This is a genomic window from Brevibacillus ruminantium (assembly GCF_023746555.1).
In the GTDB taxonomy this organism is placed as follows: Bacteria; Bacillota; Bacilli; order Brevibacillales; family Brevibacillaceae; genus Brevibacillus; species Brevibacillus ruminantium.
The window spans coordinates 1394110-1509452 of sequence record NZ_CP098755.1 but is presented as its reverse complement, the minus strand read 5'-3'; the positions used below and the strand labels follow the sequence as shown (position 1 = coordinate 1509452).

At 50.7% G+C, this 115343-nt stretch carries 110 protein-coding genes, 3 tRNA genes, 1 pseudogene and 1 riboswitch (2 of these 115 only partly in view); of the genes and pseudogenes, 35 read left to right on the top strand and 79 right to left on the bottom strand.

From position 1 onward, the window contains the following. Window positions 1-283, top strand: the 3' portion of a protein-coding gene (locus tag NDK47_RS07310) for an NUDIX hydrolase (RefSeq protein WP_251874194.1). 161 nt of this gene lie to the left of the window's left edge; 283 of the gene's 444 nt are visible here — the last part of the coding sequence; its start codon lies off the left edge, out of view; its stop codon occupies window positions 281-283. 61 nt (window positions 284-344) lie between these two features. On the opposite strand, the gene ltrA is transcribed toward NDK47_RS07310, so the two are convergent. From ltrA to NDK47_RS07285, 5 genes are all read right to left on the bottom strand, one after another. After that, entirely contained in the window at window positions 345-1610 is a 1266-nt protein-coding gene (gene ltrA, locus NDK47_RS07305) for a group II intron reverse transcriptase/maturase (protein WP_251871428.1), read from the bottom strand. Between the two features lie 593 nt (window positions 1611-2203). Next, window positions 2204-2797: a DedA family protein gene (locus NDK47_RS07300; RefSeq protein WP_251874193.1), complete on the bottom strand. Its 594-nt coding sequence runs from the start codon at window positions 2795-2797 to the stop codon at window positions 2204-2206. 5 nt (window positions 2798-2802) lie between these two features. Further along, entirely contained in the window at window positions 2803-3408 is a 606-nt protein-coding gene (locus tag NDK47_RS07295; RefSeq protein WP_251874192.1) for a class I SAM-dependent methyltransferase, read from the bottom strand. Window positions 3409-3525: 117 nt separating this feature from the next. Continuing rightward, window positions 3526-3726: a YqgQ family protein gene (locus NDK47_RS07290; protein WP_251874191.1), complete on the bottom strand. Its 201-nt coding sequence runs from the start codon at window positions 3724-3726 to the stop codon at window positions 3526-3528. A gap of 2 nt (window positions 3727-3728) precedes the next feature. Continuing rightward, entirely contained in the window at window positions 3729-4121 is a 393-nt protein-coding gene (locus NDK47_RS07285) for a hypothetical protein (RefSeq protein WP_251874190.1), read from the bottom strand. Window positions 4122-4289: 168 nt separating this feature from the next. Between NDK47_RS07285 and NDK47_RS07280 the strand changes: the two genes are divergently transcribed. Then, complete coding sequence (locus NDK47_RS07280) at window positions 4290-5456, top strand: MFS transporter (RefSeq protein ID WP_251874189.1); 1167 nt, start codon at window positions 4290-4292, stop codon at window positions 5454-5456. A 67-nt stretch (window positions 5457-5523) separates the two neighbouring features. On the opposite strand, the gene NDK47_RS07275 is transcribed toward NDK47_RS07280, so the two are convergent. Both NDK47_RS07275 and abc-f read right to left on the bottom strand, forming a co-directional pair. Continuing rightward, window positions 5524-6252 carry a tubby C-terminal domain-like protein gene (locus NDK47_RS07275; protein ID WP_251874188.1) on the bottom strand — a complete coding sequence of 243 codons (729 nt, stop codon included), beginning with the start codon at window positions 6250-6252 and terminating at the stop codon, window positions 5524-5526. Window positions 6253-6367: 115 nt separating this feature from the next. Next, complete coding sequence (gene abc-f, locus NDK47_RS07270; protein ID WP_251874187.1) at window positions 6368-8533, bottom strand: ribosomal protection-like ABC-F family protein; 2166 nt, start codon at window positions 8531-8533, stop codon at window positions 6368-6370. A gap of 544 nt (window positions 8534-9077) precedes the next feature. Between abc-f and NDK47_RS07265 the strand changes: the two genes are divergently transcribed. Together NDK47_RS07265 and NDK47_RS07260 are read left to right on the top strand one after the other, a co-directional pair. Beyond that, window positions 9078-9551, top strand: a complete 474-nt coding sequence (locus NDK47_RS07265; RefSeq protein WP_251874186.1) for a hypothetical protein — start codon at window positions 9078-9080, stop codon at window positions 9549-9551. A gap of 211 nt (window positions 9552-9762) precedes the next feature. After that, on the top strand, window positions 9763-10239 hold the full coding sequence (locus tag NDK47_RS07260; protein ID WP_251874185.1) for a hypothetical protein: 477 nt from the start codon (window positions 9763-9765) through the stop codon (window positions 10237-10239). An 84-nt stretch (window positions 10240-10323) separates the two neighbouring features. Here the strand turns inward: NDK47_RS07260 and NDK47_RS07255 are convergent, their stop codons facing one another. The 3 genes from NDK47_RS07255 to NDK47_RS07245 all read right to left on the bottom strand — a co-directional run bounded on the left by NDK47_RS07255 (window position 10324) and on the right by NDK47_RS07245 (window position 12593). After that, window positions 10324-11136 (bottom strand): stalk domain-containing protein, encoded by an 813-nt coding sequence (locus NDK47_RS07255; RefSeq protein ID WP_251874184.1) that lies wholly within the window; start codon window positions 11134-11136, stop codon window positions 10324-10326. Window positions 11137-11234: 98 nt separating this feature from the next. Next, a complete protein-coding gene (locus tag NDK47_RS07250; RefSeq protein ID WP_251874183.1) occupies window positions 11235-12173 on the bottom strand; it encodes an AEC family transporter in 939 nt (312 codons plus the stop codon). Window positions 12174-12191: 18 nt separating this feature from the next. Then, window positions 12192-12593: a hypothetical protein gene (locus tag NDK47_RS07245; protein ID WP_251874182.1), complete on the bottom strand. Its 402-nt coding sequence runs from the start codon at window positions 12591-12593 to the stop codon at window positions 12192-12194. Window positions 12594-12913: 320 nt separating this feature from the next. Between NDK47_RS07245 and NDK47_RS07240 the strand changes: the two genes are divergently transcribed. The 5 genes from NDK47_RS07240 (at window position 12914) to NDK47_RS07220 (ending at window position 17535) form a co-directional block, all read left to right on the top strand. After that, on the top strand, window positions 12914-13744 hold the full coding sequence (locus tag NDK47_RS07240; protein ID WP_251874181.1) for an amino acid ABC transporter substrate-binding protein: 831 nt from the start codon (window positions 12914-12916) through the stop codon (window positions 13742-13744). A gap of 179 nt (window positions 13745-13923) precedes the next feature. Beyond that, window positions 13924-14772, top strand: a complete 849-nt coding sequence (locus NDK47_RS07235; protein WP_251874180.1) for an amino acid ABC transporter substrate-binding protein — start codon at window positions 13924-13926, stop codon at window positions 14770-14772. Then, window positions 14759-15457 carry an amino acid ABC transporter permease gene (locus NDK47_RS07230; protein WP_251874179.1) on the top strand — a complete coding sequence of 233 codons (699 nt, stop codon included), beginning with the start codon at window positions 14759-14761 and terminating at the stop codon, window positions 15455-15457. Before NDK47_RS07235 ends, NDK47_RS07230 begins: the two co-directional genes overlap by 14 nt. A 14-nt stretch (window positions 15458-15471) precedes the next feature. Continuing rightward, entirely contained in the window at window positions 15472-16206 is a 735-nt protein-coding gene (locus NDK47_RS07225) for an amino acid ABC transporter ATP-binding protein (RefSeq protein WP_251874178.1), read from the top strand. Window positions 16207-16821: 615 nt separating this feature from the next. Beyond that, the gene (locus NDK47_RS07220; RefSeq protein WP_251874177.1) at window positions 16822-17535 is read left to right on the top strand and encodes a GDSL-type esterase/lipase family protein; all 714 of its coding nucleotides are present in this window, start codon (window positions 16822-16824) and stop codon (window positions 17533-17535) included. Window positions 17536-17537: 2 nt separating this feature from the next. On the opposite strand, the gene NDK47_RS07215 is transcribed toward NDK47_RS07220, so the two are convergent. After that, on the bottom strand, window positions 17538-18911 hold the full coding sequence (locus tag NDK47_RS07215; RefSeq protein ID WP_251874176.1) for a peptide MFS transporter: 1374 nt from the start codon (window positions 18909-18911) through the stop codon (window positions 17538-17540). Window positions 18912-19029: 118 nt separating this feature from the next. Between NDK47_RS07215 and NDK47_RS07210 the strand changes: the two genes are divergently transcribed. Further along, window positions 19030-19404 (top strand): hypothetical protein, encoded by a 375-nt coding sequence (locus NDK47_RS07210; RefSeq protein WP_251874175.1) that lies wholly within the window; start codon window positions 19030-19032, stop codon window positions 19402-19404. 168 nt (window positions 19405-19572) lie between these two features. Here NDK47_RS07210 and NDK47_RS07205 read toward each other — a convergent pair whose 3' ends face one another. Further along, window positions 19573-20394, bottom strand: coding sequence for an inositol monophosphatase family protein (locus NDK47_RS07205; RefSeq protein WP_251874174.1), 822 nt, complete (start codon window positions 20392-20394; stop codon window positions 19573-19575). A 624-nt stretch (window positions 20395-21018) separates the two neighbouring features. On the opposite strand from NDK47_RS07205, the gene NDK47_RS07200 reads away from it, so the two are divergent. Further along, window positions 21019-21324, top strand: a complete 306-nt coding sequence (locus tag NDK47_RS07200; RefSeq protein ID WP_251874173.1) for a hypothetical protein — start codon at window positions 21019-21021, stop codon at window positions 21322-21324. Here NDK47_RS07200 and tnpB read toward each other — a convergent pair. The 7 genes from tnpB to hppD form a co-directional block, all read right to left on the bottom strand. After that, window positions 21287-22378, bottom strand: coding sequence for an IS200/IS605 family element RNA-guided endonuclease TnpB (gene tnpB, locus NDK47_RS07195; protein WP_251874172.1), 1092 nt, complete (start codon window positions 22376-22378; stop codon window positions 21287-21289). The genes NDK47_RS07200 and tnpB overlap by 38 nt on opposite strands. Before the next feature lie 2 nt (window positions 22379-22380). After that, a complete protein-coding gene (tnpA, locus tag NDK47_RS07190; RefSeq protein ID WP_407653390.1) occupies window positions 22381-22785 on the bottom strand; it encodes an IS200/IS605 family transposase in 405 nt (134 codons plus the stop codon). A 712-nt stretch (window positions 22786-23497) separates the two neighbouring features. Further along, entirely contained in the window at window positions 23498-23710 is a 213-nt protein-coding gene (locus tag NDK47_RS07185) for a CstA-like transporter-associated (seleno)protein (protein ID WP_251874171.1), read from the bottom strand. Further along, window positions 23707-25800, bottom strand: coding sequence for a carbon starvation CstA family protein (locus NDK47_RS07180; protein WP_251874170.1), 2094 nt, complete (start codon window positions 25798-25800; stop codon window positions 23707-23709). The genes NDK47_RS07185 and NDK47_RS07180 overlap by 4 nt, the downstream gene beginning before the upstream one ends. 162 nt (window positions 25801-25962) lie before the next feature. Continuing rightward, window positions 25963-26745, bottom strand: a complete 783-nt coding sequence (locus tag NDK47_RS07175) for a LytR/AlgR family response regulator transcription factor (protein ID WP_251874169.1) — start codon at window positions 26743-26745, stop codon at window positions 25963-25965. Beyond that, entirely contained in the window at window positions 26720-28444 is a 1725-nt protein-coding gene (locus NDK47_RS07170) for a sensor histidine kinase (RefSeq protein WP_251874168.1), read from the bottom strand. Before NDK47_RS07170 ends, NDK47_RS07175 begins: the two co-directional genes overlap by 26 nt. 246 nt (window positions 28445-28690) lie before the next feature. Beyond that, window positions 28691-29785: a 4-hydroxyphenylpyruvate dioxygenase gene (gene hppD, locus NDK47_RS07165; RefSeq protein WP_251874167.1), complete on the bottom strand. Its 1095-nt coding sequence runs from the start codon at window positions 29783-29785 to the stop codon at window positions 28691-28693. 210 nt (window positions 29786-29995) lie between these two features. Between hppD and NDK47_RS07160 the strand changes: the two genes are divergently transcribed. Both NDK47_RS07160 and NDK47_RS27795 read left to right on the top strand, forming a co-directional pair. Further along, the gene (locus NDK47_RS07160) at window positions 29996-30691 is read left to right on the top strand and encodes a class I SAM-dependent methyltransferase (protein ID WP_251874166.1); all 696 of its coding nucleotides are present in this window, start codon (window positions 29996-29998) and stop codon (window positions 30689-30691) included. A gap of 107 nt (window positions 30692-30798) precedes the next feature. Then, window positions 30799-30923 (top strand): annotated as a pseudogene (locus NDK47_RS27795) (IS3 family transposase); the annotation flags it as partial. A 115-nt stretch (window positions 30924-31038) separates the two neighbouring features. On the opposite strand, the gene NDK47_RS07155 reads toward NDK47_RS27795, so the two are convergent. The 5 genes from NDK47_RS07155 to NDK47_RS07135 all read right to left on the bottom strand — a co-directional run bounded on the left by NDK47_RS07155 (window position 31039) and on the right by NDK47_RS07135 (window position 37598). After that, entirely contained in the window at window positions 31039-31674 is a 636-nt protein-coding gene (locus tag NDK47_RS07155; RefSeq protein ID WP_251874165.1) for a hypothetical protein, read from the bottom strand. A gap of 105 nt (window positions 31675-31779) precedes the next feature. Next, on the bottom strand, window positions 31780-32781 hold the full coding sequence (locus tag NDK47_RS07150) for a hypothetical protein (RefSeq protein WP_251874164.1): 1002 nt from the start codon (window positions 32779-32781) through the stop codon (window positions 31780-31782). 1336 nt (window positions 32782-34117) lie between these two features. Further along, a complete protein-coding gene (locus NDK47_RS07145; RefSeq protein WP_251874163.1) occupies window positions 34118-35464 on the bottom strand; it encodes a hypothetical protein in 1347 nt (448 codons plus the stop codon). Between the two features lie 316 nt (window positions 35465-35780). After that, window positions 35781-36731: a methyl-accepting chemotaxis protein gene (locus tag NDK47_RS07140; RefSeq protein WP_305883377.1), complete on the bottom strand. Its 951-nt coding sequence runs from the start codon at window positions 36729-36731 to the stop codon at window positions 35781-35783. 105 nt (window positions 36732-36836) lie between these two features. After that, the gene (locus tag NDK47_RS07135; RefSeq protein WP_251874162.1) at window positions 36837-37598 is read right to left on the bottom strand and encodes a hypothetical protein; all 762 of its coding nucleotides are present in this window, start codon (window positions 37596-37598) and stop codon (window positions 36837-36839) included. Window positions 37599-37685: 87 nt separating this feature from the next. Here NDK47_RS07135 and NDK47_RS07130 point away from each other — a divergent pair, with 87 nt between their 5' ends. After that, window positions 37686-39101, top strand: a complete 1416-nt coding sequence (locus NDK47_RS07130) for an RsmF rRNA methyltransferase first C-terminal domain-containing protein (RefSeq protein ID WP_251874161.1) — start codon at window positions 37686-37688, stop codon at window positions 39099-39101. A gap of 98 nt (window positions 39102-39199) precedes the next feature. Here NDK47_RS07130 and NDK47_RS07125 read toward each other — a convergent pair whose 3' ends face one another. From NDK47_RS07125 to NDK47_RS07075, 12 genes are all read right to left on the bottom strand, one after another. Next, on the bottom strand, window positions 39200-39445 hold the full coding sequence (locus tag NDK47_RS07125; protein ID WP_251874160.1) for a hypothetical protein: 246 nt from the start codon (window positions 39443-39445) through the stop codon (window positions 39200-39202). 123 nt (window positions 39446-39568) lie between these two features. Beyond that, window positions 39569-39826, bottom strand: coding sequence for a LysE family transporter (locus NDK47_RS07120; RefSeq protein WP_251874159.1), 258 nt, complete (start codon window positions 39824-39826; stop codon window positions 39569-39571). 8 nt (window positions 39827-39834) lie between these two features. Further along, entirely contained in the window at window positions 39835-40071 is a 237-nt protein-coding gene (locus NDK47_RS07115) for an Lrp/AsnC ligand binding domain-containing protein (protein ID WP_251874158.1), read from the bottom strand. Between the two features lie 69 nt (window positions 40072-40140). After that, window positions 40141-40269 (bottom strand): Lrp/AsnC family transcriptional regulator, encoded by a 129-nt coding sequence (locus NDK47_RS07110; protein WP_251874157.1) that lies wholly within the window; start codon window positions 40267-40269, stop codon window positions 40141-40143. Window positions 40270-40465: 196 nt separating this feature from the next. Further along, window positions 40466-41020, bottom strand: coding sequence for a serine hydrolase (locus NDK47_RS07105; protein WP_251874156.1), 555 nt, complete (start codon window positions 41018-41020; stop codon window positions 40466-40468). Between the two features lie 310 nt (window positions 41021-41330). Continuing rightward, window positions 41331-41465 carry a hypothetical protein gene (locus NDK47_RS27640; protein WP_256481363.1) on the bottom strand — a complete coding sequence of 45 codons (135 nt, stop codon included), beginning with the start codon at window positions 41463-41465 and terminating at the stop codon, window positions 41331-41333. Window positions 41466-41618: 153 nt separating this feature from the next. After that, on the bottom strand, window positions 41619-41783 hold the full coding sequence (locus NDK47_RS07100) for a hypothetical protein (protein ID WP_251874155.1): 165 nt from the start codon (window positions 41781-41783) through the stop codon (window positions 41619-41621). Window positions 41784-42127: 344 nt separating this feature from the next. Continuing rightward, window positions 42128-43633, bottom strand: a complete 1506-nt coding sequence (locus NDK47_RS07095; RefSeq protein ID WP_251874154.1) for a DEAD/DEAH box helicase — start codon at window positions 43631-43633, stop codon at window positions 42128-42130. Window positions 43634-43828: 195 nt separating this feature from the next. After that, entirely contained in the window at window positions 43829-45265 is a 1437-nt protein-coding gene (gene pepV / locus NDK47_RS07090; protein ID WP_251874153.1) for a dipeptidase PepV, read from the bottom strand. After that, complete coding sequence (locus tag NDK47_RS07085; RefSeq protein WP_251874152.1) at window positions 45234-45989, bottom strand: GTP pyrophosphokinase; 756 nt, start codon at window positions 45987-45989, stop codon at window positions 45234-45236. Before NDK47_RS07085 ends, pepV begins: the two co-directional genes overlap by 32 nt. 102 nt (window positions 45990-46091) lie before the next feature. Next, on the bottom strand, window positions 46092-48179 hold the full coding sequence (locus NDK47_RS07080) for a methyl-accepting chemotaxis protein (protein WP_251874151.1): 2088 nt from the start codon (window positions 48177-48179) through the stop codon (window positions 46092-46094). Window positions 48180-48369: 190 nt separating this feature from the next. Beyond that, window positions 48370-48840, bottom strand: coding sequence for an N-acetyltransferase (locus NDK47_RS07075; RefSeq protein ID WP_251874150.1), 471 nt, complete (start codon window positions 48838-48840; stop codon window positions 48370-48372). 199 nt (window positions 48841-49039) lie between these two features. Here NDK47_RS07075 and NDK47_RS07070 point away from each other — a divergent pair, with 199 nt between their 5' ends. Further along, window positions 49040-49633 carry a TetR/AcrR family transcriptional regulator gene (locus NDK47_RS07070; protein ID WP_251874149.1) on the top strand — a complete coding sequence of 198 codons (594 nt, stop codon included), beginning with the start codon at window positions 49040-49042 and terminating at the stop codon, window positions 49631-49633. A 54-nt stretch (window positions 49634-49687) separates the two neighbouring features. Here NDK47_RS07070 and NDK47_RS07065 read toward each other — a convergent pair whose 3' ends face one another. Beyond that, window positions 49688-50950, bottom strand: coding sequence for an ATP-binding protein (locus tag NDK47_RS07065; RefSeq protein WP_251874148.1), 1263 nt, complete (start codon window positions 50948-50950; stop codon window positions 49688-49690). Window positions 50951-51133: 183 nt separating this feature from the next. Here NDK47_RS07065 and NDK47_RS07060 point away from each other — a divergent pair, with 183 nt between their 5' ends. Continuing rightward, window positions 51134-53626, top strand: coding sequence for a U32 family peptidase (locus NDK47_RS07060; RefSeq protein ID WP_251874147.1), 2493 nt, complete (start codon window positions 51134-51136; stop codon window positions 53624-53626). Window positions 53627-53641: 15 nt separating this feature from the next. Further along, complete coding sequence (locus NDK47_RS07055) at window positions 53642-53872, top strand: DUF1128 domain-containing protein (protein ID WP_251874146.1); 231 nt, start codon at window positions 53642-53644, stop codon at window positions 53870-53872. 104 nt (window positions 53873-53976) lie between these two features. Here NDK47_RS07055 and cimA read toward each other — a convergent pair whose 3' ends face one another. The 8 genes from cimA to NDK47_RS07015 all read right to left on the bottom strand — a co-directional run bounded on the left by cimA (window position 53977) and on the right by NDK47_RS07015 (window position 60619). After that, window positions 53977-55599 carry a citramalate synthase gene (cimA, locus tag NDK47_RS07050; RefSeq protein WP_251874145.1) on the bottom strand — a complete coding sequence of 541 codons (1623 nt, stop codon included), beginning with the start codon at window positions 55597-55599 and terminating at the stop codon, window positions 53977-53979. A gap of 128 nt (window positions 55600-55727) precedes the next feature. Then, complete coding sequence (locus NDK47_RS07045; RefSeq protein ID WP_251874144.1) at window positions 55728-56561, bottom strand: alpha/beta hydrolase; 834 nt, start codon at window positions 56559-56561, stop codon at window positions 55728-55730. Between the two features lie 171 nt (window positions 56562-56732). Further along, window positions 56733-57827, bottom strand: coding sequence for a YheC/YheD family endospore coat-associated protein (locus NDK47_RS07040; protein ID WP_251874143.1), 1095 nt, complete (start codon window positions 57825-57827; stop codon window positions 56733-56735). Between the two features lie 110 nt (window positions 57828-57937). After that, complete coding sequence (locus tag NDK47_RS07035) at window positions 57938-58414, bottom strand: dihydrofolate reductase (RefSeq protein ID WP_251874142.1); 477 nt, start codon at window positions 58412-58414, stop codon at window positions 57938-57940. After that, window positions 58411-59205, bottom strand: coding sequence for a thymidylate synthase (locus tag NDK47_RS07030; RefSeq protein ID WP_251874141.1), 795 nt, complete (start codon window positions 59203-59205; stop codon window positions 58411-58413). Before NDK47_RS07030 ends, NDK47_RS07035 begins: the two co-directional genes overlap by 4 nt. A 194-nt stretch (window positions 59206-59399) precedes the next feature. Next, window positions 59400-59606: a cold shock domain-containing protein gene (locus NDK47_RS07025; RefSeq protein WP_251874140.1), complete on the bottom strand. Its 207-nt coding sequence runs from the start codon at window positions 59604-59606 to the stop codon at window positions 59400-59402. A 73-nt stretch (window positions 59607-59679) separates the two neighbouring features. Continuing rightward, window positions 59680-60105: a hypothetical protein gene (locus NDK47_RS07020; RefSeq protein ID WP_251874139.1), complete on the bottom strand. Its 426-nt coding sequence runs from the start codon at window positions 60103-60105 to the stop codon at window positions 59680-59682. 22 nt (window positions 60106-60127) lie between these two features. After that, window positions 60128-60619: a GNAT family N-acetyltransferase gene (locus NDK47_RS07015; protein ID WP_251874138.1), complete on the bottom strand. Its 492-nt coding sequence runs from the start codon at window positions 60617-60619 to the stop codon at window positions 60128-60130. Between the two features lie 194 nt (window positions 60620-60813). Here NDK47_RS07015 and putP point away from each other — a divergent pair, with 194 nt between their 5' ends. Continuing rightward, window positions 60814-62280 carry a sodium/proline symporter PutP gene (gene putP, locus NDK47_RS07010; protein ID WP_251874137.1) on the top strand — a complete coding sequence of 489 codons (1467 nt, stop codon included), beginning with the start codon at window positions 60814-60816 and terminating at the stop codon, window positions 62278-62280. 74 nt (window positions 62281-62354) lie between these two features. On the opposite strand, the gene pdxR is transcribed toward putP, so the two are convergent. Continuing rightward, a complete protein-coding gene (pdxR, locus tag NDK47_RS07005; RefSeq protein ID WP_251874136.1) occupies window positions 62355-63806 on the bottom strand; it encodes a MocR-like pyridoxine biosynthesis transcription factor PdxR in 1452 nt (483 codons plus the stop codon). A gap of 128 nt (window positions 63807-63934) precedes the next feature. On the opposite strand from pdxR, the gene NDK47_RS07000 reads away from it, so the two are divergent. Continuing rightward, window positions 63935-64516 (top strand): GNAT family N-acetyltransferase, encoded by a 582-nt coding sequence (locus NDK47_RS07000; protein WP_251874135.1) that lies wholly within the window; start codon window positions 63935-63937, stop codon window positions 64514-64516. A 19-nt stretch (window positions 64517-64535) separates the two neighbouring features. Here the strand turns inward: NDK47_RS07000 and NDK47_RS06995 are convergent, their stop codons facing one another. The 4 genes from NDK47_RS06995 to NDK47_RS06980 form a co-directional block, all read right to left on the bottom strand. Next, the gene (locus NDK47_RS06995; protein ID WP_251874134.1) at window positions 64536-66518 is read right to left on the bottom strand and encodes a dynamin family protein; all 1983 of its coding nucleotides are present in this window, start codon (window positions 66516-66518) and stop codon (window positions 64536-64538) included. 9 nt (window positions 66519-66527) lie between these two features. Beyond that, the gene (locus tag NDK47_RS06990; protein WP_251874133.1) at window positions 66528-68174 is read right to left on the bottom strand and encodes a dynamin family protein; all 1647 of its coding nucleotides are present in this window, start codon (window positions 68172-68174) and stop codon (window positions 66528-66530) included. 106 nt (window positions 68175-68280) lie between these two features. Then, window positions 68281-69435, bottom strand: coding sequence for a rod shape-determining protein RodA (gene rodA, locus NDK47_RS06985; protein WP_251874132.1), 1155 nt, complete (start codon window positions 69433-69435; stop codon window positions 68281-68283). 190 nt (window positions 69436-69625) lie between these two features. Further along, entirely contained in the window at window positions 69626-70519 is an 894-nt protein-coding gene (locus NDK47_RS06980) for a LysR family transcriptional regulator (RefSeq protein ID WP_251874131.1), read from the bottom strand. 190 nt (window positions 70520-70709) lie between these two features. On the opposite strand from NDK47_RS06980, the gene NDK47_RS06975 reads away from it, so the two are divergent. Genes NDK47_RS06975 through NDK47_RS06960 form a run of 4 tightly spaced genes read left to right on the top strand, consistent with a single transcriptional unit; the run spans window position 70710 to window position 75821 of the window. Then, window positions 70710-71678 (top strand): ABC transporter ATP-binding protein, encoded by a 969-nt coding sequence (locus NDK47_RS06975; RefSeq protein WP_251874130.1) that lies wholly within the window; start codon window positions 70710-70712, stop codon window positions 71676-71678. 24 nt (window positions 71679-71702) lie between these two features. Then, complete coding sequence (locus NDK47_RS06970) at window positions 71703-72797, top strand: ABC transporter substrate-binding protein (RefSeq protein ID WP_251874129.1); 1095 nt, start codon at window positions 71703-71705, stop codon at window positions 72795-72797. Between the two features lie 47 nt (window positions 72798-72844). Next, window positions 72845-74518 carry an ABC transporter permease gene (locus NDK47_RS06965; RefSeq protein WP_251874128.1) on the top strand — a complete coding sequence of 558 codons (1674 nt, stop codon included), beginning with the start codon at window positions 72845-72847 and terminating at the stop codon, window positions 74516-74518. Window position 74519: 1 nt separating this feature from the next. Further along, window positions 74520-75821, top strand: a complete 1302-nt coding sequence (locus NDK47_RS06960) for an MBL fold metallo-hydrolase (RefSeq protein ID WP_251874127.1) — start codon at window positions 74520-74522, stop codon at window positions 75819-75821. 77 nt (window positions 75822-75898) lie between these two features. Here NDK47_RS06960 and NDK47_RS06955 read toward each other — a convergent pair whose 3' ends face one another. From NDK47_RS06955 to NDK47_RS06910, 10 genes are all read right to left on the bottom strand, one after another. Then, entirely contained in the window at window positions 75899-76417 is a 519-nt protein-coding gene (locus NDK47_RS06955) for a type 1 glutamine amidotransferase domain-containing protein (protein WP_251874126.1), read from the bottom strand. 77 nt (window positions 76418-76494) lie between these two features. Then, window positions 76495-78630, bottom strand: a complete 2136-nt coding sequence (locus NDK47_RS06950) for a heavy metal translocating P-type ATPase (RefSeq protein WP_251876039.1) — start codon at window positions 78628-78630, stop codon at window positions 76495-76497. Between the two features lie 430 nt (window positions 78631-79060). Next, window positions 79061-79435 (bottom strand): ArsR/SmtB family transcription factor, encoded by a 375-nt coding sequence (locus tag NDK47_RS06945; protein WP_251874125.1) that lies wholly within the window; start codon window positions 79433-79435, stop codon window positions 79061-79063. A gap of 268 nt (window positions 79436-79703) precedes the next feature. After that, window positions 79704-81098 carry an MATE family efflux transporter gene (locus NDK47_RS06940; RefSeq protein ID WP_251874124.1) on the bottom strand — a complete coding sequence of 465 codons (1395 nt, stop codon included), beginning with the start codon at window positions 81096-81098 and terminating at the stop codon, window positions 79704-79706. 137 nt (window positions 81099-81235) lie between these two features. Beyond that, the gene (locus NDK47_RS06935; protein ID WP_251874123.1) at window positions 81236-82249 is read right to left on the bottom strand and encodes a helix-turn-helix transcriptional regulator; all 1014 of its coding nucleotides are present in this window, start codon (window positions 82247-82249) and stop codon (window positions 81236-81238) included. A gap of 381 nt (window positions 82250-82630) precedes the next feature. Further along, complete coding sequence (locus tag NDK47_RS06930; protein WP_251874122.1) at window positions 82631-83149, bottom strand: ferritin; 519 nt, start codon at window positions 83147-83149, stop codon at window positions 82631-82633. A 240-nt stretch (window positions 83150-83389) separates the two neighbouring features. After that, window positions 83390-83472, bottom strand: a tRNA-Leu gene (locus NDK47_RS06925). Window positions 83473-83487: 15 nt separating this feature from the next. Beyond that, window positions 83488-83564 (bottom strand) — tRNA-Pro (locus NDK47_RS06920). A gap of 77 nt (window positions 83565-83641) precedes the next feature. Continuing rightward, a tRNA-Arg gene (locus NDK47_RS06915) sits at window positions 83642-83718 on the bottom strand. Between the two features lie 122 nt (window positions 83719-83840). Further along, entirely contained in the window at window positions 83841-84332 is a 492-nt protein-coding gene (locus tag NDK47_RS06910) for an IseA DL-endopeptidase inhibitor family protein (protein ID WP_251874121.1), read from the bottom strand. A 131-nt stretch (window positions 84333-84463) separates the two neighbouring features. On the opposite strand from NDK47_RS06910, the gene NDK47_RS06905 reads away from it, so the two are divergent. Both NDK47_RS06905 and fosB read left to right on the top strand, forming a co-directional pair. Beyond that, window positions 84464-84688, top strand: a complete 225-nt coding sequence (locus NDK47_RS06905) for a hypothetical protein (RefSeq protein ID WP_251874120.1) — start codon at window positions 84464-84466, stop codon at window positions 84686-84688. Between the two features lie 155 nt (window positions 84689-84843). Next, window positions 84844-85269 carry a metallothiol transferase FosB gene (gene fosB / locus NDK47_RS06900; protein ID WP_407653389.1) on the top strand — a complete coding sequence of 142 codons (426 nt, stop codon included), beginning with the start codon at window positions 84844-84846 and terminating at the stop codon, window positions 85267-85269. Between the two features lie 134 nt (window positions 85270-85403). Here fosB and NDK47_RS06895 read toward each other — a convergent pair whose 3' ends face one another. The 8 genes from NDK47_RS06895 to dat all read right to left on the bottom strand — a co-directional run bounded on the left by NDK47_RS06895 (window position 85404) and on the right by dat (window position 93973). Beyond that, the gene (locus NDK47_RS06895) at window positions 85404-86711 is read right to left on the bottom strand and encodes a nucleobase:cation symporter-2 family protein (RefSeq protein ID WP_251874119.1); all 1308 of its coding nucleotides are present in this window, start codon (window positions 86709-86711) and stop codon (window positions 85404-85406) included. Between the two features lie 43 nt (window positions 86712-86754). Continuing rightward, a complete protein-coding gene (locus NDK47_RS06890; RefSeq protein ID WP_251874118.1) occupies window positions 86755-87345 on the bottom strand; it encodes a xanthine phosphoribosyltransferase in 591 nt (196 codons plus the stop codon). Window positions 87346-87543: 198 nt separating this feature from the next. Then, window positions 87544-87644: riboswitch (purine riboswitch) on the bottom strand. Between the two features lie 224 nt (window positions 87645-87868). Beyond that, the gene (rsgA, locus tag NDK47_RS06885) at window positions 87869-88927 is read right to left on the bottom strand and encodes a ribosome small subunit-dependent GTPase A (protein ID WP_251876035.1); all 1059 of its coding nucleotides are present in this window, start codon (window positions 88925-88927) and stop codon (window positions 87869-87871) included. Window positions 88928-89205: 278 nt separating this feature from the next. After that, window positions 89206-89439 carry a hypothetical protein gene (locus tag NDK47_RS06880; RefSeq protein WP_251874117.1) on the bottom strand — a complete coding sequence of 78 codons (234 nt, stop codon included), beginning with the start codon at window positions 89437-89439 and terminating at the stop codon, window positions 89206-89208. A 240-nt stretch (window positions 89440-89679) separates the two neighbouring features. Further along, window positions 89680-90993 (bottom strand): serine hydrolase domain-containing protein, encoded by a 1314-nt coding sequence (locus tag NDK47_RS06875; RefSeq protein WP_251876033.1) that lies wholly within the window; start codon window positions 90991-90993, stop codon window positions 89680-89682. A gap of 6 nt (window positions 90994-90999) precedes the next feature. Further along, entirely contained in the window at window positions 91000-92070 is a 1071-nt protein-coding gene (locus tag NDK47_RS06870) for a DmpA family aminopeptidase (protein WP_407653388.1), read from the bottom strand. A 51-nt stretch (window positions 92071-92121) separates the two neighbouring features. Beyond that, window positions 92122-93060: a dipeptidase gene (locus tag NDK47_RS06865; protein WP_251874115.1), complete on the bottom strand. Its 939-nt coding sequence runs from the start codon at window positions 93058-93060 to the stop codon at window positions 92122-92124. 34 nt (window positions 93061-93094) lie between these two features. Next, window positions 93095-93973, bottom strand: a complete 879-nt coding sequence (gene dat, locus NDK47_RS06860; RefSeq protein WP_251874114.1) for a D-amino-acid transaminase — start codon at window positions 93971-93973, stop codon at window positions 93095-93097. Window positions 93974-94159: 186 nt separating this feature from the next. Between dat and NDK47_RS06855 the strand changes: the two genes are divergently transcribed. Continuing rightward, window positions 94160-95053, top strand: a complete 894-nt coding sequence (locus NDK47_RS06855; protein WP_251874113.1) for a LysR family transcriptional regulator — start codon at window positions 94160-94162, stop codon at window positions 95051-95053. A 105-nt stretch (window positions 95054-95158) separates the two neighbouring features. On the opposite strand, the gene NDK47_RS06850 is transcribed toward NDK47_RS06855, so the two are convergent. The 5 genes from NDK47_RS06850 to NDK47_RS06830 all read right to left on the bottom strand — a co-directional run bounded on the left by NDK47_RS06850 (window position 95159) and on the right by NDK47_RS06830 (window position 99885). Beyond that, complete coding sequence (locus NDK47_RS06850) at window positions 95159-95989, bottom strand: alpha/beta fold hydrolase (RefSeq protein ID WP_251874112.1); 831 nt, start codon at window positions 95987-95989, stop codon at window positions 95159-95161. Window positions 95990-96165: 176 nt separating this feature from the next. Further along, window positions 96166-97218 (bottom strand): ABC transporter substrate-binding protein, encoded by a 1053-nt coding sequence (locus tag NDK47_RS06845; RefSeq protein ID WP_251874111.1) that lies wholly within the window; start codon window positions 97216-97218, stop codon window positions 96166-96168. A 44-nt stretch (window positions 97219-97262) separates the two neighbouring features. Next, window positions 97263-98054 carry an ABC transporter permease gene (locus NDK47_RS06840; RefSeq protein ID WP_251874110.1) on the bottom strand — a complete coding sequence of 264 codons (792 nt, stop codon included), beginning with the start codon at window positions 98052-98054 and terminating at the stop codon, window positions 97263-97265. Beyond that, a complete protein-coding gene (locus NDK47_RS06835) occupies window positions 98051-98905 on the bottom strand; it encodes an ABC transporter permease (protein ID WP_251874109.1) in 855 nt (284 codons plus the stop codon). Before NDK47_RS06835 ends, NDK47_RS06840 begins: the two co-directional genes overlap by 4 nt. Then, entirely contained in the window at window positions 98902-99885 is a 984-nt protein-coding gene (locus NDK47_RS06830) for an ABC transporter ATP-binding protein (RefSeq protein ID WP_251874108.1), read from the bottom strand. The genes NDK47_RS06835 and NDK47_RS06830 overlap by 4 nt, the downstream gene beginning before the upstream one ends. Window positions 99886-100290: 405 nt before the next feature. Here NDK47_RS06830 and NDK47_RS06825 point away from each other — a divergent pair, with 405 nt between their 5' ends. Then, the gene (locus NDK47_RS06825) at window positions 100291-100833 is read left to right on the top strand and encodes a PadR family transcriptional regulator (protein WP_251874107.1); all 543 of its coding nucleotides are present in this window, start codon (window positions 100291-100293) and stop codon (window positions 100831-100833) included. Window positions 100834-100844: 11 nt separating this feature from the next. Here NDK47_RS06825 and rbsK (NDK47_RS06820) read toward each other — a convergent pair whose 3' ends face one another. Next, the gene (gene rbsK / locus NDK47_RS06820) at window positions 100845-101744 is read right to left on the bottom strand and encodes a ribokinase (protein ID WP_251874106.1); all 900 of its coding nucleotides are present in this window, start codon (window positions 101742-101744) and stop codon (window positions 100845-100847) included. Between the two features lie 354 nt (window positions 101745-102098). Here rbsK (NDK47_RS06820) and NDK47_RS06815 point away from each other — a divergent pair, with 354 nt between their 5' ends. The 8 genes from NDK47_RS06815 (at window position 102099) to NDK47_RS06780 (ending at window position 111116) form a co-directional block, all read left to right on the top strand. Then, window positions 102099-103106 carry a LacI family DNA-binding transcriptional regulator gene (locus NDK47_RS06815; RefSeq protein WP_251874105.1) on the top strand — a complete coding sequence of 336 codons (1008 nt, stop codon included), beginning with the start codon at window positions 102099-102101 and terminating at the stop codon, window positions 103104-103106. Beyond that, window positions 103103-104035 carry a ribokinase gene (gene rbsK / locus NDK47_RS06810; RefSeq protein WP_251874104.1) on the top strand — a complete coding sequence of 311 codons (933 nt, stop codon included), beginning with the start codon at window positions 103103-103105 and terminating at the stop codon, window positions 104033-104035. The genes NDK47_RS06815 and rbsK (NDK47_RS06810) overlap by 4 nt, the downstream gene beginning before the upstream one ends. A gap of 47 nt (window positions 104036-104082) precedes the next feature. Then, window positions 104083-105159 (top strand): BMP family lipoprotein, encoded by a 1077-nt coding sequence (locus NDK47_RS06805; RefSeq protein WP_251874103.1) that lies wholly within the window; start codon window positions 104083-104085, stop codon window positions 105157-105159. Between the two features lie 10 nt (window positions 105160-105169). After that, a complete protein-coding gene (locus NDK47_RS06800) occupies window positions 105170-106708 on the top strand; it encodes an ABC transporter ATP-binding protein (protein WP_251874102.1) in 1539 nt (512 codons plus the stop codon). Next, the gene (locus NDK47_RS06795; RefSeq protein WP_251874101.1) at window positions 106705-107775 is read left to right on the top strand and encodes an ABC transporter permease; all 1071 of its coding nucleotides are present in this window, start codon (window positions 106705-106707) and stop codon (window positions 107773-107775) included. Before NDK47_RS06800 ends, NDK47_RS06795 begins: the two co-directional genes overlap by 4 nt. Beyond that, complete coding sequence (locus tag NDK47_RS06790) at window positions 107765-108694, top strand: ABC transporter permease (protein WP_251874100.1); 930 nt, start codon at window positions 107765-107767, stop codon at window positions 108692-108694. The genes NDK47_RS06795 and NDK47_RS06790 overlap by 11 nt, the downstream gene beginning before the upstream one ends. Window positions 108695-108750: 56 nt before the next feature. Continuing rightward, on the top strand, window positions 108751-109701 hold the full coding sequence (locus NDK47_RS06785; protein WP_251874099.1) for a nucleoside hydrolase: 951 nt from the start codon (window positions 108751-108753) through the stop codon (window positions 109699-109701). 92 nt (window positions 109702-109793) lie between these two features. Then, entirely contained in the window at window positions 109794-111116 is a 1323-nt protein-coding gene (locus NDK47_RS06780) for a purine/pyrimidine permease (protein WP_251874098.1), read from the top strand. 171 nt (window positions 111117-111287) lie between these two features. On the opposite strand, the gene NDK47_RS06775 is transcribed toward NDK47_RS06780, so the two are convergent. The 5 genes from NDK47_RS06775 to NDK47_RS06755 all read right to left on the bottom strand — a co-directional run. After that, a complete protein-coding gene (locus NDK47_RS06775; RefSeq protein WP_251874097.1) occupies window positions 111288-112190 on the bottom strand; it encodes a LolA-like protein in 903 nt (300 codons plus the stop codon). A gap of 32 nt (window positions 112191-112222) precedes the next feature. Further along, window positions 112223-112729, bottom strand: a complete 507-nt coding sequence (locus tag NDK47_RS06770) for a carbohydrate-binding protein (RefSeq protein ID WP_251874096.1) — start codon at window positions 112727-112729, stop codon at window positions 112223-112225. Window positions 112730-113101: 372 nt separating this feature from the next. Continuing rightward, the gene (gene nagA / locus NDK47_RS06765; RefSeq protein WP_251874095.1) at window positions 113102-114265 is read right to left on the bottom strand and encodes an N-acetylglucosamine-6-phosphate deacetylase; all 1164 of its coding nucleotides are present in this window, start codon (window positions 114263-114265) and stop codon (window positions 113102-113104) included. Window positions 114266-114293: 28 nt separating this feature from the next. Then, the gene (locus tag NDK47_RS06760; RefSeq protein WP_251876031.1) at window positions 114294-114467 is read right to left on the bottom strand and encodes a GNAT family N-acetyltransferase; all 174 of its coding nucleotides are present in this window, start codon (window positions 114465-114467) and stop codon (window positions 114294-114296) included. A gap of 35 nt (window positions 114468-114502) precedes the next feature. Beyond that, window positions 114503-115343, bottom strand: the 3' portion of a protein-coding gene (locus tag NDK47_RS06755; RefSeq protein WP_251874094.1) for a glycoside hydrolase family 3 protein. 776 nt of this gene lie beyond the right edge of the window; 841 of the gene's 1617 nt are visible here — the last part of the coding sequence; its start codon lies beyond the right edge, outside the window; the stop codon is at window positions 114503-114505.

Below are 115343 nucleotides of genomic sequence, written 5' to 3'. Positions count from 1 at the left end.
GATCCGCGAAGCGCTTGAAGAGGTTGGCATTGAGATCGACCCTGCCGACCTGCATGTCGTCGGCGTCATGCATCGCCGATCAACCGATGAGCGGATCGATTTTTTTCTCACGGCTCAAAACTGGACAGGTACGATCATCAACGCAGAACCGGATAAATGCGATGAGCTGCGCTGGGTTCATCTCGACGAGCTGCCGGACAACGTGATCCCCTACATCCGTCAGGCGATCTCCAATTTTCGCAATGATCAGTGGTTTGGCAGCTTTGGCTGGACGATCGAGTAGGAGGGGGTGGCTAACCCCCGTCCTCTCACACCACCGTACGTACCGTTCGGTATACGGCGGTTCACCAAGCTTGACGAATGTCAAAATATCGCTGTGTTAAGCTTTTGAGCCCTTGTTGTTGCCAGTAGGCAATGCCGAGGGCTTTGTGTATATGCGGAGTCTTTGTAGTACGCCATGCCCCCTTGCGGGTGTTTGCAATTTCAATTGCTTTTGTGTGAGATATACCAAGAGAACGGAGTTCTCGATATCTGGTTCTCACTCGTTTCCACTGCGTCCACAAGCAAAGACGGAGCCTACGCCTTGTCCATTCCTCAATGGATTGTAAGATTCCCTTTGCGTCTGCAAGGGCAAAATATCCAATCCAACCCATGAGATACTGGTTTAACCTTTCAACCCGTTCCTCAAGCGAGATACTCCACACTGGATTCGTGATCGTGCGGATTTTCTCTTTTAACTTGAGAAGGGATTTTGGGTGGATACGAACCGTTGTCTGTTTTACGAAAGTAAAACTAAAGCCAAGGAATTTACGTTTCCACGGCCGGTCCACCGCACTTTTCTCCTCATTTACTTTTAGCCTAAGCACCTTTTCCAAGTAATCTTTCATGCTCTTCTTAACCCGTTCTCCTGCTCGTCTTGTTTTCACGTAGACGTTGCAATCGTCCGCATAGCGGCAAAAGCGATGTCCCCTCTTTTCTAATTCCTTATCCAGATCATCAAGCAAGATATTTGCTAATAGTGGGCTTAGCGGTCCACCTTGCGGTGTCCCCTCACTTGAGGTAGTACAGATTCCTTTTATCATGACACCTGCGTTTAGATAGGATCGAATCAGCTTTAGAAGGCGCTTGTCTTGGATTTTACGAGCCACGCGGCTCATCAGGATATCATGGTTGACACGATCAAAGAATTTCTCTAGATCGATGTCCACCACGAATCTGTATCCTTCCCTGATATACGCTTGCGCTTTCCTTACTGCCATGTGGGCGCTACGTTTCGGGCGAAATCCGTAACTGGACTCCGAGAAGGTGGGATCGAAGATCGGTGTTAATACTTGGAGGATGGCTTGCTGGATGAAGCGGTCCACCACGGTGGGAATGCCTAATAACCTTACGCCTCCGTCAGGTTTCGGGATTTCGACTCTGCGGACAGGTGAAGGTCGATAGGTTCCTCTTTCCAATTCCTCACGGATAGTTTGCCAGTGTTCGTGTAGATAGTCGCGTAGTTGTTCGGTTGAAACACCATCGACTCCACCAACACCTTTGTTTGCTTCTACTCGTTGAAGTGCCATCCGTAAGTTTTCCCGTGATAAAACTTTCTCCAGCAAGTCCATAACGATATTCCTTCCTTCGCACATGCGGGTTCCGTGTTTGCTGAACGATACTCAGCCCTCTTTTTGTACCCTCGGGGCTTCACCCCTGCTCTTCAAAAGTAGTTCCTTTCTGGAATTCTGCTTCGACGTATCGTAACAAAAGACATGGATCGCGTGCTGACTTGATGTTCAGCCCTTCCCCATTCAAGCGTCCTCTACTCGGGTACTATGGCCTCTGCTGACTTCTGCATGTTCAGCGCCTCCTTACGGAGGCGGTTACCAACAGTTGAAGGCGTTCCATGCAGACCTCCCCAGGTAAGAACGATAACTTTCATCCCATGTACCTGCCCAAGTTTACTGCTGTATCCCTTGGCTGTATGGGGCTTTGTCTTGTTTAGCAGACTCGCCCGAATACAACAGCCTCAAATTGGGTTCGTGTACCTCAGGTCGGGATTTTGCCGCTGGCTTCCTTCAGATTCGACCTCACGGTCGACACCCTTGCCTTGAGCTAACGGTTGGGACAGCCACCCCCCGTTCGGGACTTCCACCCTATAGCTATCGCCCATGCTGGGCGCACTAAAAAAAGAGCGCGGTCTCTCCGCGCTCTTTGACGTTCAAGCAGCTTGACGACGCTGCCGAATCAAGTAGTAGATGACAGCAAACAGCCCCAGTGCAAGCAAGCTGATCCAGCCATAGGTTTGCACATTTTTGGCGATCGTATCCAGGTGATGACCGAATAACCGGCCCGCCATAAAATAGTTCAGCGTCCAGACAAAGCCGGTGGGCAGCGAGTACAGGGCATAACGGCGCAGAGGCATCCGCTGAATGCCGACCAGATAAGGAACGACGTGGCGAACAACCGGAAAAAAATAGCTCAGACATATCGCGCCACTCCCGTATCGGTTCAGCAGATTCTCCGCTTTCTTCAGATACGTTTCTCCTTTCAGCTTTCTGGCAAGCCACTGAAGAATCGGCGCTCCGACCCGATAACCAAGAACGTAACCGAGTGACAGACCGGATACCACTCCCAGATAAACCGCGATAAAAGCTGGAACAGGCAGCAGCCACCCTTTGGCGGTAATCGCTCCGGCTGTCATGACGATCATTTCATCAGGAATAGGCATGCCGACTATCCCCAGCCACAAGGCAAAAAACAAAGCCGGATAACCGTATTGGGCAACCATATTGGTAATCAAATCTGTTTCCACGAATCTCACCTTCTCTTTCGGCAAACATAGACGAACGCGCTCGGAACGTTGAATGGAACAAAATGCACCGCTACTTCGCCAAAGCGTTTCCTCAATTGCTTATTCATCTGCAAGGAATATTGAAACTGTACAAAGACACCATTCGGCTTCAATGCAGCCTCTACCTGGTCCAAAATATCATCGCGCATCTCCTGCGGAAAATTGGCGAAAGGAAGGCCGCTGATGATCGCATCTACCTGGCCCGCGCCGTTTTCCTTCAGTGTGTCGATCAGCCTGCGGGCATCGTGTCCGTAAGACAGATCGGGAAAGCGGCGAATCAGCCGTTGACGCATTTTCTCATCCTGTTCCAGTATCAACGCCGTACAGTCCCTTCGCATGGCAGAGCGGATTGCTTCTGTAAAGACACCTGTTCCTGCACCCAGCTCTACGATCGAAGTAGCTCGTTCCCAGTTTACGGGCTCGATCATCTTTTTTACGAGTTGGCGAGAGCTGGGTATGATGCTGCCAACTGATCTCGGGGAAATGAGAAACCGGGAGGCAAACAACAGCTTGTCTGTGATGGGGATGAGCTTGGGCTCCAGGCACCCTGTTCTTTCAGACGTACTTTTCATCGATCCGGTCACTCCTCTCACACTACCTATCCTACTCCTCATTCCTTAGAAAAAAGAAAATAAAAAACTGAAGATTTTCTTAAGATTTCAGATGAAGAAAAAAAGAGGAGGCGGCTTCTACCGCTCCTCTCTTGAATACTGTTTCTTTACAGCCCCCAAAGCCTCGAACATTTCTTCCTTTTCGATCATGCCCAACTGGTAGAGCTCGCGAATCTCATCTTCGAGCAAGATTAGGTCACCCTCCGGATCTCCCGTATAAATGAAGAGACTATAGCGCTTCAGAAAAGATTGCAGGTCAAACCCTTCACGTCTGTTCAAGGCTACCCCTCCAGATCGGATTCCATTTGTGACAATACGGCATCATAGTCGAATTCGACGGCAAAACCCGTAATCACAATAATCTTTGCTTGCGGATAGTCCCGCTGCCAGCTCTCCTCTTCCTCCGGTTTCAATCCCACAATATAAAGCGAATCACGCGAAAACGATTCACTCTCCTGCAGCAGCCGCAAAAATTGGCGGCACTCCTCTTGCTCATGGGCGGCATTCAGAACAATGACGTATCGGTCCAGTCCATGTATATGCCGTTCCTCCTGAAGCAGTTGCCAGGTTTTTACATTCGGCACCATTGCGCGTACTTCAGGAAAACGATCGAGAACCTCATCCAGCCAGTCATCCTCTTCCCAAGCCAGATAGACCATCATGGCGGTAGACATCCTATCACACACCTCTTAACTCCGCTGTTTCGTTTGACGAATGTATGTCATTCTCCCAGTATACCACGTCTCGCTCCATCCGTAACGCTGGCTTGCTTGACTTCATCCAGACCTTCACGTAAGGTGGAAACATCATCTAATTTTTTTGGCGGAAAGAGGTAAGTGTGTGTGAAAAAGAAGTACCTTCCCCTCTTGTTTTTGATCGCATTTTTAACCATGCTGGGGTTCGGGATCATCATACCGATTCTACCGTTTTTTGCCGAAAAACTCGGCGCAACCTCCTTTCAAATAGGCATTCTGTTCGCAAGCTACAACATCATGCAATTTCTGTTTGCTCCTATCTGGGGATCTGTTTCTGACCGGATTGGGCGAAAACCATTGATCGCCTTTGGCCTGTTTGGTTTTTCCATCACGTTTATCCTGTTCGGTATGGCTGGCAGCTATACCGAAATGCTCGTATACCGGATATTGGGCGGAATTGTTTCCGCGGCTGCACTGCCAACCGTCACAGCCATGGTTGCGGATGTTTTTCCCGCAGACGAACGGGCCAAGGGCATGGGGATTATCGGTGCGGGAATCGGGCTCAGCTTTGTATTTGGTCCCGCGATCGGCGGATACCTGAGTCCGTTTGGATTCGCTGTCCCGTTTTTTGCATCGGGCGGTGTTGCTTTTGTAACCTTTTTGATTATTTTGTTTGCCCTGCCGGAAAGCTTGCCGAAAGAAAAACGGACGGGCGTGGCACGGGAGAAGCAGGGAAATCTCTTGTCCGTCGTCTTCGGTCCACTCTCGCTGATGTACGGAATCATGTTTATCGTCTCCTTTGCCTTTTCCGGGTTGGAAACCACCTTCGCTTTGTACATCAATGACTTGTATGGCTTTACCTCGAAGGATTTGGGCAACATGTTCCTGGTCATGGGCATTATCTCCGCCTTTGTGCAGGGCGGACTGATTGGCAAAATGGTGAAGCGGCTGGGCGAGCCACTGGTCCTCACCCTCGGTCTGGCCCTCTATGCCATCGGGTTCTTCGCGATCCCGCTTTCCGCCCATTTCTGGACACTCGCCTTGACACTTTCACTCTTCGGGGCAGGCCAAGGGATGATCCGAGCGACGGGAACAGCCATGATCACGCAGCGCACCCGTCAAGGGCAAGGGATCACCAGCGGCGCAATCAGCTCTATGGACAGCCTTGGGCGTATCCTCGGTCCGCTTGCAGGCGGCGCTGTCTACCAGTGGTATCTCAGCGGTCCTTTTATCCTCGGCGGCGTTTTGATGGTGATCATGCTGGTGCTGTTCCGCACCCGTTCCCATCAGCTGCCGGAGAGAGCCGAAGGGTAAGCCTGACAACATCATTCTCTCCAAAAAAACAGAGCTATACATCCACTTCGGGAGATAGCTCTGTTTTTTATTTATGGATATAGACAAAGAGTACATACACCATCGCCAGGATGGACTCTTCCTCCTCATCCACCTGATCAGTGATGACTTCAAACTGATAGTGGGAGCGGAACAGATCCGAACGCTTGCCTTTGGCAATCACTTGCTGATCCCGCATCACTTCTGTCCGTGAATCCAGTCGAAAGGATTTAAAATAGTAGGACTGGTCCTTCCAAATCAGCGTAATCCCTTCCTGCAGAGCAACGCTGTTCTTGACCGTAAAATCCGTTTTAATCTCACCGATTACTTGCCCGTCCTGGACAATCTGCCAGGCTTCATTCCAACGCAGCATGCTTTCCTTCTGATCCACAAACCTGATCGCAGTCCCGTCCGCTTTCGTAAACGAGAGATTCAGATAGCCATTTCCCTTGCCGTCTATGACTTGGTTGAATATCTCCTGCCAACGCTTTCTGTAATAGCGAGAATACGTCGCGTAAATCTCGCCGCCGCGATAAAGCAGCTTCCGTCCGGAAGAATGTCGCTCCGCTACAGAAGATTGCCACCGGGGCTCGGGCTGTTTGGGCTGGTAGGTAGAATCTCTTCTGATCTGCCGCTTTTGGAGCAACCAAACCAGAATCGCTCCGATAGGCAGCATGGACAGGATCAGCAGTTGTTCCAGGTCGAATTCACCCTTGATGACAAAACGCAGGGTGATCCCTATGAGTCCAACGACGAATAACGTCAATAAATAGAGCAAACCTGATTCACCTCACCACTACTATTACGGAAGTGCCTATGGCATGGTTACACAAATTTGCTCACCCTTTGGAATCAAATTCCAGATTGGCCGATATCCTGCTGATATGATTTCGTTATCCTTCCTGCATGGCGACCCACTCCAAATAGCAGTCATCACGCTCCTGCTCCACGTTTTCCAATTCCTTCTGCCACTTCATCAGCTCCGTATAATCCTCGCTCCCCTCGAATAAAAGCTGCAGCAGCTGTTCCCGTTTTTCTTCCAATTCGGCGATCTTGCCTTCCAGCGCTGCCAGCTTGAAGGCATTGACCCTTTTCGCAGGTTCCTTGACTTTTGCCTCGGCGGGAGGCTGGACGGAAACTCGGTCCTGAGTCTGGGCCGAAGCCTGAGCTGATGCTTGGGCCGTAGTCTGGGCTGAGGCCTGAGCTTGATCCTTATCTGATGGTTGTGAAGAAGTCGAAACAATAGCCTTGGCAGGTACCTGAGCTGGAGCCTTGGCCGATGACTGTGATGAAGTCTGCGCAAAAGGCTCAGCAGGTTCCCCAGTTGGAGTCTTTTCCGATGACTTTGGTGACGTCTCAGCAGGAGTCTCTGCAGGAACAGATACCCCCTTTGACGCCGTCTTTGATGAGACAACCGATTCGCTACGCCCCTGTTTTCTCTTCTCCACAGCTTCCTGAAACGATCCTTCGTAGTGCACCAGACGCCCTTGCTCCATCCAGTACACGCCGTTCACCATCTTCTGCAAAAAGTAGCGGTCATGAGACACGATGAACAAAGAACCGCGAAAATCCGTTAACGCTTCCTCCAGCGTCTCGCGCGACTCGATATCCAAATGATTGGTCGGCTCGTCGAGAATCAGCAAATTGATCTCCTGATGCATCAGCTGTGCCAGCCGCAGCCTCATCCGCTCCCCGCCGCTCAGTTGTCCGAGGCGCTTGAATACATGCTCACCGTAAAAGAGAAAGCGGGCGAGACGATGACGCGCTTCTGCTTCGGAAATCCCGGCTGTCTCCCGGAAAACATCGATCAGCCTTCGCTGCTGATCCCCCTCCAGGGCTTGCTGCGAGAGATAACCTACCGTGACGCTGGCTCCGATCCGAACCGTACCGCTGTCCGGCGCCACTTCTCCCAGCATCATTTTAATAAAGGTAGACTTCCCGCATCCATTCGGGCCGAGAAGGGCCTTCCTTTCTCCGTAGCGCAGAAGCAAATCCGCTCCGTTTACTAGCTGTTTCTCCCCAAAAGCTTTGTGCAGCTTGGAGGCGATTAGGACATCCTCGCCGCTTCTGTCCGCTTTTTGAAAAGAAAGTCCCATTCGTTCCGCTTCCAGCCGCGGTCGCTCAATCCGCTCAATTCGGGCCAATGCCTTTTCCATGCTTTTGGCCCGGCGATGGAAAGCTTCGTTCGGCGGATTGGAGCGGTTGCCCCACTCTTTGAGCCGCTTGATCGTCTCCTGCATTTTCTTGATCTTCTTCTGCTGCTCTTCGTAAGCCTCAAACTGGCGCAGCAGCCTCTCTTCCCTTTCCGTAGCAAAATAACTGTAATTGCCGTGATAATGCTCGACCTCGCCGCCGTCCACATGGTAGATCGAAGTAACGACGGCATCGAGAAAATGGCGGTCATGCGAAATCAGGAGAATGGTTCCCTCATACTCTCGCAGAAAACCCTCCAGCCACTCCATGGCCTCCACATCCAGATGGTTCGTCGGCTCATCGAGAAGCAGCACGTCGCTTTTCTCGCAGAGAAGCTTTGCCAGGCCGATCTTGGTCTTCTCACCGCCGCTGAGCTGAACAAAGGGGGTGGACAGGAGATGGCCTTCGATACCCAATCCCTCTACCACCTGGGCCATCCGCACTTCCCAGGTGTAGCCGCCCAACTGCTCGAAGGCATCCTGCTTTTGCTGATAGCGATGGATCAGCCGCTCCAGATCGGGGTCTTCTGCCGTGCAGAGGCTCAGTTGTCTCTCCAGCTCCCTGAGCTCCTCCTGCAAACGCAATCCATCCGCGAAGGCACTGGCGATCACGTCTTGTCCCGTCCACGCCTCCGGGTAGATCGGCGTCTGCGGCAAATAGGCCCACACACTCCCTCGCGCCCGGAAAAGCTCTCCCTGGTCCTGCTGCTCCATGCCGGCCAGCAGCTTGAACAATGTGGTTTTACCAGCGCCATTGGGGCCGACAAAGCCAGCCCGCTCTCCTGCTTTTATCTCCAGCGTAACCCCTTCCAGTACAGGGTTCGCGCCATAGCCTTTGTAAATGTTTTGTGCAGATACGATAATCATTTTCTTTTCCTCCTCAGGTTGGATGGTGCGTATTATGCGTACAACGGCAACACGATGTGCCTTTTAGAACTAAAATTTTGAACACAAAAAAACCGCAGGCAACCACCTGCGGCATCGTTTACGCGTATAGGAGAATGAACGAACGCGATTACGCGAGTCGTCCGCTACTGTTTCCTAATTCCGATGCATGGTACGCCTGGTTTGTTCCGCTCGATTGTATGACCAAAAAAGGGCAGACTTCTCCCTTGGAGCAAAAAATCATGGGTCATACTGTTGGTTTCCACAATAAACCAAGCCTGAACAGCTCCAAACACGTACCTTGCACCTCCTTCCTGAGAATGAAAAAATTCCAATTAAAACTATACACGATATAAGCGGGCGAGGCAATAGAGGCTGCGTTCAAAAGTGATCGGCTTATAAAGAAAAGGATATGGAAAAAACATCCAAGTTCCCATTTATTCTAATCGTGATATGGATTAGTATGGAATAGAGTCACAATTTTCCCTGCAGCCCTATCACAAAAGGAAAGGAGCTTTCTATGGTAATGAGGAAAAAAGTAACGTTGCTGGGACTAGCCCTTTTGCTTGCAGGTACTACCTTATTCATTGGCAATCAGATCCGTGCAACAGAAGATCCCGATATGATGGAGAAAGTAATGCACCAGTCTACCCTTCAAACCTTGGGAATTAATGCAGAAGCAAAGTCACTAGAAACCCTTGAAATCTTGACAGATGAGAGGGATAAAAAATGGGTTTATGCTAATTTTACTGAAATTACTCCATTCATGGAGAAATTCGAAAAACAATACTCAGAGGAAATCCAATCCTCTTTTATCGAAGTCCAGGACAAAATCATGCAAAAATACGCCCAGATCGGCGATCAGATCCCGATCATCCTCTTGGACGAAGAGCTAAAGGAAGGCACCTTCTCTTTCACACGAAAAAGCGGCGAAACCTTAACCTTCGAGATTCGACTCGACCCGGCAAAAGGGAAGTGGACGTACCAAGAGAGGGAATAACGCAAAGCAAAAAGCGTCAGAATCGCGAGTCTGGTATCCGACCGCATGTTCCGACGCTTTTTGCCGGAGAGGGGTCTGATTTATCTTACGCCCGTGTTTATTCATATTTCTACGTGAACGGTGATTTGATAAAAACTGACTATGATACGGAGAGAGTAAAATGAAAACTTCTTTGGATCAGTGGCTGAAATAAACTAAGGAGGATTAAGTAATGGCAAAGAAGAGAATAATTTTTTATGGACTCGCCCTACTTGTTGCAGGTACAACCTTATTCATTGGCAATCAAATCAACGCAACGGAAGATCCGGATATGAAGGAAAAAGTAAGACATCAGTCAACTCTTCATACTTTGGGAATTGACGTAGAAACGAAGTCGCTTAAGAATTTGAACACTTTGACAGACATGAATGGAAATCATTGGATATACACAGATTTTACCGAAAGAACTCCTCTTGATGAGAAAATAGGAGAAATCTACTCAGAGGAAATCCAATCCTCTTTTATCGAAGTCCAGGACAAAATCATGCAAAAATACGCCCAGATCGGCGATCAGATCCCGATCATCCTCCTGGACGAAGAGCTAAAGGAAGGCACCTTCTCTTTCACACGAAAAAGCGGCGAAACCTTATCCTTCGAGATTCGACTCGACCCGGCAAAAGGAAAGTGGACGTACCAAGAGAGGGAATAACGCAAAGCAAAAAGCGTCAGAATCGCGAGTCTGGTATCCGACCGCGCGTTCTGACGCTTTTTTGCTGACTACATTCACCCTACCTTACTTCCCCTCTGCTTCTTCAAACAAAGGCTTCTTCGTATCGGCATCGAGCAAAACCACCGTCGTGTACGGAGGCAGCGTGACCCTGGCGGTAACGAACGGATACGAAATCACCTGCGCATACATCCGCCCCTGCTCCGGTTTCGTCAGCTTGACGTACACTTTGAGCTGCTCCCAGCTCCACTCGGTGCCGACAATCTCAATGCCATAGCCGGGATTGGGCGACTGACCGCGGGAGATTACGTACAAATCCCCTTGCTTGTGCAGACCTGCTGTCTTTTTTACCTGTTGGACAAAATCCTTTTCTTCCTGGCTCAGCGACGCAAAATCGACTTGCTTGAATTGGTCATATCCCTCTGGCGCCACGATATCCACCGTCCTTGTTTGGGAATTCCAGATCAATTCGTGCCCGGCCCTCTCCACCACCCATCTCAGCGGGAGATAGATCTCTTTGTTGTGCAGGATGGCTCCTTGGCCTATCTCACTCCACTCGTTGTTCACCGCAACACGGTTGGTGTTCACCTGAAAAGTGAGCGTCTCCCCCGTACGCAGGGTCACTACGACTTCCTTTTTCTCGTTTGTTTGCCATTTGGCGTGAAGCAGGTCAGTCAAGTCTTCTATCGCCAAATAGGTTCGTCCGTTTAAATTGACAGACGGCTGCTTTAGCTGAGTAACATGACCATTTACGGTGATCAACGCACTTCCCGGATTATGTGCCGGCTGGCTCGCTGGCTGACCGCCTGCTGCACTGGCTGGTACCGCCATCATCAGTTGCAGCCCGATCAGTATCGCCATCGCTTTTTTCCCTCTCATGTTGCATTCCTCCATTGCCTACAGCCAGATTTACCTTGTATGACTGCTTTTGACCGCAAAATGTTTCACACAAGCACCTGATGATGGAAGATAATCAGTCAGTGAAAAAACAAATTCCCTACCATAATCACAGCCGGGATCGTCAGCAGAGCGAGCAGCGTGGAGAAAACGGTCGTCATGGCCCCCATCTCTTCATCTCCGGCATAACGGGCAAAGAGAATCGAAGCCATCGTCAGCGTCGGCATCGCCACCTGAATGATGGTGACGCGCGTGATCTCCGCATCCAGATGCAGAACGGAAAGCAGCAGGGCGGCCGTCAGGGGGAAGATAAAGAGCTTGAACGTTACCGGCATCCCGATGACAGGCAAAGAGATGTGCGGCTTTTTTCTCAATAATAATGGCAGCAGCATACCGATGTACATCATCGCCAGCGGAGAGGCCAGCTTGGCCAACGTTCCGACCAGATGCTTCACCGGCTCAGGCGGCATCCAGCCCAGCATGGCGGAGCCAAGTCCAAACACGATCGCTACCATCGGGATATTTACTACTGCCTTCAATCCTTTCAGACTGAAAGACCCTCTCTCCTGCAGCATCATCACGGCCACAGTCCACATCACCACATCGACACCGGCATCAAAAACTGCTGCCAAAAGAGCGCCTTTGGGACCAAACAGGGCCGCACAGAGCGGCAATCCAATAAATCCAGTATTGCCAAGTCCGGACAAAATCGCCATTTCCCGCCGCTTTTTTTCCGGCAAAGGCAGAGTCCTCGCACCCAGCCAGCCCAGCAAAATGCCTAAACAATTCAATAGTACGGAAATAGAAAAAATTGCAATAATTTGCGTCAGCGTCTGGCTGTCTATCGGGGTTTGAAAGACCCCGTCCAGAATAATGCACGGCATCGCTACGTTGACGATAATCGTGATGATGAGCTGACGGGATTCCCCCGTCAGCGGATGCCGATAACCAATAGCGCTCCCGATCGCGATAATTGCACCCATCAGCAAAATCGATTGGAGCAGCAGCGACATTTCCATCTTCCTCGTTCCTCCCCGCTATGCCTCCACGGAAATCCAGCGGAGATCGGCGGGCTCTCCCTTTTCACAGGTACGCAGCAAATCTCCCAATACCGGAATCGCTTTTTCCACCTGCACACACCAAGCTGCCGGAAACGGCACATCAGCGCCCTCGATCGTAAGTGTGCTCATCACCCCATCAGGCTTCTCCTCAGTCAAAACGTAATGACGCTCCTGCGGATCATGCTCTTTCCACTGGACCAGCACTTGTCCCTGATTGCCCCCGGCTACGACCAGATCCACATGATCGCCATAGGCGGCATGGACCAGCGTTCTCGTTGTTCCGTTCAGTTGGGCAACCTCTTTCAATACTTCGTGCCAGGCCATGTGATTTTGGTCGACACCACTCGCATCTGTATACATGCGCCAATCGTTTAACATGAGGCTCTTCTCCTTTGCTTCCTCGGTTATATACCGCAGCCCCCGTACCCGAAGGGCGGGGGCCTGTATGCTACGTCCCTATTTTACGCTTCTTTTTTCATAGACTCAACCAGGACTTCCCTGTCCAAAAACAGCTCCTTCTTTTGCCGATTGCTTTCCAGCATGTTTGCAGCGAAGGAATTCTGACTTCTCGCTTTACACAGTCATGAGCAAACATAAAAAAAGGCATCCTATGAAAAGGGGAGGTTTTCGTTGACAAAAGAGAAAAAGGCTTTTAGTATGAACCCATAAAAACATATCAACTTACTGGGGGATTCATCATGAAGAAATTGATTTTCTCAGCACTTATTTCGACACTACTGCTTGGAGTAGCGGGTTGCGGGAACTCCCCTGCACCGGCCAAACCAGATCAATCTTCGGCACCCAACCAATCGGCAGCCGCTCCGCAAAACCTGCTGGAAAAAGTAAAAGCAGAGGGCAAACTCGTCATCGGAACAGAGGGCACCTACTCCCCTTTTACTTTTCACGATCAATCCGGCAAGCTGACCGGCTATGATGTAGATGTGGTGACAGAAGTAGCCAAACGCCTCGGCGTCGAGCCCGTCTTCCAGGAGACGCAATGGGATGCCATGTTTGCCGGACTGGACGCGAAGCGCTTTGATCTGATTGCCAACGAAGTGGGTGTGCGTCCGGACCGTCAGGAGAAATATGATTTCTCCACGCCGTATTCCATCTCCCGCGCAGTGCTGGTAGCGCATAAAGACAACGAGACGGTAAAGGACTTCCCGGATATCAAAGGGCGGAAAGCAGGCCAATCGATGACCAGCAACTACGCTGACATGGCCCGCGATCTGGGGGCGGATATCGTCGCGGTCGACAACTTTAATAACGCCATGGAGCTGATCGCAACCAAGCGCGTTGAAGTCGTCCTGAACGACAACCTGACTGTCCTTGATTTTCTGAAGCAAAGACCCGATACGCCGATCAAAATCGTCAAAGTGAGAGAGGAAGGTCTCCCTTGCGCGTTCATGTTCCGCAAAGGAAGCGAGGAGCTGATCCAGGAAATCAATAAGGTGCTGGACGGCATGCATCAGGATGGCACCTTGAAACAGATTTCTGAAAAATGGTTTGGCGAGGATATTTCCAAGTAAGAGAGCAAGTGGCAGGATCGCTTTTTCCACCGGGAAACGCGGTCTGCCACTTTTCTTCTTCCTTTACCGGAGTCACGCCTTTCCTTGCCGTCGGGCTCCCGATTTCTTTATTGACAAAACAGGCAAAGACTTTTAGTATGTTCTAAACAAATCACATCGGTTTAGTGGGGGTTTATTTTATGAAAAAACTATTGTTTTCCGCTCTCATCTCGTCTCTGTTGATAGGCGTTGTAGGATGCGGCTCGTCAGGCTCTGGCTCTTCATCCAACACCGCTGCTCCGGCCCCTGCTCCAGCACCGGCCCCGACCGAGCAAAAGACTGAACAAAACTTGCTAGATAAAGTAAAAGCGGAAGGGAAGCTGGTGATTGGCACCGAAGGCACCTATTCACCGTTTACGTATCACGATCAATCAGGCAAACTGACCGGCTATGATGTTGAGGTGATTAGTGAAGTCGCGAAGCGCCTCGGAGTTGAGCCTGTCTTCCAGGAAACACAATGGGATGCCATGTTTGCCGGACTTGATTCCAAACGCTTTGACGTTGTCGCCAACCAGGTCGGCATCAGACCGGACCGTCAGGAAAAATACGATTTTTCCGCTCCGTACACCGTCTCTACCGCTGTACTGGTTACACATAAAGACAATAACACCGTTACAGGCTTTGACAGCATCAAGGGATTAAAGGCAGGACAAACCCTGACCAGCAATCTGACAGATATCGCCAAGCAAAACGGGGCAGATATCGTCGCCGTCGAAGGCTTCAATCAAGCGATCGACCTGCTCGTTTCCAAGCGTGTGGATATCACCATCAATGACGGCCTGTCTCTGCTCGATTTTCTAAAGCAAAAACCGGATACACCGATCAAGATCGTTGCCAAGCACCCGGATGTGGCGAAAAACGGCTTTCTTTTCCGCAAAGGCAGCACAGAACTGGTCGAAGCCGTCAATCAAGCGCTCGACGACATGAGCAAGGACGGAACGCTCCTAAAAATCTCTGAGAAATGGTTTGGTGAAGATGTTTCTAAGTAGCTTTTTCGAGAATCCGGAACGCATTGACCGATGGGTAAGCATTGCGAAAACCTCCTTCTGGCCGCTTTTGAAGGGCGCCCTTACCTTTTCTCTGTCTCTTTCGCTGGTAGCTTTTGTGATTGGACTCGTCATCGCGATTTTTACCGCGTTGGCCCGTATTTCCGGGAATAACGTGCTGAGCGGCATTGCCCGCATCTATGTTTCGATTATTCGCGGTACGCCCCTGCTGGTTCAGTTGTTCATTATCTTTTTCGGACTGCCCAGCATCGGGATTACGATCGATCCGTTTCCGTCGGCCGTGATCGGTTTCTCTCTAAACGTAGGCGCTTATGCGTCCGAGGTGGTACGTGCCGCTATCCTGTCCATCCCCAAAGGGCAGTGGGAAGCTGGCTACTCCATCGGCATGACCTACCGGCAGGCATTGATCCGCATCATCCTGCCACAGGCTGCGCGCGTCTCGGTGCCGCCTTTGTCCAATTCGTACATCGGTCTGGTCAAAGACACCTCGCTTGCCGCTGCCATTCTGGTGCCGGAGATGTTCCGAAAAGCGCAGGAGATTGCCGCAGCCACCTATGAGCCGCTGCTTGTTTACTCGGAAGCGGCATTGATCTACTGGGTGATTTGTTTCGTACTCTCGGTGATCCAGGATCGCATCGAGAACCGGCTTGATCGTTACGTCGCCTAAAGGGGAGCATCTACATGATTACCATCACCAATCTACACAAACAATTTCACGCACTGGACGTTCTGAAAGGCATCTCACTGACCGTAGAAAAGGGCAAGGTCGTCGTGATCATCGGTCCATCCGGTTCTGGCAAAACGACTTTGCTCCGCTGCCTGAACGCACTGGAAATCCCTTCTGCAGGGAGTGTGCAAATCGGTTCTGTCCAGCTTGATTTTTCCAAAAAGGCAGCCAAGCAGGATATCCTGCGTCTACGCAAACAGACCGGAATGGTCTTTCAAAGCTATAATCTCTTCCCGCACATGACCGCTCGACAAAACGTGATGGAAGGGCCTATTACGGTGAAAGGCGAAAAGCCGGAGAAAGCCAAAGCAAAAGCAGACAAGCTGCTGACCAAGGTCGGCCTGGCGGACAAGCTTGACCATTATCCGGCCCAGCTCTCCGGTGGGCAGCAGCAGCGTGTCGGAATCGCACGTGCGCTTGCCATGGACCCGCAGGTCATGCTTTTTGATGAGCCGACTTCGGCACTGGACCCTGAGTTGGTCGGTGAAGTGCTGAAAGTTATGAAAGAGCTTGCTCTGGAGGGGATGACCATGGTCGTTGTCACGCATGAAATGGCTTTTGCCCGCGAAGTGGCTGACGAGATCATCTTTATGGATCAAGGAGTCATCGTGGAGCGTGGCACGCCGGAGCAGCTTTTCGCTAAGCCGAAAGAAGAGCGGACGCGCCAATTCCTGCAGCATTTGAAATGACCGGCGCTAAAATTGCTCTGCCTCTCCTGGCAAAACCACATACAAAAAGAAAGAAGACACTGCAGCTTCGTCTTCGTATGCGCAGTGTCTTCTTTTCCTTTCTTTTTCTCCTATCCTAAGAACAGCTTAGTCACAGAAGGCGAAAATCAAAAAGATGATCAGGATAATCCAGATAAAGTTACCTTCGAAAAAACTCATACCTATTCCCTCCTCTGCTATTCGGGAAGCGGACTCTATGTGTTCGCCGCTCCCTTTCACAGAATATGAGAGAATCCCCTCCCTTGTATGGATGCCTGTCTACGAGAGGATAAAAACAGCAGAAAAAGGGCTGGGGCTAATACCATTAAGCAAATTTTACAAAGCCTTTATGGTTTCTCTACCTGAACTTAACAAGGAAAATCTATGATAAGACTTGTCAGACCCTACGATGGACATATCGTCCTCCATTGCCGCCCGTTGGCCCCCTTCTAACGGGCGGTCTTTTTTTCCACACACAGCGGTACTTCCCTTGGAAGTGCCGTTTTTTCTTTTGTGGGGAATCCCTCTCCTGTAACATGATAGGATAGATGCAGATGGTTCGTCCCCCCCAAAAAATATTGGCTGGAAAGCGAGTGGATGGCTTTGGAACAAAAAAGACCCGATCTCATCAGACCTGGTAAGTTCACAGTTGAGGCGGCAGCAGATCGACGCCGAAATGAATTTGATTTTCACAACGAGTCTCTGCTCTTTCACCAAAGGCCAATCGATTTTCTTTTTTTCGGAGACTCGATTACTCACTGGTGGGACACAGCTACCTACTTCGGCAGCTTGGGACAAGTGATTGTCAACCGCGGCATTGGCGGCGATACCACCGCGTTTGCCCTGCGCCGCTTTGCTGCCGACGTGCTGCAGCTCCGTCCCGCCTTCGTCATCATTTTGCTCGGCATCAACAATACATGGGCGCTGGATGAATGGCTGCCGCAGGACAGAAAGACACCAGAACAGCTGCACCAAGAGATTTTGACCGAGTTGAAAGAAATGCTGACGCAATCCAAAGCACATGGAATTACTCCCATTCTCTGCTCCCTGTTGCCAACTCGTATGGACCGATATGCCCGGAATGAAATCCGAAATGAATTGGTTGTCCGTATCAATGAATCGCTGCAAGCGTGCGCTCGTGCCCTGGATGTCATCTATGTCGATTACCACCGGCATCTGACAGATCCTGATGGACTGACCCTGCGAAAAGATTTGGCCGATGACGGTCTGCATCCCCACGTGCTGGGTTACAACCTGATGGCGTCCGTTTTGCGGGAAACTCTGAACAGTCACGGTATCCGTATTGGGTAATGCTACTCCATCATCTGTACAAGCTTGCGTGACACGAGCAGCAGCACTAAACCAAGCACAATCGCCAGCACGCCAATCAGACTAAAGACTTCAAAATACCCGAGTGATTGCGTGTAGGCTGCCAGTTGGCCGGCCAGTACATTGGCCACTCCGGTGCTGGCCAGCCAGATTCCCATCAAGAGCGATGCCAGTTTGGCCGGCGCAATCGAGCTCACCATCGAAAGGCCGACAGGGGAAAGAAACAGCTCCCCAAGCGTGTGCATGAAATAGGTCAGGATGATGATGATCATGGGCGACTTGACGGCGATGTGCGTTTCGTCGCTCCCCGTTTGCCAGACAGCCAAAAGTAAAATCATATAGCCGAGCCCAAGCATGACCATGCCCAACCCCATTTTTGTCGGGATTTTTATGTCGCCCTTATCCCGTCCGGCCAATTTGACCCAGAGTATGGAGACGAGGGGGGCCAGCAAAACGATAAAAAACGGGTTGAGTGACTGAAACCAGGAGGTCGGCACTTCCCAACCATCAATCGTTCGATCGACAAATAAATCTGTATAGAGCGTCAGAGAACTCCCGGCCTGCTCAAATCCAGCCCAGAAAAAGACGACAAAGCAAGCCAGAATCACAATGACGGCTGTCCTTTGCTTTTCCTTTTGGGTCAATGGCCGATTGGCTGTCTCCTGCAATTCAGGCACTTCACTCTTGCCGATCGGCTTTTTCCCGATCTCTCCCAAATAGCGGTCCCCCAACAGATTGAAGGCAATCTGTCCCACCACCATTCCGACAGCAGCAGCCAAAAAGCCGTATTTGAATCCGTAGATCACCACATCATTAAACACTGTCTTAAAATATTCTTCAGCTAAAAAGCCGCAAACCAGCGGAGCGATAAATCCGCCGATGTTGATTCCCATGTAAAAGATCGTAAAGGCTGCATCTCGGCGTTTGTCATTTTCCGGATAGAGCTCGCCGACCAGTGTTGAAATATTGGGCTTGAAAAAACCGTTCCCGATGATCAGCAAAGCGAGTCCCAGACAGAGGCCCACCGAACTTGGTATGGCAAAGAGAAGAAAGTTGCCCACTGCCATTGTAATCCCGCCGATCGTAATCGCAGTGCGTCTGCCCAGGAAGCGGTCAGTCAGATAGCCGCCCAGGACAGGCGTAAAGTAGACAGCTCCCGTAAAAAAACCGTAAATACTCATCGCCACGCTCTTGTCAATGCCCAGCCCGCCGCTGACCAGCTCTGTTGTCAGGTATAATGTCAAGAGCGCCCGCATGCCGTAATAGCTGAAACGCTCCCAAAGCTCCGTAAAAAATAGCAGATACAAACCTGGGGGATGCTTCGTTTTTCCTCCCTGTGATTGTATGGCCGTATTCATGCAGATCCCTCCCCGATGCTATCCACTCTCTTATCTTCACAGTCTTTTGGCAATTTTTCGTAGAATGCTTTTCTCACTCTTGATATACTGTTTGTAAAAAAGTGGAGGATTATACGAGTTGGAGAAACCTATACTGAAAACGGCCCTTTACAGTTTTTTGATCGGCTTTGCGCTCTGTATCATTTTTCTTCCGATCGGAGTGGATCATATCCCCTGGTTTTTCGATCTCGATACGAGACTTGGCTATACCGATTACTTTTACTTGATCGCCCGCTACGCGTTAATGTTTTCGATGGCGTGTACCCTTGCCGTCACACTCCTGCTCTTTCATCAGAAGCGCAGTCATTCCAATCCATTGGTCAAGTTTGTCGTGGAATGGATCATCGAACCGCTGTACTCCCTGTTTATTGGTTTTGCCTCTGTCACCTTGATCGGTTTTGTCATCAGCTTTCTGTTCTCAGCTTTTCTGTTGGTGCGCAATTGGTTGTTGTGATTTCATGATCCACCGATATCCCTTCGTGAATCTCACTTGATGTTGAAAGAACCCGCATTTACTGTTTTTTAACAAAAAAAGAACTGCCCTCCTGAACCCGCCGCTCATTTGTTAGACACCGCTAACAACGGGAGGTGCAGTTCATTCCAGGCAGTTCTTTTTCTTATCTCACACCGGGTCATGTTCGTGCTCTGACCGCAGAATGTATTGTTGCAATTCTTCATAAAAGGTCGGGTTGCAAGCCATTACGCTGCTTTTTTGATCAAAAGGCAGTGGTTTTCCGTCCATCGAGGTTACCCGGCCGCCTGCTTCCTCCACCAGAATGCGTCCCGCTCCAAAGTCCCACGCATTGAGGGAGAGACTGACATAGCCATCCAGGCGTCCTGCGGCCACATAGGACATCTCCAACGCGGCACTTCCCAAAAGACGCATGCCCCGCACCTTTCCGGCCAGTTTTTTGACAATCTGGTCGATCCCCATTTGCTCAGCCTGCTTGTTCCAAAACACACTGGTGCAAAGCAAGGCTTCCTCCAAGGTCACGGTCTTTTCCAGACGCAATCGCTGTCCATTTAAAAAAGCGCCTTGCCCTTTCACTGCATGAAACATCTCGTCCCGGGACGGATCATAGACGACCCCGATCAATCCTTCCCCTTTGTGGTAGACGGCGATGGAAACCGCGAAGTTGATATGCTGATGAACAAAATTGGTCGTTCCGTCGATTGGGTCAATCACCCAAAGCGTTTCGTACTGGCGGGGGTCACCTTTAAATGTACTTTCTTCACCCAAAATGCCATGCTCTGGAAACTGGCGCAATATCGCATCGATCACGTGCTTCTCTACCTCTTGGTCTACGGCTGTAACAAGATCGGAAGCGGAGGTTTTATATTCCACCGTAAACGGCTGCTTCATTCGTTTGAGACTGAGTTCGCCCGCGCTCCGGGCGCAGTCCAGAGCCAGTTCCTTGAGTGTCTCCAAAGTTGTTGCCTGCACATGTATCGCCACCCACATCTTGACTTTGCCTTTAGTGTACCATACTTTCCCTGTTGGTACACCCTACGCTTGCACGCGTAAAGTGTGCTCTGATAAGCCTGGGACATCTGCTTGCTCCCTTTTGTTTCTTCCCATTCTCGTAAAGACGTCCGAAATGCAACTACGTCTGTTTTTCGTCTCTATCTTTTCTCGACTGCTTTTAAGTCCGCGCAACGTGGCCGTAGTGAGAAGAATCATATTTCCCTGCTTGGCTCCGTATTCCGCCCTGCGGGGAGGACTCACTGTCCGCTCCTCAGCGGCTGGCGGGGGTCCGCAAAAGCCGCATCGCTCCGAGGTCATCCCAAGGTTGCGGCCCTGTTTCCCGCCATCCGCTGCTCCGCTGAGCTGGGCTCCACAGTCGCACCGCAGGGAAACATGATTCTTCTCCGATCTTCCTGCTCCTACCCGCTTTTTAAAATATGAAAAGCAAAATCGTTTAGGAAGAAAAAGAAGATTACTTTTCATAAGGCTCTGTTAAAGGTAAATGTTGATAATTACAGTTTGCGACTGGCAAAATTCAATGTGTAGTTCTTTTTCCCGTTTTCAGGCTTATTCGTTATCATTGAAGGGATGGTGTATATTTTTATGGAGCTGAGAGATTTAATCAATTTTCTAAATAAATTAGAGAAAAGTAAAATATTTTATAAGCTCAATAAAGTGAGGGATGAAGCAATTATGGTTGAAATTGCAGTTCCAGGACAACGTTGGGAAGTTGAATTTATGGATGACGGAACAGTAGAGATAGAAAAATTTTTGACACTCCCCATGCCTAAAGGCAGGGGATTCTTGGGTAGTCACTCCTATCGGAGTGAAATTCACCAAGCTATCCCTGTGTGTCCCACAGTTCAGTTGGCTATGCCAACAGTCGAAGTCCTTCTTGCTCAATATTGATGGCTGCGTTTTCGTCACGATCATGCTTCATACCACATTTCGGGCAAGTCCATTCTCGAAGGTTGAGGTTTTTCACGTCTTTGTTTCGGTATCCGCAATTTGGAGTGGAGCAGAGTTGGCTGGAAGGGAATTGCTTCCCGACAATGGAGATCGTTCTACCATACCATTCCGCCTTATACTCCAGCATCGTGCGAAATATAGACCATGAAGCATCCGCAATGGATTTTGCCAGCTTGTGATTTTTGACCATATTTTCCACTTGCAAGTCTTCCAAACAGATCACTTGGTTTTCGTTAATCAGCTTGGTTGACAGCTTATGTAGGAAGTCATTGCGGGTATTTGCAATCTTTTCATGCAAACGAGCTACTTTGATGCGTGCTTTGTTACGGTTTTTACCGCCTTTTTGCCTACGTGATTGAATTCTTTGCCACTTCGCCAGTTGTTTTTCATACGTACGATAGTACTTGGGATTTGCTACCTTCTCACCAGTAGACAGAGTGGCGAAATCCTTGATACCAAGATCAACTCCTACAATCTGTTCTATTTGCGGATGTGGTTGAATATCAGTCTCGCACAATACCGACACAAAATATTTTCCCGAAGGATTTCGTCTGATCGTAGCCGATAGGATACGTCCCTCGACTTCTCTTGATTTTGCATACTCAACCCATCCAAGTTTAGGAAGTTTGATGCGATTTCCTTCTATTTTGATATTCATTTTGCATGTGTAGGATTGTTTCGGGTTCTTCTTGCTTTTGAATTTGGGAAAGCCTTTTTTCTCTTTGAAAAACTTTTTGTAAGAAGAATCCAAATCTTTCAATGTGGATTGCAAGGCAGTCGAATCCACTTCCTTCAGCCATTCGATCTCTTTTTTTAGTTGTGTAAGCATGGCAGAGCATTCGTGGTAGTTGAGCGTTTTCTTTTCCTGTTCGTAAACATTTTTCCGTTTTGCAAGGAAGTGATTGAATACAAAGCGAGTACAGCCGATTGTTTTATTGATGAGCATCACTTGTTCTTTGTTTGGATATAGACGAAATTTGTACGCTCTGTGCATATTCAATCACTCCTTTCCTTTTGAGACTCAATGTATTTCTTAATCACATCCAGTTGAACAGTTCCAACGGTGGCAACAAAGTAGGAGTTTGTCCATAGCGAAGGGAGCCTGCTTTTGAGATGTTTAAATTCCATTCGCAACACTCTGGATGTATAGCCCTTCAAATGTTTTACGACTCGGTGAATTCCGAATTGTGGGTCACACTTGATGAGTAAATGAACGTGGTCGGGCATGATCTCCATTCCAACAATTTCGGTACGTAGTTCCATCGCCTTTTCAAGAAACAACTCTTTTAATCGAATGTCTACAGGTTCTTTCAAAACCTTTTTACGATACTTTGGACAAAAGACAACGTGATATTTACAGTCAAATATGATATTGTGGTTGCTTTCCACTGATCTACTCAAAACCATCACCTATGGTTAATTATACCACATCTCGTTAGATATATGGTACACATCTAACAACGATGCAAAAAAGGACTATTTTTTGTTTGCTCTTAGCATCCCCTAACGAGGATATAGAGCAAAGTTCCTTATATCCCCATAGCTAAAGCAAGGGGTTTTACGGAGCGAATGATAATTATTCTACTACCGCAAACATTTGTGCTGTAAATAGGGAAACCAGAATTGTATCGGGTTTCCCTTAATTTCTTTAAATTATTAACATTAAACTTTAACACAGCCTTTCATAAAGAAGATGAGGTCTGATCAAAAGCCAACTGTTTACTCCTATTCTTCATCGCTTCCACTCACAAATTTTTATAACGCACCGGCTTCGAGAAGAAGCATGGTTCCCTGCGTTGCGACTGTGAAGCCCTGCCCCAGCGGAGGGGGATTCGCAGGATAAAGGAGCGCAACCTTGGGATGACCTCGGAGCGGTGCGGCTTTTGCGATCCCCTGCGAATCCCCCTGGAGCTGACAGTTCATACATCGGCGGGGGCGGAATACGGAGCTGAGCAGGGAAACATGCTTCTTCTCACTCCGGCTCCGTTTCCAACAAAATTTGTTTGGAAGGCAGAAAAATGGGCATTCATAATCACTTTTCTCCCCAACAAAGATGAACGGGAGACCCGATCAGGCCCCCCGTCCGTCCTTGCCATTTCGCATCGAATAGCGGTTAACAGCAACGGGTCACGCCGCCTTTTTCATAACGCTCTCGAAGTGCGTACATGTAGTACTCTCTCTCCGTCATCGGGAAAAAGCCAGGCTTGGCATGTGTTTGATACCAATGCCGCAGATAACGATCATAGTCCGGCATCCCGAAGATGGTCTTGATGTTCGAGCTTATCTGACGAAGGGACTTCTTGATCGCTCTCCACCTTTTTCTCATGCTACCGAATGCCCATTTCCGTCATAGTAGTTATCCCCTTTGGATTGAATGTACGGAGATTCATGCAGCTCGTACTTCTTCCCGCGTAGGATATTGATCCATAAACGAACGCCGTCGGCAATAATTCCGATGGTGATCAGCATGAAGATCGCACAAACTACTGCGTCGATCTGGTCATTGAGAATCATCTTCTGCGCAGCTTCTACCGTTTTAACGCCAGCAGGCAGTGTTCCTGCATCCAGCGCCTTTTGGAAGACATTCGCATGCGCCAGAAAGCTGATTTTGGGATCAGCATGGAACAGCTTTTGCCAAGCAGCCGTCAGTGTCGCAGAGGTAAGCCAAACCATCGGCAGCAGGGTGACCCAAGAGTAACGGGCTTTGCCCATTTTGAAAATCAGCGTCGTACCGACGACGAAAGCGATCGCCGCCAGCATCTGGTTGGCAATACCGAACAGCGGCCACAGCGTGTAGATGCCCCCCAGGGGATCGACGACACCCTGATAGAGGAAATAACCCCAGCCTGCAGTAATGACAGCAGAACCGATCAGGTTGCCAGGCAGCCAGTCTACCTGTTTCATTTTCGGGAAGATGTTGCCCAGCATGTCTTGCACCATGAAACGTCCAACACGGGTTCCCGCATCGATGGTCGTCAGAATAAACACGGCTTCAAACAGGATTGCGAAGTGATACCAAAAGCCCATTAAAGCCTTTCCGCCCAAAACAGAGGCGAAGATCGTCGCCATCCCGATTGCCAGAGAAGGCGCCCCACCCGTACGGGACAGAATCGTTTTCTCCTGAATATCGTCCGCCAGGGTGGTAATCATATCCGGCGTAATCGTGTAGCCCCAGCTTGAGATCGTCTGGGCAGCCGCAACTGCATCCGCCCCGATCACAGCACCCGGCGAGTTAATGGCGAAGTAGATACCCGGTGTCAGCACGCAAGCGGCGATCATGGCCATGATGGCAACAGCCGACTCCATCAGCATTCCGCCGTAACCGATCAGCGGCGCGTGCGTTTCTTTGGCAATCATCTTCGGAGTCGTACCGGATGAGACGAGCGCGTGGAATCCGGATACGGCCCCGCAGGCAATGGTGATAAACAGGAACGGGAACAGGTTCCCGGCAAAAACAGGACCCGAACCGTCAATGAATTTGGTCAGAGCCGGCATTTGCAGCGGCGGCAGTGTAAATACGATCCCCACTGCCAGTACCGCAATGGTACCTACTTTCAAAAACGAGCTGAGATAATCACGCGGCGCCAGCAGCAGCCAGACCGGCAGGACAGAGGCGACAAATCCGTACACAATGATCATCCAGGCAAGCTGAACCTTGCTGAAGGTAAATGCCGGTCCCCAGGTTGGAGAAGCCGCAACCATTTGTCCCCACCAGAGGGAGACGAACAGGAGCGCAAGCCCGATGAGTGAACCTTCCATGACTCGGCCCGGACGGATAAACCGCATGTACAATCCCATCAGTATGGCGATGGGCAGCGTCATAAAGATCGTAAAGGTCGCCCACGGAGAATCTGCAAGCGCATTCACAACAACCATTGCCAGTACAGCAATCAGAATGATCATGATGGCTACGATACCAACGAGCGCAAGTGCTCCGCCGAACGGCCCAATCTCTTCCTTGGCGATTTGACCAAGCGACTTGCCATTGCGGCGCATGGAGCCGAACAGAATAATAAAGTCCTGAACCGCTCCGCCGATCACCACCCCGACGATAATCCAGATGGTTCCCGGCAGATACCCCATCTGCGCAGCCAAGGTCGGACCAACCAGCGGTCCTGCACCGGCGATCGCAGCGAAGTGGTGACCGAACAAAACCCATTTGTTTGTCGGCACAAAATCCTTGCCATCGTTGTTGACCTCTGCTGGGGTTGCTCGATTGTCGTCGAGGCCCATGATTTTTTTAGCAATAAACCGGCTGTAGAAACGATAAGCAACGGCATAAGTACAGATAGCGGCTGTCAGTAGCCAGAACGAGTTGACTGATTCACCGCGCGACAGAGCCAGAAAGCCGAAGCCCACAGCTCCAAGCGCGGCAACCCCACCCCAGATCAGGACTGAGAGAAGCCATTTCTTCATACCTTTCTCCCCCTTCATTATAAAATAAATAGGAACATGAGGAATAAGACCTCACCCTACCCTACCATGAGGGGGACAGGAGATGTACACAAATTGTCTGAACAGTAAAAAATCACGCACGAAAGGAGAAAAAGAGGGGTTGAAAGGAAACAGCTCGGTCTATTAAAAACCGAGCTGTTTTTTCAATTCCTTTACGACATTTCGACTCACCGGCACTTCTGTTCGCTTCGCATCCTGCATGACCAGGTAGACTGCCCCTTTAAACCAGGGTACCAGTTCGGCCGTACGGTAAAGATTGACGATAAAGGCGCGATGCGTGCGAAAAAACTGCTGAGCAGACAGCCGACTCTCCAATTCCTGGAGGGTAAAGGATGTCGCGTACTGCTCGGACTCCGTATAGATAGTGGCACAGCGTCCATCTACTGTGGCAAAGACGATTTCGTTGGGATCGATCAACATGATTTTTCCGTTGCGCTCAACAGGGATGCGCCGCGGCTGCTGCTCGGCGAGCACCGACTTCAGCAGATTGTGCAGCTTTTGCTCCAAACGGGGCGCCTCCGGTTCATCACTTTCCCCCTTGGGCCGCAGTCTTCTCACCCGGCTGATGGTCTTCTCTAATCTGTGTTCACTAAACGGCTTGACAATGTAGTCGACTGCTTCCGTCTCAAATGCGCGGACGGCGTGGATTTCGTACGCGCTGGCAAAGATAATGACGGGGGGACGGGCCATTAATTCCAGAAGCTCCTCTCCAACGTCTACCCCGTCGCGATCATGCAAATGGATGTCCAAAAAAACAGCGTCAGGCTCCGCTTCCGGGATGCATTCGATCGCCTCATCCCCGCTCGCGGCCTCGCCAATCACCTCTACGTCGGCAAACTGCTCCAGCAGATAGCGCAGCTCCTGTCGCGCCGGTGTCTCATCATCCACGATGAAGACTTTCAGCATTCACTTTCACCCCCAATGGCAATTCAATAACGCAGGTCGTCCCCTGCCCCAGCTCACTCTCGATCACGATACCGTGTGGTTGTCCGTAAATCGCGTGCAGACGACTCCTCACGTTTGACAGTCCAATTCCCGAAAGCTTCCGCTTGCCGTTCTCTGCGGGAGGCGGCGTAACGAAGGGGTCTTGTGTCAACCCCACACCATTGTCAGCGACGATCAATTGCAAGACCTGGCTGTTTTTCAGACGCGCTGTAATTTTGACGGTGCCGCCCTCGCGTTTGGGCAAAAGCCCGTGCTTGATCGCGTTTTCTACCAGCGGTTGCAGGACAAGTCCAGGAACGACGTACCGTTCAACCCCCGGCTCAATCTCGTACTCGACTTTGAGCTTGTCGCCAAAACGGGCACGCTCGATCGCCAGGAATGCCTCGATATGCTCCAGTTCCTCCGCCAGAGTGACAAAGCCCCCGCTGTCGTGCAGGTTGCGCCGGAAATACTCGCCGAGGTGGATCAACAGCTCACGCGCCTGCTCCGGGCGAAAACGAATAAAGGAAACAATCGTATTGAGTGCATTAAACAAAAAATGCGGATTGATTTGCGCGTGCAAAGCCTTGATTTCCGCGTCAGCCAATAGACGCGCCTGCTTTTCCAGATCAGCCAGCTCCAACTGGGTGGAGATGAGATTGCCCAGTCCTCTCACCAGCTCCAGATCGACCGCGGACAGCTTCCGGGAGCGATCCTGATACAGCTTCAGCACACCTGCCACCTCGCCACGCTTGCGCATCAGGGGAACGAGAATCGCGCTGCGCAGCGTACAGTTTCCCTCCTTGCAGCCAATCTCTTCTTTGTTTCCGGCGATTTTCACCTCTTTGGTCTCCAGAACCTGTCTGGTCGCCTTGGTCGTAATCTCCTCCCCTACGACGTGATGGGACGCACCTGCCCCGACATGGGCGAGAACCGTTTTGGTATCCGTAATGGCCACGGCAGCCACTCTTGTTGTACAGAGAATTTCTTCAGCAACTCTTTTGGCTGATTCGTAGGTCAGACCTTGCCGGAGATAGGATAGGGTCTTGTCTGCCACCTGCAGAGTCCGCTGCGCCTGGAGAGCGCCGATCCGATCCTCTTCGGTTTTGGCCAGATCGATAATGATGATGAGGATCGCAATCCCCAGCGCATTGACGACAGACATCGGCACACTGATTGCCTTTACTAAAGCCAAAGCGCTTACATAAGGCTTTGCTACCAAAAGAATGATCCCCATCTGTATCCACTCTGCCACGAAGCCCACTGCCATCGCTGTCGTCCAGCGGATTTCCCTCGTTCTGCGAAACCGATACACCAAGCCTGCCAGCACACCTTCACTGATCGTTGAAATCGCACAGGCCAGATCGGTAAACCCTCCCAGTGTGTAGCGGTGAATCCCGGCGACCAGTCCCGTCGCCAATCCGACCCACGGGCCCGCAAGAAGACCTGCGACAATGGTACCGATGACTCGCGAGTTGGCGATCGCATCTTCATACCAGATCCCGTTGTAGGTACCGAGGATGGATATGCCGGAAAAGATCAACACCATTACGGCTTTGTCCTTGTAAGTGGCCCGCTGGTTGAGCAAGCTGCGAAATGCTTTCACCCGGGTAAATAACAGGGCAGCAACAACCAGCACTGCGGTTCGTTCAGCCAAAGGGATCATGAGTGCCAGATTCATTCTTGTCGCTCCTCTACGAGACTGTTTTCCTACATTATTGCTAGGGAGTCGATTTCAGGTCAAGTCATTCGTCAGGCTTGCCTGAAAAATACAACAAAAACGATCGGCGGCGAACATTAGGTCCAATGATAAGTCAAGTCATCCACAGAGAAAGCGCCGACAGCTTTCACCGTCGGCGCTCCCTGGGCAAAACGATTACAGATTTTCCTGGCAGACAATTACCTAAATCCTCATCCTCGCAGCCAATTACAGATTTCCCCGCAGCTCCTGCTCTCTTTCCAATGCCTCAAAGAGCGCTTTGAAATTGCCGTTTCCAAAGCCGCGCGCCCCTTTTCGCTGAATGATCTCGACAAACAGCGTAGGACGGTCGACGATCGGTTTGCTGAACAACTGCAGGAGGTAGCCTTCATCATCCCGATCCACAAGCACTCGCAGCTCTTTCAGGGCTTCGATATCCTCATCGATCTCTCCGACCCGCTCCTTCAGCTCCTCATAATACGTGTCCGGCACATAGAGGAAGTCTACCCCGTTGGCCCGAAGCTGAGAGACAGTTTTCACGATATCATTGGTCAAAAGAGCGATATGCTGGACACCAGGCCCCTGGTAAAACTCCAGGAACTCCTGGATCTGTGATTTGCGGCGGCCTTCCGCCGGCTCGTTGATCGGGAACTTGATGCGCCCGGTTCCGCTCTGCATCACTTTTGACATCAACGCCGAGTACTCCGTAGAGATATCCTCATCGCTAAAGTTTTGAATCGCGGTAAAGCCCATCACTTTGGAATAGTACTCTACCCACTCGTCCATCACTTCCACATTACCGACGATATGGTCAATACCGATCAGACCCGTATCGGAGGACGAAACCGGAGACTCAAATTCACGGAAGCCTGGAAGGAACGGGCCGTTGTAGTTTTTCCGCTCAATAAAGGAATGAATGTTATCCCCATAGGTGCCAATGATCGCTTTTTTCACTGTACCGAAGGAATCGGAAAACTCGGTAGGCTCCATGATCGGAATGGCACCACGCGAAACAGCTTCTTGATAGGCCTGCTCGCAATCATCGACACGCAGCGCCACGTCCTTTACCCCATCCCCGTGAATGCTGACAAATGAATTGATCGGGCTCTCTGGTGTCAAGGCACCTGAGAGGACAAAGGTGAGATGATTTTGCTTCAGTACATAAGAAACCTTATCTCGCGAGCCTGTTTCCAGTCCTGAATAGGCCACAGCCTGAAAGCCTAACCCTTTGGTAAAATAATGCATGGCCTGTTTGGCGTTCCCCACGTAAAACTCTAGGTAATCCCAGTCTTGAATGGGAAAGAAATCGGTATTGCTGCTCATTCTACTTCTCCCTCCGATTTTTTCAAATTTTTGTATGATTGGGATGATTTTGTCGTTAACTTGAGATTACATGGAAGCGCTTACTCCTTGCAAGAACACGGAATAACGCGAAAACGCCCCACAGCATTCATCCAATAAAGTACGCATGATCCGCTTTGCTTGGTACAATGTAGGAAGAAAAAGACGAGAAACTTTCAGGAGGACTCATCCATGAATGAATGGAGTCAAATGGCAAAAGACCAATGGGATCAATTCGCTGCAGATTGGCATAAGCGCAGCGAGAACATGTGGGAAAAAGGAAGTCGTCGAACGATCCTCCCCCTGTTCACCCGCTTTGTCGGTCCGAAGAGCGGTCCCGTCCTTGATGCCGGCTGTGGAGATGGGTATGCCAGTTGTAAACTTGCAGTCGGCGGCTATCAGGTAACAGGGGTAGATATTGCCGGGGAAATGATTCGTTTGGCCTATGACCGGGTAGATGACCGGGTAAAAAATAGTCCGTTTCCTCCACAGTTCCAAACGGGAGATGTTTCTCAGCTTCCTTTTGAGGATGGGAGGTTCAGCGGCATTCTCTGCATCAATGTAACAGAATTTACGCCCTCTCCATTAGCCGCCCTGCAAGAATTTCATCGCCTTCTTAAACCGGAAGGAATCCTGCTTCTCGGCATCCTCGGTCCTACTGCAGGTCCCCGAGGACATAGCTATCGGCGTCTGTACGGAGAAGCGACAATCCAGAACACCATGATGCCCTGGGAAGCGAAGCAGCTGGCAGAAGAAAACGGCTTTACTCTCCTGGAAGAAGAGCCTGTCTACAAGGAAGGTGTTCCCGCCAGTTTGGCCCAACCATTACCGGTAGAACTGAGAGAAGCGCTCAGCTTTCTTACCTTATTCGTATTGAAAAGAGGCTGACGCTGGCAAATTCGGTTGGTCCAATGTACTTTTTAGCGCTTTTATGCACTTCATAAGCAAGGCAGTCCTTCCTACCGAGACTCTTGTTTGTCATTTGATTAGTCCGTGTTGCGCATTTTAAGAAAGAGATAGCAAACTACATCGAATACTACAATTGTAAGCAAATCAAACAAAATTAAAAGGCTTGAGTCCCGTACAATACCGAACTCAAGCCCTACATGTTCTTGATTAAAAATACGTGTCTACCTTTTTGGGGTCACTTCAGCTCTTTTTGCACATGTGCCCAAGACTGTTTTTATATTTTATTACACTGAGCGCTTTCACGTGCCAACGACTTTTCTGAAAAGCTACTGGGAGTCGCTTTCTTCAAGGACAAGGTCATCTTGTAGCACACTGATCACTTCCGTCTCCAGTTGATAGTCAAACTTGGTTCCGTCTTCTGCTTCCAGAATAAGCTTCTCCGTTTCCTCCCGGACAATTTTTACAGGCCCGTTTTTAGATGGGGTATAGATATCATGCTGTTTCAAATTGCCCCGATCTTCATCCATATACGAAACCACCAATAATCCCTGTTCAATATTATCAAAATATGCTCCCGCCGAAATAATCACCAGCTTATCATTCACTTTGCCATACCATTGGTTTACAAGCTTGATATTGTGATAAGCAGGGGGGATCACCGGATCATCTTCTATACCTGAGGGGAACGTCGAAGTCTCCCCAAGTGAGATCTTCCCTTCTGCAACAAATTGATTCAAACTTCGGCCTTTTTCTGCCCTTTTTCCCTTCCGGGCTTCTTCGTATTCAGCAATGTCCTTCTCCAGGACTGCCCTTTTTTCCGGAAATAAGTTTTTTATCTTATCTAGTTCTTCTCTATCCGGGTTTACGTATTGATGAGCGAATGCAAAAACTGGTACAACAACGGTTGAAAGTGCTACGAGAATGTATAGAAGATACTTTTTAGGCAACTTCCCAATTCCCATGACTTACTCCCTCCCTCAATAAATTAATGTTTTCGCCGTTTTTCTCGCTGTTTCACATGTTTTCATCTTTGACGCACGAAGCGCTCCTAATTTAAATACCCGTAATCATTGCCACTTCATGTCACTAGAATATCTTAACCTTTGAGCTGTTCTGGAATCAGAATTTAATTGGTCGTACAATTGTGTCCAACCTTGCAAAGGTGTATTGTTGGTACCAGAACAGCCTCCAACCTGCTCACATGCCTGATATTGGGTTAATGCTCCACTAATATCCATTCCATTTTTATATTTATCTGCATAAAGAGATAATTTTTGCCACTGCCTAGCGTTGCTTCCTGTAGTGTTATATATTTGTGGCATTACTAGTGCTGAACTAGCGCCATAGCTGATATAATAAAGATCATCTACTGACCAAGTGTTACCAGATACGCACTTCGTACTCGGAGAATATGTGCCAGAGGTTGGACATCCGGCTGCATCTCCGAAGTTATAAAATAGACGAGAATCAGTATTATCGTCGTAGCCCTCTACCCAATCTAAAGTTGCAGCAGCACTGTTATAGCCTACTTCCATATCATTTCCTCCGTATATTCTTACCTGGCTACCGATCCCTAACTCATCCTTCACCTTTCTATGGACAGTGCCTACCATACTCCCCCAAACACTTCCTGCTGTGTAATTGACCAAGCTACCATAATTGTTTGTTCCTACAACAATTTTGACGGTCGAATCTGTATCACTGCCTGTACAATTGTAGTACCCCTGTCCAAATTGAGCAACTAAGTCAACAATTTGCCTGTTTGTCTGGAAATTCCCAAATAAACTTGCCCCCCAATCCCCGGCAGAATTCTTCCGTTGTTGTCCTAAAGCTAAAATTACTAAATTGTCCTGTATCCCAGAAGTGTTTTTATCCCTAGTACCGAGTGAGCATCCCAAATTATACATAGCCGATAGTGATGTTTTTGTCACATAGTAACTTGTTGTATAGAGTGGAGCACTTGCAGCTGAAGTTGGTTTAATACCAACCAATACATATGTCCACGTGCTCACCAGAATCATAATAATGAGTAGAGAACGTTGCTTACTACACCTCAAAAAACACATCATGGTCTCCTCCTATCTTTATTGTATCCAAAAAAATAAAACATTTTACTAAATTACAACATTTATCGGGCGTTTAGTAAGAAATTGTTTAAAACTCGACTTACGGAAACGGCTGAAACATCACTTTATTTTTCGATTGGAATGTCGCTTTCTCGTCTCTGATCCACTTCCTTCCGAGGCGTCATACTCTCATTTGGTCGAGCAGCAATTATGAAATTGATTCTCATAATAAAACTTCCTCCTTTGTGTCACTTTTTTAAAAATTACACTATTGGTGCATGTTCAAAAAGGAGGAGTACCGATGCCTCACTGACAAACAACCAAATTCTAAACGATTACAGCAAACGATGGGCGATTGAAAGTACTTTCGTACCATGAATGGGAAAGTTTCGTTAGATCGCTATCAAGTGAGAAATGCTCGCACAATTGACCGTTATTGGATTCTTGCTTTGTTTTCCGCTGTTTTTTGCATCCATATTGGTCAGGGACAACTGATTGTTGGGTTGAATCAGTGGCAGCAAAGCCAAATGTTCAGTTAGATTGATTTCGTATTTTTCCAAACGAAATCTGGGGACTCGCTAGAACAAATCAAAAAACAGCTTCAAGTAGCCTAAGGGGACATTCCATTCCTACCCACTGTAAAATTTTTGAATCGATTATGGGCAAGTACAGAAATAAGATTCTTTACATTGATGAAGTATTGATGTACAATTTTTCTGAGTTTTTACCTATCCACCCAGTCAGAAGCTCTGCAAGGGGCAAGACATGGGGGATGTGTAGGAACTCTTTTTTCATTCGTTCGGCGACCTGATCGGCTGCATTGCCAATTCACCTCCTTTCAAGAAAACTTTTGTTGCGAAGACCGATGCTTTAGCAAAATTTCAAAACCAAATAAAAAAAGGTGACTTGTCCTTACCACAAGCAAATTGGTGGAACAAAATGAAACTATCGAATTTCTACAATTCAAAAAATAGGATTAAATGCAAATATTTCCAATTTCATTCTGAATGTTCTTGAAAAATTTGTCAATAGGTATTTTCTTTGGCAGAAGGACATTTACAGAAATTGTTGCATTCTCTTAACTTTTGCAGCTTTCCTTTGCTTACACTTGCTTCCTATGCCGAAATAAACCACCCCACCGTCGGAACGCCCGCAAGTAATAAAACCCGGTCTCGACTTTCTCAACATGCCGATCCCTATATGATCTCTCCACCAGTTGCCTGTCAGCTACAATGCGACTTGGCTCTTACCTCGGTTGGACTTTCACCAGCTAGCAATTAACGGCTTGTTTGGCGAGCAAAAAAGAAAAAAGGTGCCCACGGGACACCTTTTTTCTTTTTTATTGCACCGGAATGACCACCTGGTTGGCAGCCATCCACATTTCTTTACTTCGCATCAACTGCGCGATTGTCGTTTGCTCCACACCATACAAGGACTGATAGAGACGCTGGGTGTCCCGTAAATCATTGTAGGTCAGGTACGGATAATCCGGTCTGCCGAATGAATTGTCCGGGAACCAGGCGTAATGAAGGTCCCCATTTTGGGTGATCCACTTCTCGCCCAGGTTCGTGACACCATAGAGCATAATATTGGCCAGCTCTTTGTCAGTGGGATCATGGAATTTCATGTACATTTTCCACAGAAAGTTAATTTCTGCCAACTGATGGTTGAGTGAAACATGTGTCGGCGTGTGCGGCACTGGATGAGTGTAATCAGCCACTAGCCAACCGTCTTGGGGACCGCTTACAACATAGTGATTTTGACTGGCATGGTCGCGCAGGTATTTGGCGTATTTTTTCGCTGAATCGCAGAATTGGCTGTCGTCATAAAGCTTGCAGCCCTCCAGCAGCATCTCGGCCATCCCCGTATTGAAACGGGTATCGTAAAAGCCATCCTGGATACCGTAATCTTCATAGAGCCACTGCGATAACGGATAGGACTTCCAGTGCCCATCCGGCTCCTGATTGCGGACAGCCGTGTCCAGCATGATATAGGCCATGTTTTGCGAGGCTCGGTCACTCGGGTTGGCAAGCAGAGAGCGAACAATGTAATTTTCCGGGATTCGCCAATAGGCATTGGCTGTATAGGGTACATAAGTGGACGGGCTGGCATAATAGTAACCGTCGTAGAGCCATTTTGCTTTCTCCGAGAAATCTCTGCTCAGCCACAGATTGGACATCGGCTGGTTATCCCACGCCACCTGAGGGGAGCGCGACTCCATATACCACCACTCGCTGACGATGCCGGGCTTGACTGGAAGATTGACCTCGAGAATCAATCGAAACCATTCTTGTTTAACCGTAATCGGCGCGGCCAATTCCTTTTTTTCTTCGATCGTCGTGTTTCCGAGGGGCTGATATACGATCGGCGCTCCTATCCAGTAATAACGGCTGGGCGACTCGATAAAACCGGGGGTTAGCGGCAGACTTTGCAGATTTAGCAAGGAAAGTATGTTCCATTGCCGGGCTTGCCCCTCCTGGTTCATGACGTGCCGAAATACCGCCCCCTCAGAAGGCACAGGAACGTTGATCAGATGAGACTGCGCCTCTAGCTGTCCTTCCAACCGATATGCTCGATAAATATCCCCGTTTTTGAATTGATATACTTTTGTCTGTAAGGTTCCTCCTGCCACAGGTACGCTCTCTTCCGAAACCAACGGCTTTTCCCACTGGAAGGCTGTCGACACAGTAGAAAACCCTGTAAGCGTAATTAAGAGTGATACACACAGTATCAAAAAGAAATTTCTTGCTCTGGTCATTTCATCCCCCTTGTTCAGAAGGTTTGCAAACTCGCTCTGTCTGCTTCCGGAGTAACTTCCACGCCACTGTAAGTATATTACACATTCTCTTTGGATTTCCTTTATTTCATGACAATTTTGATCAGAAAGAACCATAACTCTGCATCATTCGACAGGCCCTGGGCACATCAGGATTCGTACAAAAAAGCGCCCCTGGTCCTGCTTGCTTGGCAGGATCGGGACGCTGCTGTTCAAAAGAAATGGTTTATTTCGACAATACACGTTGAATATTTTGGTAGCTGGCCTCAAGCTGCTGGTCAACCACACTCGCCTCTTGTACATGATGAACCAATGCTTCGTTCATTTCCTCCAATGCCAGCTTAGCCTTCTGAACCTGGGCCTCATTCTCGTCAGCGAAACGCTTTTGTTGTTGAATGATTTCCATGACGCCCGCCGTCTCTTCACTCACATCACGCAAGGCTTGCACGATGCTGTCCATCTTCCCGGCCGCTTCCTTGCTGGTCGACAAGCCTGATTGGATGGCGCTTCCGCTTTTTTCACTGTTGGCGATCGCTTCTTTTGTTTCTTCTTGAATTTTTCCAATCAGCTCGGCAATATTTTTGGTCGAATTCGCTGTCATTTCAGCCAGTTTCCGCACCTCGTCTGCTACGACGGCAAAGCCTCGTCCCTGTTCACCGGCACGAGCTGCCTCAATAGCGGCATTGAGTGCCAGGAGGTTCGTCTGGTTGGCGATATCGCTGATCACTTGCACGATGCTGGTAATCTCGGAGGAGCGATCCTCCAGTCTGCTCATCGATGCAGAGGTGCTGGCCGATTGCTGTTCAAGGAGGCTCATCACTTGGACGACCTCAGTCATAGCGAGCCTGCCTTCATTGGCACGCTCGACGGATTGCATACAGATACCTGTCAGACGTTCTCCGCGAGAAAAGAGATGGTTTGCCGACTGATCCGTCTCAGCAGTGATGCCCTGGATTTTGTCCACGATTTCTCTCATCTTGTTCGCCAGTGCATCGAGCGATCCATGCTGATCGTTTACGCGGCCATGCTGCTGGATAATGGCACCCATTTGTTCATAAACGGCAAGCAATTCTTCTTTCAGCTCTGCCTGATTTTCCTGTACGGGTTCTGCCACGGCTACTGCTGTCGCAGCTACCTCCAATTGGCCCGCTTCCTGGTTCTTTTTCTTCCAAAACATCAACAACACTCTCCTTTTCTCGTGAAAAACGTTTGCTTGTTTTTCAAAAAATAGAATGCAACAGCCTGCAGCCTGCCAAACGACAGCTACAAGCATTTTTGGAGACTAGCTTTCGTAATTTTCGCGATGGGCAAACGCACGCGATTCCATAATTCCCGGATGCTGCTTCGCCAAATGAAGCAGGTTTTCCAGGTAGAGAAAATGGCCTTCCAGCACTTCCACGTCTTTTCGGGTAAATTGTTTCGCCTGCAGATACTGCTGCATTTCCAGAGCATAGCGTTCCAATTTGTCGTAAAAATCATTAGCTCTGAGCATCTGTTCTACCTCTGGATAGGCGATTTTCAGCCTGCTTATTTCACTGTACACCTTGGATCCTTCGAGAATAAGCTGATACGCTGCCCGTTCATAGGAGGCAGCGGTCGCCATATCCTGTTCTCGTCTTGCTGCGCGCAAAGCGGACAAGTACGTGATAAAATGGTAAACAGTTAAAAATAAAGGCCCTAAAAATAAAATGATTCCCGCTTTGTACACATGTTGGTTGGCGATGTTGGTGATCAGCAGGAAGAGGTGAAACAGGATGGCTCCCAGCCAGGCGTAAATGATGACATGGTGGTTTACCTTGCCCGCCTCCTGCTGACGCGAGAAGACAAACGTCAGACCCAACAGGTAAAAGGCAAGCAGGGTAAAGCTTGCACTGAATAAAGCCATTTCCATCTCTTGAAGCCATTTGGCGTCAACAGGAATCTCGATCAAAAATTCAAAGGCTAGTACCAGCAGTGAGAAGAGCAAACCCATAATCCAAAACCGGCTAACTTCCGAATCATTCCGCCGGCGTGAGCGGTACCGTTCCGCGCGGGATTCTTTCAACTGTCCTCACCTCACCTTAAAAATGATTCGCCATGATTCTTCTTTTTCCTCTAAAAGGAAGACAAAATCTGACATTGGAGGCATGCTATGAAAAACGCTTTACCCACCGACTTCACCATGCGTATGCAGGCATTACTGAAAGAGGAGTATCCATCCTTTCTTGCCAGCTACGAGAAGCCTTTCATCCACGGGTTGCGGGTTAATCCTTTGAAAACAGAGTGCCGTTCGTTTCTCGCTCTGTCCCCGTTTCCCTTAGAACCTGTCGAGTGGTGCCCTCTCGGATTTCGTTACGGGGAGGGAGTCCGGCCAGGGAAGCATCCCTATCATGCAGCCGGTTTGTATTATCTGCAAGAACCCAGCGCCATGTTTCCGGCGGTAGCAGCAGATGTGCAGCCTGGCGAAAACGTGCTCGATCTGTGTGCAGCACCCGGAGGCAAGTCTACCCAACTGGCGGCTGCTTTGCGCGGCGAAGGCCTGCTGATCGCCAATGAACCGCATCCCACACGGGTGAAAGCCCTCTCGCAAAATATAGAGCGTTTGGGTATTCAAAACGCGATCGTGACCAATGAGACACCGGAGCGGCTGGCAGAGCGGTTCCCCTTGTTTTTTGACCGGATTCTGGTTGACGCGCCTTGTTCGGGCGAAGGGATGTTTCGCAAATTGCCAGAAGCGATCGAGGATTGGTCTTTGGAAAAGGTGACGGAATGCCACCGCACACAGCTTTCAATTCTGGAGGCGGCCGCCACCATGCTGAAGCCGGGGGGAACGCTTGTCTACTCGACATGTACATTCGCTCCGCTGGAGAACGAACAAACCCTCGTTTCCTTCTTGCAACGCCACTCCGATTTTGCCTTGATGCCAATTTCATCTGTACCAACCATCAAATCCGGACGACCTGAATGGTCTGATCCCCCGCAGCCTTCTCTCGTTCACACGGCTAGACTGTGGCCGCATCTGCTGGAAGGGGAGGGGCACTTCGTCGCCAAGCTGGTCAAAGCATTTACTGCCGAAGGAGACGAACCCCCCCGCAAGCAAGCCCGAAAAAAGAACGGAAAAGCGGAAAGCGCTGCCGGCCAGAGGGAAGCGGTCGCAGCCTGGATGGCCTTTGTAAAAGAATCGCTCCCTGCCCTTGGTGACAGGTATCCTGATTCCTCTGCCTTTTTGTTATTTGGCGACCAGCTTTATTATACCCCACACCCCGGACTTGATTTAACCGGACTGCGAATCAACCGGATCGGGCTGCACATCGGTACGCTCAAAAAGAACCGCCTCGAGCCGTCTCATGCACTGGCTCTGGCTATCCAAGCGAGCGATGCTGCGCGCACGGCAAATTACCGCGCTGACGATCCCGATCTGCTTCGCTACCTGAAGGGGGAGACGTTGACACGTGACGGCGAAAACGGATGGACACTCGTCTGCGTAGATGGATATCCCATTGGCTGGGGGAAGCAGGCCCAGGAACAATTGAAAAACCACTATCCCAAAGGATTGCGCTGGCTGTAACCAGCTTCGTGCTCCCGCCTCGGGAAATTTTAGGCTGCCAAACAAAAAAAGCCCCTCAGCAAAGAGAGTGGCATGATTCTCTTTGCTGGCGGGCTTACCTACCGATTGCGTCGATTGGGCATGTCATTGACCATGGTTAATGAACCATTTTTTATGTAGCGGAGAATTCGCGAGATAGAGATTCCGGTAGTATTGGCGATTTGCATCGCGTTTGAGTTCGGATGGAGACGAAGATACTCTCGCACGATGCGATATTCATCCAGTTCTTCCAGCGCGCACGATTTGCATCCCGATTCCGTAAGCGGAATCGGCAGACCGCATTGTTCACAAAATTGTTGCTTCATCACAGGTTTCTCCTCACACCCAGTGTAGTCCCTTATCTAGGGCTTTTGGTCCAGAGTAAACGAACGTTTCTCTCATTCTTCTATCCATTGTACCTGTTTTCGGATACGAGGAAAACCCTGCATCTATAGGACCAGTCCCCTCCCGAGCAGGATGATCCCATACACGATGAGTGCTGCACCGACAACCGGATTTTCCAGAAACCGGCCAATGCCCCAAAGGGCAGCCATCATATAGGCGGCGTCCACTGTCGCGACCCCCAGTATCATCAGCCATGCTTGCCAAAACCCGGCCGTGAGGGACCGCTGCCAGACGGACAGGCAGACCGGACCGATCGAAAGCTGCAGCACAAATCCAAAAAGCAAACCTTCTACGATCGCCATCTGTTCTGTCACCCCTCTTCCTTCAACGTCGACAGGGAGACGACAGTATTTGATTTGACGACACCCTTTACTCCTTTGATCGTGTTGGAGATCAGGTTTTCGAGATCGGCCGGGGACCTGGAGACGGTTTTCAACAAATAGTCATATTCCCCCGCGATGTGATGACACTCCAGAATCTGCTCATGTGCCAGCATGGATTGGCGAAAAGCCGGGATGTGCTCTGGCTTCTCCAACTGCACAAACATGAAAGCCAGCAAGGGGAAACCTATTTTTTCCCTGTTTAGTTTCACAGTGAAACAGTCAATTAATCCCTTTTATTCCATTTTCCGTATACGCTCGGATACAGCCGGAACCGACAAATGGACATGCTTCCCCAGCTCCGAACCAGTCATCCGGCCATTTTTCTTCAGCAAATACAAAATCTGTTCGTCGATACGGTCCATGATTTCTCACTCCCTTGCCTTCATTATAGCAAGGAGTTAAAATCATAAGTCTTTTTATGGAATTATCCTTTTATTTTAAAGAAGATCATTAACATGACCTTATTTCCTTTCGTCCTTTCCTTCGTTTTGCAAATGCCACTTTCATTTTTTATCTATAACGCAGGTATCACCGCGGTTTTTTCCCCTTTTATCTGACCTATAGTGGGATTGAAAAAAGGCCATAAAATGCGAGCAGCCCCTTTTCCATGACCTGCTGAACACTGGCTGCTGCCCGTTTCAAGTCGAGCTTCTGAAATACCTCTCTGTCCATATATTCATCAAAAGGCACGCCGTAAATCTGTTCGATCAAGGCTCCCAGCACCCCGTAATTCGCGTTGCTGTACTGGTGCCACTCACCGGGCTTAGTTTGTGCTGCAACATGGGTTTGACCATCACACGCTGCTCCCCATTCACGGGTGTAGACGATGTTTCCATCCTCCACTATCACCATGGTGCCGCCCGTGGCCTTCAGTTTCGGACTCGCCACATCCATGTACTGATCCACTTTTTCGAAGAGGCCCTTTCGCCCATCCTGGCCAGCAGACGCTAAGGAAGAGTCAGCGGGAGGCGGATTCTGTTCTGCCACTGCTGGCCATGGAGGAAAGACGCCTATGACAATGACGATGGCAAACGTAATCGCAACCGCAATGGCAGACAAACATAGAGTTACCGGACTGGTAAACCAGATGGATTTGTGCAGCGATCTCTTCATGACAAACTCCTTTTCTGAGTCATTCTGAAGCAATACCGGAAAATCATCTCGGAATTAGACTATCAGATCAGACCTGTCGGGGAATCCGTCAAGGGGCGGAGAAGCCGCCGGACCATGGGCTGGTAGATGGCGACGCCCTCATCCAATATAAGCACCTGCTCCGGTGTCGCTCCCAATTAAGATCCGAACAAAAATCAACGATCCCTCTTTTTAATGGCGTTCAGTAGCGCCTCGCCTTTCCCGTGGCAAAAACGAGGGCGGACACGTTATGGAAAAAGAAATTACTCCATTCGCGTCCGCCACCACCTTGTTAATCTTCTTTGTATTCCAGCATCCTTAGCAGTATGGCGACTGCCTCTGCACGGGTCGCCGTCTCATCGGGAATAAAACGGTTCCCTCCTCGGCCTGTTTCTTCCGGAAAAAAGATCAGATCATATGCTTCCAACCTGTTTAGCCCATTGCCTGCCCGTAATCTTGAGAGCGAGAGCGACGGCGGAATTCGGCTTGAGATATAGAGATGCACGTGAGACGGTAGGCGTTCCAGCAGATAAATGATTCCCTTCAGGATCGCCGGTTCTTCGATCTGGTGAAAATCATCCTATATAAGCACCATCGTATCCGATACGCGGTGCAATCCGTTTACGAGTGCAGCAATCAGCGAGTCACCCGATGCGTCTTCCGCGGCATGACGAAGCACAGCCTGTTCATCAAAAACCGGGTAGGCTTGTTTCAGCGCTGTGATCGTATGCGCCCAGAAGCGCATGTGATCATTATCCCCCTGATCAAGCGATACCCAGGCGGGGGCGTGTGACAATTGCAGTTCGCGGCCGCGGAATATGTAATTTGGTGGCGACGATCATCGCGTAATCCCTTCCTTTGCGGACGAAAATCAATGGGAATGTGCAAGTTTCTCTATCATTTTACCAATTATCCACTCATTTGACTTTAACATGATCGAGATTCACTTCCCACTATTAGAAATATGCCAAGTCTCAAAACACTTAAGTTAATTAGCCTAAATTCCCACCCTATGGAAGCCTTTTAAGCTTCACAAAGTCTAACAAACAAAAAACAGTCCCAAATGTTTGGGACTGCCTTACTCATCTACTATTGGCCACGCTTCGGCTTTCCTGAGAAACCACCGGAACGACTCCCGCCGCGGCTGTCTGGACCACCACTCTTTCCGCCTACCGGTTTCCCGGCCCTGCCTCGGCCAGCGCTTTTTCCCGCACTGCCTGTTTTCCCGGCCTTGCGGGCAGCTTTCGCTTCTTCACGGCGGCGGTTTCGTTCATATTGGGTTTTCAGTTCATCCAGCTCACGTGCCAGCTTTTTCTTGTAGCCTGGCTTTACCTTGGTTTTTTTCTTGATCGCTTCGCGAATCGGTGCAAACTGCTTGTCTTTCTCCTTTGCCTCTTCCTTGGCTTTTTGCTCTCGCAGTTCGATAAAGTACTCTTCCCGTGCTTTGGCACGTTCTCGGCGCCCTGCATCCAAATGACGTCCCAACACTAGCAGTTTTTCTTCGATGGGAGCCTTGGTTGCCTTGGCAAATCGCGCTAACAGGTTTTTCTGCCGCGGGGACACCAGTGAAATTGCTTTTCCCTTTTGACCGGCACGGCCCGTCCGCCCCACTCGGTGAATGTAGCTTTCCACATCGTTGGGCAGGTCGTAGTTGATGACATGGGTCACCCCTTCGACATCTAGCCCGCGCGCGGCAATGTCGGTGGCCACGAGGAATTGGAATTTGATCTCGCGGAATTGCTTCATCAACTGCTCGCGTTTGCTTTGGGACAGATCGCCGTAAAGCGCACTGGCCGAGAACCCATTTTCCTGCAGGCGGGCGGTCAACTGCTGGACGCGCACCTGTGTATTGGCAAAGACGATACACAGATAGGGCTGCTCTTGTTCCAAGAGATCCACCAAAGCATCTGCCTTGTCACTTTGATTCACGACGTAGTAAAGCTGTTCGATCGTCTCCACCGTTTTTTGTTTGGATTCAATACGGATATGGGGCGGCTGCTTCATAAACTGCTGCGCCAGCTTTTTCACCTGATCAGGCATGGTTGCGGAGAAAAGCAGGATTTGTCTGTTTTGCGGCGTGTTTACAATAACTTGCTCCACGTCTTCCAAAAAGCCCATCTCCAGCATTTTGTCCGCTTCATCCAGTACCAGGGTAGAGATCCGTCCGAAGTGCAGCGAGGCCCGTTTCATGTGATCCAGTACCCGGCCCGGCGTTCCTACTACGATGTGAACCGTCTCTTTCAGCTTGTTCAACTGTCTGTCGATATCGGTCCCACCGTGCAGCGAGAGCACGTTGGCTCCCAAGTGCTTGCCCAGCTTCTCCGCCTCTTTGGCGATCTGAATCGACAGCTCCCTGGTCGGGGTGAGGATCAAAGCCTGAATATCCCGTTTTCCTGCCTTCAGTTGATTCAGGATAGGCAGCAGGAATGCGGCTGTTTTTCCCGTTCCTGTCTGAGCCTGGCCGATGACATCTTTTCCCTCGATGATCAATGGAATCGCTTCTGCCTGGATGGGCGTCGGCTCCTTGTAAAATGCTTCTTGAATCCCTTGCATAAGTTCAGGGCGAAAACCAAAAGTCGCAAATGCTTTTGTCATGGGGTCACTTCCTTTCACCAAGAAGCCGCTTTCCCTGAGCGGTCAGAGCTTTGTGCCTGACGCGGAGAAAACGGCTGCCATTCCTCGTTTTCATCGGCATCTTACCGATTTCCGTCTCCTTATAGTATAGGAGTCGCATGAAAAACACAACAAAAGCGGTCAAGACCATGTGGTTGACCGCTTTTACCTTCCTATTTATCTGGCCAATTCGTAAATCGCCTGCGCGTAGATCGCCGTCGCTTTGATCAGATCGTCTACGAGGATGTACTCGTCTCTCTGGTGAGCACTGTCCGGACGTCCGGGAAACAGCGGACCAAAAGCAACGCCTACTTGCAAGGAGCGTCCGTAAGTAGCGCCGCCAATAGCGATAATCCCTGCTTCTTCTCCGGTCTGCTCGGTGTAGACGCGCTGCAGAGTCGTCACCAAGGGATGCTTGGGATCGACTCGGTGAGGGGGCAGATGTTCCACCACTTCCAGCGCGTACGCAGCCTCTGCCAGTCGCTCTTGCAGGATGCGGCTCCACTGTTCAAACGGCAGCGAATGGGGGTAACGGATATTCAGACGGAACACCGCATCTCCCTCGGCCTCATACGCTATCACACCGGTGTTTAGCGTGAGTGGTCCCATCTCTTCATCATCACGGGCGATGCCGAACGCTTCCCCGTAGTGCTGTCGATACAGATAGCGTTCGGTAAACTGGACAAACTGATTGGCTCTTGCGTCCAATCCCAGACTCGCCAGGAAATGAATCAGTTCGGTTCCGGCGTTTACACCTTTGCCCGGGTCCATGCCGTGGACGGAAACACCCTCAGCGCGGAGCAAAACGGAACCGCCCACAAGCTCTGCGCTCCCTCGCAAACCGCTCGCTTGCAGATGAGCCTCGTATTTTTCGATCAGTTCTGCGGCTTCCAACCCCAGAGGCTGCAATCTCGCCTCAGCCTTGTCTGGCACCATGTTCATCCGCAGACCAGAATCGAGCGAGATCAGCTTCGCGGCCGGATTGTCCGCTCCTGGCAAGCCGAGGGCCGCAAATGCCTCATGACGCTGGAACACGGTCAAGTCAGTCAAACCCTTTTCCGCGTAAATCAGCGGAAAATCAGCATCAGGCGTAAAGCCCATGGTCGGCATCTCTTCCGTTCGAAAGTATGTTTTTACACATTGCCAGTTCGATTCCTCATCCGTCCCGAAAATCAGTCTGACCCGCTTTGACAGAGGCAGGCCTGATTCTTTTACCAGCTTGGCGGCAAAAATAGCGGCCATTGTCGGCCCTTTATCGTCGATCGCTCCCCGTGCAATCAGTTTGCCGTCAACGATTTCAGCAGCGAAGGGCGGCGAGCTCCAGCCATCTCCCTCCGGCACCACATCCACGTGACTCAGTACGCCGATCAGTTCCTCGCCAGCTCCAAATTCAGCATGCCCGGCATAGCCGCCCACGTTTTTGACCGTCATTCCTGCCTGCTCGCATTGTCCCAGCACGTAATCGAGTGCTTGCCCGATTCCTTCTCCAAAAGGCATGCCTTCTTTGGCTGTAGAAGGATCAAGCACACTTTTGATGCGCAAAAACTCCTGTGTCGCTGAAATCAGGTCCTCTTTTCTCTTTTCAACTTCTTCCAGCCAATTCATCGTCGTCATCTTTATGCTTCTTCCCTTCTATTATCGTCAAGCCATCGCCCGTTTCCTCGTCATCTACATCCAAATCCAGCTCGACCAGTGAAATCAACGATTCCATCGGTACTTCCTTTGCCGTAAATTCTACCTGTGCTTCCTTGATTTCTTCACGAATATTGTTCATTTCACTGTCCAGCTTGGACGATGCCTTGGCTGCCTCGATCAGCCGCTGCCGGATCGCCGACGGGATAATTCCCTCATACTTATAGTTCAACGAGTGCTCAATCGTTGCCCAAAAGTTCATATTCAGTGTGCGAATCTGAATTTCTACCGGGATGGTTACTTCTCCCAGCGCCGTCATCAAGGGGTATTCTACAGCCAGATGATAGCCTCTGTAGCCGCTCTCTTTCGGCCTGGACACGTAGTCCTTTTCCAGGTAGATGTGCATATCCTTGCGCCTGCGGATCATTTCTACGACTGCCGGGATATCGTCGATAAACTGGCAAATGATGCGGATTCCCGCTATGTCTCTCAGTTCCCAACTGATGTTTTCATCGATCGGAAATTGCAGGCGATTTGCCTTGTTGTATATGCTCGGGATCGATTTGACCCTGCCCGTTACGAACTCGATGGGTGAATGTTCTTTTCTTTTTCTGAGCTCATTGCGGATATTCTTCAGTTTGACTTTAAGCTCTTCTACGGCTTGTTCGAACGGTAGTAGGTATAGTTCCCAGTCCAATTTCTGCATGCTAGTTCCCTCCGGCCCGAAACTCCATCGTCCTTATGATTCAACATTTTGCCTGGGATATCCTTCCCCTTGATGAGAAAAGAGACCCCAGCGGGCCTCTTTTTACGATTTTAGATCCAGACGGAATGCGGCCAGCGACTCCCGCAATGTGTCAGCCAGTGAAGTCAATTGATCTGCCGAGGAGGCGATCATCTCCATGGCTGCGCTCTGCTCTTCCACTGCGGCTGATATACTCTGGACGCCCGCTGCGGCTTCAGTTGATGCTGTCGAAACCTCCTGAGCGACGGCGACGACTTTTTGTGCATCCGGCGCGATTCTGGCGAAGGCGAGGCGAACGCCCTCCATCTCCGCAGAAACGCGCAAAATATTGTTTTCGATGCGCTCAAACAGCTCTCCCGACTGTCTTGCGGTAAGAGATCCGTCCGTGACTGTCCGTCTTCCTTCCTCCATTTTCTCGACAGCAGCCACAATGCTCACCTGGACATCGTGTATCATCCTGACGATCTGCTGCGCAGCTTCATTGCTTCCCTCAGCCAGCTTGCGAACCTCGTTGGCGACGACGGCAAACCCCCTGCCGTGCTCTCCCGCCCTGGCTGCTTCGATACTGGCATTGAGCGCCAACAGATTGGTCTGACTGGCGATCTCTGTAATCGCTCCGATGATTTGGGAAATTTCCCGCGATCGCAGCTCCAAACCGTGAATCACCTGTGTGGTCGCTTCAACGGCGCTTTGGATGCGATCCATGCTGCTCACAACGGCTTCAATCGCCTCACGTCCCGCTTCCGCATGGGTGCGCATCTCTCGCGAGGAAATCGCGACCTGTTCGACGTTTCCTGTCACACCTGTAACCGCTTTCGTCAAATCTTCGGCCAAAAGAACGGTATGACCCAACTGGTCCACCTGCTGATCGGCAGTAGTCGCCACCTGATCCACAACCTGAACGATCTGCTGGCTGGAAGATGCGATTTCCCCCGTATTCCCATGAATCTCACGCACAGACTCGGTAACCGAGTGAGAAGCATGCTGCACCTGGACCAAAATATCATGCAATTGTGCCCGCATGGCAAACAGGGATCGGGCAAGCTCTCCCAGCTCATCCTTTCGCTTCAAAAGAGCGGGCGGCACCATACAGGTGAAATCTCCCTGGCCAATTCTTCTGGCTACCTCCAGCATGCCTGCAAACGAGCGGCGAAGCCAGGCAGCAGTGGCTGATGCAGTAATGACGATGAGAATCAATACGATTCCATTAAACAACAGGATGCCTTTTAAAATCTTGTTGGGACCAGCCATGATTTCGGCCATGTCCATCTCTGCCAAGATCGCCCACGTCAGCTTGCCCACTTTGACCTGGTCATAGGATACCAGCACTTGTTCACCGCGATAGTCAACCGCTTGCTGTGTACCGGTTGGCTCTTTCGAGAACAGGACCTTCTCTGACACATCTGTCTCGACCCGCTGCTGCAGCAGGGTGGACACTCCGCTCTCGTGGTCTAGGGCAGTCCTCATCAGCTTGTCAATCCCGATCAGGTATACTTTGCCTGTGGCGCCCAGCCCTTCTCTCCTGTTCAACTGGCGGGAGATGTAATCAAGCGGCACCTCGGCAGCCAAATGTCCGATGACCGTTCCTTTATCGAATACAGGAACCGACATAAAAAGGGAAGGTTCTTCGCCGGAAGGCTCATATCTGTTGACGTCGGACAGTTCCAAACTAAGCCCTTTTGCCGCCTTTGCTACCGTTAAGCCCAAGATCGAGCCGCTGTACGGACCATCGACCAGATTGGTGCCAAAATCAGACTGACGTTTGGTCTCGAAAATGATATCCCCTTTTTCGTTCAGCAGATAGGCATTGGCAAAGCCGTAGCGGGCTACCTCCATTTTCAACTCTTTTCCCCTGTCTTGTTCAACCTCCTGATAGGAGCTAGACTCTGGCCCTTCTTGCCAGACCGTGCCAAAGATCGGGATTGCTTCGATGACAGCGCCGGATGCAGCTAAGGTTTCCAAATTTTTCGAACGTTCACGAAAATAATTTTCCACCTGCTCTTTATTGCTATTCCGAAGTGCCTCCAAAGTGGCGGCACTACCCTCCAACAGTTCTCGTTTTGTCTGAGAATAGGAGAATACCCCTGCTGCCGTTAGCGGTACAATCCCTGCGAGCAATAAAGCAATCAGCATCCGAGCCCCTAGTTTCATTGTCTTGCCCCCTTCTCTCATTACCTGTTATATTCTTTACAAAATTATGAGAACTAAGAACATAGTACCAGAAAAGCAAGAAGAGAGGGACTCCCTTTTTCCTAAATGAGGAATCGATAGCACATAAAGGGTCTTAAGGCCAAAAGAAAGCCGGCCTTCCTGACAGAGAGGGAACCGGCTTATCTTATCCTCAGATTTCGCGGATCATGGCGATCTCATCACACATGGGCAGTTTCGAACAGTTGATGCAATCCTTCCACACTTTTTGCGGGAGCGCTTCTTTGGCAACCACCTTGAAGCCGCATTTTTCAAAGAATTCCTTTTGATACGTAAGCGACAAGGTTCGCTTGATGCCCAAACCGCGGCATTGATCGACCAGATAGAGAACCAATTGCTTGCCTACCCCCAGCCCCTTTGTCCCCTCGGCGATCGCCAGAGAACGAATTTCGGCAAGGTCCTCCCATAAAATATGCAGCCCGGCGACACCGACTACTTTTTCCCCGTCATGCGCCACAATAAATGATTGCAGATGTTCGCAAACCGATAATTTTGTTCGCGGCAGCATCAGTCCCTGCTGTGCATAATGATTAATAATCTCCAGCATCTGATCGACATCTGACATAGTCGCCTGGCGCACAGCCAACGCACTTGATACGCTCATTTCCTCTCCTCCACACCCAGCTCTCCAAGCCACTTGTAATGTAATATTTATTCAATATGATATATAAATATACATTCACCAGCGTGATAAGTCCATCCTTTTTTCGCCCTTCTTTTTCGTTTTTTTGGCGATCATCCTTTTTTTTGACGGAATCAGTTGTGCTATAATCTACAATAACAAAAAAGGAGGTGTCTTCCTTTTGACGACACGCAGAGAACGAAAGAAGCGGGAAACAAGAGAAAAGATCTTTAATTCCGCCATCAAACTCTTTAAGCAGCACGGGTTTGAAGCCACCACGATTGACATGATCTCGGAAGAAGCGGATGTTGCCCGCGGGACGATTTTTCTTCATTTCACGTCAAAGGAAGCAATTCTCGCCAATTGGGGATATGAGCGGCTGCACGAGATTGAAGAACGCCGGGAAGAGTGGGACTTCGGAGACAGCTGTAAACAAAAGGTGCTGCGCATCTACAAAATCATGAACGAAGTAAATATTCAGAACTACGACTTCATCAAGGTTCTGGTCGAGTCTTCCATGAAGCACAGAAAAATCCTGGAGAACGAGAAAAACGTCTATTACGAGCTCCGTCAGTTGTTTGCGGACCTGATCGAAGAAGCCCAGGAAAGAGGACGGCTGAAAACCCGCTTTAATCCGCTGGTTGCTGCCAACATGCTGGAAAACATCTATTATAATGCCCTTTATGATTGGGTCCGAAACGAGGGAGCTTGGGCACTTGAAGAAATCATGGAAGAGAAGGTTTCCATCGTATTTGAAGGACTGGACGCCGATTAATTTTCAGCGTTCAGCCCTTCCAACAGAGATGCTGTCTCTATTAATCCTCTATTTCTATAATGCCGGAATACATACCTTGACACACGTTCCTTTTCCCGGATCACTCTGGAATTCCAGCTTCCCCCCCATCGCTTCCACAATTCTGCAGGTAACCATCAATCCGAGGCCGGTTCCTTTTTCCTTCGTCGAGTAGAAGGGAAAGCCTACCTGTTCAATCTGGGATACAGTCATTCCTTCCCCCTGATCCCGGATCATCACCACCACGTATCCCCTGCTCTGTTTGGCCTCAATCTCCAGGATTCCTCCCTGCTTCATTGATTCGATTCCGTTCTTCATCAGGTTTAAAAGAGCCTGCTTGATCCGTACACTATTTCCATAGACGTAAAGCCCCGATTCGGTCGTTACCCTCAGCTCGACCTTTTTCATCAAGGCATAGGAGGTGATTAACGCAGTAACGTCCGTCACCGTTTCGGCCATCCCTACTTTTGACGGCACATCGGCCTGAGGCTTGGCCAAGCTGAGATAATCCGAAATGATAAATTCTGCCCGGTCCAGTTCACCAAGCACGAGCTTGAAATACGCTTCATTCTTTGTATGGGCTTCTTCTCGCAGCAGTTGAATAAAGCCCCTGACCACAGTCAGCGGATTCCGCACCTCATGAGCGACACTGGCGGCCAATTCACTGATCAACTTCAGTTTTTCCGAGCGGATCAGTTGCGACCGGATAAAAAAGGATTCGCGGATAAATTCAATCAAATAGACGTAGAGGATGGAAGCCAGAACCGCAACCAGGGAGAAATGCAGAAGAGTCCAGACATTGTGCAGGATGATATCCGTCGGATCACCATTGGAATAGAAAACCATCGCGATTCCCAATGCCAGGGCCAGTTGGTTCAGGCATGCGATCAACAGGATAAACGTCAGTTTTTTGCGTTGGGAAAGTCCTTCCCACCGGCTCATGATCATAAACAGGGGAGGCCCGTATATCGCAAAATTAAAGAAGGCGACGAGAACCCCTTCTCCCCCGATGTAAACGCGATACAACAACATGACCGCAGAGGTAATGATTCCCGGGAGCGTCCCTCCATAGAGAATCGCACCCATCACAGGAATAGAACGAAGGTCATACTGCAAATCACCATTTACCTGAATGGGAAAGCTCATACAGAAGAGAACCGTCATGGAGCTGAGAAAGGTAAGCAAAATGGCTCCGCGCGAATGATCTGCTGACATTCTGTCCAACCAAATGCTCTTGTACAATACAGCCGGCACCAAAATGATAAGCAATTGCAACAGGATATCCTTCACAATCAGCATGGCGGAACCTCAATCCATTCATAATTTTTCGACTTTTTCCTCCAAGCATATCATCTCCTTTTACAGAGTTGAAGGAAAGTTTTCCAAAGCGCACATCCGATCAAGGTTTTCCTTGCGGAGACAGGGACATTTCCCTATGATGATGAAGATAGCCTGTTTGACCTTGGAGGTAAGAACATACACATGCGAAATGGTATCAAACGTGAGGATATTGAGCTTCTGGCACCCGCAGGAAACTGGGACTGCCTGAAGGCTGCTGTCGCCAATGGTGCAAACGCCGTTTTTTTTGGTGTAGAAAAGTTTAACGCACGAGCAAGAGCCGAGAACTTCCAAATGGCAGAACTGCCGGAGATTATGGCATTTTTGCACTTGTATGGAGTCAAAGGCTTTTTGACTTTTAACATTTTGGTTTTTGAAGATGAACTGAATGATGCCCGTGAACTGGTGGAAGCTTGCATAGAGGCCGGGGTGGACGCCCTGATTGTTCAGGACCTCGGTCTGGTCAAACTGATTCGGGAGATTTCACCCGATTTTCCGATTCACGGCTCTACCCAAATGACGATTACCTCCCCGGAAGCGGTTGATTTTACCAAGCCGTTCGCGATTGAGCGCGTCGTGCTGGGGCGGGAGAACTCCTTAAAGGAAATCAAAGTCATTGGGGAAAAAGCGAAGCTTCCCATGGAGGTATTCGTTCATGGCGCACTCTGTGTCTCCTATTCCGGTCAATGCCTCACGTCAGAGATGTGGGGAGGACGTTCGGCGAATCGCGGGGAGTGTGCACAAGCCTGTCGTTTGCCGTACGATCTGATCGTTGACGGTGTTGAGCGGGAGATGGGCAACATCGCCTACCTGCTCTCTCCCAAAGATTTGGCGGCGATTGAACTGGTGCCCGAGCTGATCGAAGCGGGCGTCACTTCTTTTAAAATCGAAGGCCGCCTCAAATCTCCAGAATACGTGGCCAACGTAGTGAGCAAATACCGCGCAGCCATCGACCGCTATTTTGCCGGACAGGATGTAAAGCCGAGCGAACAGGATATCCGGGAGCTGCAGCAGAGCTTCTCTCGCGGATTTACAACCGGTTTTTTGGAAGGGACCAACAACAAAAAGCTGTTGGACGGCACCTTTCCGAAAAGCCGCGGGGTCTTTCTAGGGACGGTAAAAAAAGTATTGAAGCACGCTGTGCTGGTAGAGCTGAACTCTCCCCTGAAACGTGGAGACGGCATTGTCTTTGATGCCGGGGACCCGACTCAGAAGGAAGAAGGCGGACGCGTCTACGACCTGCTCCAACGCGGTCAAAAGGTAGAAGGCGAAGTGAAGAGCGGCCTCTACGAGATCGTCATGGGGCGAAATGACGTCAAGCTTCAAAAGATCCATGTCGGGGACCGTGTGTGGAAAACAAGCGATCCCGAGCTGGATAAACGCCTCCGCAAGACCTTTGAAACAGAGAAACCGTACCAGACCTTCCCGCTTGCTGTGCATGTCAGCGGTCAACTGGGCGAAAAGCTGAGCGTCACATGGGTTGATAAGCGGGCCAGCAACGCCGTCAGCAACCAATCGGACATCTCGCTGGAGAAAGCACTGAAACGCCCCCTGACCGCTGAATTGCTGCACGAACAGTTGGGGCGCTTGGGCGGAACGGTTTACCATCTGAACGCAGGCGATCTGACTGTCCAGCTTGAAGATGAACTGATCCTGCCTGTCAGCGAGTTGAACCGGATGCGCCGGGAAGCCGTGGAGCAACTTCTTTTCCTGCGATCCAAACCGCCTGTTTATCAAAAGTATAACGCCAATGTTCTGGAAGAAGTGAAGTCGCCACAAACGGTAGAAAAACCGCAGCTGACCGCCCTTTGCCGCTCGCTGGCCCAGGTGGAAGCCGCAGCGCAGACAGACGTCGATTTCCTCTACGCCGACTTTGAATTCGTCAAGCAGTATCCAGATGCGGTTAAGCTGGCTCATCGCTATGGCAAAAAGATTGCAATTGCTACGATGCGGATTCACATGCCGGACGAGAACGGTGTCCTCGCCTTGATCGCCCGAAGCAAGCCTGATGCCATTCTGGTGAGAAATACGGGCGCTCTCTACTATTACATGGCGCGCAGACATGAGCTGGACATCCCGTTGATCGGTGACTTCTCGCTGAATATTGCCAACCACAAGGCGGTTGAGCTGTTTCTCGATTGCGGACTGGAATGGGTCACCCCATCCTACGATTTGAACATTCAGCAGATGGTCGATCTCCTGGAAAAGACCGATGCTTCGAAACTGGAAGTGGTCATCCACCAGCATATGCCGATGTTCCACACCGAACACTGTGTATACTGCACGTTTCTCAGTCCCGGTACAGACCATACCAACTGCGGGACACCGTGTGAAACCTCTCGCGTCTCACTTCGCGACAGGGTAGGCTTTTCCCATCCTGTACGCGTCGACACCGGCTGCCGCAACACGGTGTACAATGCGATTGACCAGTCTGGTGCTGAGTATCTGAGTGAATTCAAAAAATTGGGCGTCGGAAGCTACCGGATTGAATTTCTGGAAGAGGAGCCTGAGCGCGTCCAGGAAGTGATCCGCTTGTACCGCCAGGCACTTCGCGGCGAAGTCAGCGGAACGCATGTATGGCGCTCGCTGAAAGCCACCAACCAATTGGGAGTTACCCGCGGCCAACTGATCAAATAGAGAGGGGAATCAACCATGGCAGATTTGACCCAGCCCACAGCAGAAAACCTGGCGACGATCGTCGAAGGCATCAAGGCCAAGCTGAATATGGCCAACACTGCAGTCATGAGACCAGAGGATTTCGATCTTGAGCACTACGAGGATCTGTTGTATCTGTACAACATGGTGCAGAAGAAAGCGAATTTCAGCATTAATGAAATGACCGCCATTGTCGAAGAATTGGGCGGGATGAGAAAGCAGTCCTGATTGGCGGCTCTAACTCTATAACCAATTTCATGCCAAAAATGGGAAGCAGCGCGGCTCCTCGGAGGGAACAGCGCTGCTTCTTGTTTTACACTTCAGTCTCTCGCTTAATGATTGACAATCCCGGCGCGCGCTTCGACCTTTTCCTCCGGTTCAGACAGCTTGCACCCTTCTTTCCAAAGCAGGTAGCGAATACTGTCCACCAGCGCTTCCCAGCTCGCCTCAATCACATTGGTAGAGACGCCAACCGTACTCCATTTTTCCCCGTTGCGGCCGGACTCGATCAGCACACGCACTTTTGCTGCGGTTGCACCGCTTTCATCCAGTACGCGCACTTTGTAATCCGTGAGCTGCATCTCGGCCAGGCAGGGAAAATGCGTTTCCAATGCTTTGCGCAGCGCATTGTCGAGGGCATTGACCGGACCGTTTCCTTCGGCGGCGGTGTGAACCAGTTGCCCGTTTACTTGCAGCTTGACCGTGGCTTCCGAGAGTATGGAACGATCTGCCGACTTCTCCATCAGGATTTTAAACGAATCCAGCGTGAACAGCTGTTCCAGCTTGCCGCCTGCAGCGAGCAGCATCAGCGAAAGCGATGCCTCCGCACCCTCGTATTGATATCCCTGGAATTCGCGCTCTTTGATTCGCTGTATGATTTCCCGTGCCTCCTGTTTGTCCAGCTCCACGTTGATATCCAGCTCGTCAGTCTTGGCGAGCAGATTACTCTGGCCGGAGAGCTCGGAGACCAGAACGCGACGCTTGTTTCCAATAAGCTCTGGCTCAATATGTTCATAGGTTTTCGGGTCTTTCAGCACGGCACTGACGTGTATGCCACCCTTATGGGCAAATGCGCTGTTGCCGACAAAAGGCTGGTTATTGGGCATCGCCATATTGCATACTTCAGCCACAAAGCGTGAGAGCTTTGTCAGCTGCTGCAATTGCTCCGGTTCTACACAAGAATAGCCCAGCTTGAGCTGCAGATTGGGGATTACCGAGACCAGGTTGACATTGCCGCAGCGCTCTCCGATGCCGTTTGTCGTCCCCTGAACCTGCTCAGCACCTGCCTGAACAGCGGCAATGGCATTGGCTACCGCCAGCTCACAGTCGTTATGCGGATGGATGCCCAGCTTCACCTGCAGGCTCCCTTTTACTGTTTTTACGATCTCATAGACCTCATGCGGCAGTGTGCCGCCGTTGGTATCGCACAGGACGATCCAGTCGGCACCAGCCGACTCCGCTGCCTCCAGTACACGCAGGGCGTACACCGGATTCGCTTTGTATCCGTCGAAAAAATGCTCGGCCAAAAACAATACCGTCAGGCCCTGTGATTTGAGAAAACGGACAGAATCAGACACCATCCGAATGTTCTCGTCCAAGGTGGTTTTGAGCGCATCAGTCACATGCAAATCCCATGATTTCCCGAAAATCGCCACTGCTTTTACGCCGCTCTCCAACAGCGCCCGCAGGTTCTCATCATCGGCTGCCGCCACCAGAGGACGACAGGTGCTGCCAAAAGCGGTGATGGTCGCGTTCTGCAGCTTGACCTCTTTCATCCGCTCAAAAAAGGCCATATCCTTTGGATTGCTTCCTGGCCAGCCACCTTCAATGAAGTCAATGCCAAACTGATCCAGGCGAAGGGCAATTTTCACCTTGTCCTCCACTGACAAGCTGACTCCTTCTCCCTGAGTCCCGTCCCGGAGAGTCGTGTCATACAAGCATACGTTTGGTTTCATTTTTTCTCCACCCCATGCGTTTTCCGCTTTTTAATTTTTCAGAATGTTCGATGTATTTCATGCTTTGACGCTTCCCAGTATACCATAGCCCAGAGGGAAAGAAAACGTTCTGTTTTCACGAGAAGTTCTTATGTACATTCCGTATGGACAAAAACTGCCGTCTGTTTCAATGCTGCCTCCAGTTGGGGACTTGTTCCGGCAAAAGGATGACGAGTGTTAAAGGTGTGATCTCCCTCCTCAATCCAGTGGAGCTGCCCATTTTTTGCCGCTTCGGCCAGTCTTTTTGCCCCTGCAACCAATCTGTCAAAATCCTTGGTTCCCTGTATCAAGCAAAGGGGCTGCGGCATGTCGCGCACTTTGACTAGCAAATCGTATGCCTCCCGGTTCTGATCAACGTCGTCAATCACTGTCTGGGTGATGGGCATCTGCTGTCCTGTCCTTGCGTTTGGAATATAGCCTACTCCATTTTCTGCGATCGCTTGCCGAAGTTTGCTGTCAAACAGGTTGACGTCCGCTACTCCATTCCAGGTAATGATTCCTTTGATCAGCGGATTGGCAGCACCAAAGAGAATCACATCGCCTCCGCCTTTGCTATGTCCAAGCAAAAACAGCTTATGCCGATCAAAAGAATCCGCAAACGGATTGTCTTCCCGGATGAGCCAGTTGGTCAAAGCATTCAGGTCAGCAAGTTCACGAGCATATGTATTCCGTCCGAATTTTTCAAGTTCATCAAATTCAGTCATACTCTCTCCTACACCGTTGCAGGAAAAATTAAACCGCAAAACAGCAATTCCCTGTTCCGCCAGCCAGTCAGCCGCGAAGGGAAAGCTGCCCCAATCCTTGAATCCCTTAAAGCCGTGACAAAACAGCAACAGCGGCTGGTGCGGATTTTTTTCACGTGCGTGAAAGTCTCCTCGTATCACCAGGTCTTCTTCTAGCGGCAATCGAAATGATTTCATCATCGCAAGATACACCTCCAAAGCTTTTGTCTCTATTATGCGCCGATTCTTCCCCGAATTGAAGCCCGCATGTCTATTGGTTCGTACTTCTACCCCTTGGCCCAAGATCGCTGTCCATACGGGCGAGTCTCTCCTGTGCCCAGATGACGCCCGTACAGGCTGCGATGACTTTTATTATTTCTCCACGGGAAGATCCTGTTTGAGCAGATATAGGGCGTATTCCAAAGGTCTGCGGACAGCCATCTGATAGCGCTCGAACTGTCCCAGTTTGCGGAAAATATCCCGTCCCGGCTTTGGATTCATTTCGATAAACCAAACGCGACCAGTAGTGTCGATGCCAAGATCAAAACCGAATTCCATCATCGGGCCAAATTGTTTTTCGAGTATTTCCACCGTAGTCATAGCAAGCTCTTTGCATTGATGGATGATCATTTCTGCCAGCTTGGTCCCAAAACGTTCAGCCAGAAAGCCCCCTGCTGGCAACGCGTGTCCACCGCTATGCAGATTGGAAGTAGACGAATGAACAGGTCCCACACGCATGCCCATTCCGGTCATGCGCCATGTTCCACCCCCGTCCTTTTGCACCAGTAATCGGGCATCCACCGTCCGACCTGGCAGCAGGCTTAAATCCAGTCCCTGTTGCAGAAAAAATTGTTCTCCCCCCTGCTTCTCTCGCTCTACCCACTGTCTGACCCGCTTCATCACTGCACCCATACTGGAGAGACTCTCTTGCCTTCGTGCCATTTTTTTGGGCCTTCCATACAGTAAGAAGCGGTCTCCTTTTCTCTCCACGCGAAGAATACTTCTTCCGCCTGAGCCGTTGGTCGGTTTCACGTACAGGATTGGATATCGATTCAGCATCTCTTCAAAACTTTTCTGACTGAAGCCTACGGTTTCTGGCAGCCATTGCGACAGCGCAGGTTCTTGCTGCAGCAACTGGTGAATGCGAAATTTGTTGGCGAATCGGTTATTTGCAAAAGTAAACAAGTTCCCCCCTCGAATCGGCAAGTAATGTTTATGCTTTTTGAGCGGATAGTAACGGTAGTGATCAATTACGATATCGGGCCACTCCCGCCACTTACATGTCCATCTTTCCGCCAAAGGTTCAAAGCCATTGATCCGTTGCAGGACCAGGTCGATATCTTGAGGGGAAAAGACATACACTTCGACTCCCAGCGCCTTTCCCTCCTTAACAAGCCGACGCAAAAATTCCGGCTCTGCAAACCCTCTGCTTCCCCGGTACGTTAAGATCCCGATTCGTCTGTCCACGTGTGGCAACACCCACTTTCCTCAAGATCTTCTTCAACAGTTTATGTACTTGCATGAGAAAAAGCGCCATATCCACACTGGGACAGACGCCTTTTCTATCAGGGGTACATTTATTTATGCTTTCGTTCATAGAGGGCAAACGTATGCGGCACGGGATTTTTCTCGTCGACCATCCCCTCTTTTTTCCAGACGAGCTGAAAAGCTTGGGGGTCCCACTCGGGAAAAAACGTATCCCCCTCGGTTTCGATGTCAATCTCCGTGATGTAGAGGCGATCAGCCTCTTCCAAAAACTGGCGGTACAATTCAGCGCCGCCGAAGATAATGATATCTCCCAAAGCCAGGATCTCCTCTTTGGAGTGAACGACCTCCACTCCCTCCGGAGCAAAATCCCTGCTTCTCGTCAGTACCACATTTCTCCGGTTGGGCAGCGGGCGACCGATCGATTCAAACGTTTTCCGGCCCATCACAATTGTTTTTCCCGTCGTAAGTTCTTTGACATGCTTCAGATCATTTGGCAGATGCCAAGGCATGACCCCGTCCTTCCCGATCACCCGGTTGCGCGTGTGCGCGACGAGCAGGCTGATCATACGGACACCTCCCCTTTGATGTGCGGATGTGCCTCGTAGTTGACGATCTCGATATCATCAAAGGTGAAATCAAAAATGGACTGTACAGCAGGATTGAGCTTCAGTTGCGGCAGCGGTTTTGGTTCACGTGTCAATTGCTCCTTTACCTGCTCGAGGTGATTGAGGTAGAGATGAGCATCCCCGATCGTATGGACAAAATCCCCTGGCGCAAGTCCCGTGACGTGGGCTACCATCTGCGTCAACAATGCGTAGCTGGCAATGTTGAACGGCACGCCCAAGAATGTGTCCGCACTCCGCTGATACAGCTGGCAAGAGAGCTTTCCTTCAGCCACGTAAAACTGAAATAGAAGATGACAAGGAGGCAACGCCATTTTATGCAGCTCAGCCGGATGCCAGGCACTCACAATCAGGCGGCGAGAATCGGGATTGCGCTTGATCTCATCGACGACCCACTGAATCTGATCGACGGCCACCCCATCCGGCCCGGCAAACGAGCGCCACTGCTTTCCATACACAGGACCCAGCTCGCCATTTTCATCAGCCCACTCATTCCAGATGCGAACGCCGTTCTCTTGCAGATAACGCACGTTGGTATCGCCTTTTAAAAACCACAGCAATTCGTGGATGATTGATTTCGTATGCAGCTTTTTCGTCGTGACCAGCGGGAACCCCTCACTCAGGTCAAATCTCATCTGATGACCAAATACACTAATCGTCCCGGTACCCGTACGATCATGCTTTGTCACACCTTCCGCCATAATTCGGCGGCACAGATCCAAGTATTGCTTCATGCTTGTAACCCCCTACCGTTTCCTACCCATCTATAGTAAACCAATCTGCCTGCTTTGGGGACAAGTTTCTTTGTTTTTTAGCCAGATGCAAAAACCGGGAATCCCTCCACACAAGGAAGCTGGATGCTCCGATACAAATAAAAAAGCCGGCTGTTCCCGAAAGAACATCCGGTCTCATGTTGGTCAGTTTGAATTTATCCGTTGGTCAGACGGGTGACATTGGCAGCTTGAAAACCCCGCTGCCCGTTTACGATGTCAAATGTAACCATCTCGCCTTCTTCCAGATTGCGGTAGCCGCTTCCGTTGATGGCGGAGAAATGTACAAATACATCCGGTCCTCCATCCCGCTCGATAAATCCGTACCCTTTTTCCTTGCTGAACCATTTCACTTTCCCTTGCATGTTTGCTTCCTCCCTGTCATCAGAACAGCATTGCTGCATACCACATCCTATGCCGATTCGAGAAAAGTGGAGACTAGGGAGCTGTGTTCTTTTTCATTTTCTTTAAAATTTTCATTTCTGTGACGCTCCACGCAAGCCCTGTCCGCTTTTGCAAGGTAAACAGCAGGTTCCCGTCGTGAATCGCTTTGATCGTGTTGTCGGTTCCGTATTCAACAGTATGAAAAGAAACACCAACCTGCGCCTCGTTCTGGGTCCGGGAAAGCTGTTTGATTTCGACCACGGGACTATCCAGGTGCTGGTCACTTGCGTATTGAAAAAAAGCGCGTACGGTCTCGATATCTTCCTGTGGCAGATCAAGCTCTTGCCCGGTGCCGGTCTGAACCTTTTCGATCATGTCTTGAACGATGCGCTCCGGCGACTGGTACGCTTGGGCCACCGCCAGCCAGATGATCAGAAACAAAGGCAGCGCGACCAAAAGCGGGATTTTCTTTTGACGCATATCGGCTCTCCTTCCTCGCCGCTCAGGGATGATTCCGTCCTGGAAGCAGTGATAATTCCCAGCGCTCTTCTATCAGCTCTTGACCGGATAACGTTTGCGTCTTGGTCTCCTTTAGCCTGAAGCCATGTTTTTCGTACAGCCGTCTGGCCTCTTTCAAATCGGTGTTGGTCCAGAGAATCACGGTTTGATAGCTTGCCTTTTTGCAAAAATCGATAGCTTGCCAAATCAGCTTGCTTCCATAGCCGTTTCCTCTGACTTTCGGATCGACGAGAAATAAGCGAAGCTGTGCGACCTGTTCATCCACTTTGGTAATCCCGACAGCCCCCCTGGGCTGACCATCCCTCTCCAAAATCCAGATGTGCTCTTTGGAATAGTCTGAGCGCTGCATGAATTCGGAAATGCTGCGCTCGATAAAAGCTCGAAAGGACAAATCGTACTGGTACTCCCTGTTATAGATTTCGTAGTGGGAATCAATGATGTAAGAGGCATCTTCTTTTTGAAAGGAACGTATCATCGTCTCACCCGATTTCTGATCTTTTACTGTTACCGTATCACTTTTGCCAGATGATTTCAAAATGCTCGTCATTTCGTCAGGTTTTGAAAGTGCTTGCCTGGATCGGGAGCAGTAAAAGTAATTTATTTGATTGCTGTGCATGATAAGGAAGAAGAGATTGTCAGCCAGCAAATAAATGAGGAGTGCTCGATCGTATGAACACGCAGTTACTTACTTCCCTTGTGATTTACATGCTGGGCATGCTGCTTATCGGCTATTTTGCCTATAAACGCACTTCCACGCTAACGGACTACATGCTCGGCGGACGTACACTGGGACCTGCTGTGACCGCACTGAGCGCCGGGGCTTCCGACATGAGCGGCTGGCTCATGATGGGGCTTCCGGGAGCCATGTTTGCACAGGGGCTCAGCGCTTCCTGGATCGCCATCGGGCTCACGCTTGGCGCGTATGCCAACTGGTTGTACGTTGCCCCTCGCCTCCGCATCTATACGGAGGTGGCCAATAATTCGATAACCATCCCGGCCTTTCTGGAAAACCGTTTTGGAGATACCTCCCGCTTGCTACGCCTGGTATCCGGGCTTGTCATCATGATCTTTTTTACCTTTTACGTCTCCTCCGGTCTCGTCTCCGGAGGTGTCCTTTTCGAAAATACCTTTCACATCCCCTATCAGACAGGCCTTTGGATTATCGCTTTGGTGGTAGTCGCCTATACGCTGTTTGGCGGCTTTCTGGCTGTGAGCTGGACGGATTTTGTACAGGGTCTGATCATGTTTATTGCCCTGGTGCTCGTGCCACTCGTGACGCTCATGCATGTCGGGGGATTCGGTCCGGCCTTCGGTGAAATCCGCTCGATCAATCCGGCCTTGCTGGATATTTTCAGAGGTACGAGCGTGCTCGGAATCATCTCTTTGTTCGCCTGGGGACTGGGCTATTTTGGACAACCTCATATCATCGTCCGCTTTATGGCTATCTCCTCCGTGAAAGAAATCAGAAAGGCTCGGGCCATCGGAATGGGCTGGATGATCTTTTCCATTCTGGGCGCCATGTTCACTGGACTGATCGGTATCGCCTTCTACTCCAAACAGGGGTGGACGCTAAAAGACCCGGAGACGGTCTTTATCGAGCTGGGGAAAATTCTCTTTCACCCCTTCATCACAGGATTTCTCCTGGCGGCGATCCTGGCAGCGATTATGAGTACCATCTCCTCCCAGCTCCTGGTCACCTCTAGTTCGCTGACCGAAGATGTGTACAGAACGTTTTTCCGGCGATCGGCTTCCGATCAGGAGCAGATTTTTGTCGGGCGGCTTTCTGTCCTGATCGTCTCGCTCATCGCCCTGTCACTTGCCTATACCAAAAGCGATACCATCCTGGCTCTCGTCGGCTATGCCTGGGCCGGCTTCGGCTCTTCCTTTGGACCGCTGATTCTGCTCAGCCTCTACTGGCGCCGAATGAATAAATGGGGCGCCTTGGCTGGAATGCTGGCGGGAGCCGTCACTGTCATTCTCTGGACCCGGTCCGATACGCTGAAAAATCTTCTGTATGAAATGGTTCCCGGCTTTGCTGTCAGTCTTCTCGCCGTCGTGCTGGTCAGTCTGCTGACGCAAAAACCTGACCGGGAAATCATCCAGCAGTTCGACCGTTTTGCAAAAGGCAGAGAATAAACGGCGAGGCTGCCTCTTTGTCCTTTGACTTGGAGGCAGCCTCGTTCATGATGCACAGCGGGAAAACGCACTATTTACGAGCTTTTTCCGGTTGTTTCTGCTATCTTTGGAAACCAGGCGCTGGCCAGCCGTTTGATCCCCTCTTCGATATCTTCGAGCTGCATTCCCCCAAACCCGATGATCATGCGCGGATACAGAGGAGGCCGGGTAGAGAACCAGCTACGGGAGGTCGGATAGACACGCACATCTTGCTTTCGGGCCGCTTCCATCAGCTCCTGCTCCGTTAACTTTGTCTGAATCTCCAGGAGAATATGCAGGCCGGCTGAATGCCCCAACACAACTGCCTCTGGAGGCATATGCCTTTTGATTGCACCCAATAGCAGGGTATGTTTTTTCTGATAGAGGGTGCGCATCTTGCGGATATGCTTCTCCCAGTAGCCCTTCTCCATAAACAGCTGCATGGCCCTCTGCTGCAGTCTGGGAACCGGGGAGGGATAAGCTTGAAATGATTCCAGATAGCACTTGAAAAGCGCAGGGGGAAGCACAAGATAATCCATGCGTACCGCTGGAGAAAAGGCTTTGGAAAAGTTGCCGATGTAGACGACCGAGCCCTCCTGATCCATTCCCTGCAGGGAGGGCGTCGGCTTTGCGTTGTACCGAAACTCGCCGTCGTAATCATTTTCGATGATGATCCCGCCTGTTTTTCGGGCCCATTGCAAAAGCCGGATACGCTTGGAAACGGGCATGACCATGCCGTGCGGATACTGGTGTGCGGGAGTCAGGTAGACGAGTCGTGCCTGGCTTTTTTCCAAGGCTTCAATCGACAGGCCGTCTTCTTCCAGCGGGATGGGCGCGATCTGGTAGCCGTGATGCTGAAATACCACTCTGGCATCTGCATATCCCGGGTCTTCCACCGCTGCGATGGCATGTGAATCCCGCAGCATCAGACAAAGGAAGCTCAACGCCTGTTGTAATCCGGTCCCGACGATGATTTGTTCTGGTTCACAGGAAAGCGTTCGCGCCCTGCGAAGGTAGCGCGCCAGCTCCACCCGCAGCTCCCACTCCCCTTGATCATCGCCGTAAAAGGCGAAATCATTCGCGAATCTATCCATGGCGTCTAGCAAACAGGAACGCCAGAGAGCATAGGGAAAATGGCTCGTATCGACCACAGAACCGTGAAAATTGTAACGACTGGAAAGATGCTCGCCCTTGTTTCGCTTAATCGGCACAGGGAGATCGATTTCCTTTGTCGAGTTCGTATCTTTTGAATCCATCCACTCTTCCATCTCGGCAGCAAAAAAACCGCTTCGCTCTCTGCTGATGAGGAACCCTTCTGCTACGAGCTGTTGATAGGCAGCCTCCACGGTAATTCGGCTCACCCCGGCCAATGCCGCCATTTGACGGATCGAAGGAAGCCTGCTGCCCGCCGGGATTTGACCGGAGACGATGTCCCGGCTGAGAATCCCATACAACTGCTGATAGAGCGGCGATTCGCTTTGTCCATCGAGAATCGGTGTGATATTCATGACAGAGAAATCTCCTTCCTTTTGAAAGTAACTGCCCCTATAACTTTTTTGGTTTTTGGCCCTATTGATATAGCCAGTGATTCGGTACAGTTAGTCTATCAGAAGATTGATTCAGGAGGAATACAGGAATGGACGTTGCACTTCGTGGACAAAAGGTACTGCTGCGGGATATGCGTGAAGAGGATTTGGATACCTTGTATTATTGGATGTATGAAGCAGAGGATCGCGAGCATCTCAACTGGAACGGACCCTACAAGCCACTCGACCCTTTGACAAAAGAAGAATTCCGCCAGCTTCCCCGGTACCAGGAGGAGCTTTCGGTGGTAGGGACAACGCTTCCTCGGCATAGCCTGATCATTGAAATCGACGGAGAGATAAAAGGCTCGGTAGGACGCTACTGGATCTCAGAGGTGACCAACTGGTTTGAGATCGGTATTGTCATCTACGATTCCCGCTACTGGTCCAACGGCTACGGCAGCGAAGCCTTCCAGATGTGGATCGACTATCTTTTCACCCATATGGACACTGTACGGCTCGGGATTGGCACCTGGTCGGGCAACGAGCGGATGATCAAGCTGGCGCTGCGCTGCGGGATGATGGAAGAAGCGCGTGTGCGAAAAGCGCGGATTGTCCGCGGAGAGTATTACGATGCGATCAAGATGGGGATTCTGCGAGAGGAATGGGAAGCACGAAAAAACGCTCAGGACTAATTCTCCTGAGCGTTTTCTCCTATTTGCTTTCTTCCGTGCCGGTATGCGCTTCGATTCGTCCCAGTTTGCTGCTGAGCTCATCGAGATCCAAGTCCAGATCGAGGGCTGCAAAAATACCGGTGAAATAGGCCTCTACCTGATCAGCGACACGGCTCCGCTCCTCGGCTACAATCTCAGACAGCAGCGAAGAAAACTGTTCACCCAGCTCCGCGCTTCCCGTTTGGAGATAGGCAGAAACAGGGTCCTGCAGCCGTTTTTCCAGATCTTCGCGCAGCTTGGCTTTGCCATCCTGCTCAAAAAAGTCTTTCGTGTTGCGGAAGTGAGCGAGTGATGGCTGTAGCGCATTCGGTGCCAAGGGAAGCTCATCCGCAAAGGACAGCGTGTCCACCTGACGCGGCTGATAAGGGGCCAGCGTCAAGCCCGTGGCGTATTTCTGTACGTCCTGCTGCCACTGTTGAACCAGTTCTTTACCTTGCTTGTGCAAAAATTTCTCCAATCGCAGGGTCGTCGCGCGCAGCTCCTGTGCCAGATCATAGCAAATGGACCGCAGCAAGTCGGCGAGACATCCCTGGAGCGCTTGCTTGATGTTGCGCCCATCTTCGATCAATACAGCCGGGTTAAAGGCCACGTTGACCAATTCTGTAAAGCGGAAAAACAGGCGCTGCTTTACGTAATACACCAGCTCTTCCCGCTCCTTCTGCAGGTCGCGCTCCGCAGAAGCGATCGACAAGGCTTCTACGGCTGCCAAAGCGGCTTCACGTGCCTGTGCGGCAGCTTGTCTGCGGGCATCCCGTTCGGTTTCATCAGCCTGCGCCATGCGAATGATTTCAGACAGGGTGCTGTGTGCCCGGCGGATTTCCCCCATCGCCGCGTTGACCGCGATTTGGGTCAGCTCCTCCAGGGTAAAACGAAGGAATTCCTGCTCGAACAAAGCCATCCCGGACAAGCGGAATGCGTCTTCGGCAGGTGCCAGCGGTGCTCCTTCCTCTGTCCCTGTTCGTTGGCGGTACAATTTTTCAGCCGATGCGTTCAGCTTCCCAGCCTCGTGCATGCGGGCCAGCAAGGCCGTTTGGCTGGAGACCGGATAAATCCGCGGATGACGAATCCCGCAGGAGAGCAGATTTTTTTCGACGTGGGTGATAACTCCGGCCAGCTCTTCCTCAGAAGCGGCTAGATCAGCTGCGTTGACGAGGAAGAACATTTTATCCATGTCAAAGGTATCCTTCACGCGTCCCATTTGCAGCAAAAACTCGTGATCGGCCTGGGAGAAGGCGTGGTTGTAGTAGGTGACGAACAGCACCGCATCAGCATTTTTCATATACTCGAAAGCAACGCCGGTATGGCGGGCGTTGATCGAGTCCGCTCCTGGCGTATCCACCAGCACGATCCCCTGATCCGTCAGCGGACAAGCGTAAAACAGTTCGATGTATTCGGCAAAGCATGCTTTTTCTTCCTTGGCTACAAAGCCTTTGAACGCCTTCATGTCGACGATCAGCTCACCGCCCAGATGAGCGGACATCTCGCCGAGACCTTTGGTGACCGCTTTCAAAAAGGTGTAGTGCGGCTTGGCGGTCGGTGGGATGGCAGAAATATCGATTTTTCCAAGCGCGCTCAGCGCCTCTTCCAGCGTGCTGGCCGCAAGTCCAAATACGGCCAATGAACGAATGACATCCTGCTCGACAGACTCACGTGACTTCAACACGACGCGAACCGTGCCATGCGGTTGTGTATCGGTCGGAGGCATGATTTTATTGATCGCCGCCGTCGTCGGATTGGGTGACACCGGCAGGACCAAGTCACCCATCAAGGCGTTGGCGAACGAAGATTTTCCGGCACTGAAGGCGCCAAACAGCGCCACGGTAAAGCGGTTGGCTTGCAGCCGCTCAGCCCGCTCCTGCATCGCCTGGGCCTGGGCTTGCATCCCGGGTACAGACTGAATCTCTTTGCTCACCTGCAGCAGGTGTTCCGCTGCGGAAGTCAGTTTCTCTTTCAGTTGATTCATAATGTCCGTTTACGCTCCTTCACGCAAAATCGCTTGCAGGCGCTCTCCTGCTGCCTGTTCTGTCTTTGCCAACTGCTGCAATTGCGCATGGATCTGCGCCAGCTCGCGAAGCACGCGGAGCCGCTCTTGCAGCTGTGCACCTTCCACCTCAGTCTTCCGTTTCAGCATGGAGACCACTTGCTCAATCAAGCCCATCCCGGCACGCCGGTACTCCGCTTTGATTCCGTTAGACAAGTCGGAACAGTAATTCATCACATACTCTCTCGTACTCGCCCCGTCTTTTACCCGGGAGGCGAGAAAATCAGCGTTCATTTCGATCTTCGTAGCGTAGACCGCCGTATGATAAGCGTCGTCGCGCAGCTCGAATTTCTCCGGAAATTTACTCAGCAGTTCCTTGAAGTGAAAATCGAGATTGCCTTCTGTTTTTTCCCGCAAGTCTGCCAGCAGCGCTTCCAGTCTTCTCTGCCGCTCTTCTTCTGTCTTTTTACCAGCAAAAAACAGCCCCATCTTAAAGCCCGGCTTGCGGCTCTCCAGGTATTGCTCAGCCGCTTCGTTTGTGCTGTAGTAAGTCAGACGCGCATTGTCTAAGAGCACGCCCAGCTCTTTTTCCATGTGCTTGCGCGCCTGATCGACGCGGCCGGTCAGTTCGCTCGCGGCTGCTTCGGCGGCTTGCAGAGCCTCTGTGACCTGCCTGCCATCGTGGCTGTCGATATCAGCTGCGTGCAGACCATCAAGCTCGTTTTCCAGGCCTTGACGCTTCTCGGCATTTTCTCTTTTCAGCACCAGCACATGTTCTTCGATCAGATGCTCAGCCGCATCTCTTACGGTTTTACTGACCAACTGCTCGCGGTTATCGATCAATTGTGTCAACATGCTGCGAAACGCTTCATACTGATTTTCCTCATGATCGGGCTCGGCCAGGGACGTATAGAAAATACCGTCCGGCACGATGTTCCATGTCGCGAAAGCCTCTTCCACGCTCTCTTTGTAGCTGTCAAAATCCAGCTCAAAGTCGATGTGCTTATCAATCATATTTACAACCAGATAGACTGGTTTCCCGCGGTCTTTCAATGTCTTCGTAAAATTGAAGTTTTCCTCGGCCTGCACGTGATTGTAGTCCATCATGTAGATGACTACGTCGGCCAAGTGCAAGGCTGACTCTGTCGCGATCTTGTGAGCTGCATCTGTCGAGTCGATCCCCGGGGTATCGAGCAGGCTGGCTTGCTCATGCAAGAGGGTCCCCGGATAGGAGACCTCCACCCACTCTACCGTATCGCCATCCACCGCGAATTGCTTGAGCTTTTCCATCTCCGTGTCAGGGTCAAATGTCAGCACACCGTTGTGATGTGTATAAACGCGGGCAGCTTTTTCGCCGCCGCGGATTTTGACAACATTGGCACTTGTCGGAATCGGGTTGGAGGGCAGCAGATTGACCCCCAACAAGGTATTGATCATGGTTGATTTTCCGGCCGAAAAGTGTCCGCAAAATGCGATATTCAACTCCACCTCGCGCGTTTTTGCCGCAAGCTGGAGCAATTTTCCCGGAGTCACCTCGTCCTTTTCTTTCTCCATGGACGACGCCATTTGTTCCAATCGATCAGCAAGCAGGGCAAAATCTGTTGCCCGCTCCATGATGTGGGTTTGCACCAGTACCATCCTCTCCATCTCCTACTCTACCATGCCGAATGTACCATACCTCCCTGCGTTGATCAATTCTTTTACGCGAAGTTTGGCGTGGAATTCTTTGTATAGGGAGGGTCGTTTAGCTAAACGTAAGACGATTGGTTCTGATTTTCATCGAAAGGACAATTCCCAGAATCACAAAGTTCGTAAGCAAAGAGGTTCCCCCATAGGACACAAACGGCAAGGTGATTCCGGTAACAGGCATCATATCAAGATTCATTCCGACATTCTCGATGATTTGAAACGTAAACATGCCAATCACGCCCGTAATAAAGCATGTGGAGAAATAATCCTCTGATTGAACGGCAATCGCGGTCAGCCGATACAAGAGAAAAAAGAAGAGGGTCAACAAGAAACTGGCGCCGAGAAACCCTAACTCTTCCCCAATCGCCGAGAAGATAAAATCGGTCCACTGCTCCGGAACCCAGTTTCCCTGCGTGGCAGTGCCGCTGACTATCCCCCGCCCCATCAATTGGCCGGAACCAATCGCCATTTTTGCCTGCAAGACTTGATAGCTTGCTCCTGCTTTATCAATTTCTGAATCCAAAAACGTAATGATCCGTTCCTTTTGATGATTCATAAAAGGGAGCTTCTCGACAAATTCGATCGACTGCTCGGTAAAAGCTGTTTTCGCAATAAAAATCGCGGAGATTAGCACGGCCACACTGACTAGATACACCAACAGTTGTTTCCGGCTTAAAAATAAAATCATCATGGCTCCGGTGATCCCCAAAAGAGTGAGCGCTTGTCCCAAATGAGGCTGTTTCAAAATCAAAACAAAGGGAACCAGGTTGATCCCGAGAATGACGAAAAGATGCTTCCAGCCAAATGACTCGTTTTTTTGCCTGGCTCTCGTCATAAAATCAGAGATAGTTAAGATCACAAAAATCTTGGTCAGCTCCGATGGCTGAAATTGGAAGCCGCCGGGCAGTGTGATCCAGCATTGTGCCCCGTTTTTGGCTGGGTAAAAAAATACGCATATCAGCAAACAAATGCAAAGAAAGTATCCTATATATGAAAGGAGCCCTTTTAGGATTCGGTGATCGAGGAAGGCAAAAGCAATCATAGAAACGACGGAAATGATCTGCCAGACGATTTGCTTTTGATACCAATCTTCCATACCGTTTCGGTTAACGGTGGTCGAATAGATAGCGAGGGTTGAGAGGATAGACAAGGCCAATACAGAAAAAATCAGAACAAAATCTACCCGCAAAAACATTTTTCGAGAGAACATCAAACACCACCACTTTTCAACGAGAATCCATCAATCCAGCTTCGAAAATCATGACTCCACAGGAAATGCTACGATGTAACTTGATAATAATAGCATAGGATAACCTCGCAATTTAACCCCTGAAATCTCCGTTTTTCTCCCTAATTTATGCGAAATCGCTCGATTCCGCGCAAATGGGAAAATCCCTCGCTTATGACAGCCCAGCCCTCAGCCTTTCCAAAAAGGTTTCCAACACGATTGACTGTCGGCGGTTTTCATTATAAGCGTATGAAAAATACCGTTTCAAATGGTTCTGCGGAATTGCTCTGTACACAAGCTCTCCCCTCGCTGCTTCACGCTCCACGGCCAACCGGGAGAGAAATGATACGCCCTCTCCCAGCATGGCCATCTGTTTGATTGCCTCCAGAGAATCCAGCTCCATCCGCGGCATCAGCTCCACCCCATTGGCTTGTGCCCACTGGAGCGTGATTGCTCGCGTGCTTGATTCCGGACTGTGGAAGAGAAAGGGCACCTCGGCCAGCATGTTCGCCGTAAGCTCCTTTTGTCGGGCAAACGGGTGGGAGGGAGAGAAGATCACGACCATCTCATCCTCGCACAGTGTCTCTGCAACGAGCGCCTCCATGTGAAAAGGCTCGGAAGAAAACACCCCCAGATCAATTTCATGATTGATCAGCATGTCCTTGATGACGGGCGCCGTCTTGACGGACAAAGAGATGGATAGATTGGGAAACGAAGCTGAAAAGCTGCTGATGATGCCGGGCAGGATGTACGTACCCGGCACGTAGCTGGCGCCGATTTTGAGCTGCCCTTTTTTGAGACTCTGAAACTCCTGGACGACCCGTTCTGCTTCTGAGGCGAGCGCGTTGATTTTCACGGCATAATGACAGAGGGCCTCGCCTGCTTCTGTCAAATACATTTTCCCCGAACGCGCTTCAAAGAGCTGTACGCCAAGCTCCCGCTCCAGGCTTTTCATATGAAAGGTTACGGTTGGCTGTTTGAGACCCAGCCGGTCTGCGACAGCCGTGATCTTTTTGTGCCGACCGATCAGCTCTACGATTTGCATTTTCAACAGACTGATGTTCATGCGATCATTCCCTCCACCGTTTCATCGATTCCCTGCGTGGCCATTTTGCTGTCAGTAGTATAGATAAAATCTATGACGATGTATAGTTTGTATTCAATATCTTAATAGAAGATTAATCGGAACCTAACAAAACATTAGCATTGGGTCGATAGACTGAAACTATCTTACGAAAGGGAAGAAGGTCTCGCACATGGATGTCATCCTGGATGGATTAGCCAAATCATTTGATGAGGTTCAAGCTCTACATCCAACAAGTTTACGGATTCGGCAAAGCCGGTTCACGACGCTGCTGGGGCCATCCGGCTGCGGCAAGACGACGCTGCTCCGCATGATTGCGGGGCTGGAGACACCGGATCAGGGGGAAATCCGGCTGGGAGACGAGGTATTGTTTTCACGGCCTCTGGCCATTGAAAAACCCGTGCATAAACGCAATTTCGGCATGGTCTTTCAGGACTTCGCTCTTTGGCCGCATCTGACTGTCTTTGAGAACATCGCTTTTGGGCTTCGCGCAACCGGCCAAAAGAAAGAGGTGGACCGACTGGTAAACGAAGCGATCGAGCGGGTGCGGCTGCAGGGGATGGAAAAGCGTTTTCCCCATCAGCTCTCAGGGGGACAGCAACAGCGGGTTGCGTTTGCCCGGGCGGTTGTCATGAAACCGCCGCTCGTCCTGTTTGACGAGCCACTGAGCGCACTTGACGCAATGCTGCGGGATGAAATGCGGTTCGAGCTGATGAGTCTCGTGCGCGACATCGGCCTCACCGCTCTCTACGTTACCCATGACCAGACAGAAGCCATGTCGATGTCCGACGAGATCGTCGTCATGAACCGTGGACAGGTCTTGCAGGCAGGTACGCCCGAACAGATTTACGGGAAGCCAAAGCATCCCTTTGTTGCCAGCTTTATTGGGAAATCCAACTGGCTTAAGGAGGACAAGCTGGTGATTCGGCCCGAGCATATCAGATGGTACGGCGAGGAAGGCGATCTTACATACGAGGGCGTCATCCGCAGCGTCAGCTACATGGGCGATCGGTATGAGATTCACTTGGACATGGGCCGTCTTGGTTCATGGACAGCCTATCACGACAAGCGTCTGCCAGCAGGCGAGTCGATCCATATGTTCGTCTCTCCCCTGCATATACACAACATTACATCGATTTAGGGAAAAAAGAGGAGGATGTACAAAATGAGCAAAAGGCATGGTTTGAAAAAAAGCGTACTGGTTTTACTGACAGCGATGGTTGGATTTGGCGTCACCGCTTGCGGCACCAGCTCTCAGCCAACAGCAAGCACTCCCCAAGAGAAACAAGCAGCGTCATCTGCCCCAGAATCCTCTTCCACTCCAGCAGCAGGGACTGAAGAGAAGAAGCTGAGCGGTAAAGTAGTCGTTTACAGCGCAGGACCAAAAGGATTGGCGGAGTCGATTCAAAAAGGATTCGAAGAGAAAACGGGCGTACAGGTGGAAATGTTTCAAGGCACGACGGGAAAAATCTTATCCCGTATGGAAGCAGAAAAAGCAAATCCGGTGGTCGATGTAGTAGTACTTGCCTCCCTGCCTTCTGCACAAGGCCTGAAGAAAAGCGGACTCACACTGGAATATAAAGAAGCGAAAAATGCGGACAAGCTGATTCCCGAATGGTCCGACCAAGAGGGGCACTTCTTTGGCTACTCTGCCTCCGCTCTGGGGATTGCTTACAATACAAAGCTGGTGACAACGCCGCCGGAAGACTGGGCAGACATCGCCAGCCCCGAATGGAAGGACAAGGTGAACATTCCAGACCCGGCACAATCCGGCTCTGCGCTTGATCTCGTAACCGGTTATCTGAGCGCCCATGGCGAAAGCGGATGGGAGCTGTTTGAGGCGTACAAAAAGAACGGCGTGGCACAGGCCGGAGCCAACCAAGCTGCGCTCGACCCGGTGATTACAGGCTCGAAGAGTGCCGTCGTCGCTGCTGTCGATTACATGACGTACGCTGCGAAGGAAAAGGGCGAGCCGATCGACTTGATCTATCCAAAGAGCGGTACGGTAATCAGCCCCCGACCTGCAGCTATTGTGAAAACGAGCCAAAATGTCGAGAACGCCAAAGCTTTCATCGATTACCTACTATCTGATGAAGCGCAGAAAATGGTTGCAGAAACGTACTTGCTGCCAGGACGCACAGATGTGGCGGCGAAAGATCGCCCAGGTGCAGCTGAGATCCCGGTGTTGAAAATCGATTGGACCTGGATGGATGAAAATGGTGACGACGTAACAAAGAAATTTACTCAAGTGTTTAAATAAAATCATCCGCTACAAAGTGTTTACTAAACAGAAAAACGGTGAAGGATATGCAATCTTTGCGTGCGAGCAAGCTTTTCTCTCTTGGGATGGCCCTGGCAATTGCCCTGCTCTTGATCCTTGTGGTCATCCCCCTTCTTTTTATCTTTCAAACAAGTGTATACCCGGAGGGAGCGCTGGATCTTTTATCTCCGCTTCGGCTGATTCTGGACAGTGAGCTAGGCGAGGTTTTGCTGCACTCCATCTGGCTTGGCCTGTTGGTTGTCGCAGGTTCGACACTGCTGGCCCTGCCCGTGGCGTGGATTTTCGCGAAAACGAATTTCGTGAAGCACCAATGGGTAGACGTGATCCTGCTGATTCCGTTCATGACCCCGCCGTACATCGGCTCCATGGGCTGGATTTTGTTTATGCAGCATAACGGGTATCTGGAGCAGTTATTGCCATGGACATCTGCGTGGACACCGAAATTTTTCAGTGTTTTTGGGATGGTGGTGATTATGAGCCTCCACCTCTTCCCGTTTTTGTACCTGATCCTTCGCAATGCTTTGCAACAGATCGGAGGCAGCCGAGAAGAGGCGGCCGCGCTGCATGGCGGGTCCTTTGCGTATCGCTTTCGCCGCATTGTGCTGACTCTGCTTTTATCCAGCTATGCGATGGGCGCTCTTTTGATCTTCGTCAAAACGATCGCCGAGTTTGGAACACCTGCTACCTTTGGCAGGCTGATCGGATATTACGTCCTGACTTCGGAAATTCACAAATACATCTCCAGTTGGCCCATTGATTTTGGCAAAGCGACAGCACTGGCATCCATCCTGCTCTCTACCTGCTTGCTGCTTTGGTACATGCATTCATGGGTCACGCGAAAATTTACCTACCCGCTTGTCGGAGGCAAAGGCTCGCGGATCAAGGTTTATCAGTTGAAGGGCTGGAGAAGCTGGCTCACATGGACGTATCTTGCTGTGCTGCTCGGTTTGTCCATTGGTGTGCCGTACTTTTCTGTCATCAGTGCTTCCCTGATGAAGCTGCGCGGGGAAGGGCTGACGTGGGGAAATTTCACGATTCAAGCCTATGTTCAGTTGCTGAGTCCCGGCTCCAAAGGACTCCATGCACTTCTGAACAGCCTGAGCTTGTCCCTGGTAGCGGCTACGATTGCCGTCATACTGGGCACCTATTTCGCTTTGATGATTCAGCGGTCACAGCGCTTGTCCCAACGGTTCACTGACCTTTTTGCGCTTTTGCCAAATACAGTGCCAGGTATCGTGATTGTACTGGGATTGATCATCTTCTGGAATTCTCCGTGGATGCCGCTCAAGCTGTACAATACGTACGGCATGGTCGTCCTGACGTACGTCGTGTTCTTTCTCCCCTATACGGTGCAGTACGTCAAGGCGAATTTCAGCCAGATTGATCCGTCACTCTTTCAGGCGGGACGTGTTTTTGGAGCCGGCTCCTTCTATATTTTGCGGCGGCTCCTGCTGCCGCTGGTCATCCCTGGCATGCTAGCCGGCTGGATGATGACGTTTACCATTTCGATACGCGAATTAGTGGCGTCGTTGCTGATTCTTCCCCCTTCCATGGAGACGTCTGCGACGTATATTTTTGCCCAGTTCGAACAAGGAGAGGTAGCTCTCGGCATGGCGATGGCCGTGATTTCAGTGGGACTGACGACCGTGCTGCTGCTCTCTCTGCATATCATCAGCTCGAAGAGAAAGTGGAATGTGTAAAATGAGACAAATGACTGTATGGGGCGGCGCTGGTGAACATGGCCGCTCCAGCTATGTAATTCAAAAGGACGATACGCGAATACTGCTCGATTGTGGGGGAAAGAAAGAAGCGGGCGGCGTTTACCCGTTGCTCGTACCTCATGAGGTTGCACAGCTTGACGCTGTTTTTTTATCCCATGCACATGAAGATCATTCCATGGCAATTCCGCTTTTGTATAAATTCGGCTACGAGGGCGTCGTCTGGACGACAAAGGCAACGGCCGATCAGCTTCCTGGATACTACGCTGCATGGCGACGCTACGCAGCAAGACATTCGGCTGAGCCTCCCTATCGGGAAGAGGATATCCGCGCTGTGCGATTTGCCTATCTGGACGAGGCCGTGATGGCAGGTGAATGGCTTTCGATTTCACCGAGCCTGCGCATCTGCTGGGGACGTACAGGACATATGCTCGGCTCCGTCTGGATGCTGCTTGCCATCGAGGGAAGCAGCGTCTTTTTCTCTGGCGATTTTACCGGGGAGTCTGAATTGCTTCGTTTTGATTGGCCGGGAGACAACCTGCACATCTGGGAGCAGGAACCGATCGGCCTATCGATTGTCGATGCTGCTTATGGCATGGATGACCAGTCCCAGGCAGATAAACTGGCTGAGCTCTCGCAGCAGATCACGACTGCTATCGAGCGGGGAGGAAAGGTACTCTTGCCCGTACCCGTGCGGGGCAGAAGTCAAGATTTGTTAGTCTGGGCAAGCGAGACGTTTCCGCAGGTGCGCCTGCTGGTAGAAAGCGATATTCGGGATGGCCTGGAGCAACTGCTGGAGAGAACGGACTGGCTCCATCCGGGAGCAGATGAACGCATTCGCCTTGCCCTGAACGCTCCCAATATGCGCGTGATCAGGAGTTCCGCTGAGCGGGAAAAAGAGCTGGCCCAAGCAAAATCGTGCATCATCCTCACAGGTGACGGCATGATGGAGTCAGAGCGGGCAGGCTGGTACTATGAGCAGCTGCGCGGCCAGACGCAAAATACGATCATCTTGACCGGTCACCTGGCCGCCGAGAGTCTGGGGCGGCAGCTTTTGGAAAAAGCCGTCCCTTCCGATCATGCTTGCGATGTCCGTTTTATTCGCTACAAGGTCCACCAAGGAGCGGGCGATGTTCGGAAAATGCTCCAAGCGGTTCCGAGCAGACAGACGCTGCTTGTGCACGCTGGCAAACCAGCCACAGACCGTCTGGCCGAGGCGCTTTTTAGGGAGGGATTTCGCGGGCTGAACTCCCTTTCCCCCGGCGAGTCGCTGTCATTTGAATGAGTAGAAGTGATGACCATAAAAAAGCCAACCCTGTTCCAAGCAATAGCTGCCTGAACAAAGGGTTGGCTTTTTATTATCTATTCCGCAAGCAAATCCGCAAAAGCCTTGGCATAAGCCGGCAAATCTGGCGGTCTGCGGGAGCCGACAATATGACCGTCCACGACCACTTCCTGGTCTACCCAGATCGCGCCCGCGTTTTCCATATCATCTTTGATACCCGGCGTGGAGGTCGTCGTCACGCCTTTGAGAATTTTCGCCGAAGCCAGCACCCAACCGGCATGGCAGATATGGCCAATCGGCTTCTTCGCTTCGTGCATGGCCTGCACAAAAGAGAGAACCTCCGGATAGCGGCGCAGTTTATCCGGTGCCCAGCCGCCCGGTACCAGCACGCCGTCATAGTCGGCCGGATTGACATCTGCCATCGCTTTATCGGCCGCACAAGGCACGCCGTACTTGCCGATATACGTTTCCGCTTTGGGACCGACCAGATGGACCACCGCTCCCTCTTCCCGCAGCCGCAGGACCGGATACCACAGCTCCAAATCCTCAAATTCACTCTCTACAAAGCAGACGACCTGCTTCCCTTTCAGTCTCATCGATTCAGCCTCCCTGCTCCCCTCTTGGGACATTTCTCCCCTCTATTGTAGCAGGTTGGACGAGCAGCGGCATCCCGTTACTCCTCTTTCGACCGCAGCAGCCTCATCCCGTTGGCAATGACGATCAAAGAACTGCCCGTATCAGCAAGCACAGCCATCCACAGCGTCGAGTAGCCAAACAGGATCATCAGCAGAAAGACAACCTTGACCAAAAGCGAGAAGGCAATGTTTTGCTTGATGATGCGAAGCGTTCGCCGGCTTAACCCGATCGCGTAAGGCAGCTTTGTCAGGTCATCGGCCATCAGCGTAAGATCCGCTGTTTCCATGGCGGTATCAGAGCCAGCTCCCCCCATCGCAATTCCCACTGTCGCAGCAGCAAGCGCAGGGGCATCATTGATTCCGTCACCGACCATCGCTACACCCTTGGAGCTGGATTGCCAATCTTGGATCGCTGAGAGCTTATCTGCCGGAAGCAGCTCCGCCCGGTAATCCGTCAGTCCGATCCGCTGCGCCACTGCTTGAGCGGTGCCTTTGTTGTCCCCCGTAAGCATGGCGACCTGCTTAACCCCGATGTCTCGCAGTTTTTTCACGACTCCGGCGCTTTCCGGACGCAATTGGTCGGCCAAACCGATAAGGGCGATGACCTTTTGTCCCGTACCAAGCAGCATCAATGTCTCTCCCTTTTGCTGCCGCTCTTCAATCAGGGACTCGATGGCGCCCAGCGAGAATTGATGCTCATTTTTGAACCAGCGGGGATTGCCGAGGTAATACGTGCGGCCATCTACACTGGCTTGCACACCGCGTCCCGTTACGGACGTAAATTCCGAGGTGGCTTTCGGGCTGACCCCCAGCTTTTTGGCATAGCGCAGGATTGCGGCTGCAAGCGGGTGCTCGGACATCGCTTCCAGCGAAGCCGCGATTGTCATCACGTCCTCTTCCGTATGGCCATCCAGCGTCGCCACCGACACGACCTCCGGCGTCCCCACCGTAAGCGTCCCTGTTTTATCAAAGGCGATATGATCGATCGCACCCAGCCGTTCGAGATGGACGCCGCCTTTGATCAGAATGCCGTGTTTGGCCGCGTTGCCAATCGCGGAGACAATGGACACAGGCGTCGAAATGACGAGAGCGCACGGGCAAGCGACCACGAGCATCATCAGTGCCCGGTAAAACCACAGATCCCACGGTTGCTGCAAAAGCAGCGGAGGGACAATGGCGATCAAAGCCGCGATGACGATCACAGCAGGCGTATAGTACTGAGAAAAGACGTCTACGAAGCGCTGCGAAGGCGCTTTTTGTGCCTGGGCTTCTTCTACCAGGTGAACAATCTTGGACAGCGTATTCTCTTCAAAACGCTTGGTCACCCTGATTTTCAAAGCGCCCTGCTCGTTGATTGTTCCTGCGTACACATCGTCATCCACATTCTTTTCCACGGGAACCGACTCACCGGTAATGGGCGCCTGATTGACAGTGGAAAATCCTTCGATAACCCTGCCGTCCATAGCTATTTTCTCGCCCGGTTTGACCAGGATGATCTCACCAACCGTAATTTCTTCAACCGGAACTCTGATTTCTTGACCGTCTCTGATCACCAGTGCTTCATCAGGAGCGAGCTTCATCAGGCTGCGCAGAGAGTTGCGCGTCCGCTCCATCGTATAGGCCTCCAGGGTTTCTCCAAGGGAAAACAGGAAAACAACGGCTGCACCTTCTTCCCACTGGCCGATCACCGCTGCCCCGATAACGGCAATCGTCATCAGAAAATCAATACCCAGCGTCTTTGATTTCAAGCCGTAGATCCCGCTTTTGGCAATCCGGAAACCGCCGACCAGGATGGCCGCTGCGTAAAACCAGACCAGAACACTTTCCGAGGTTCCGGCAAACAGATCGAGCGCCCACGCCAACAGGAAAATCGCTCCCGAAATGAGTGTTGACCAGGCTTTTTTGTTTTTCAGCCAAAAGCTCTGGTTTTCCAACTGCTTTCGGTCCTTTTCCAGAACGGCTTCATAGCCGGCCTGCCTGACCGTCCGCACAATCGTATCTGCTGCGCTGCCGTCATGGTGTACGGACATTTTAGCCGCACCAAAATTGACGCTGACCTGGTAGACCGAGCCAATCGCTCCTACCTTTTTCTCCAAACCTCGGGCACAGTCAGCGCAGTCCATGCCACCGATGCGAAAGACTGTAAGCTCACCCTCGCCTTTTCCTAGCAGCATGTCGGCATGGCTGACTTCCTCATCGTGCACAGAATGCGAATGACCCCCATGCTCGTGGTGGTCTGCGCCGCAGCAGGCACCATGCTTTGCTGTCTGATGGGTTTCCCTATGATCGGACGCTTCCAGCGCAATTTCAGTTTGGTTCGTTGGTTCACAACAACCGAGCTTCTTGGACATCTCCAACACCCCAATATATGATTAATTGTTCATATTTGAATTCTTACCCCTATCATATTTTTCCTCACTCCCAAATGTCAACACTCTTTTCCAAAAATTCTTGGAAAAAGTTCCTACCATTCCTGTATCCCATTCAAAACCATAGCTTTCCCTGTTTCAAAAAGCTGGATGCGCCTGTGCCAAAAGCTGGATGCGCCAGCGCAAAACAAAAAACCCGGCGTTCGCCGAGTTTTCATCGAAGGATTTCGTATGCTTATTCATGCTTCAAATGCTGGAGAGTCTGGACAAAGATTTGCTCAATATGTCCATCATCCAGGGAATAAAAGACCGTTTTTCCTGCTTTGCGCCGCTTTACAATTCGCAGATTGCGCAGATACCGAAGTTGATGGGAGACAGCAGACTGTCCCATCCCCAATACCGTAGAAATATCGTGGACGCATAATTCCTGTTGCAGCAAGGCGTAAATGATTTTTACCCGTGTCGGGTCACCCAGCGCCCGGAAGAGGTCCGCCAAATCAACGGCTGTATGCTCATCTATCATTTTATCCTCGAGTCGTGCCGCTTCCGAAGCTTCCGACCCCTGGCAGGTTTCATCGCATGTTTCCTGAATCTCGTTGTTCGAATTCATCCAGACACCACCCTCATCAATAACACTCTACCGCCAGTATAACAAAATTCATGACTGAAGTCGTCCAAAAGCGTCGACCGTAAGATCAATATACGCTGCTTATGGGGAGTTGCAATCTTGCGCTTTGGTTTTCGTCAATAAAAAAGTGAGAAACAGGATCATGGTCACTGTTTCCCACCTTGCAAAGATATGTACGGGGGTTAATAAAAAGGGATGAACCCCCACGGTTTTAGTCCCATTTGTTATTTTAACATCGGCTGAAAATTAGTCAAGAAACAGAAATTTGTATCGCTCTGAGCATGGCAAATTCTTTTTTCACCAGGACCGCAGTCCAAAACACGATGATTGCATCGATTACCAGTGATCCCCAATAGATACCGGATACTCCGATCACGCTCGGCAGAATCAACATGACTGGTACATAGAAAATAAGTTGTCTGGTAATCCCGATGATGGCTGCCGGCTTTCCTTTATCAATGGAAGGGTAAAACGTCATGGCCATAAAAATCATGGACAACAGCGGTAAAATTGCCATGTGAATTCGGAAATACATCGTATGCGTTCCCGTCAATGCTTGATCAGGCAGCATGAATCCCAAAACAGATTCGGGAGCGGCCATGGAAACAAGCCAAAAAGGCAGAGTTAAGAGCATAGAGGCAACAGTGAAAATCCGGTAAGCGCTTATGACACGCTCATATTGCCCGGCACCGTAGTTTATGCCGATAACTGGCTGAAGTGCGCGCATTAAGCCGAAGATCGGAGTAAGCAAAAAGGTGAAAACGCGGTAGACGACACCATAAAAAGCGATATCAAGTACCGTACCGTATCTGGAAAGCGCGTTGAAGACGACAACCGCTTGCACCAGGTTCATAACATTCATGATCAGCGAAGACATTCCCAGTCCAATGATAGATTTTACAGTAGGTGCATCCTTGTAAATGGAAAAAACTCTTGTTTTGAAGGAAGAAAATCCTTTGCCAAAGTAAATCCATCCCAGAAGCGTGTAGACAAACATGCCGATATTCGTTGCCCATGCAGCTCCTTCTACTCCCTTATCAAGCGCTACGACCAGAATATAGTTGAACAAGATGTCAGCCGCCAGACCGATTCCCATCACAACGGCTGCTGATTTCATTTTTCCTTCGGCTCTCACGATCATGTTGGCTGCCAGTCCATAAATCCAGAAAAATGAGCCAATCACTGTAATTCGGAAATAACGGTCTCCCAGAAGTAACGCTTCTCCTTCTCCTTCTCCTTCTCCTCCCATCATCTTGATGAGTTGAGTGGAGAACAGCAATCCCGGCACCATATAAACCACAGTTGCAATCAGGGTAAGCGAGTTGACATGTCCTAATAATCGTTCCTGTGTGTATTTGTCCTGACGGCCTATCGCAATGCTTAATACAGATCCTGCACCAACTCCGATCAGAGAGCCAATACCGATACTGAACTGAGTTAAGGGATACGCTACGGAAACTCCCGCCAAGGCGGTTTCACCTATGTAGCGGCCTACAAAAAAGGCAGAGATGACAGCGTTTAATCCGTACAGAACCATAGCAATGATAGCAGGCCAAGATAATTGATACATGACTTTCCAAAGATTTTCGTTCAATATCAGATGCTTTTGTCTTTCTTTATCATTTCCTGTTTGAACATTTGTCATATGAACACCCTTTCCTCTCTCAGCGTATATACCTGACATTCTCAGCCGCTTTTCTGAATCGGCTGTTGCTGTAAAGAGTTATTGATATTCATTATTGACGAAATGCGGATGCTTCGCCGCCTGCGAACGGATTATCCTTAACGTGAAACGGATTCTTTTGAATGGCGCTCTTGATCAGTGGTGAAATTCGCGGTTTTGCCAATTTCACTGGGATTGTAGCCATAAGTTTTACGAAACAGCGTGGAGAAGTGGCTTAAATTGTGATACCCAACCATGAGGGCCGCTTCGCTTACGTTTCCTATCCCTTGCTCCAGTATTTTTCGCGCTTCATTCATTCGTAATCCGCGCACATATCCGAAAACGGTCGTCCCGAACAAATGCTTGAATCCGAATTTGAGCTTGTAATCATTAAGGCCGACCAATCTAGCCAGTTCAAGCAAACTGGGGGGCTCCTTCCACATATGGGACAGAATCTCTTTGGCTTGGTGAAGGCTGCGGATATCATCAGCTTTCAGTCTGGAAGCCGCTCGAACCTGTTCTTCTCCCTGCATTGCCCCGTTCAAGTGATAGGCCAGCAGTTCAAACGCTTTCCCTTCCAAATAAAGCTTCTTGAGAGTGCCCGAATACGGACAATGGATCATTTGTTCTACGATGAAAGAAATCTGAGGAGAACCGGCCGTTTGTCTACATATAAAAGGTTCGCTCGACAGACGGGCAAGTTCGGGCTGCAGCTCCCTCAAATACCGTATATCGATGCGAAGTTCCATCTGTAACATTTGCTTGGCAGGAGCCAGCTCAGCATGCAGCTTTTTATCATGCATAAACAAGAGCGTGGAACCCCCCGGGGACAAATCGTAGCTTCGGCTTTGGCCGGCTACTTCCCAATAGCCTCGCCCTTCTAGCGTATAAGCGATCTCAAGATGAGGATACTGAACACCGATATCGAATGTGACAGGTTCATCAAGCTTCCCATCAAACCAATTGATCTCCATACCATTTCTCAAGCAAATCCGTTGCAAATGAACCTTCCCGCTCCCTGACGGAATGGAGTACATTTGATGGTATGGTTCCTCTTGATTCGATAACTGCGTGATATCGTTGAATTCCTCGAACAGACACGCCAAATTATGCGTATTCATTTGCAGCTTCAACTCCGTTCTCCCCTCCTCATCGTCTAAAGAATGAAGGCCCGGACATTTGTATAACCATAGATTTATATCGTTCCGGACCTATCTCATCCGTATCTAGTTACCCGTTCATCCATTGTGAGTACATTATAGGTTCACGGAAAAAAATTGTAAATGAACAAAAGTTTTTACTTAAGGAAAAATATGAAGCATAGTGAGTATTGTGGAAAATCGAAATTCAGGCTAAAAAAACCATTCGCTATTCGAATGATCATAATCAAAATTAAAAGGACACCGTTTACCGCTCCATTTGCGGAAAACAGTGTCCTTTTTTATCGTATTTAGCCGAGAAGACTCCCACTTTTAAGTCTTACCTAGTTTCAAGAAAGTGGGGGTGTGTTCAAATTACACGTTACCTTCATTCGCCGGAGGCGTAAACGTCCGTTTGGCAAGCTCGGCGTCAAGCATGTAAAATGCATTGCTATCGTTATCAATGCGTCTTAGCTTCTGGATGATGCTGTCGAAGGTCGCTTCTTCCTCGACCTGCTCGTCGATGAACCACTTGAGAAAATTGATCGTCGCGTGCTCCCTTTCATTCCAAGCTGCATCGGAAAGATCGTAGATCCGCCTCGTCACCGTTTTCTCGTGCTCATACGCTTGCTCAAAGGCGTCAAGCAGCGATTCATATTCATTCTCAGGGCTTTCTAAGCCGTCAATACGCGCGCGCCTGCCGAGACGGTTGATGAAATGGTAAATTTTCATCGCATGAAACTTTTCTTCTTCCGCTTGTACGATGAAAAAATTGGCAAATCCATCAAAGCTTTCTGCTGAACAGTACGCTGCCATCGCCAAGTAAACATGGGAAGAATAAAATTCGTAATTCATTTGGTCATTTAATTTCTGCAACAGTTCATCAGACAACATTCTACCCTCACCTTTTCTTATAGACTGCAACTCGTTTACCTATGAAACCGGTTGAACACCCCTCTATTGTAGCACATGAAGGAAATTTTCAAACCGATCATGATTCTGATAGCGTCAGGAGAGCATCGTATATCTTCAGTGTAAAATGACTTCCTCCTATGTAATGAGTGCGTGTTTACTGCCCTAAATATAAAAAGTTCTTTAGGCTTTATACCCAAAGAACTTTATTTTGACTAATTATGGTGCCGGTAGAGGGACTTGAACCCCCACGGTTTCCCTCACGATTTTGAGTCGCGCGCGTCTGCCAATTCCGCCATACCGGCATCTATGAAATTACATGGTCGGGAAGACAGGATTCGAACCTGCGACCCCTTGGTCCCAAGCCAAGTACTCTACCAAGCTGAGCTACTTCCCGGTACTACTCTTTTGTTGTGTGCCCCCGAAAAGTGCCCGGAGTACACAAAAAGCTTCTTTACCTTTTTCAGGGTTGAATGGCGTGCCCTGAGAGATTCGAACTCCCGACCTTTTGATTCGTAGTCAAACGCTCTATCCAGCTGAGCTAAGGGCACATTATATCTGCAATTGTCTCATCCTGACGACTCCAATAGTATACAGGTTTCTATGAAAAAAAGCAAGAAAAAAGTGAATCACCCCCCGTTGTTACTGGTCACAAGCCCCCACTGAACCCTTTTTATTTTGCCTGTCGCTTTGGCCTTCGATTACAGGAGCTGCAGCAACCAGACGACTGTCTGCGAAAGTATAGATTGAACGGATAATCCAGAGGATGACGGCCATAGATGATCCAGCGTCCCTTTACATTTCGGCGCAGTTGGTAGACACGGAAGAACCGGTCCTCCCTGTCAAAACCGAACCAGACAGCGAGCGTCACTGTTCCCTTGGCTTGAGACAGCAGCTTTACGCTGAGGATCGGCGGCGCTCCAATTCCGTCGCCCACTGGTATTGCCAAACGTCCGCGAATGGTACGAAGCTGGAGATTGCGAATCACCCGATCCGCCAGACAATCGGTCATATGCTTTCTGAGAAAACGTTCGATCTTTGCCCTGGATTGAAAGCGATCGGGCAGCAACACCCCTCGATCTCCGATGCGCTTTCGAGCAGAAAAGATGATCGTCCAAAAAGCGTTCTCAGCCTGACGAATGACCCTTACCCATTCTTGGTTCATCCACAACACCTCCTAATAAAGGGTATGCGGCTTTCCCTACAGGGGCTTGGGCAGGTTACCCGGATGCATCGTTTTTCTTTCGCACGGACAACCTAAAAGGGATTGACCAAAGCTAGAGGAGGTATGGCACAATGCCTGCGCAAATCAACACAGATCAACTGAAAAAGGCGGAAGTATCCGCGACTCTCGCCAAAACTCTGATTACCCAAGCAATCGAACAATCCGCTGCCAACCCGCAACTGGCAGAGCAAGCACTGAAACAGGCTTCCGAAGAAATCACCCAGGCACAAACCATGGTTTCACAGGTGCAATCTACGGTTCAAAGCCAGTCTCAGCAACCAGAAAAGGCCAAGTAAGCCTCGCAAGACAAATGAATGACAACGGATGACAGGGCAGATGCGGAAAATCTGCCCACTCTGTATCCTCCTGCTGCTCCTATCCACTCCTTCCTTTCCCTCTCCATCTTTTCCAGCTACAATAATAAAAACAGTTGCTGGAGGGTGGAGCGCTTATGCTGCAGCTTAATGGCATTAATCATCTCTTATTTTCGGTTTCCAACCTGGATCAGTCCATCCGCTTTTATCAGGATGTTTTAAGGGCAAAGCTGCTGGTCCGCGGACGGAAGCTGGCCTACTTTGACCTTGGCGGCCTTTGGCTGGCACTTAATGAAGAGACAGACATCCCTCGCAACGAGATCCATCACTCCTACACACATCTCGCCTTTTCCGTAGCTGAGCAGCAATTTGAAGAGTGGAAGCAGCATCTGATCCAAGCCGGGGCCACGATCCTGCCCGGACGTGAGAGAGATGAGCGTGACAAGCTTTCCCTTTACTTTACAGACCCCGACGGGCACAAATTTGAGCTGCATACCGGCACACTTAAGGACCGTCTCGCCTACTATCGGGATACCAAGCCTCATATGCGCTTTTTTGAATAGAAAGCTGTTATGATCATTGAACTACCACACGGTTGTCATGAGAAGATTTCATGCATGAAGAGAAAACAGGGTGTCCCCTCGCCTGCTGAGGCAATGGGAACACCCTGTTTCTGTCTGATTAACACTTGTATCGTTTATCCCTCTGATACTGCTGGAGTTGCCGCAGTTACTTGACCGTTGTCCTTTTTTGTGTGAAGCAGCAGGATATTAAGCAAAACGGCCGTCAGAGAACCTGTAACGATCCCGTTTTGCATCAGCATTTTCAGCATATCGGGCAATTGATCAAACATCGCTGGTACCGCTGCAGAACCGAGTCCGACTGCAATGCTGCATGCAGCGATCAGCAGATTCTCATTTTGGCGCAGGTCAACACGGGATAAAATATTGATGCCCGAGGCCACGACCATTCCAAACATCGCGATCATCGCCCCACCCAGCACCGGATTCGGGATGATCGTCGTCAATGCAGCCAGCTTTGGCAAAAGTCCGAGAATCACGAGAATGCCGCCTGCACCAATCATGGCATGACGGCTCTTGATGCCTGTCAAGGAAACCAAGCCCACATTTTGCGAAAAGGCCGTATACGGGAATGCGTTGAAAATACCACCGAGGAAAATCGCCACGCCTTCACCGCGGAGCCCTTTGACGACATCCTGCTTGGTCACCTGCGTCTCTGTCACTTTGCCGAGGGCAAAGTATACACCGGTTGACTCTGCCATGCTGATGATGTTGACGATAATCATCGTGGCTATGGCAATGATATTAAACTCCGGTACACCAAAGTAAAACGGTTGCACGATGTTTACCCAGGAAGCAGTCGCCACATTTTCAAAGCTGACCATTCCCATAACGTAGGCGACCAGCGTCCCTGCAGCCAATCCCAGCAAAACGGAAATCGCACGCACGAAACCAGAAAACAGTCGATTAATCAAAAGAATGACGGCCAATGTACCCAGTGCGAGCAATAGGTTTCGGGGATTTCCAAAATCGGCACTGCCCGCTCCTCCGGCTGCATTATTCATGGCGACCGGAATCAGGGACAACCCGATAATCGTCACGACAGAACCCTGAACGACTGTCGGGAAAAAGCGCAGCAGCTTTCCGAAAAGCGGAGCCGCCAGAACCACGAAGATCCCGGAGATGATAATCGCGCCATAGGCTGTGGCCAGATTGCTCGACGAGGCGATGGCAATAATCGGACCAACCGCCGTAAACGTACACCCGAGAACCACGGGCAGCTTGATACCGGTATAGCGCGTTCCGATCACTTGAAGCAGGGTGGCAATCCCGCTGGTAAACAGGTCAGCAGCGATCAGGTAGGCGATCTGGGCCGGCGTCAGATTCAGCGCATCCCCGATAATCAGCGGAACGATAACCGCTCCGGCATACATGGCCAGCACATGCTGCATGCCCAACGTCAGCGTTTTTTGTTTGGACAACATGGACGTTTTTCCTCTCCTTTGTCAAATATCGGGATCGATGATGCTAGGAATGAACGGGAGAGGACTCCACAAATTGAATCTCTCCTGGTTTCATGGAGGCAATGCGGGCCAAAGATTCTACACGAACACCTGCTTCCTCCAGCAAGCCCCGCCCTTCCTGAAAGCTTTTTTCTACGACTGCACCTACGCCGACCAGATGCGCTCCGGCGTCTTTTACAATCTGGGTAAGGCCCACCAGCGCAGCCCCTGTCGCGAGGAAATCATCGACGATCAGCACGCGCTCCTGGCTGCTCAGGTATTGCTTGGCGATACTGATTTGGTAGTGTTCCTGACGGGTAAACGAATAGACAGGCGCCGAGAAAACATCGTCGGAGAGGGTTACGGCTTTTTTCTTTTTCGCGTAAACAAAAGGAACTCCCAAGGCATACGCCGTTGCAAGAGCAAAGTGAATCCCGCTGGCCTCAACCGTCAGAACTTTGGTCACTCCTTCCGAACGGAAGAGATCGGCAAATGCCTGTCCAATTTTCATGGTAAGCTCCGCGTCCACCTGATGATTCAGAAAAGCATCCACCTTCAAAACAGTTTCCGACAACGCTCGTCCGTCCCGGATAATGCGCTCTTGCAATTCCTTCACACTATTTCCTCCTGTTCACGAATCCATCATGATTTGATTAAAGAAAGCCCAGTAGAGACAGTTCACCTGGCAGGTTGATCGACACCAACTCCAAGTGAACCTGTCCCACTGGGCTATTCCGGCAGGCAGTCACAAAATGTGCAAGCAACAACAGGAAACAGCTTCCGCAGCACAAAAGGTGGCGGAAAGACAATCGGTCCTGGGTGCTTGTTCACTCGTAGTCAGGCGATTTACGGTCACCCGGTAGAAACTCATGGGCCAATTCCCAAAATTATACGAGGTTTCAGCTTTGTTTGATTGATAAAGACAAATCTACCACACGAGCGGCAAAAGGGGCAAGCGTATTTTTTGGAATCGGGGAGAAACCGCCCCGTTGCCTGAAAAGAGGCTGTACTCATGGAAAAAGGACCCTTTTCCTCTGGTTAAGGGTCCTTCTTGCATACTCGTATTCTTACCTTCTCATCTCGATCAGGGGAAATCATACTGACAACTGCTGCTGTTCGCCTCCGCGTGCTGACAGCCATTACCGCTTGGGTTTCCCCGAATTTCGCATCCCCATGGTGATCTTTTTCCATTTGTCTTTTTCGGCGGACCGCAGTCTGGCATCCTCTTTGCGAGCCAGATGGGCCAATTCGCGCTGGAGCTTCCGATAGCTGTCAAAGCGGGCTTGCTCCAGCCTGCCGTCCTCAATCGCCTGGCGAACGGCACAGCCAGGTTCCTTGGCGTGCTGACAGTCATAGAAACGGCACTGGGCGGCAAGTTTTTCCACGTCGTCAAAGGCATCGCGAATGCCTTCTTCTGCGTCCCAGAGCTGCAGCTCCCGCATCCCCGGCGTGTCAATCATCAGTCCGCCTCCAGGCAGCTGGAACAGCTCCCGATGAGTGGTGGTATGGCGGCCGCGGTCATCTCCCTCACGGACGTCTTGGACCAATTGCCGCGTCTGTCCGGACAGAGAGTTGATCAATGTTGATTTGCCGACTCCAGATGAGCCGAGCAAAGCGACTGTTTTTCCCGACCCCAAATAGGGCTGTAATGCGTCCAATCCCATCCCCAACTCAGAGCTGATCGCGTGCACCGGTACCCCGACGGCGACGGCCTCCACCTCAGCGAGCTTTGCCTCCAAATCATCACAAAGATCCGCTTTGCTCAGCACGATGACCGGATTGGCACCGCTCTCCCAAGCCAGGATCAGATAGCGCTCCAAACGGCGCAAATTAAAGTCGTTATTCAGTGCATTCACCAGGAAAACCGTGTCTACGTTGGTCGCCACAATCTGCTCCTCTACGCTGACACCTGCTGCCTTCCTGGAAAACTTGCTTCGCCTCGGCAAAATCGCGTGAATGGACGCTTTTTTCTCCTCCGGCCGGGGACTGATCACGACCCAGTCGCCTACCGCCGGGTAGTCCTCTCTGCCTGCCGCCTCATAACGAAGCTTTCCCGTGACCTCGCCCAGCAGTTCGCCATGCGTGGTCAAGATGCGATATATCCGTTTATGTTCCAGGGCAATGCGCCCTACTTCATATCCCTGTTCCAGAAAAGTATTAGCATGGCTGGCGAAAAAATCATCCCAGCCCAAAGACATCAAAAATTGGTTCACGTGTGGATTCCTCCTGCTTATCGGTTTCGTCTTGCTTCCTCACAAAACCGTCACAGGAAATCCTCACAAAAAGAGCGGTTACTGCCCGACTGAAAGGAGGACTCCTGTGACCCCAACTGCATCTCTCTTCTCAACAATCATCATGCATACCATATAACATCTCTCCTTTCAGACCGGTTCACCGATCTGTACGACTTTCTTTCCCTGATATTGTATCACGGTTCGCATACGTCTACCAACAGCGTTCTCAATTTTTGAACCAATCAATCGCTCCCGCCGCCGCCGTCTCCACCGCCGCCATCACCGGAACCTCCATCTCCCCAGAAGCTGCCCGAGTCATGATGCTTATGGTTGTCATCATGGTGGTAATACCCGGATCCGGCTGAACCATCTGCACTCGAGGAATGCTGTCTTCCCCGCCCTTCTTTCTTTGATGCCTGCGAAATGAACATGATCAACAGCACAAAGGCGATCAATACACCAATGAAGATTCCCATCCAGTTTCACCTCGACCTGTTATTTCTTTCCTTCCCCCCTATTATAACACGGGGGATTTTCTCGGGTTGAAAGACCCTCTCAAAACCTTGGTGCAATAGGCGCCGATCATTGTCGTGGAGGACTCCCCGGACCAGCTCGCGGTCTATGATGCACGCTTCTGGGAGCTGGGCCGTTCCTTCCTGTATGAAGCAGCAAAAAAGTAAAAGCCATCCCTCTGGATAGCTTTCGTAATGGTATCGCTATTTCTCGGATGCTCTTGTCAGCATCCGGGAGCCAAAGCGGACTGCCCAAGCTTTCTCCCCCGTCTTCCAGAAAAACGGAAGCGGAAGCTCCATGGGCTCCATGACCAGCGTGCGGGGATCACTGGCCCGCAGCGAAACCGGCTGACCTTCTATCTCTGCTACAGGGGCCCCCTCCTCCAGATAAATCCGTAAGTGTCCGCCTTCCGCAGAGGTGTAGGTCCCTACGAAGCGCGACAGCTCCTCGCTGGTTGCGGGATAACGGGGCTCCTTCTCCCGATGCTCCGGCGGCAGCCCCAGCACCTGATGAATCGCTGCCAGCCAAATATTTCGCACAGGGACATTGGCGACATTGGTCAAGACGACCGCGACAAGACCTTCCTCAGGCACAAATCCGAAGTGTGACGATACGCCTGGCTGCCCGCCCCCGTGTTCGACGAGTGTCCGTCCCACATAATCACGCGTGGTCGTAAGCGCATAGCCGTAGGACGTTTTCCTGCCGATTTGATGCACAGGCTGCCACATCCTCGCAAGCGTTTCTGGACGCACGAGACGGCTCCCCCGGCAGCTCCCGCCGTTGACATAAAGCTCTCCGTACGTCAGCAAATCTCTGACATTGGAGCGGATGCCGCCGCCTACCTCATAGTTGCCAAGCACGGGCCAGGCCACCTTTTCCCATCCGCCGCCTGCTTTTTTCACGTAGGGCACGGAAACATCAGAAAGCCGGGCCACTTCCTCCAAACTGAAGGTAGAACGGTTCATCTCCAACCGATCGAGCAATTCACTGGTCATATGGCGGCGGAACAGTTTTCCGGTGACTCTCTCCACGATCAGTCCCAAAAGCAAAAAGGTGTCGTTGCAGTAGCTGAAATACTCCCCCGGCTCTCCCAAGCATAGATGCTCTTCCTCGGCAACATAGGAGAGGTGGTCATTCAGCTTGCACAGTTCCTCACGGCGAAAAATCGGTGCCAGACCGGTTGTGTGACTGAGCAAATGACGAATCCGGACACGCGACGGGTCCTGCAGCGCAGCCAGAGAAAACTCCGGCAAATAGTCCGTAACCGGATCATCGACAGACAGCACTCCCGCCTCTTCGAGCTGCATGATGGCCAGTGCGGTAAAGGACTTGGTGATCGACGCAATGCCAAACACGGTGTCGGGGCTAACCGGCTCTTTCGTCTCCAGATCGCGCAAACCAAACCCTTTTTCATACAGCAATTCGCCATGCCGGGACACCGCCACGGCTGCACCGGCAATCTGTTCCTGTTCCATCAACCGGCCCACATACTCTTCAAAACGTCCCCACTGATCCATGCTCACTTACGTCCCCTCCCCCGGCTCAAACGGGAAGGCAGAAATCGTCCGCCCCTGCCTTCCGGTCGTCGTGACCGCCTGCGAAAGGGAGTTGAGAATCGCTTCTTCAGCAGCCTCACTCGCCGCGGCGAAAAGCTGGTTCATGACCGGGTGATCCTCGCGCAGTTGGACTCTCGTCTCCGTCATTTTTTCGGAATGATGGGGGATTTTATGCGCGGTCGAAAATGCAATGACGATATCACCGCTGCCGTGGCTGTAGTGGCTTCCCGTTCTCCCCAGTCCAATCCCGGTGCGTTTGGCGACACGAAGCAGTTGACGGTCACTGAGCGGCGCATCTGTTGCCAGCACAATGATGATCGAACCGTCTGGCGGATTGTCCAGCGCTGCAGGCAGATCTTGACGGCGTGAGCGGTACTTTTCGAACAGGAAATCTTCTTTTTTTCCAAAATTGCTTTGGACAAGTACGCCTACAGTGTACGTTGCTTCCTTCGTTTCGACCAGGCGGGAGGAACTGCCGATCCCGCCTTTGTATCCAAAGCAAACCATCCCTTTTCCTGCTCCGACAGCCCCCTCCTCTGCTGGCTCTGTCGTCGCTCGAGCAATCGCTTCTATGGCATGCTCAGGCTGCACAGCACAAGCGCGGATCGAATTTAAATGACCGTCATTGCACTCTCCGACGACGATATTGATCGTACCTGTGGTGTCGCCTATCTCGCTGTTTTGCTCCAGCATGTAGCGAAGTGTCCCTTGGGCCACAGCCGGCACGGAAAAGGTGTTTGTCAGCATGATCGGCGCTTCCAGCGTGCCCAGCTCGTTGATTTGGACCAGTCCGGCCGTTTTGCCAAATCCGTTGAACACATAGCTGGCAGCGGTCACCTTTTCCCGAAAAAGACTGCCTCCATGCGGTAAAATGGCCGTCACGCCCGTACACACATACTCACCCTCCGCCGCGTCCAGCGGATAATCCAGGGTGACATGTCCGACCCGTACGCCCTCCACATCGGTGATGCAGTTTTTCCTCCCGATCGGAAGCTTTCCGATTTCGATCCCATATTCGCGAACTTTTCTGCGTCCCATCATCTTCTCTCCTCTTTCCGGCTTGCGGCAATATCCTCTCGATATCTACCGTCAGTCTCCCTTCAAGCCTGGGTGGTTGCGGAGGAAGTTCTCATTGGCAAAGCCTCTTACTTCCCGCTCCGAGAAGTGCTTCAACAGTTCATTGATCAAATCCTGCATCATCCCTGCGTGCTCCAAACCTTCCACATAGTTTACAATCCCGTCAAAGTCGGAGCCCAGGCCAATTTGCCCCACTCCGCCCAGCGCGCAAAAATGATCGATGTGGCGAATCAGGTCTTGGATGGTCGCATTCCCTCCCTTTTTGACAAAAGCCGGACAGAAGACTACATGAATCATCCCGCCTCGGGCGAACATCGCCTTGGCTTGTTCATCTGAGAGATTGCGCGGGTGATCACAGATGGCTTTTGCGTTGGAGTGGCTGGCGATCGGATAGGCAGCCAGCTCCAGCACATCCCAAAAGCTCCGCTCCCCCAGATGAGAGACGTCTGTCAGAATGTGGTGTTCGTTGTTAAGCTCGACGATCCTTTTCCCAAATGCGGTCAGTCCGGCATTTCTCGTCTCCCAGGCACCATCTGCTGCCAGATTGGCATGATTCCAGGTCAGGCCGACGGAACGGACCCCCAGCTGATAGAGAATTCGCAGCTTTTGCAAATCATTGCCGATCGCTTCTACGCCTTCCAGCGTAAGCATCGCTCCGATTTGGCCCTCACGAAGCATGTTTAGATCGGCCCAATCCCGGATGTGCACGAGTTCCGGATTTTTTCGCAAGACCTCTTCATAAAAGAGATCGATCTGGTCCAGAATGGCTTGAAACTGCTGCTCCAGCTTCGTCGTCGGCGGAACGTACAGGGCAAAGCATTGCAGCTTCACCTTGCCTGAGACGAGCCGTTCCAGATTGGTCTCCAGCTCAGGTGCAGTCCGGTATGTGAGGGGCTCGCTGCTTTTCCACATCTTGTAGAGCGCATCACAGTGAAAATCTACGATTTGCATGATCCGTTATTCCTCCCGTAGTCTTGCGTCATCGCTACTGAATCACTTCATTGCCCGGCTGATTCGTTTCGCCTGAGACGCCTTCTGTCCGTTTTTTGTAGTGCTTCTGAAGCAAGCGGGTGACCGGTCCCGGCTCCCCTATCCCGATTGTTTTGCCGTCCACCTGTACCACCGGCATGATTTCCGAGGTCGTGCTTGTGATAAACAGCTCATCGGCCTCGTACAACTCCTGCAGGTCGACGTATTTTTCCTGAAAATCGACGCCAAGCTCAGCCGCTACCCTTTGGACCGCCATACGCGTGATGCCAGCCAGGATATGGCGTGAAAGCGGTGTGGTCTGGACACGGCCGCCCTTGACCACGAAAACATTCGAGCTGGTGCCTTCCGTGATCTTTCCGTCCCGATGCAGGATCGCTTCCAGACATCCCTGCTCATGCGCTTTTTGCTTGGCCAGGATATTGGGCAGCAGATTGAGTGATTTGATATAGCAGTTGGTCCAGCGCTCATCCGGATGCAAGATGGTCTTTGCCCCTTTTTCCCGCAGTTCAGCCGAGATGCTGCGAAACGGCTTTGCTGTCATCGAGATCGAGACTGGACAGTCGGGAAACAGATGGTTGCGCGCTGCCATGCCTCGCGTAATTTGTACGTACACATCCAGATCGGTCAGATTGCTCCTGCTGATCAGCTCGAAAATGACCGCTTTGAAGCTCTCCCTCGCTTCCCGAAAAGGAAGGGCAATCGCTTCTGCGCTCATATAGAGCCGATCCAAATGCTCCTCCAGCATAAAAGGCTTGTTATTATAAATTCTTATAACCTCATAGACGCCATCCCCAAATTGATGGCCTCTCTCATCGATCGGAACCACCGGGTCACGGGAATCGACGAAACGGCCATTGAAATACGCAACACTCATGATTGTTCTCCCCTTCTTGAGATGGTGTGAGTTGGTGAACCGTCACATTTTTGTCATCAGACGGTCGGTTTTTGGCTGCTTTCCCTTCCAAAGTAATGTATTTTTTCGCTTCAATCCAATAGAATTAAGCCATACTGGTTATTAACAAATCGAATACGTGATGGAGAGAAACAGGAGAGATTTTACATGAATGCGGAACAGATCGAGGCCTTTATATTCGTCGCGTTGACAGGCAGCTTCAGCAAGACCGCGGATCTTTTGTACCTTTCCCAGCCTACGGTCAGCATGCGGATCAAAGCACTGGAAAACGAGCTTGGCTGCAAGTTGTTTCAACGCACAGGCAATACAGTCGCCCTGACACGGGAGGGCGATGTCTTTTTGCCGTACGCCAAGCGTGTCCTGCAATCACTGCAAGACGGGCAGCTGGCCATTCAGCGGACTCACGGTTTATTGGAAGGAGAATTGGTCATTTCCGCCGTGTTTGTGGCCGCTTTTTACATCCTTCCGGAGCTGATGGAGAAATTCACCACACTGTATCCAAAGATCAAGCTGACGATTTTTACGGGACACTCCCATCAGGTGCTGGACATGGTGCTGCACCACGAGGTTTCGTTTGGCATCGCCCGGGCCGTGAATCATCCGCAAATCAAACGGATACAGCTGATGCCGGATGAGATGGTCCTGGCCGTTTATCCTGATCATCCGTTTCAGAACCGGACGCAGGTGACATTGGAGGACGTGGCTCGGGAAAAGCTGATTCTTTTCAACCGGGGATCATTGGATTGGACACTGATCCATAGCGCGTTCAGTCATTATCAGCTGGAGAAAAACGTGGTGATGGAAGCGGATAATATCGAGGTCGTCAAACGCATGGTCAAGCAGCGTCTGGGCATTGCTTTTCTCCCCCGCTTCTCGATTCAGGAGGAGGTGGCTTCCCATGCGCTCAAGGAGGTGGAAGTCCTGAGTCTCCCTCATATCAATCGCAATTTTGAGTTGATCTATCACCAGGAGGCTACGATGAATGGCATCATGAACACCTTTATTGACTTTCTCATCGCTCATCGGGGCGTGACGACGTGACGAGCCTCTTGGGTAAATAAAGAATCCCCTTCCCATTTTGCAGAGCCTCATGCGCTCTGCCTCATTGGAAGGGGATTTGCTTGTCTCAAAAACAGATGGGGTCGCTTACCTTTCCTGTCGGGTTCGCTCAATGAAATCCAGTACGAGTCGATTGAACTGGTCGGGCTGGTCCATGGGTGGCAGATGGGCAGAATCGGCCAGCAGTACCTTCTCTGCATGGGGAATGCGCTCTGCCAAAACGTCAGCAATTCCTTGAAAATCCTCGTAATCTTTGCCTCCGGCGATGATCAGTGCAGGCGCTTGAATCTCTTCTAGTCTTTCGCTCGGGGGAGGCGCAAGCCATGCGGGCTGTTTGGTGAGAGGCGGCAGTGAATAAGCGTGATCGGTCATCTGGACAAAGAGCTCCCGCGCTTTCTGTACTTCCGATCGGACCGGCTGATCGGGGCCGTCAAACCACATGCGTGCCGCCATTTCAACCGTTTCTTCACGCAACCCTTTTTCATAGAGATCCACGAATTTTGCAAAATCCTTTACCCGTCTCTCCGCTCTCGGATAGCCGTGCAAACCGGAGGATACGAGCACAAGACTTTTGACCATCTCCGGATGCGCCACGGCAAATTCCAATGCCACCATTCCTCCGAACGAGAGTCCAATCACATGTGCCTGTTCAATCCCCAGTTCCTGAAGCACAGCCTGGGTGTCCCCGAACAGCGTAAAGGGTTCCTCCGTCATCGGGGTTTGTCCCATTCCTCGCAAATCAAAGCTGATCACACGATACTTCTCGGAAAGGACAGGTACTTGCTCTCGCCACATGCGGGAATCGAGATTGATCCCGTGGATCAAGAGAAGCGGCTCTCCCTTTCCGCAAGCCTCATAGTAAAAAGACGTGCCATTCCTTTCGACAAAGCCCGTTACTTTCTCAGTGGAAGCTTCCATATTATCTCACCCCTCTTCAGACTACCACATCTTACCAACCCTCTCGTCAGACGTTTTTGAAAATTTTTAGAACAATCAATCTTGTTTCCCATACACGAAAAAAACGTCCTGACAGCGCCATTCTTCCTGTCAGGACGTTCCTCTTTTTGCTTTGCTCTGAAATTCGCTACCTGCGATTAACGGCCGCTCTTCAGCTCAGTCCAGAAGCGGTCGTAATCCTGCAAGGTCTCCCCTACGTCAACCAGCCACTCGGCACGGTCGATATCTGCTTGGTCCAGGAAGATCATCTTGTTGGAACGATACTCTTCACTGTGCAGCGGGTACGCCTTTTCGTTTGGATTGCTGTATCCGATCCACTCATAGTTTTTCACGCTTACTTCCGGCTCCATCAGGTAGTTGATGAATTTCTCCGCCAACTCCTTGTGTTTGGCTCCTTTGGGGATCGCCGTGGTGTCTGCCCAGATGGTGCCGCCTTCTTTTGGCACAACGTATTCTACATCCGGATTCTCTCCGTTGATGATGGCCGCGTCCCCGGACCAGACCGAACCGATCCAGGCTTCTTCCGCGATCATCTTTTGCTTGATGTTGTCTGTATCAAAAGCAACCACATTTGGCAGCAGCGTTTTCAAGTCAGCGAATGCTTTTTCCAGCTCGCCCTTATCTTTGGTGCTGTTGGAAAAACCGTTTTTGATCAGCCCTACGCCCATGACCTCGCGCGGGTCGTTGAGCATGATTACGCGTCCCTTGTACTCCGGGTTCCACAAATCCTGCCAGCTCGTGATGTCTCCCTTGATGTACTTTTTATTGTACGCAATCCCGGTAATGCCCCAGGTGTAGACGATGGAATGCTTGTTGTCCGGGTCAAACGGCGGCGTCTTGAAGGTTGAGACGATATTTTTCTCGTTCGGGATATTCGCTTTGTTCAACTCTTCCAAGAGGCCCAGCTCAATCATCGTCGCCACCATGTAATCGGATGGCTGGATCAAGTCGTAGCCGGATGCCCCTGCCTGAATTTTGGCCAGCATCTCTTCATTGCTGCCGTACATATCATAGTTCACCTTGACATTGTACTTCTGTTCAAAGTCTTTGATTACCTCGGGGTTGAAGTTGTCAGCCCAGCTGTAAATGTTCAATACTTGCTCCTCTTTGTCCGAGGAGGAGCAGCCCGCTGCAGATACAGCAAGTACGGCAGTCAATGCGCCAATCATCAGGGATTTCCACTTTTTCATCTTTCCTTCTCTACCTCCAGTCTTATGAATGCATAAATGAAAACTCAAATCGTAAGCGATTTGGAATCTTTCCTGCGAAACAGCTCGGCGATAATGACGAGCAAGACGGTACTGACGATCAGGAGTGTCGACAGAGCATTAACCTCCGGTGATACACCCCGTTTCACCAATCCGTAAATGTACAGCGGCAACGTCGTCGAATTGGGCCCCGCCACAAAAAAAGAAATGATAAAGTCGTCGAGCGACAACGTAAACGACATCAGAAAACCGGCGATGATGCTGGGTGTGATCAACGGCAGCGTCACATGGCGCAAGGTTTCCCACGCGGTAGCGCCCAAATCCTGTGCCGCTTCCTCCAGATCCTTGCCCATATCGGCCAGCCGCGTATTGATGATGACCATGACAAACGGCAGGCTGAAGGTCACATGAGCCATTACGAGCGTCATTTTGCCCAGCTCGATGTGCATCTGGCTGAACAAGACCAGCAGCGAAAGCCCCATCATGATTTCGGGAATGACGATGGGCAGGTAGGTCAGCCCGTTGAACAGCGTTCTCCATCTCTGGGTGTAATGCTTCATCGCAAGCGATGCAGCCGTGCCCAGTACTGTCGCAATCACACTGCTGACCAAGGCGATGCTGAGACTGTTCCACAAGGCATTCATCACCTGTCTGTTGTCAAACAAAGAGAGATACCATTTCCATGTGAAGCCGGACCAGACAGCATTGATTCTCGACTCGTTAAAGGAATACAGCATCAAAACGGCAATCGGCAAATACAAAAAGACGAGCATCAGCCAGGAATAGCCGGACAATGTCCGATGACGCAGTGCTTTCATGCTGTCCCCTCCTTCGCCTCACGAGCCTGGGAGGCCCGGTAGTAGAGGAAAATCAATAGCATGGACAACAGCATCAGTACAATCGACAGGGCTGATCCAAACGGCCAGTCACGCGCCGACAGGAACTGGTTTTGAATGACATTGCCCATCAGAGCGGACTTGGCGCCCCCCATGACATCCGGTACGACGAACATGCCAATGGACGAAACGAAGACGAGAATCGACCCCGTCATTACCCCGGATTTGGTCAAAGGCAGCGTCACATGCCAAAAAGCTTTCCACGGCGTCGCGCCCAAATCGTAAGCTGCCTCCAGCTTGCGGCGATCCATCTGCTCCAGCGATACATAGATGGGCAAGACCATGAACGGCAACAGCGTGTAAACCATCCCCACCATAACGGAGCCAAAATTGTAGAGGAGCGGAAGAGGCTCCTGAATCACGCCGATGGAGAGCAAAAATGAGTTGATTACTCCTTGGGACCGCAAAATAATGACCCATGCATAAGAGCGCACCAAAAAGTTGATCCAAAAAGGAATCATGACGAGCAGCAGCCAGATTTGCTGAGCGGAACGCTGCATCCGGGAGATATAGTATGCCAATGGATAGGCGCAAACGAGGGAGATCACCGTTGTCAGCACCGCCACGAAGAAGGTGTCAAAAAAGATCTGCACATACAGCGGGTCGATGATTCGCGCATAGTTTTTCAGCGTAAACTGATAGACGATCTGTCCATATGTGCCCCGCTGCATAAACGAAAGCGCGACGATCATCAGCATCGGCAAGAGAAAGAGCGCCCCCAGCCAAACAAGAGCCGGCAGCGCCATGATTCTCAACTGTTTTCCATTTTTCAAGTGAGCATCACCTCGTCTGCCTGCGACCAGCCGAGCGCCACCTGGTCCCCTGTTTGCCAGCCTCGGCTTTCCGTAGCGTACTCATGAGCCAAAACGGAGAGATCCTCACCCTCCAAGCGAACAAACAGCTTCCGCATGTTGCCCAAAAAGACGATATCGGTGATCCGGCCGTTTTTGCGATGCATGTCCGGCTGGCTATCTGTTTGGTACAGCTTGACCTTTTCCGGCCTGACAGCGAAGCTGGTGTCGCCGCTCTGGAAAATGTTGTTCTCACCAATAAACGTTGCGACAAACAGCGTCTTCGGATGGTTGTAAATCTCATCAGGCGACGCGATTTGCTCAATCCGCCCTTTGTTCATGACAGCGATTCGATCAGACATGGCCATCGCTTCTTCTTGGTCATGCGTCACATAAATAAACGTAATGCCTAGATTTTTCTGCAGGTTTTTCAATTCAAGCTGCAAGCTTTTACGCAGTTGGTAATCAAGCGCTCCCAGCGGTTCGTCAAGCAGAAGAACCTTGGGATTGTTCACGATCGCCCGAGCGATGGCTACACGTTGCTGTTGGCCACCGGAGAGCTGCTTCGGCGTGCGCTTGCGAAGCTCCGAAAGCTGCGTATAGCCCAACACTTCCTCCAGGCGCCTTTTTTGCTCGGCCCCATCTACCTTTTTCATCTTTAATCCGAACAAGATATTCTGTTCGACAGTCATGTGCGGAAACAGAGCGTATTGCTGGAACACCATGTTCATATCGCGTTGGTATGGCGGGATTCCGGTCAGCGCTTTGCCATCCAGATAAATCTCACCGGAGGTTGGCTCCTCAAAACCGGCGATCATGCGCAGAAGCGTAGTCTTCCCGCAGCCACTCGGCCCCAAAAGCGTTAGAAATTCCCCTTCCTGGATGGAAAGGGAGAGTGGCGGAACCACGACAGAACCGGAAAAGTGCTTTTCAATTGACTCCAGATTTATCATCGTTTTCATTGCGTCATCTTCTCACTATATGTCAATTTACTCATACCAATCTAGGTTAATATATCGTGTCTAAACCGTTTTGTAAACAGTTTCGAACGATGTGGAAATCTTTTTTTATCGACGGGGGACAAGCGATCCTTTCCAGAGATTTTCCTGCCTTTTCCAGAGTCACTCAAAGACAGGAACGGTGCTGGGCAGGGCTGGAAATCGGATTGCATCAGCAGGCGGTCATTTTCAAAGCGAAACGCCCGGTTATGGAGAGTGCTGATCGCCCAAGGCAAAGCCAGTATTACCACCATGCATATATAGGAGTGAAACAGGGAAAACAGTGGTTGAACCCCTTTTTTGCTCTCATGCCAGGTGCTTTGCTTTTACAACGCGGGTGCCATCACTACTCGACAGGAGGGTCCACATTTGAATACGTTGGCGTATGGATTACTGGGCCTGGTCGCGCGAATGCCCAGTTCCGGTTACGACCTCATGCTTCAGTTGCAGCCGTTTTGGCAAGCCAAGCACAGTCAAATCTATCCACTTTTGGCCAAACTGGAGCAGGACGGCTATCTCGACTTTACCCGCGTGCAGCAGACGGATCGACCCGACAAGAAAGTATATTCCATTACAGAGAAGGGACGATCGACGCTTCGCGAATGGCTGGACCGCCCTACCAGTGATCCTGTTTTTCGAGATGAGCTGTCCCTGAAAGCCTATTGCTTGTGGCTGACGGATCGTTCTACTGCCCGCAAGCTTTTTGAAGAAAGGGAGGCTCGTTACCTGGAGCATCTCAATATGTTTGAGTCGTTTCTCGCAGAGCTGGAGCAAGCATGTGACGGCACACCTGAAGATCCGAGCACCCCGAATTTTGGCGAGTACATCCTCTTAAGTAGGGGGCTCCGCAGTATCCGCGAGGAATTAAACTGGTGCCGCTGGGTAATCGAGCTGATCGACAAAAAGGCATGATCACCTGAGGATTATAATGCCGCCTCTACCTCTTCCATCGTCGGGAGCGACGGCTGTGCGCCATGCCTTGTTACCACAATCGCTGCCACCTTGCTGGCAAAGCGGGCCGCTGCTTCGTCCGTCTTGCCCCTGCCCCTGGCAACTGCGTAAGCGGCAGTAAACGCATCTCCTGCTGCCGTGGTATCCACCGCCTGCACCTCATAAGCAGGAAGATGCATGACTCCCCCGCCATGAACGACGAGGGCGCCCTTTTCTCCCATTGTCACGATGATGCATCGCGGGCCCTGAACCAACAACGCCTGTACTGCTGCTTCTATCTGCGGCAGCGTCTCTACCGGCATTCCTGTCAGGATTTCTAATTCCGTTTCATTGGGTGTCAGGGTGTCCACATGCTGTAGGATGTCCGCCGAGAGCTTCTGTGCCGGCGCAGGATTCAGCACGACGGTTTTTCCTTTTTGGTGCGCACATTTGACGGCGTATTCGACGACCTCCAAAGGAATCTCCAATTGCGCCAGCAAAATATCACATGCCTCCAGCATCTCCTGATAGCGATCCACGTCCCCTGTATGTACACGCTGATTGGCACCAGGTACGAGGACGATATGATTCTCCCCGCTATCGCTCACCTGAATCAGCGCCATGCCAGTGGTATCCTCTTGTCCGATTCCCGTCGTATCTACCCCAGCTGCGGCCATGCGCTCAAGCAGAATCTCTCCATAGGCATCACGGCCGACCTTGCCGATCATCTGAACCTTTGCACCAAGACGTGCGGCGGCAACCGCCTGATTCGCTCCCTTTCCTCCCGGTATCGTCTGAAACGAGGTGCTGGTTATCGTCTCCCCCGCTTTCGGCAAATGGGGAACATGCGACACCAGATCCATATTGAGACTTCCAACCACCAGTATGTTCATCTATGATTTCCTCCACTTTTTCAACCATATTATGTATCTCCGAATTCGCCTCTGCTCCCCCGGTTTCCTCCGGTTGAGCCTGTTTTTTCTTCTCTTTTCCTTCTTGTTCGCTTTTTCCAAGGCTTCTTTTTACCTGTACGCAAAGATTCAGAATCTTAGGTTTGACAAAATTATTACTGATCCTTTACTATTAGACCTATCCAATGTGTAACCGGTTACACATCGAAAATTAAAAGTCATTACAAACCATTGATATGCAAGGCTTTTTCCAAGATTTATTAACATGTAATCGGTTTATTACATACTCGTTTTCACGAGTGCTGATGATGCCGATTACCAAAAGGGTGGTGCTGATTGGCAACGATTAGAGACGTGGCTAAGCTCGCCGGTGTTTCGGTAGCAACTGTCTCCCGTGTCATCAACAAGAGCGGCTATGTCAACAAGGAAACGGAACAGTCTGTACAGCAGGCCATCAAAATGCTGAACTATGAACCAAATAAAGTGGCGAGAGGATTGGCCAGTAAAAAAACAGAGACCATCGCGCTGATTATGCCCGATATCTCCAACCCGTTTTTTGCCGAGCTGGCCCGCGCCGTTGAAGATGTAGCCCGTACCTACGGGTACACAGTGCTCATCTGTAATTCCGACAACGAATCGGACAAAGAGCAAACCTATATCAACGTACTGAAAAAACGGTATGTCGACGGGATCTTGTTTGCCACTCATTCGTTGCAGGCAGCAGATATCAGTGCCATGAACGATGCCGGCATTCCACTCGTGATCCTTGATCGCGCTCCCGCCGAAGCCTCCTGCTACGTGGTGCGTTCCAAAAACTATGAAGGGGCCAAACTGGCTGTCCGTCATCTGCTGGACGCTGGATGCAAGAAAATTGCCCACATCTACGGTCCGCAGGATACCGCCACTGGCAAAGAAAGGATGCTCGGCTACGAAGATTCTGTCCGCCATTTTGATTGGTTTTCGCCCAGCCTGATGGTGCCGGGTCATTTTCGTATCAATGGCGGGATGGACGCTGTTGAGGAGTTGATGGCGCGCCACCCTGATGTGGATGGTATTTTTGCCGGAAATGACCTGATGGCCTTGGGTGCGATGAAAAAATTGAAGCAAATGGGCTTGTCCGTCCCTGATCAAGTTGCCCTGTGCGGTTTTGACGGAATCGAACTGACAGTCATCACCGAGCCGGAATTGACCACCATTGCTCAACCCATTTATGACATTGGTGCCCTCTCAACCCGTCTCTTAGTCAAAAAAATCGAGGGAGTGGCTGTTGACAATCAAATCTATGAATTCGATGTGGAATTGATCGCAAGAGGCTCTTCGAGAAAGGACATGAAAACACCATGAGACAGTCAAACATCGTGGTCATCGGGAGTCTGAACATGGACATCGTCGTGGAAGCGCCCCGTTTTCCACAAGTGGGCGAGACGATTTCAGGCACCAAGGCCCACTTCATTCCCGGCGGCAAAGGTGGCAATCAGGCTGTAGCCGCAGCCAGGCTGGGTGCACGCACCCATATGGTCGGGATGGTAGGAGATGATGCATTTGGCGGAGCGTTGATCCAGTCACTGGCAGCCAATCAAGTCATCACCAAGCGTGTGACCCAGACAGCGGAAGAGCCTACTGGTCTTGCTTCGATCATGATCGCCCACGAAGACAATCACATTGTCGTCGTTCCCGGAGCCAATGCACTTTGCCTGCCGGAAAACATTGAAGCTTTGGAAGAAACGATCGCCGCCGCTGATATCGTCCTACTCCAGTTGGAAATTCCAATGGAGACCGTGGTCGCCGCAGCGGAAATGGCCAAGCGGCACGGAAAAACAGTGATATTGAATCCTGCTCCGGCGCAAAAGCTTCCCGACGCTCTTCTCCACTCCGTTGACTTTATGACACCAAACCGCTCCGAGCTGTATTTGCTCACCGGTATCGATCCGTATGGAGACGGTCTGGAAAAAGCCATAGATGCTCTCCTTGAGATGGGCCCTCGCTGCGTGGTCACCACGCTTGGCTCTGCCGGGTCCGTTTACAAGGAGAAAGGCAAGGAACTCATAGCGATCCCTGCCCATCACGTACCTGTGGTCGATACAACCGGAGCCGGGGACGCCTTCAACGGCGGACTTGGTTACGCGTTATCGATCGGATATGGACTGGATCAAGCAGTCCGCTTTGCCGGCAAGGTATCTGCCCTGGCCGTCACCCGTTTCGGTGCACAAGCAGGAATGCCCACACTCGACGAAGTGAAAGCATTCGCTCTCAAGCTGATGCAGCCGGAATAACTCACTGTGGTTTCACCATCTTTCACATAAAAATGGGGGTAACAACCATGAAGAAACATCTGTTAGGAAAAGTTGGAGCAAGTCTGCTGGCTTTGTCCATGATTTTGGCAGGTTGCGGAGGCGGCTCTGGCAATGAGAATGCTGCCAAGCCTGGCAATGCGAAGAACGAGGCAAAAGGAGATGCTTCCGCTGACAAGAAACTGGCTGTCGGTTACTATGTGAGCGGCAACCTCGGAGACAGCGGCTTCTTCGACTCTGCGAAAGAGGGCCTCGACCGCGCCGAAAAAGACCTGGGTGTAGAAGTAAAAACGGTACAAGGCGGAGCAAACCAATCCGACTGGCCGACCGGTCTCGAATCCATGGTAGCCAGCAAAAAGTACGAGGTTATTGTCGTTGGGACAAGCCAAATGAAAGAAACCACCATTGATCTGGCGAAGCGCTATCCCGAGCAAAAATTCATCTATTTCGATGAAACCATCACAGATGTACCAAACATCTACTCTGTGAAATACAACCAGCGCGAAGGTTCCTTCCTCGCAGGAGCATTTGCTGCAATGGTAACCACCAGCAAAGATCTGGATAAGGCGAACCCGGATAAAACCATCGGCTTCCTCGGCGGTATGGATATTCCGATCATCAATGACTTCAAAGCCGGTTATGAGCAAGGTGCCCATTTTATCGATCCGGAAGTAAAAGTGATCTCCTCCTTCGTAGGTGATTTCAACAACGCGCCAAAAGGAAAAGAACTCTCCCTGGCACAATTCAACTCGCAAAATGTTGACATTATCTTCAACGTAGCGGGACCTGCTGGTATCGGCGGTCTGGAAGCAGCGAAAGAAGCCAACAAATACGCAATCGGCGTTAACAGCAACCAAAACATGGTTCAACCAGGTCACGTCCTGACTTCCATGCTGAAAAACGTAGGCAACTCGATTTATCGTGCACTTGACCTGTACAAAAAAGACCAACTGCCATTCGGCGAAAACGAGTCTCTCGGTATCTACGAAGAAGGTGTAGGTCTGGCGAAAGACGATCTTTACAACCAATACGTTCCACAAGCCATCCGCGACAAAATGGATGAAATCCAGGTGAAAGTCGTTAGCGGGGAAATCAAGATTAATTAGGAGGTACGCCATGGCAGACCTGCTGGAAATGCGCAATATTCACAAGGTGTATCCCAATGGCACGAAAGCGAATCAGGGCGTTTCTTTCTCCGTTCGACAAGGCGAGATCCATGCACTTGTTGGTGAGAACGGCGCAGGGAAATCGACATTGATGAAAATCCTCTTCGGTCTGGAAAGCCCCACACAAGGGGACATCTTTTACCGCGGGGAAAAAGTCGTACTGAAAAGTCCCAAAGACGCGATCAAATATGAAATCGGGATGGTGCACCAGCATTTTATGCTGGTCCCCTCCTTCTCTGTGGCTCAAAACATCGTGCTTGGCTCTGAGCCAACCAAAGGTGTAATGTCCGACCATCAAAAGGCGATTTCGGAGACGGAACGTCTGATCGAGGAATTCGGCCTCAAGGTTGATCCTCACGCCAAAGTGGAGAACATTTCCGTAGGACTGAAGCAGCGCGTAGAAATCTTGAAAGTACTGTACCGTGGCGCACGGCTCATCATTCTCGATGAGCCGACCGCGGTGCTTACTCCTCAGGAAACGGATGAATTGTTCCAATCCTTGAAAAAGTTAGTGTCTCAAGGCTATACGATCATCTTTATTACGCACAAGCTGAATGAAGTCATGGAAATTTCAGACCGAATTACGGTCCTTCGTGCGGGAAAAACAATCTCTACACTCATAACCTCTGAAACATCCAAAGAAGAGATTTCCAGACTGATGGTGGGACGGGACGTACTCTTGCGAGTTGAGAAAAAGCCCGCCGTACCCAAAGAGACCGTTCTCTCTCTCGAACAGGTCAGCTATGTATCAGATACCGGCAAACAAGTGCTGAGCGATATCTCGTTTCAAGTAAGAGCTGGTGAAATCTTTGGCATCGCCGGTGTGGAAGGAAATGGCCAGACAGAATTGATTGAAGTCATTACCGGTTTCCGCAAGAATTTCAAAGGACGTATTTTGTTTTTGAATGAAGAATTGGCTGGCAAAAGCATCGAAGATATCCGCAACATCGGGATCGGCCATATCCCCGAGGATCGGCAGACTAGAGGTGCTTGCCTCACCTCCTCTATCAAGGAAAATCTGATCCTGGACCTGTATCGGGATAAATCGTTCCGCCGCGGCCTCTTCCTCAACCAGAAGAAGATCAATGAGCATGCGGACAAGCTGATCCAGGAATTTGATATACGCACACAAAGCCGCGATACGCTGGCAGGCTCCCTGTCCGGCGGAAATATTCAAAAAATCGTCGTCGCTCGTGAGATTTCCAAAAATCCAAAGCTGCTGATTGCGGCTCAACCCACACGCGGTGTCGACATCGGTTCCATCGAGTTTATTCACAAGGAAATCGTCAAAAAACGGGATGAAGGCGCTGCAGTCCTGCTGGTCTCTGCCGAGCTGTCAGAGGTCATGAGCCTAAGCGACCGCATCGGGGTCCTCTATAACGGGGAGCTTGCCGTCATTCTCGAAAATTCGGAAAGCCTGACAGAAGAAGAAATCGGCTTCTACATGTTGGGCGTCAAAAAGCAGGAAAAGAGGGCGAGTGCCACATGAAGCAGCGAAGTGCAGTATACCTCGATCTCCTCGGAATCTTACTGGCTATTGTTGCGGCGCTGGTTATCGGTATCCTCGTGATCTTCATGGTGAGCAACGAACCCGTCGCCGCACTGCAAGCTTTGTTCATCGAACCGTTTACCAGCCTGTTCAGCTTTGGTTCCGTACTCAATCGGATGATCCCCCTCGTCTTCACGGGTCTGGCGATTGTCGTCGTCTTCCAAAGCGGCGTGTTCAGCATGGGGGCAGAGGGTCAGCTCTACATCGGTGCCTTGACTGGTGCTTTGACGGCCGTCTATGTCACGGATCTGTCTCCCTGGATTCATATCCCGCTCGTTATTCTGGCAGCGTTGATTGGCGGAGCATTGTACGGCTTGTTGCCGGGTGTTCTGAAAGCTTATTTCAAGGCAGACGAGATTGTCTCCACCTTGATGTTCAACTTTATCGCGATTCTGTTTGTCTCGTATTTGCTGAACTACGTATTCAAAGCACCGGATAGCGGCGGCTTTGCACGTCTTCCCTTTATCCAGGACAGTGCCAAGCTGGGGCAGATTTTCAATGGATTCCCCACGCACGCAGGCTTCCTGATTGCAGTACTGGCAGCCGTGGCTGTCTATCTTCTGATGTACAAAACCAAGACGGGCTACGAGCTTCGGACTGTCGGGAAAAACCCGCTGTTCGCTGAATACGGCGGCATCAAGCCGAAAAAGGTACTCATTTTAAGTATCGCCATCAGCGGTGCTCTGGCAGGTCTCGGCGGTACAATCGAAGTAATTGGCCTTCACGGCACATTGAAAGATAACTTCTCCGCCGGACTCGGCTTCGACGGAATCATCGTTTCTCTGCTGGCACGCAATCACCCGATTGCTGTCCTGTTATCTGCCTTCTTCTATGCCTATTTGCAAGTAGGCGGCCAGATCATGCAGGCCAACAGTGACGTGCCGCGGGATTTGGCAATCATTATTCAAGCACTGCTGGTGATCTTCGTCTCTTCTCAAGCCATCTTTGCTTACCTGAAACAGCGCAAACTGATGTCAGCAAGTGGAGGTGGGCGCGATGCTAAGTAGTCTGTGGGAACAAACGATAAATCTGACGCTCTTTGTCATTCTCCTGCGGATGATGCCACCGATTCTTCTCGGGGCTTTGGGCGGCTTGATGACAGACCGTGCGGGTGTAATCAATATCGGGATCGAGGGACTCATGCTCGTCTCTGCGTTTACCTCGGTTGCCGTCGGTTCCGCTACGGATAGCTGGCTGATCGGGATTGCGGGCGGTGTACTCGCCTCGATGCTGGTGAGCTACGCCATGGCCTTCTTCTCCCTGAAAATGAAGGTGGACATCATCGTATCCGGTTTTGCCGTCAACATTTTCGGGACAGGGATTACGGTTTTGATGATGAGCATTTTGTACGATTCTCACGGTAACTTCGTACCTGAACATCCCGTATCCATTCCGAACATTGTCATTCCTTTCCTGGATCAGATCCCTTTCCTCGGCAAGCTGCTGAGCGGACATAATCTGATGGTATGGATTTCGATCCTGGCTGTTGTCTTCTGCTACTATATGTTGTACCACACGCCTTACGGAACCCATCTGCGGGCGACCGGGGAAGAACCGGCTGCCGCCCGCTCGCTCGGGATACCGGTTGTCCGCATTCAGTATTCGGCTCTGGTGTGGAGCGGCTTTTTCTCCGGGCTTGCCGGTGCGTACCTCTCCATGGGGATGACCAGCATGTTCGTACGCGACATGACGGCGGGTACAGGATTTTTGGCCTTGGCTGTCGTGATTTTCGGGAATCGCCATCCTTTCGGGATTCTGGCCGGTTCGGCTGTGTTTGCACTGGCAACAGCAATGACGATGATTATCGAGACGACTCCGGGCAATGTCATTCCCAGTCAGTTCATCAAAATGGTTCCCTACGTGGTCACCATTATCGCGCTCGTCGTCTATGCCATTCGTAAGCACCGCAAAACCTTATTTTCGTAAAAATTCGCATTCCCCATCACTCCGATTGGGGAATGCCCATTTCTGGAGGTATTCCTATGTCTGATGTAATCAAAATGGTCATCGACGCAGATACTGGCATTGATGACTCTCTCGCCATCCTGCACGCTCTGAAGGCGCCTGATGTCAAAGTAGAAGGCATTACGACTGTATTTGGGAACGCAAGCGTAGCTCAGGCGACGGATAACACCCTGCGTCTGATCAAGCTGGCGAATCCCGGTTATGAAGTACCGGTTGCAATGGGCGCGGCCAAGCCGCTCGTGCGTGAATGGGCTGGTCCTGTCTCCCACGTTCACGGAAACAACGGAATCGGGGATGTGGATCTGCCAGCATCCGAGCAAAAAGCACTGGACGAGACAGCAGCCCAGTTTATCGTGCGCAAGGCAAATGAATTGGGCGGAGAGCTGACATTGGTCACGCTGGGCCGTCTGACCAACCTGGCTGAGGCGCTGCAGATTGATCCCGAGCTGCCTGGCAAGCTGAAGCGCGTCTTCATCATGGGCGGAACCGTGTTTGCTCCTGGAAATGTAACACCGAAAGCAGAAGCCAACTTCCGCGGAGACCCGGAGGCAGTTGCAGCCGTGATGAAAGCAGGTCTGAAAATTACGATGGTCGGCCTGGATGTGACGATGAAGGTCCGTCTGACACAGCAGCATCTCGATGCAGCCATGGGCTACTGCCGTCCGGAGAACAAACCGGTCGTCCAATACATGAATGATGCCCTGCAGCACTATTTCCGCTTTTACTGGGAAGTGGACAACCTCATGGGTGCGTGTCCAACCCACGACCCGCTGACTGTACTGGTTGCCCGCATGCCGTGGGTAGTCCGTACGCAAACCATGAAAGTGAGCATTGAAACCGAGGGCGAGTTCTGCGCAGGTTCCGTCGTCGCTGATTTGCGGACTAAACCGAGCGTCGGACATGAAATCGAAGTATGCGTGGATGTAGATGCAGAGAAAATTCCTCATCACCTGTTGTCCGTTTTTTAAGATCGCAAAGCATCCGATTCTTTCTTCACCCGATCATCTGGGTAAAATCCTGACCTGCGAATGACAAATCAATTAAACGGAGATAACCTCAAGTGAACACGAACAAACAAGGATTAAACCACGGGATCGGGGCGCTGCAATGGCTGGTATTTTTACTGGCCAATGCAGTCGCCCTTCCTATCGTTATCGGCCAAGTCTTTCATCTATCAGACCCGGAAATTACGGGACTGATGCAACGCACCTTTTTTATTGTCGGGATCAGCTCGTTTTTGCAAGGCTGGCTCGGCCACAAATTCCCGATTGTGGATGGCCCCGCCGGTACCTGGCTGGTCGTTTTTATTATCATGGGAGAAACTGTCGCCCGGACTGGCGGAGATGTCTCCGAGACCCTTCGCCTCCTGGAGACCGGCATGCTCGCGGCCGGTTTGCTGTTAATCTTGTTTGGAGCAACCGGGCTAGTGCGCCGCATGCTGCCCTTGTTCACGCCGCTGGTGTCGGGCGTGTATCTGCTGCTGCTCGCCCTGCAGGTAAGCGGGACGTTTTTGCAAGGTATGGCCGGTGTGAGCGGAAATCCGGCGAAAGCGGACTGGACGTCGGCGCTGCTCGCCCTTCTCGTTTTCTCCACAGTCCTTATCCTTTCTTTTCGCGGAAAGGGCTGGGTCAAAAGCTATGCCGTTCTGATCGGTATTCTGACAGGCTGCCTGGCCTTTTACATCGCGGGCATCTGGAAGCACCCAGCTCCGGCCGAAACCCTGCTCCAGCTTCCCGAAGCGCTCGCCTGGGGAACTCCGCTGTGGGATTCGGGCATGGCCGCATCCAGTATTTTAATCGTCATGATCCTGCTGTCCAACACGTTTGCCAGCATCGCAGCGATGAAGCAGGTGCAAGCCGGATCGCCTCAGCTGGAGCCTGCAGAGCTGTCCCGCAGCTCGGTAGTCGGCGGTTTTTCCCATCTGCTGTCCGCCCTTTTTTCGACAGTCGGGATGGTGCCTCTGTCCGGCTCGGCCGGCTTTGTCAAGCTCACCGGTCAAAGGAGCAGGGTGCCGTTTCTTCTGGCCTGCCTGATCATGGCTGCAGCTGCTTTCTTTCCGGGCGTAATCCGGTTGCTGACCATGCTTCCCGGCCCGGTCGCTTATGCGGCGGTATTGGCCTCCTTTGTCCAAATGGTCGGCATCGGGCTGCAATCGCTCGTCCAGACTCAGCTCGACCAACGCCGTCTGACCATCATCGGGATCGGGCTGCTCTTTGGCGTCGGCTCGATGTTTTTCCCGCCCTCTGTGTTTCAGGAGCTGCCGTCGGTCGTCCGCTATACGCTGGGCAACGGTCTTCTGTTTGGAACGATGATCGTGATGGGGCTGGAGCAGGGGTGGAAAGAGCATCGCATTAGTTCCGTGACAAAGCAGAAAATGGAATAATGTTGCTTTGCAAGAAGTTTCGTAAAAATCCTGTTTTCATCCTTATTTGTGGTTAACCTATTCATGCTTATCCACACTGGATAGGCACCCTCGCAGTGTTTTCTTATCGAACAGAAAGATGGCCGAAGAAGCAACCTTCTTTGGCCATCCTAACTTATCCTCGTAGTAAGCTTAATTCTCTTTTTCGGATTTTTTCTCTTCTCTATTTTCACGATTTCCTAATTTTCTCGAAACATCTTTATAATCTGAAGGAACAGCATGTGTTTTTGATAGAGTTGAAAAATCTTGCTGTTTATCAAACTCGATAGAAAGAACCTCGATGGAGTTCGTGACTTCATTATTGTTATTCGTTTCTACTAATTTTAGCAATACTCCCGTTTCCTTATCGATCCACATTTTAAAGTGGGAAGATTGATGCTTCTTAGCCAAAATTGGATCATCATGCTCCCCTTCAATTACAATTGAGGTACGATTTAACAGTTCCTCTTCTCCAGCAATTTTGTAATTGCTAGGTGTCAGCCAAAATGCGTAATCTTGAGGAAATAATACATCATTTGCTATTCCTGAGAAAGCCGCATCTTGCCTTTTTACAAATACGAGTTCGCCTTGATCATTTTTATATGAGCGAGGTTTGTTCTGATCGAGCTCGACTTTTTGCTTTTGAACTGATACCTTGTCCTGCATATATGTTTTATTATTATGATTGATCAACATGGACGTATTTCCATCAAAAGTTGTTTCTGTGATCTCCTTGTTCTGGTTATTAGTTACTTTAACATGGCTCCACGGACTTGTTCCTCTATAAACCTCGAAATCTACTGTCTCATCCACGCCAATAGGCGTCAGTATAGTTCGAAAAGAACCTGTAGCACTTTGATAATGATCGATTGCATTTAGCATTTTGCTTTGAACGGTAGTCAAGGAAATATTTCTATCGATCTCCTCAACTAAAGATTGTTGCTGCTTACTATCATTAGTACCAGTTTCAGCAGCAGTCCCTTTAAGACCATAAAATCCAGTCAGCCCAAGCCCAACTAATGAAGTTGCTACAATTACTACGAATTTTTTATTCACTTTTTTACCATTCCTTTCACTATTTTTATATCTTATAATGAAACTGCATCCGCCCCTGTGTAGGTATTTGTTCTTCCACTCCAATCCGAGCCATCTAAAATAACCCATACACGCCCCGCATCGAGTCTTATCGTCCCTACTTCATTCCAACCAGACCTTGCTGAATATTGGTTTACATTCCCAACATATTCTTCAGTTGACAAACCTTCGTGTAATACATAGTACCGAGCCTGTCTATTGGTAAAATCCGCATGAGCTAAATAAACTTCTAATGTTGCACGGCCTGACGGTAGATCTCCCATGCCCCATTCATACCAAGAAGCTTCCTCTTGACGAATAATACGATGATCCTTGTTATAGCTACCGGACTGGTTACTTTCATAATCCCAAGAACTGTTGTAGCTTCTGTAGGCATGGGTGCAACCTGAACTGCGCAAAGGATCGTTGTCACAAACTTTAGCAGATGCACCTTCAGTTAAAGTAAAGTTACCTACTATCGCAAGTGAGAAAGCTAAACCTAAGGATAAATATCTTTTCATAAATGTTCCTACCCCTTTCGTAACAGAAGTTTTTTCATGTCTTGAAATCAATTTCTCCTGAAGAATAGTAGATATCACCTCCTTAATATCTTTGACGTCATTTTACAAAAAAAGTTACATTTTTCTATTTTTTACTATAACATTGTTGAATCAAGTCGCTTTTCTCTTGGTAGCTTGATGCCACATTTAATAGACTGAACATTTTTAAAAATAAACTAAAATAATAAGTTCATACAAATTGTCATTTGAATGAAAAAAACCCCTTGCTTCGCCAAAAGGGGCTTTCATCAATAACCTATTGACCTACCTGATAAAGTCCAGCAGATTTTCGTATTCCCGCTCAGTTATTTATTGTTGCTCGTAAAGATACCTTTACACATGATAGACAAGCCTGCCCCCAACATAAGTAGAGCGTACTTGATAGTCATCCCCAAACACAATCAGATCGGCATCATATCCTGCTTGCAGCCGTCCTTTTCTACCTCCGATTCCGAGGATTTCGGCTGGTGTTTCAGTAGCCATCGCTACTGCTTCCGCGAGAGGGACACCCGAGAGAGTTACCATATTCTGCACCGCATGATTCAAGGTCAGGATGCTCCCCGCCAAGGTACCGTCAGCCAACTGCGCCTCTGCCCCCTGAACCTTCACTTCTTGTCCGCCTAAATCATACACGCCCTCACCTAAAGCGGCCGCACGCATCGAGTCACTTACCAACACCAATCGGGAAGCTGACTTGATCCGGTACAAAATCCGCATCACAGCCGGGTGGACATGCACACCGTCCGCAATCAATTCCGTGCTTAGCTGCTCATGATACATAGCCGCACCCGCCACTCCTGGTTCGCGATGATGCATCCCTGTCATCGCATTAAAGCAATGGGTAAAGTGACGGACACCACTTCGAACCGCACTTTCTGTCTGGGCGAAGCTGGCTCCCGAATGTCCGGCAGAAACGACGACACCCTGATCTTTCAGCCAGCGAATTGCCTCCAATGCACCCGTCTGCTCGGGTGCGATGGTGACGACTTTGATCAGGCCGTCCGCCAGCTCCCAAAGGCGCCGCACATCCTCTAGCGCTGGCGGAACGATATTTTCCTCTTTTTGAGCGCCTTTGTACCTCGGATTGATCCACGGCCCCTCCAGATGGATTCCGACGATGGAAGCTCCGTCCGTGCCCTTCCGAAATACTTCCACCACATTGCGAATGGCCTTTTCCAGATCAGCATATGGCGCGGTCATCGTGGTCGCCAAAAACGAAGTGACGCCATAGCCAGCCAGCGCACGGGAAATCGTCTGCAGCGCACGAGGAGTCCCGTCCATCGTGTCACTGCCGGCAATCCCGTGCATATGCATATCCACAAAGCCCGGGCAAATAAAGCCGTTCTCTACCCGCTCCACTTGCTCTGGCCATTCCTTTCCGTACCCTTCTGCCGGCCCTGCGTACTCAATGGCAGCACCATTCACCACGACCAGTCCGTCCAGGATGTCATGTCCGTTCGCTACCACCCTTCCCCGCAGGGCAAATCTTTTTGTCATTGTGTACCCCTCCATCTACTGCTGCTTGTTACGAGGCTCCTTTTCCGCCATGAGAGCTGCGAGTACGGGGGAGGCGAACCAATTCGTAGCCGCGCTTTTGACAGAACCGCCGTGCGTTCAGATTGTCATTGGTCGTCAAAAGCCAAATCCGCTTCATTCCGTTTTGCACAGCCGCTTGTTCTACCGCGAGCATGAACGGCACTGCCAATCCCTTGTCCTCCTCTATTGTAACGCAACCTACCCTCTCCAGCCGAAGGCAAAGTCTGTCGACAGGGTGACCGGCAGCTTTCCCGCAGGCGAAACGCGGCCCGTGAGCACCCGGGCCAGCGATTGCATGGCGAGTGGTCTGCTTTCGTAGCTGCATACATACGTACCTGCCCTTGGAAAGAGGGAATAATCAAACGGGTTGCGAATGGCCGCGACAATCAGCCGATTCCCATGGACGGCGAGCAGTTCATCGACAAGCTTGGACTGGCCGGGGAAAAAGGAGGCATTGTAAGTGGCGACGATGACCTGCCCGAAGTCTTTGCTGGAAGCGACTGCCTGTGCGATCTCTTCCGGTGTCGGGTCCGTTCCCACGACTTTCTCCAATATGTGCATCCCCATACTGCTCAGGTAATAAGCGAGCGTTTCCTTGTCCGCATAGCGTTCATCCGCGTCGTTGGCTGCCCTGACCACCGGCCAGATGACGCGCGTGTCCGCTCCTCTTCGCAGCGGCAGATTCTTCCCTTCATCCTTCACGACCGTGATGCTCTGCTCGCTGATCCGCTCAGCGGTCCGACGCTCTTCCGCTGCCTCCAACCGGGCTTCGACGGCTTCCCAGGGAAGTATGGCCTCCTCCATCCGCCGCTGCTGTTTGAGCCGCAATATTCGGGAGACAGATCGGTCGATACGCTCCTCAGAAATTCTGCCGCATTCAACCGCTTGCAAGAGGGCGTCAAACGCCTCCCGCTGACGTTCGTACCGGTGGCTGACCATGACCAGATCGACTCCCGCTTCCACCGCCATGACGGCAGCTGGCCCCACTCCGTAATGAACGGCGATCGCGTCCATTTCCAGGCAATCGGTAATCACGATG

Excerpts from the sequence above, each read along its gene's own strand:
- NDK47_RS07235 (WP_251874180.1), top strand. The coding sequence starts at position 13,924 with ATGAAAAAACTATTGTTTTCCGCTCTCATCTCGTCTCTGTTGATAGGC.
- nagA (WP_251874095.1), bottom strand. The coding sequence starts at position 114,265 with ATGACAAAAAGATTTGCCCTGCGGGGAAGGGTGGTAGCGAACGGACAT.
- NDK47_RS07075 (WP_251874150.1), bottom strand. The coding sequence starts at position 48,840 with ATGAGCGTATCAAGTGCGTTGGCTGTGCGCCAGGCGACTATGTCAGAT.
- NDK47_RS07225 (WP_251874178.1), top strand. The coding sequence starts at position 15,472 with ATGATTACCATCACCAATCTACACAAACAATTTCACGCACTGGACGTT.
- hppD (WP_251874167.1), bottom strand. The coding sequence starts at position 29,785 with ATGAGCAGCAATACCGATTTCTTTCCCATTCAAGACTGGGATTACCTA.
- NDK47_RS07220 (WP_251874177.1), top strand. The coding sequence starts at position 16,822 with ATGGCTTTGGAACAAAAAAGACCCGATCTCATCAGACCTGGTAAGTTC.
- NDK47_RS07105 (WP_251874156.1), bottom strand. The coding sequence starts at position 41,020 with ATGAAGAGATCGCTGCACAAATCCATCTGGTTTACCAGTCCGGTAACT.
- pdxR (WP_251874136.1), bottom strand. The coding sequence starts at position 63,806 with ATGAATATCACACCGATTCTCGATGGACAAAGCGAATCGCCGCTCTAT.
- NDK47_RS07245 (WP_251874182.1), bottom strand. The coding sequence starts at position 12,593 with ATGTTAAACGATTGGCGCATGTATACAGATGCGAGTGGTGTCGACCAA.
- NDK47_RS07080 (WP_251874151.1), bottom strand. The coding sequence starts at position 48,179 with ATGAAACTAGGGGCTCGGATGCTGATTGCTTTATTGCTCGCAGGGATT.
- NDK47_RS07170 (WP_251874168.1), bottom strand. The coding sequence starts at position 28,444 with ATGAATCTGGCACTCATGATCCCTTTGGCTGAACGAACCGCAGTGCTG.
- NDK47_RS07130 (WP_251874161.1), top strand. The coding sequence starts at position 37,686 with ATGAAAAACGCTTTACCCACCGACTTCACCATGCGTATGCAGGCATTA.
- NDK47_RS07200 (WP_251874173.1), top strand. The coding sequence starts at position 21,019 with ATGGAGCTGAGAGATTTAATCAATTTTCTAAATAAATTAGAGAAAAGT.
- NDK47_RS07175 (WP_251874169.1), bottom strand. The coding sequence starts at position 26,745 with ATGCTGAAAGTCTTCATCGTGGATGATGAGACACCGGCGCGACAGGAG.
- NDK47_RS06805 (WP_251874103.1), top strand. The coding sequence starts at position 104,083 with ATGAAGAAACATCTGTTAGGAAAAGTTGGAGCAAGTCTGCTGGCTTTG.
- NDK47_RS06800 (WP_251874102.1), top strand. The coding sequence starts at position 105,170 with ATGGCAGACCTGCTGGAAATGCGCAATATTCACAAGGTGTATCCCAAT.
- NDK47_RS07030 (WP_251874141.1), bottom strand. The coding sequence starts at position 59,205 with ATGAAGCAATACTTGGATCTGTGCCGCCGAATTATGGCGGAAGGTGTG.
- cimA (WP_251874145.1), bottom strand. The coding sequence starts at position 55,599 with ATGAAACCAAACGTATGCTTGTATGACACGACTCTCCGGGACGGGACT.
- abc-f (WP_251874187.1), bottom strand. The coding sequence starts at position 8,533 with ATGATTATCGTATCTGCACAAAACATTTACAAAGGCTATGGCGCGAAC.
- NDK47_RS07140 (WP_305883377.1), bottom strand. The coding sequence starts at position 36,731 with ATGTTTTGGAAGAAAAAGAACCAGGAAGCGGGCCAATTGGAGGTAGCT.
- NDK47_RS06960 (WP_251874127.1), top strand. The coding sequence starts at position 74,520 with ATGAGACAAATGACTGTATGGGGCGGCGCTGGTGAACATGGCCGCTCC.
- NDK47_RS06830 (WP_251874108.1), bottom strand. The coding sequence starts at position 99,885 with ATGAAAACGATGATAAATCTGGAGTCAATTGAAAAGCACTTTTCCGGT.
- NDK47_RS06980 (WP_251874131.1), bottom strand. The coding sequence starts at position 70,519 with ATGAACATCAGTCTGTTGAAAATGCAAATCGTAGAGCTGATCGGTCGG.
- fosB (WP_407653389.1), top strand. The coding sequence starts at position 84,844 with ATGCTGCAGCTTAATGGCATTAATCATCTCTTATTTTCGGTTTCCAAC.
- NDK47_RS06955 (WP_251874126.1), bottom strand. The coding sequence starts at position 76,417 with ATGAGACTGAAAGGGAAGCAGGTCGTCTGCTTTGTAGAGAGTGAATTT.
- NDK47_RS06785 (WP_251874099.1), top strand. The coding sequence starts at position 108,751 with ATGTCTGATGTAATCAAAATGGTCATCGACGCAGATACTGGCATTGAT.
- NDK47_RS07095 (WP_251874154.1), bottom strand. The coding sequence starts at position 43,633 with ATGACAAAAGCATTTGCGACTTTTGGTTTTCGCCCTGAACTTATGCAA.
- NDK47_RS07150 (WP_251874164.1), bottom strand. The coding sequence starts at position 32,781 with ATGATGTGTTTTTTGAGGTGTAGTAAGCAACGTTCTCTACTCATTATT.
- rsgA (WP_251876035.1), bottom strand. The coding sequence starts at position 88,927 with ATGTCTTTGGGCTGGGATGATTTTTTCGCCAGCCATGCTAATACTTTT.
- NDK47_RS07230 (WP_251874179.1), top strand. The coding sequence starts at position 14,759 with ATGTTTCTAAGTAGCTTTTTCGAGAATCCGGAACGCATTGACCGATGG.
- NDK47_RS06940 (WP_251874124.1), bottom strand. The coding sequence starts at position 81,098 with ATGACAAATGTTCAAACAGGAAATGATAAAGAAAGACAAAAGCATCTG.
- NDK47_RS06790 (WP_251874100.1), top strand. The coding sequence starts at position 107,765 with ATGCTAAGTAGTCTGTGGGAACAAACGATAAATCTGACGCTCTTTGTC.
- NDK47_RS06995 (WP_251874134.1), bottom strand. The coding sequence starts at position 66,518 with ATGAATCAACTGAAAGAGAAACTGACTTCCGCAGCGGAACACCTGCTG.
- NDK47_RS06975 (WP_251874130.1), top strand. The coding sequence starts at position 70,710 with ATGGATGTCATCCTGGATGGATTAGCCAAATCATTTGATGAGGTTCAA.
- NDK47_RS07120 (WP_251874159.1), bottom strand. The coding sequence starts at position 39,826 with ATGGCGATCGTAGAAGGTTTGCTTTTTGGATTTGTGCTGCAGCTTTCG.
- NDK47_RS06865 (WP_251874115.1), bottom strand. The coding sequence starts at position 93,060 with ATGCAAATCGTAGATTTTCACTGTGATGCGCTCTACAAGATGTGGAAA.
- tnpB (WP_251874172.1), bottom strand. The coding sequence starts at position 22,378 with ATGCACAGAGCGTACAAATTTCGTCTATATCCAAACAAAGAACAAGTG.
- NDK47_RS07295 (WP_251874192.1), bottom strand. The coding sequence starts at position 3,408 with ATGAAAAGTACGTCTGAAAGAACAGGGTGCCTGGAGCCCAAGCTCATC.
- NDK47_RS07065 (WP_251874148.1), bottom strand. The coding sequence starts at position 50,950 with ATGCTGATTGTGAAGGATATCCTGTTGCAATTGCTTATCATTTTGGTG.
- NDK47_RS07115 (WP_251874158.1), bottom strand. The coding sequence starts at position 40,071 with ATGTTTGTGCAGTTGGAGAAGCCAGAGCACATCCCGGCTTTTCGCCAA.
- NDK47_RS07035 (WP_251874142.1), bottom strand. The coding sequence starts at position 58,414 with ATGATCAGCCTGCTCGTCGCGCACACGCGCAACCGGGTGATCGGGAAG.
- dat (WP_251874114.1), bottom strand. The coding sequence starts at position 93,973 with ATGAGTGTTGCGTATTTCAATGGCCGTTTCGTCGATTCCCGTGACCCG.
- rodA (WP_251874132.1), bottom strand. The coding sequence starts at position 69,435 with ATGTTCTCTCGAAAAATGTTTTTGCGGGTAGATTTTGTTCTGATTTTT.
- NDK47_RS06895 (WP_251874119.1), bottom strand. The coding sequence starts at position 86,711 with ATGTTGTCCAAACAAAAAACGCTGACGTTGGGCATGCAGCATGTGCTG.
- NDK47_RS06840 (WP_251874110.1), bottom strand. The coding sequence starts at position 98,054 with ATGAAAGCACTGCGTCATCGGACATTGTCCGGCTATTCCTGGCTGATG.
- putP (WP_251874137.1), top strand. The coding sequence starts at position 60,814 with ATGAACACGCAGTTACTTACTTCCCTTGTGATTTACATGCTGGGCATG.
- NDK47_RS06905 (WP_251874120.1), top strand. The coding sequence starts at position 84,464 with ATGCCTGCGCAAATCAACACAGATCAACTGAAAAAGGCGGAAGTATCC.
- rbsK (WP_251874104.1), top strand. The coding sequence starts at position 103,103 with ATGAGACAGTCAAACATCGTGGTCATCGGGAGTCTGAACATGGACATC.
- NDK47_RS06870 (WP_407653388.1), bottom strand. The coding sequence starts at position 92,070 with ATGGGACGCAGAAAAGTTCGCGAATATGGGATCGAAATCGGAAAGCTT.
- NDK47_RS07155 (WP_251874165.1), bottom strand. The coding sequence starts at position 31,674 with ATGGGAATTGGGAAGTTGCCTAAAAAGTATCTTCTATACATTCTCGTA.
- NDK47_RS07015 (WP_251874138.1), bottom strand. The coding sequence starts at position 60,619 with ATGATACGTTCCTTTCAAAAAGAAGATGCCTCTTACATCATTGATTCC.
- NDK47_RS06965 (WP_251874128.1), top strand. The coding sequence starts at position 72,845 with ATGCAATCTTTGCGTGCGAGCAAGCTTTTCTCTCTTGGGATGGCCCTG.
- NDK47_RS07000 (WP_251874135.1), top strand. The coding sequence starts at position 63,935 with ATGGACGTTGCACTTCGTGGACAAAAGGTACTGCTGCGGGATATGCGT.
- NDK47_RS07045 (WP_251874144.1), bottom strand. The coding sequence starts at position 56,561 with ATGATGAAATCATTTCGATTGCCGCTAGAAGAAGACCTGGTGATACGA.
- NDK47_RS06990 (WP_251874133.1), bottom strand. The coding sequence starts at position 68,174 with ATGGTACTGGTGCAAACCCACATCATGGAGCGGGCAACAGATTTTGCC.
- pepV (WP_251874153.1), bottom strand. The coding sequence starts at position 45,265 with ATGACGACGATGAATTGGCTGGAAGAAGTTGAAAAGAGAAAAGAGGAC.
- NDK47_RS07185 (WP_251874171.1), bottom strand. The coding sequence starts at position 23,710 with ATGAGAAAAAGGTGGAGAGCGATCAAGAAGTCCCTTCGTCAGATAAGC.
- NDK47_RS07020 (WP_251874139.1), bottom strand. The coding sequence starts at position 60,105 with ATGCGTCAAAAGAAAATCCCGCTTTTGGTCGCGCTGCCTTTGTTTCTG.
- NDK47_RS06845 (WP_251874111.1), bottom strand. The coding sequence starts at position 97,218 with ATGAAAAAGTGGAAATCCCTGATGATTGGCGCATTGACTGCCGTACTT.
- NDK47_RS07240 (WP_251874181.1), top strand. The coding sequence starts at position 12,914 with ATGAAGAAATTGATTTTCTCAGCACTTATTTCGACACTACTGCTTGGA.
- NDK47_RS06795 (WP_251874101.1), top strand. The coding sequence starts at position 106,705 with ATGAAGCAGCGAAGTGCAGTATACCTCGATCTCCTCGGAATCTTACTG.
- NDK47_RS06770 (WP_251874096.1), bottom strand. The coding sequence starts at position 112,729 with ATGAAAAGATATTTATCCTTAGGTTTAGCTTTCTCACTTGCGATAGTA.
- NDK47_RS07025 (WP_251874140.1), bottom strand. The coding sequence starts at position 59,606 with ATGCAAGGGAAAGTGAAATGGTTCAGCAAGGAAAAAGGGTACGGATTT.
- NDK47_RS07250 (WP_251874183.1), bottom strand. The coding sequence starts at position 12,173 with ATGGAAATGTCGCTGCTGCTCCAATCGATTTTGCTGATGGGTGCAATT.
- NDK47_RS07055 (WP_251874146.1), top strand. The coding sequence starts at position 53,642 with ATGGCAGATTTGACCCAGCCCACAGCAGAAAACCTGGCGACGATCGTC.
- NDK47_RS07160 (WP_251874166.1), top strand. The coding sequence starts at position 29,996 with ATGAATGAATGGAGTCAAATGGCAAAAGACCAATGGGATCAATTCGCT.
- NDK47_RS06850 (WP_251874112.1), bottom strand. The coding sequence starts at position 95,989 with ATGGAAGCTTCCACTGAGAAAGTAACGGGCTTTGTCGAAAGGAATGGC.
- NDK47_RS07110 (WP_251874157.1), bottom strand. The coding sequence starts at position 40,269 with ATGGACCGTATCGACGAACAGATTTTGTATTTGCTGAAGAAAAATGGC.
- NDK47_RS06950 (WP_251876039.1), bottom strand. The coding sequence starts at position 78,630 with ATGCTGCTAGGAAAAGGCGAGGGTGAGCTTACAGTCTTTCGCATCGGT.
- NDK47_RS06930 (WP_251874122.1), bottom strand. The coding sequence starts at position 83,149 with ATGTTGTCTGATGAACTGTTGCAGAAATTAAATGACCAAATGAATTAC.
- NDK47_RS07255 (WP_251874184.1), bottom strand. The coding sequence starts at position 11,136 with ATGAGAGGGAAAAAAGCGATGGCGATACTGATCGGGCTGCAACTGATG.
- NDK47_RS07180 (WP_251874170.1), bottom strand. The coding sequence starts at position 25,800 with ATGAAGAAATGGCTTCTCTCAGTCCTGATCTGGGGTGGGGTTGCCGCG.
- NDK47_RS06880 (WP_251874117.1), bottom strand. The coding sequence starts at position 89,439 with ATGGGAATCTTCATTGGTGTATTGATCGCCTTTGTGCTGTTGATCATG.
- NDK47_RS07215 (WP_251874176.1), bottom strand. The coding sequence starts at position 18,911 with ATGAATACGGCCATACAATCACAGGGAGGAAAAACGAAGCATCCCCCA.
- NDK47_RS06855 (WP_251874113.1), top strand. The coding sequence starts at position 94,160 with ATGAATGCGGAACAGATCGAGGCCTTTATATTCGTCGCGTTGACAGGC.
- NDK47_RS07100 (WP_251874155.1), bottom strand. The coding sequence starts at position 41,783 with ATGCGCTTCTGGGCGCATACGATCACAGCGCTGAAACAAGCCTACCCG.
- NDK47_RS06970 (WP_251874129.1), top strand. The coding sequence starts at position 71,703 with ATGAGCAAAAGGCATGGTTTGAAAAAAAGCGTACTGGTTTTACTGACA.
- NDK47_RS07265 (WP_251874186.1), top strand. The coding sequence starts at position 9,078 with ATGAGGAAAAAAGTAACGTTGCTGGGACTAGCCCTTTTGCTTGCAGGT.
- NDK47_RS06910 (WP_251874121.1), bottom strand. The coding sequence starts at position 84,332 with ATGAACCAAGAATGGGTAAGGGTCATTCGTCAGGCTGAGAACGCTTTT.
- NDK47_RS07060 (WP_251874147.1), top strand. The coding sequence starts at position 51,134 with ATGCGAAATGGTATCAAACGTGAGGATATTGAGCTTCTGGCACCCGCA.
- NDK47_RS06875 (WP_251876033.1), bottom strand. The coding sequence starts at position 90,993 with ATGGATCAGTGGGGACGTTTTGAAGAGTATGTGGGCCGGTTGATGGAA.
- NDK47_RS06945 (WP_251874125.1), bottom strand. The coding sequence starts at position 79,435 with ATGAATTCGAACAACGAGATTCAGGAAACATGCGATGAAACCTGCCAG.
- NDK47_RS07085 (WP_251874152.1), bottom strand. The coding sequence starts at position 45,989 with ATGCAGAAATTGGACTGGGAACTATACCTACTACCGTTCGAACAAGCC.
- ltrA (WP_251871428.1), bottom strand. The coding sequence starts at position 1,610 with ATGGACTTGCTGGAGAAAGTTTTATCACGGGAAAACTTACGGATGGCA.
- NDK47_RS07125 (WP_251874160.1), bottom strand. The coding sequence starts at position 39,445 with ATGAAGCAACAATTTTGTGAACAATGCGGTCTGCCGATTCCGCTTACG.
- NDK47_RS07260 (WP_251874185.1), top strand. The coding sequence starts at position 9,763 with ATGGCAAAGAAGAGAATAATTTTTTATGGACTCGCCCTACTTGTTGCA.
- NDK47_RS07285 (WP_251874190.1), bottom strand. The coding sequence starts at position 4,121 with ATGTCTACCGCCATGATGGTCTATCTGGCTTGGGAAGAGGATGACTGG.
- rbsK (WP_251874106.1), bottom strand. The coding sequence starts at position 101,744 with ATGAACATACTGGTGGTTGGAAGTCTCAATATGGATCTGGTGTCGCAT.